107 protein-coding genes (2 of these 107 only partly in view) are annotated in these 113,860 nt (G+C 75.1%); 33 read left to right on the forward strand and 74 right to left on the reverse strand.

The features are described from left to right. A protein-coding gene (locus tag BJ983_RS12290; protein WP_179794043.1) for an MFS transporter crosses the window boundary here: on the forward strand, nt 1-1,538 show its 3' portion. 175 nt of this gene lie to the left of the window's left edge; 1,538 of the gene's 1,713 nt are visible here — the last part of the coding sequence; the start codon falls outside the window, past its left edge; its stop codon occupies nt 1,536-1,538. A 56-nt stretch (nt 1,539-1,594) separates the two neighbouring features. Continuing rightward, nucleotides 1,595-2,473 (forward strand): DNA-formamidopyrimidine glycosylase family protein, encoded by an 879-nt coding sequence (locus BJ983_RS12295; RefSeq protein WP_179794044.1) that lies wholly within the window; start codon nt 1,595-1,597, stop codon nt 2,471-2,473. A 13-nt stretch (nt 2,474-2,486) separates the two neighbouring features. Here the strand turns inward: BJ983_RS12295 and BJ983_RS12300 are convergent, their stop codons facing one another. From BJ983_RS12300 to BJ983_RS12320, 5 genes are all read right to left on the reverse strand, one after another. After that, nucleotides 2,487-3,956 carry a M28 family peptidase gene (locus BJ983_RS12300; protein WP_179794045.1) on the reverse strand — a complete coding sequence of 490 codons (1,470 nt, stop codon included), beginning with the start codon at nt 3,954-3,956 and terminating at the stop codon, nt 2,487-2,489. A 107-nt stretch (nt 3,957-4,063) separates the two neighbouring features. Further along, nucleotides 4,064-4,888: a PspA/IM30 family protein gene (locus BJ983_RS12305; RefSeq protein WP_179794046.1), complete on the reverse strand. Its 825-nt coding sequence runs from the start codon at nt 4,886-4,888 to the stop codon at nt 4,064-4,066. A gap of 124 nt (nt 4,889-5,012) precedes the next feature. Continuing rightward, entirely contained in the window at nt 5,013-5,528 is a 516-nt protein-coding gene (locus BJ983_RS12310) for a helix-turn-helix domain-containing protein (protein ID WP_179794047.1), read from the reverse strand. Nucleotides 5,529-5,687: 159 nt separating this feature from the next. Next, a complete protein-coding gene (gene pgsA / locus BJ983_RS12315) occupies nt 5,688-6,263 on the reverse strand; it encodes a CDP-diacylglycerol--glycerol-3-phosphate 3-phosphatidyltransferase (protein WP_343054070.1) in 576 nt (191 codons plus the stop codon). 11 nt (nt 6,264-6,274) lie between these two features. Beyond that, entirely contained in the window at nt 6,275-7,873 is a 1,599-nt protein-coding gene (locus tag BJ983_RS12320) for a MiaB/RimO family radical SAM methylthiotransferase (protein WP_179794049.1), read from the reverse strand. 121 nt (nt 7,874-7,994) lie between these two features. Between BJ983_RS12320 and BJ983_RS12325 the strand changes: the two genes are divergently transcribed. Further along, nucleotides 7,995-8,510, forward strand: a complete 516-nt coding sequence (locus tag BJ983_RS12325) for an amino-acid N-acetyltransferase (RefSeq protein ID WP_343054071.1) — start codon at nt 7,995-7,997, stop codon at nt 8,508-8,510. A gap of 5 nt (nt 8,511-8,515) precedes the next feature. Here BJ983_RS12325 and BJ983_RS12330 read toward each other — a convergent pair whose 3' ends face one another. From BJ983_RS12330 to BJ983_RS12350, 5 genes are all read right to left on the reverse strand, one after another. Further along, complete coding sequence (locus BJ983_RS12330; RefSeq protein WP_179794051.1) at nt 8,516-9,811, reverse strand: hypothetical protein; 1,296 nt, start codon at nt 9,809-9,811, stop codon at nt 8,516-8,518. A gap of 99 nt (nt 9,812-9,910) precedes the next feature. After that, nucleotides 9,911-12,580 carry an FtsK/SpoIIIE family DNA translocase gene (locus BJ983_RS12335; protein ID WP_179794052.1) on the reverse strand — a complete coding sequence of 890 codons (2,670 nt, stop codon included), beginning with the start codon at nt 12,578-12,580 and terminating at the stop codon, nt 9,911-9,913. A gap of 140 nt (nt 12,581-12,720) precedes the next feature. Continuing rightward, complete coding sequence (locus BJ983_RS12340) at nt 12,721-13,908, reverse strand: MFS transporter (RefSeq protein ID WP_179797737.1); 1,188 nt, start codon at nt 13,906-13,908, stop codon at nt 12,721-12,723. Between the two features lie 93 nt (nt 13,909-14,001). Continuing rightward, nucleotides 14,002-14,991 (reverse strand): LysR family transcriptional regulator, encoded by a 990-nt coding sequence (locus BJ983_RS12345; protein WP_179794053.1) that lies wholly within the window; start codon nt 14,989-14,991, stop codon nt 14,002-14,004. A 35-nt stretch (nt 14,992-15,026) separates the two neighbouring features. Then, nucleotides 15,027-15,683, reverse strand: coding sequence for an HAD family hydrolase (locus tag BJ983_RS12350; RefSeq protein ID WP_179794054.1), 657 nt, complete (start codon nt 15,681-15,683; stop codon nt 15,027-15,029). Nucleotides 15,684-15,760: 77 nt separating this feature from the next. Between BJ983_RS12350 and BJ983_RS12355 the strand changes: the two genes are divergently transcribed. Next, complete coding sequence (locus tag BJ983_RS12355) at nt 15,761-16,312, forward strand: DUF5709 domain-containing protein (RefSeq protein WP_179794055.1); 552 nt, start codon at nt 15,761-15,763, stop codon at nt 16,310-16,312. A gap of 16 nt (nt 16,313-16,328) precedes the next feature. On the opposite strand, the gene BJ983_RS12360 is transcribed toward BJ983_RS12355, so the two are convergent. Continuing rightward, nucleotides 16,329-16,571: a TraR/DksA C4-type zinc finger protein gene (locus BJ983_RS12360; RefSeq protein WP_179794056.1), complete on the reverse strand. Its 243-nt coding sequence runs from the start codon at nt 16,569-16,571 to the stop codon at nt 16,329-16,331. Nucleotides 16,572-16,910: 339 nt separating this feature from the next. Here BJ983_RS12360 and BJ983_RS12365 point away from each other — a divergent pair, with 339 nt between their 5' ends. The 7 genes from BJ983_RS12365 (at nt 16,911) to BJ983_RS12395 (ending at nt 24,405) form a co-directional block, all read left to right on the forward strand. Further along, nucleotides 16,911-18,269 (forward strand): hypothetical protein, encoded by a 1,359-nt coding sequence (locus BJ983_RS12365; protein WP_179794057.1) that lies wholly within the window; start codon nt 16,911-16,913, stop codon nt 18,267-18,269. 127 nt (nt 18,270-18,396) lie between these two features. Continuing rightward, nucleotides 18,397-19,329: a fumarylacetoacetate hydrolase family protein gene (locus tag BJ983_RS12370; RefSeq protein WP_179794058.1), complete on the forward strand. Its 933-nt coding sequence runs from the start codon at nt 18,397-18,399 to the stop codon at nt 19,327-19,329. Next, nucleotides 19,326-20,330: a cyclase family protein gene (locus BJ983_RS12375; RefSeq protein WP_179794059.1), complete on the forward strand. Its 1,005-nt coding sequence runs from the start codon at nt 19,326-19,328 to the stop codon at nt 20,328-20,330. Before BJ983_RS12370 ends, BJ983_RS12375 begins: the two co-directional genes overlap by 4 nt. Continuing rightward, the gene (locus tag BJ983_RS12380; RefSeq protein ID WP_179794060.1) at nt 20,330-21,463 is read left to right on the forward strand and encodes an FAD-dependent monooxygenase; all 1,134 of its coding nucleotides are present in this window, start codon (nt 20,330-20,332) and stop codon (nt 21,461-21,463) included. Before BJ983_RS12375 ends, BJ983_RS12380 begins: the two co-directional genes overlap by 1 nt. A gap of 13 nt (nt 21,464-21,476) precedes the next feature. Next, a complete protein-coding gene (locus tag BJ983_RS12385) occupies nt 21,477-22,412 on the forward strand; it encodes a VOC family protein (RefSeq protein WP_179794061.1) in 936 nt (311 codons plus the stop codon). Further along, the gene (locus tag BJ983_RS12390) at nt 22,412-23,398 is read left to right on the forward strand and encodes a fumarylacetoacetate hydrolase family protein (protein WP_179794062.1); all 987 of its coding nucleotides are present in this window, start codon (nt 22,412-22,414) and stop codon (nt 23,396-23,398) included. The genes BJ983_RS12385 and BJ983_RS12390 overlap by 1 nt, the downstream gene beginning before the upstream one ends. Continuing rightward, the gene (locus BJ983_RS12395; RefSeq protein ID WP_179794063.1) at nt 23,395-24,405 is read left to right on the forward strand and encodes an amidohydrolase family protein; all 1,011 of its coding nucleotides are present in this window, start codon (nt 23,395-23,397) and stop codon (nt 24,403-24,405) included. Before BJ983_RS12390 ends, BJ983_RS12395 begins: the two co-directional genes overlap by 4 nt. On the opposite strand, the gene BJ983_RS12400 is transcribed toward BJ983_RS12395, so the two are convergent. Both BJ983_RS12400 and BJ983_RS12405 read right to left on the reverse strand, forming a co-directional pair. Beyond that, nucleotides 24,402-25,151: a trans-aconitate 2-methyltransferase gene (locus tag BJ983_RS12400; RefSeq protein ID WP_179794064.1), complete on the reverse strand. Its 750-nt coding sequence runs from the start codon at nt 25,149-25,151 to the stop codon at nt 24,402-24,404. The two genes, BJ983_RS12395 and BJ983_RS12400, sit on opposite strands and share 4 nt — an antisense overlap. Further along, a complete protein-coding gene (locus BJ983_RS12405; RefSeq protein ID WP_218890246.1) occupies nt 25,148-25,723 on the reverse strand; it encodes a hypothetical protein in 576 nt (191 codons plus the stop codon). Before BJ983_RS12405 ends, BJ983_RS12400 begins: the two co-directional genes overlap by 4 nt. A gap of 141 nt (nt 25,724-25,864) precedes the next feature. On the opposite strand from BJ983_RS12405, the gene BJ983_RS12410 reads away from it, so the two are divergent. Further along, nucleotides 25,865-26,716, forward strand: coding sequence for an SAM-dependent methyltransferase (locus BJ983_RS12410; protein WP_179794065.1), 852 nt, complete (start codon nt 25,865-25,867; stop codon nt 26,714-26,716). 26 nt (nt 26,717-26,742) lie between these two features. Next, nucleotides 26,743-27,111 carry an NUDIX hydrolase gene (locus BJ983_RS12415; RefSeq protein ID WP_179794066.1) on the forward strand — a complete coding sequence of 123 codons (369 nt, stop codon included), beginning with the start codon at nt 26,743-26,745 and terminating at the stop codon, nt 27,109-27,111. A gap of 51 nt (nt 27,112-27,162) precedes the next feature. On the opposite strand, the gene BJ983_RS12420 is transcribed toward BJ983_RS12415, so the two are convergent. The 3 genes from BJ983_RS12420 to thyX form a co-directional block, all read right to left on the reverse strand. Continuing rightward, nucleotides 27,163-28,824 (reverse strand): ribonuclease J, encoded by a 1,662-nt coding sequence (locus BJ983_RS12420; RefSeq protein ID WP_179797741.1) that lies wholly within the window; start codon nt 28,822-28,824, stop codon nt 27,163-27,165. Between the two features lie 458 nt (nt 28,825-29,282). Continuing rightward, nucleotides 29,283-29,915: a TIGR03085 family metal-binding protein gene (locus BJ983_RS12425; RefSeq protein ID WP_179794067.1), complete on the reverse strand. Its 633-nt coding sequence runs from the start codon at nt 29,913-29,915 to the stop codon at nt 29,283-29,285. Nucleotides 29,916-29,945: 30 nt separating this feature from the next. Beyond that, nucleotides 29,946-30,698, reverse strand: coding sequence for an FAD-dependent thymidylate synthase (gene thyX / locus BJ983_RS12430; protein ID WP_179794068.1), 753 nt, complete (start codon nt 30,696-30,698; stop codon nt 29,946-29,948). A gap of 58 nt (nt 30,699-30,756) precedes the next feature. Between thyX and BJ983_RS12435 the strand changes: the two genes are divergently transcribed. From BJ983_RS12435 to BJ983_RS12445, 3 genes are all read left to right on the forward strand, one after another. Further along, nucleotides 30,757-31,071 (forward strand): YrhK family protein, encoded by a 315-nt coding sequence (locus BJ983_RS12435; RefSeq protein ID WP_343054075.1) that lies wholly within the window; start codon nt 30,757-30,759, stop codon nt 31,069-31,071. 70 nt (nt 31,072-31,141) lie between these two features. After that, nucleotides 31,142-31,789 carry a toxin-antitoxin system HicB family antitoxin gene (locus BJ983_RS12440; protein WP_179794070.1) on the forward strand — a complete coding sequence of 216 codons (648 nt, stop codon included), beginning with the start codon at nt 31,142-31,144 and terminating at the stop codon, nt 31,787-31,789. Then, the gene (locus tag BJ983_RS12445; RefSeq protein ID WP_179794071.1) at nt 31,786-32,721 is read left to right on the forward strand and encodes a DUF4097 family beta strand repeat-containing protein; all 936 of its coding nucleotides are present in this window, start codon (nt 31,786-31,788) and stop codon (nt 32,719-32,721) included. Before BJ983_RS12440 ends, BJ983_RS12445 begins: the two co-directional genes overlap by 4 nt. Before the next feature lie 66 nt (nt 32,722-32,787). Here the strand turns inward: BJ983_RS12445 and BJ983_RS12450 are convergent, their stop codons facing one another. The 3 genes from BJ983_RS12450 to BJ983_RS12460 are packed head-to-tail and all read right to left on the reverse strand — an operon-like array spanning nt 32,788 to nt 36,215. Next, nucleotides 32,788-33,543: a succinate dehydrogenase/fumarate reductase iron-sulfur subunit gene (locus BJ983_RS12450; protein ID WP_179794072.1), complete on the reverse strand. Its 756-nt coding sequence runs from the start codon at nt 33,541-33,543 to the stop codon at nt 32,788-32,790. Then, nucleotides 33,540-35,522, reverse strand: a complete 1,983-nt coding sequence (locus BJ983_RS12455) for a fumarate reductase/succinate dehydrogenase flavoprotein subunit (RefSeq protein ID WP_179794073.1) — start codon at nt 35,520-35,522, stop codon at nt 33,540-33,542. The genes BJ983_RS12450 and BJ983_RS12455 overlap by 4 nt, the downstream gene beginning before the upstream one ends. Nucleotides 35,523-35,525: 3 nt before the next feature. Beyond that, nucleotides 35,526-36,215: a succinate dehydrogenase/fumarate reductase transmembrane subunit gene (locus BJ983_RS12460; protein ID WP_179794074.1), complete on the reverse strand. Its 690-nt coding sequence runs from the start codon at nt 36,213-36,215 to the stop codon at nt 35,526-35,528. A gap of 77 nt (nt 36,216-36,292) precedes the next feature. Here BJ983_RS12460 and BJ983_RS12465 point away from each other — a divergent pair, with 77 nt between their 5' ends. Further along, nucleotides 36,293-37,303, forward strand: a complete 1,011-nt coding sequence (locus BJ983_RS12465; protein ID WP_179794075.1) for a LysR substrate-binding domain-containing protein — start codon at nt 36,293-36,295, stop codon at nt 37,301-37,303. A 75-nt stretch (nt 37,304-37,378) separates the two neighbouring features. Here BJ983_RS12465 and BJ983_RS12470 read toward each other — a convergent pair whose 3' ends face one another. The 9 genes from BJ983_RS12470 to BJ983_RS12510 are packed head-to-tail and all read right to left on the reverse strand — an operon-like array spanning nt 37,379 to nt 46,868. Further along, the gene (locus tag BJ983_RS12470; protein WP_218890248.1) at nt 37,379-38,158 is read right to left on the reverse strand and encodes a PIG-L family deacetylase; all 780 of its coding nucleotides are present in this window, start codon (nt 38,156-38,158) and stop codon (nt 37,379-37,381) included. Between the two features lie 5 nt (nt 38,159-38,163). Beyond that, nucleotides 38,164-39,408: a glycosyltransferase gene (locus tag BJ983_RS12475; RefSeq protein WP_179794077.1), complete on the reverse strand. Its 1,245-nt coding sequence runs from the start codon at nt 39,406-39,408 to the stop codon at nt 38,164-38,166. After that, nucleotides 39,405-40,271 carry a TIM barrel protein gene (locus BJ983_RS12480; protein ID WP_179794078.1) on the reverse strand — a complete coding sequence of 289 codons (867 nt, stop codon included), beginning with the start codon at nt 40,269-40,271 and terminating at the stop codon, nt 39,405-39,407. Before BJ983_RS12480 ends, BJ983_RS12475 begins: the two co-directional genes overlap by 4 nt. Beyond that, nucleotides 40,268-41,824, reverse strand: a complete 1,557-nt coding sequence (locus BJ983_RS12485) for a YcaO-like family protein (RefSeq protein ID WP_179794079.1) — start codon at nt 41,822-41,824, stop codon at nt 40,268-40,270. Before BJ983_RS12485 ends, BJ983_RS12480 begins: the two co-directional genes overlap by 4 nt. Beyond that, the gene (locus BJ983_RS12490; RefSeq protein WP_179794080.1) at nt 41,821-42,651 is read right to left on the reverse strand and encodes an MBL fold metallo-hydrolase; all 831 of its coding nucleotides are present in this window, start codon (nt 42,649-42,651) and stop codon (nt 41,821-41,823) included. Before BJ983_RS12490 ends, BJ983_RS12485 begins: the two co-directional genes overlap by 4 nt. Continuing rightward, nucleotides 42,642-43,661, reverse strand: a complete 1,020-nt coding sequence (locus tag BJ983_RS12495) for a Gfo/Idh/MocA family protein (protein ID WP_343054080.1) — start codon at nt 43,659-43,661, stop codon at nt 42,642-42,644. Before BJ983_RS12495 ends, BJ983_RS12490 begins: the two co-directional genes overlap by 10 nt. Then, nucleotides 43,658-44,794, reverse strand: a complete 1,137-nt coding sequence (locus BJ983_RS30820; protein WP_218890249.1) for a methyltransferase domain-containing protein — start codon at nt 44,792-44,794, stop codon at nt 43,658-43,660. The genes BJ983_RS12495 and BJ983_RS30820 overlap by 4 nt, the downstream gene beginning before the upstream one ends. Next, nucleotides 44,791-45,705 carry an HD domain-containing protein gene (locus tag BJ983_RS12505; RefSeq protein ID WP_343054082.1) on the reverse strand — a complete coding sequence of 305 codons (915 nt, stop codon included), beginning with the start codon at nt 45,703-45,705 and terminating at the stop codon, nt 44,791-44,793. The genes BJ983_RS30820 and BJ983_RS12505 overlap by 4 nt, the downstream gene beginning before the upstream one ends. Next, on the reverse strand, nt 45,690-46,868 hold the full coding sequence (locus BJ983_RS12510) for an inositol-3-phosphate synthase (protein WP_179794081.1): 1,179 nt from the start codon (nt 46,866-46,868) through the stop codon (nt 45,690-45,692). Before BJ983_RS12510 ends, BJ983_RS12505 begins: the two co-directional genes overlap by 16 nt. Nucleotides 46,869-47,025: 157 nt before the next feature. On the opposite strand from BJ983_RS12510, the gene BJ983_RS12515 reads away from it, so the two are divergent. Further along, on the forward strand, nt 47,026-48,021 hold the full coding sequence (locus tag BJ983_RS12515; protein ID WP_179794082.1) for an NAD-dependent epimerase/dehydratase family protein: 996 nt from the start codon (nt 47,026-47,028) through the stop codon (nt 48,019-48,021). Here BJ983_RS12515 and BJ983_RS12520 read toward each other — a convergent pair. After that, on the reverse strand, nt 48,018-49,274 hold the full coding sequence (locus BJ983_RS12520; RefSeq protein ID WP_179797749.1) for a winged helix-turn-helix domain-containing protein: 1,257 nt from the start codon (nt 49,272-49,274) through the stop codon (nt 48,018-48,020). The two genes, BJ983_RS12515 and BJ983_RS12520, sit on opposite strands and share 4 nt — an antisense overlap. 108 nt (nt 49,275-49,382) lie before the next feature. Between BJ983_RS12520 and BJ983_RS12525 the strand changes: the two genes are divergently transcribed. Continuing rightward, nucleotides 49,383-49,652 carry a hypothetical protein gene (locus BJ983_RS12525; RefSeq protein WP_179794083.1) on the forward strand — a complete coding sequence of 90 codons (270 nt, stop codon included), beginning with the start codon at nt 49,383-49,385 and terminating at the stop codon, nt 49,650-49,652. A 2-nt stretch (nt 49,653-49,654) separates the two neighbouring features. On the opposite strand, the gene BJ983_RS12530 is transcribed toward BJ983_RS12525, so the two are convergent. Next, nucleotides 49,655-50,146, reverse strand: coding sequence for a beta-class carbonic anhydrase (locus BJ983_RS12530; protein ID WP_179794084.1), 492 nt, complete (start codon nt 50,144-50,146; stop codon nt 49,655-49,657). Nucleotides 50,147-50,246: 100 nt separating this feature from the next. Here BJ983_RS12530 and BJ983_RS12535 point away from each other — a divergent pair, with 100 nt between their 5' ends. Continuing rightward, on the forward strand, nt 50,247-50,831 hold the full coding sequence (locus BJ983_RS12535; RefSeq protein WP_179794085.1) for a GNAT family N-acetyltransferase: 585 nt from the start codon (nt 50,247-50,249) through the stop codon (nt 50,829-50,831). A gap of 72 nt (nt 50,832-50,903) precedes the next feature. Here the strand turns inward: BJ983_RS12535 and dapB are convergent, their stop codons facing one another. From dapB to rimP, 16 genes are all read right to left on the reverse strand, one after another. Beyond that, on the reverse strand, nt 50,904-51,653 hold the full coding sequence (gene dapB, locus BJ983_RS12540; RefSeq protein ID WP_179794086.1) for a 4-hydroxy-tetrahydrodipicolinate reductase: 750 nt from the start codon (nt 51,651-51,653) through the stop codon (nt 50,904-50,906). After that, nucleotides 51,650-52,942, reverse strand: coding sequence for an insulinase family protein (locus tag BJ983_RS12545; protein WP_179794087.1), 1,293 nt, complete (start codon nt 52,940-52,942; stop codon nt 51,650-51,652). Before BJ983_RS12545 ends, dapB begins: the two co-directional genes overlap by 4 nt. A gap of 95 nt (nt 52,943-53,037) precedes the next feature. Next, nucleotides 53,038-55,347, reverse strand: coding sequence for a polyribonucleotide nucleotidyltransferase (locus BJ983_RS12550; protein WP_179794088.1), 2,310 nt, complete (start codon nt 55,345-55,347; stop codon nt 53,038-53,040). 216 nt (nt 55,348-55,563) lie between these two features. Beyond that, on the reverse strand, nt 55,564-55,833 hold the full coding sequence (rpsO, locus tag BJ983_RS12555) for a 30S ribosomal protein S15 (protein ID WP_179794089.1): 270 nt from the start codon (nt 55,831-55,833) through the stop codon (nt 55,564-55,566). A gap of 197 nt (nt 55,834-56,030) precedes the next feature. After that, on the reverse strand, nt 56,031-56,489 hold the full coding sequence (locus BJ983_RS12560; RefSeq protein WP_179794090.1) for a 2'-5' RNA ligase family protein: 459 nt from the start codon (nt 56,487-56,489) through the stop codon (nt 56,031-56,033). Then, nucleotides 56,489-57,430, reverse strand: coding sequence for a bifunctional riboflavin kinase/FAD synthetase (locus tag BJ983_RS12565; protein ID WP_179794091.1), 942 nt, complete (start codon nt 57,428-57,430; stop codon nt 56,489-56,491). Before BJ983_RS12565 ends, BJ983_RS12560 begins: the two co-directional genes overlap by 1 nt. A 188-nt stretch (nt 57,431-57,618) precedes the next feature. Continuing rightward, complete coding sequence (truB, locus tag BJ983_RS12570; RefSeq protein WP_179794092.1) at nt 57,619-58,554, reverse strand: tRNA pseudouridine(55) synthase TruB; 936 nt, start codon at nt 58,552-58,554, stop codon at nt 57,619-57,621. Between the two features lie 39 nt (nt 58,555-58,593). Beyond that, nucleotides 58,594-59,289, reverse strand: coding sequence for a hypothetical protein (locus BJ983_RS12575; RefSeq protein ID WP_179794093.1), 696 nt, complete (start codon nt 59,287-59,289; stop codon nt 58,594-58,596). Between the two features lie 87 nt (nt 59,290-59,376). After that, on the reverse strand, nt 59,377-60,138 hold the full coding sequence (gene fabG / locus BJ983_RS12580; RefSeq protein ID WP_179794094.1) for a 3-oxoacyl-ACP reductase FabG: 762 nt from the start codon (nt 60,136-60,138) through the stop codon (nt 59,377-59,379). 77 nt (nt 60,139-60,215) lie between these two features. Next, nucleotides 60,216-61,562, reverse strand: coding sequence for an MATE family efflux transporter (locus BJ983_RS12585; protein WP_179794095.1), 1,347 nt, complete (start codon nt 61,560-61,562; stop codon nt 60,216-60,218). 75 nt (nt 61,563-61,637) lie between these two features. Further along, nucleotides 61,638-62,150, reverse strand: coding sequence for a 30S ribosome-binding factor RbfA (gene rbfA, locus BJ983_RS12590; protein WP_179794096.1), 513 nt, complete (start codon nt 62,148-62,150; stop codon nt 61,638-61,640). A gap of 17 nt (nt 62,151-62,167) precedes the next feature. Further along, entirely contained in the window at nt 62,168-62,464 is a 297-nt protein-coding gene (locus BJ983_RS12595; protein WP_179794097.1) for a DUF503 family protein, read from the reverse strand. Between the two features lie 25 nt (nt 62,465-62,489). Continuing rightward, nucleotides 62,490-65,624, reverse strand: a complete 3,135-nt coding sequence (infB, locus tag BJ983_RS31640) for a translation initiation factor IF-2 (RefSeq protein WP_179794098.1) — start codon at nt 65,622-65,624, stop codon at nt 62,490-62,492. Between the two features lie 61 nt (nt 65,625-65,685). Then, on the reverse strand, nt 65,686-66,075 hold the full coding sequence (locus BJ983_RS12605; RefSeq protein ID WP_179794099.1) for a YlxR family protein: 390 nt from the start codon (nt 66,073-66,075) through the stop codon (nt 65,686-65,688). Between the two features lie 51 nt (nt 66,076-66,126). Beyond that, on the reverse strand, nt 66,127-67,125 hold the full coding sequence (gene nusA, locus BJ983_RS12610; RefSeq protein WP_179794100.1) for a transcription termination factor NusA: 999 nt from the start codon (nt 67,123-67,125) through the stop codon (nt 66,127-66,129). Further along, on the reverse strand, nt 67,122-67,682 hold the full coding sequence (rimP, locus tag BJ983_RS12615) for a ribosome maturation factor RimP (RefSeq protein ID WP_179794101.1): 561 nt from the start codon (nt 67,680-67,682) through the stop codon (nt 67,122-67,124). The genes nusA and rimP overlap by 4 nt, the downstream gene beginning before the upstream one ends. 91 nt (nt 67,683-67,773) lie before the next feature. On the opposite strand from rimP, the gene BJ983_RS12620 reads away from it, so the two are divergent. Further along, on the forward strand, nt 67,774-68,241 hold the full coding sequence (locus BJ983_RS12620; RefSeq protein WP_179794102.1) for a hypothetical protein: 468 nt from the start codon (nt 67,774-67,776) through the stop codon (nt 68,239-68,241). Beyond that, nucleotides 68,238-68,699, forward strand: coding sequence for a DUF4439 domain-containing protein (locus tag BJ983_RS12625; protein ID WP_179794103.1), 462 nt, complete (start codon nt 68,238-68,240; stop codon nt 68,697-68,699). Before BJ983_RS12620 ends, BJ983_RS12625 begins: the two co-directional genes overlap by 4 nt. Before the next feature lie 176 nt (nt 68,700-68,875). On the opposite strand, the gene BJ983_RS12630 is transcribed toward BJ983_RS12625, so the two are convergent. Next, nucleotides 68,876-70,192, reverse strand: a complete 1,317-nt coding sequence (locus BJ983_RS12630; RefSeq protein WP_179794104.1) for a hypothetical protein — start codon at nt 70,190-70,192, stop codon at nt 68,876-68,878. A gap of 89 nt (nt 70,193-70,281) precedes the next feature. Next, entirely contained in the window at nt 70,282-71,067 is a 786-nt protein-coding gene (locus BJ983_RS12635) for an SDR family oxidoreductase (protein WP_179794105.1), read from the reverse strand. Between the two features lie 128 nt (nt 71,068-71,195). Between BJ983_RS12635 and BJ983_RS12640 the strand changes: the two genes are divergently transcribed. Together BJ983_RS12640 and BJ983_RS12645 are read left to right on the forward strand one after the other, a co-directional pair. Next, nucleotides 71,196-71,606, forward strand: a complete 411-nt coding sequence (locus BJ983_RS12640) for a secondary thiamine-phosphate synthase enzyme YjbQ (RefSeq protein WP_179794106.1) — start codon at nt 71,196-71,198, stop codon at nt 71,604-71,606. 34 nt (nt 71,607-71,640) lie between these two features. After that, nucleotides 71,641-72,885 carry a geranylgeranyl reductase family protein gene (locus BJ983_RS12645; RefSeq protein WP_179794107.1) on the forward strand — a complete coding sequence of 415 codons (1,245 nt, stop codon included), beginning with the start codon at nt 71,641-71,643 and terminating at the stop codon, nt 72,883-72,885. Nucleotides 72,886-73,767: 882 nt separating this feature from the next. On the opposite strand, the gene BJ983_RS12650 is transcribed toward BJ983_RS12645, so the two are convergent. From BJ983_RS12650 to BJ983_RS12665, 4 genes are all read right to left on the reverse strand, one after another. After that, complete coding sequence (locus BJ983_RS12650; protein ID WP_179794108.1) at nt 73,768-74,811, reverse strand: alcohol dehydrogenase catalytic domain-containing protein; 1,044 nt, start codon at nt 74,809-74,811, stop codon at nt 73,768-73,770. A 138-nt stretch (nt 74,812-74,949) separates the two neighbouring features. Beyond that, complete coding sequence (locus BJ983_RS32275; RefSeq protein WP_179794109.1) at nt 74,950-76,788, reverse strand: AAA-type ATPase lid domain-containing protein; 1,839 nt, start codon at nt 76,786-76,788, stop codon at nt 74,950-74,952. 75 nt (nt 76,789-76,863) lie between these two features. Next, nucleotides 76,864-77,304, reverse strand: a complete 441-nt coding sequence (locus BJ983_RS12660) for an SRPBCC domain-containing protein (protein ID WP_343054086.1) — start codon at nt 77,302-77,304, stop codon at nt 76,864-76,866. Further along, nucleotides 77,288-78,562, reverse strand: coding sequence for an ROK family transcriptional regulator (locus tag BJ983_RS12665; RefSeq protein WP_179794110.1), 1,275 nt, complete (start codon nt 78,560-78,562; stop codon nt 77,288-77,290). Before BJ983_RS12665 ends, BJ983_RS12660 begins: the two co-directional genes overlap by 17 nt. Before the next feature lie 56 nt (nt 78,563-78,618). Between BJ983_RS12665 and BJ983_RS12670 the strand changes: the two genes are divergently transcribed. The 3 genes from BJ983_RS12670 to BJ983_RS12680 all read left to right on the forward strand — a co-directional run bounded on the left by BJ983_RS12670 (nt 78,619) and on the right by BJ983_RS12680 (nt 81,346). Next, nucleotides 78,619-79,212 (forward strand): HAD-IA family hydrolase, encoded by a 594-nt coding sequence (locus BJ983_RS12670; protein WP_179794111.1) that lies wholly within the window; start codon nt 78,619-78,621, stop codon nt 79,210-79,212. Continuing rightward, complete coding sequence (locus tag BJ983_RS12675) at nt 79,209-80,423, forward strand: MFS transporter (protein ID WP_179794112.1); 1,215 nt, start codon at nt 79,209-79,211, stop codon at nt 80,421-80,423. The genes BJ983_RS12670 and BJ983_RS12675 overlap by 4 nt, the downstream gene beginning before the upstream one ends. A 245-nt stretch (nt 80,424-80,668) precedes the next feature. Then, nucleotides 80,669-81,346 carry a hypothetical protein gene (locus BJ983_RS12680; protein WP_179794113.1) on the forward strand — a complete coding sequence of 226 codons (678 nt, stop codon included), beginning with the start codon at nt 80,669-80,671 and terminating at the stop codon, nt 81,344-81,346. Nucleotides 81,347-81,427: 81 nt separating this feature from the next. Here BJ983_RS12680 and BJ983_RS32280 read toward each other — a convergent pair whose 3' ends face one another. Next, a complete protein-coding gene (locus BJ983_RS32280; protein WP_179794114.1) occupies nt 81,428-82,516 on the reverse strand; it encodes a nucleotide disphospho-sugar-binding domain-containing protein in 1,089 nt (362 codons plus the stop codon). A 106-nt stretch (nt 82,517-82,622) separates the two neighbouring features. Further along, nucleotides 82,623-84,371, reverse strand: a complete 1,749-nt coding sequence (locus BJ983_RS12690) for a proline--tRNA ligase (RefSeq protein ID WP_246325578.1) — start codon at nt 84,369-84,371, stop codon at nt 82,623-82,625. 59 nt (nt 84,372-84,430) lie between these two features. Here BJ983_RS12690 and BJ983_RS12695 point away from each other — a divergent pair, with 59 nt between their 5' ends. Next, entirely contained in the window at nt 84,431-85,564 is a 1,134-nt protein-coding gene (locus BJ983_RS12695; protein WP_179794115.1) for an outer membrane protein assembly factor BamB family protein, read from the forward strand. A gap of 1 nt (nt 85,565) precedes the next feature. Here the strand turns inward: BJ983_RS12695 and BJ983_RS12700 are convergent, their stop codons facing one another. The 3 genes from BJ983_RS12700 to BJ983_RS12710 all read right to left on the reverse strand — a co-directional run bounded on the left by BJ983_RS12700 (nt 85,566) and on the right by BJ983_RS12710 (nt 90,413). Further along, nucleotides 85,566-88,583, reverse strand: a complete 3,018-nt coding sequence (locus BJ983_RS12700) for an MSCRAMM family adhesin (protein ID WP_179794116.1) — start codon at nt 88,581-88,583, stop codon at nt 85,566-85,568. 286 nt (nt 88,584-88,869) lie between these two features. Continuing rightward, on the reverse strand, nt 88,870-89,961 hold the full coding sequence (locus tag BJ983_RS12705; protein WP_179794117.1) for a class I tRNA ligase family protein: 1,092 nt from the start codon (nt 89,959-89,961) through the stop codon (nt 88,870-88,872). A gap of 14 nt (nt 89,962-89,975) precedes the next feature. Beyond that, nucleotides 89,976-90,413, reverse strand: coding sequence for a LapA family protein (locus tag BJ983_RS12710; protein WP_179794118.1), 438 nt, complete (start codon nt 90,411-90,413; stop codon nt 89,976-89,978). A gap of 229 nt (nt 90,414-90,642) precedes the next feature. Between BJ983_RS12710 and BJ983_RS12715 the strand changes: the two genes are divergently transcribed. Next, a complete protein-coding gene (locus BJ983_RS12715) occupies nt 90,643-90,909 on the forward strand; it encodes a hypothetical protein (RefSeq protein ID WP_179794119.1) in 267 nt (88 codons plus the stop codon). Between the two features lie 34 nt (nt 90,910-90,943). Beyond that, complete coding sequence (locus BJ983_RS12720) at nt 90,944-91,537, forward strand: GNAT family N-acetyltransferase (RefSeq protein WP_179794120.1); 594 nt, start codon at nt 90,944-90,946, stop codon at nt 91,535-91,537. Here BJ983_RS12720 and BJ983_RS12725 read toward each other — a convergent pair. The 10 genes from BJ983_RS12725 to BJ983_RS12770 are packed head-to-tail and all read right to left on the reverse strand — an operon-like array spanning nt 91,491 to nt 102,572. Beyond that, on the reverse strand, nt 91,491-93,038 hold the full coding sequence (locus BJ983_RS12725) for an ATP-binding cassette domain-containing protein (protein WP_179794121.1): 1,548 nt from the start codon (nt 93,036-93,038) through the stop codon (nt 91,491-91,493). The genes BJ983_RS12720 and BJ983_RS12725 overlap by 47 nt on opposite strands. Next, the gene (locus BJ983_RS30840) at nt 93,035-93,805 is read right to left on the reverse strand and encodes an ABC transporter permease subunit (RefSeq protein WP_218890254.1); all 771 of its coding nucleotides are present in this window, start codon (nt 93,803-93,805) and stop codon (nt 93,035-93,037) included. The genes BJ983_RS12725 and BJ983_RS30840 overlap by 4 nt, the downstream gene beginning before the upstream one ends. Continuing rightward, nucleotides 93,802-94,776 carry an ABC transporter permease gene (locus BJ983_RS12735; RefSeq protein ID WP_343054089.1) on the reverse strand — a complete coding sequence of 325 codons (975 nt, stop codon included), beginning with the start codon at nt 94,774-94,776 and terminating at the stop codon, nt 93,802-93,804. Before BJ983_RS12735 ends, BJ983_RS30840 begins: the two co-directional genes overlap by 4 nt. Beyond that, nucleotides 94,773-96,329: an ABC transporter substrate-binding protein gene (locus BJ983_RS12740; protein WP_343054090.1), complete on the reverse strand. Its 1,557-nt coding sequence runs from the start codon at nt 96,327-96,329 to the stop codon at nt 94,773-94,775. Before BJ983_RS12740 ends, BJ983_RS12735 begins: the two co-directional genes overlap by 4 nt. A gap of 53 nt (nt 96,330-96,382) precedes the next feature. Next, entirely contained in the window at nt 96,383-97,174 is a 792-nt protein-coding gene (locus BJ983_RS12745; protein WP_343054091.1) for a class I SAM-dependent methyltransferase, read from the reverse strand. After that, nucleotides 97,171-98,367, reverse strand: a complete 1,197-nt coding sequence (locus BJ983_RS12750) for an MFS transporter (protein WP_343054093.1) — start codon at nt 98,365-98,367, stop codon at nt 97,171-97,173. Before BJ983_RS12750 ends, BJ983_RS12745 begins: the two co-directional genes overlap by 4 nt. A 17-nt stretch (nt 98,368-98,384) precedes the next feature. Beyond that, complete coding sequence (locus BJ983_RS12755; protein WP_179794123.1) at nt 98,385-99,476, reverse strand: enolase C-terminal domain-like protein; 1,092 nt, start codon at nt 99,474-99,476, stop codon at nt 98,385-98,387. Continuing rightward, the gene (locus tag BJ983_RS12760; RefSeq protein ID WP_343054094.1) at nt 99,473-100,522 is read right to left on the reverse strand and encodes a PLP-dependent cysteine synthase family protein; all 1,050 of its coding nucleotides are present in this window, start codon (nt 100,520-100,522) and stop codon (nt 99,473-99,475) included. Before BJ983_RS12760 ends, BJ983_RS12755 begins: the two co-directional genes overlap by 4 nt. Next, a complete protein-coding gene (locus BJ983_RS12765) occupies nt 100,519-101,319 on the reverse strand; it encodes a hypothetical protein (RefSeq protein WP_179794124.1) in 801 nt (266 codons plus the stop codon). Before BJ983_RS12765 ends, BJ983_RS12760 begins: the two co-directional genes overlap by 4 nt. Beyond that, nucleotides 101,316-102,572 (reverse strand): ATP-grasp domain-containing protein, encoded by a 1,257-nt coding sequence (locus tag BJ983_RS12770; RefSeq protein ID WP_179794125.1) that lies wholly within the window; start codon nt 102,570-102,572, stop codon nt 101,316-101,318. The genes BJ983_RS12765 and BJ983_RS12770 overlap by 4 nt, the downstream gene beginning before the upstream one ends. A gap of 95 nt (nt 102,573-102,667) precedes the next feature. Between BJ983_RS12770 and BJ983_RS12775 the strand changes: the two genes are divergently transcribed. Continuing rightward, nucleotides 102,668-104,062, forward strand: coding sequence for an alpha/beta fold hydrolase (locus tag BJ983_RS12775; RefSeq protein WP_179794126.1), 1,395 nt, complete (start codon nt 102,668-102,670; stop codon nt 104,060-104,062). Between the two features lie 233 nt (nt 104,063-104,295). On the opposite strand, the gene BJ983_RS12780 is transcribed toward BJ983_RS12775, so the two are convergent. From BJ983_RS12780 to BJ983_RS12805, 6 genes are all read right to left on the reverse strand, one after another. After that, a complete protein-coding gene (locus BJ983_RS12780; protein WP_179794127.1) occupies nt 104,296-104,637 on the reverse strand; it encodes a cobalamin biosynthesis protein in 342 nt (113 codons plus the stop codon). Further along, entirely contained in the window at nt 104,634-105,995 is a 1,362-nt protein-coding gene (locus BJ983_RS12785; protein WP_343054095.1) for a cobyrinic acid a,c-diamide synthase CobB, read from the reverse strand. Before BJ983_RS12785 ends, BJ983_RS12780 begins: the two co-directional genes overlap by 4 nt. Nucleotides 105,996-106,068: 73 nt before the next feature. After that, nucleotides 106,069-106,683: a cob(I)yrinic acid a,c-diamide adenosyltransferase gene (cobO, locus tag BJ983_RS12790; protein ID WP_179794128.1), complete on the reverse strand. Its 615-nt coding sequence runs from the start codon at nt 106,681-106,683 to the stop codon at nt 106,069-106,071. Between the two features lie 23 nt (nt 106,684-106,706). Beyond that, nucleotides 106,707-108,857, reverse strand: coding sequence for a VWA domain-containing protein (locus BJ983_RS12795; protein WP_179794129.1), 2,151 nt, complete (start codon nt 108,855-108,857; stop codon nt 106,707-106,709). Nucleotides 108,858-108,921: 64 nt separating this feature from the next. Beyond that, nucleotides 108,922-109,719, reverse strand: coding sequence for a siderophore-interacting protein (locus tag BJ983_RS12800; protein WP_179794130.1), 798 nt, complete (start codon nt 109,717-109,719; stop codon nt 108,922-108,924). Nucleotides 109,720-109,778: 59 nt separating this feature from the next. Continuing rightward, on the reverse strand, nt 109,779-110,561 hold the full coding sequence (locus BJ983_RS12805) for a hypothetical protein (RefSeq protein WP_179794131.1): 783 nt from the start codon (nt 110,559-110,561) through the stop codon (nt 109,779-109,781). A gap of 49 nt (nt 110,562-110,610) precedes the next feature. On the opposite strand from BJ983_RS12805, the gene BJ983_RS12810 reads away from it, so the two are divergent. Further along, nucleotides 110,611-111,261, forward strand: a complete 651-nt coding sequence (locus BJ983_RS12810; RefSeq protein ID WP_179794132.1) for a TetR/AcrR family transcriptional regulator — start codon at nt 110,611-110,613, stop codon at nt 111,259-111,261. A gap of 115 nt (nt 111,262-111,376) precedes the next feature. Further along, complete coding sequence (locus tag BJ983_RS12815) at nt 111,377-112,717, forward strand: MFS transporter (protein WP_179794133.1); 1,341 nt, start codon at nt 111,377-111,379, stop codon at nt 112,715-112,717. Nucleotides 112,718-112,969: 252 nt separating this feature from the next. Here BJ983_RS12815 and BJ983_RS12820 read toward each other — a convergent pair whose 3' ends face one another. After that, nucleotides 112,970-113,860: the final stretch of a TIM barrel protein gene (locus BJ983_RS12820; RefSeq protein WP_179794134.1), read on the reverse strand. Its footprint extends 921 nt past the window's final position; 891 of the gene's 1,812 nt are visible here — the last part of the coding sequence; its start codon lies beyond the right edge, outside the window — the gene reads right to left on this strand; its stop codon occupies nt 112,970-112,972.

Raw genomic sequence — 113,860 nt, forward strand, 5'->3', positions numbered from 1 at the left:
CGACCCTGCTCGGCGGCGCGGTCGCGACCCCCATCGCCGGCCGCCTCGGCGACATGATCGGCAAGCGCCGGGTCCTCGTCGCCACCCTCGCCCTGCTCGTCGTCGGCGCGTTGATCTGCGCCCTGACGTCGTCGCTCGTCCCGGTCCTCGTCGGGCGCTCGCTGCAGGGCGTCGCGGTCAGCGCGGTGCCGCTGGGCATCAGCCTGATGCGCGACGCACTGCCCCCGGAGCGACTCGGCTCCGGCATCGCGCTGATGAGTGCGACCCTCGGCATCGGCGGCGGGCTCGGCCTGCCGCTCTCCGCGCTCATCGTGCAGATCGCCGACTGGCACGCCCTGTTCTGGACCGCCGCCGCCCTCGGCGCGGCCGGCATCGTGCTGATCCTCGCCGTCATCCCCGAGTCCGCGCAGCGCTCCGGGGGCCGGTTCGACGCCGTGGGCGCCGTCGCGCTCACGGTCGGTCTGGTGCTCGGCCTCCTCGCGATCTCCAAGGGGGCGGAGTGGGGCTGGGGCAGCGCCACCACCCTGGGCTCCGCGATCGGCGCGGTCGTCGTGCTGCTCGCCTGGGGTCTCTGGGAGCTCCGCACGCGCGATCCGATCGTCGACCTGCGCGTCACCGTCCGCCGCGCCGTGCTCGTGCCCAACCTGGTCTCGGTGCCGGTCGGCGTCGCGATGTTCACCGGCATGGTGACCTTCCCGCAGCTGCTGCAGGCCCCGACGTCGTCGGGCTACGGGCTGGGGCTCTCGCTGCTCGCCGCCGGCCTCGTCCTGGCCCCGAACGGCGTCGTCATGATGGTGATGTCCCCGGTCACCGCCCGGGTCTCGGCCCGCTTCGGGCCCCGCACCTCGCTGCAGCTCGGGCTCGTGATCATCGTGATCGCCTACGCCCTCGGCACGATGCTGCTCTCGCAGCCGTGGCACGTGGCGCTGGTGATCTCGCTGGTCGGCGCGGGTGTCGCCCTGGCCTACGGCTCGCTGCCGGACCTGATCATGCGCGCCGTCCCCACCGACAAGACCGCCGCCGCGAACGGGCTCAACACCCTCATGCGGTCGGTGGGCACGTCGACCGCCTCCGCGGTGGCCGCGGTCGTGCTCTCGGCGATGGTGATCCGGACCCCGTCGTTCAACGGTCCCTCCCTCGCCGGCCTGCAGACCACGCTCTGGATCGCCGCCGGGTGCGGCCTCGTCGCCCTCGTCGCGACGACGCTGATCCCGGTCCTGCCGCGCTCCCGGTCGGTCGACTCGACGGTGGTCGAGACCGAGGTCGGACTTCCCGACGACGGGCGTGGTCCCGCCGTGCACGGGCACGTCCGGCTCGCCGGGGGCGCCCCGGCGTCCGAGGCGCACGTGACGCTGGTGGACCTCCACGGCCGTCAGCTCGCCGTCGTGCCGGTGGAGCCCGACGGGGCCTTCTGCGCCCCGGTGGACCACCCGGAGACCGTGCTCGTGATCGCGAGCGGGCCGGGTGGACGCCCGACCGCCCAGCACGTGTCGCCCGCCGAGCGCTCGGCGCCGCGGGACCTGGTGCTCGCCCGCTAGGAGCCCCGTGGGTCGGGACGGGGGTGGACCCGCCGCAGGCGGGGCATGCTGGGGACATGCCCGAGGGTGACACCGTGTTCCTCGCCGGCCGGCGCCTCGACGACGCGCTGGCCGGGAAGGAGCTGACCCGCGGCGAGCTGCGGCACCCGCGGCTCATCGGGCACGACCTCGCGGGGCGGACCGTCGAGAACGTGGTCAGCGTCGGCAAGCACCTGTTCACCCGGTTCGACGACGGGCGCAGCCTGCACAGCCACTTCCGCATGGACGGCTCGTGGCACCTCTACCGGCCCGGCCGCCCATGGCGCGGGGCCGACCACGAGATCCGGGCGATCCTGGCCGTGGAGGACCGGGTGGCGGTCGGGTTCCGGCTGCACGACCTCGAGTTGCTGCCCACCGACGAGGAGGACCGCTTCGTCGGCCACCTCGGGCCCGACCTGCTCGGCGAGGGCTGGGACGACGCCGCGTCCGACGAGGTGCTCCGCCGGCTGCGGGCCGACCCCGACCGCGAGCTCGGCACGGCCCTGCTCGACCAGCGGGTGGCCTGCGGGGTCGGCAACCTCTACAAGGCCGAGATCTGCTTCCTGCTCAAGGTCTCGCCGTGGACGAAGGTCGGCGACCTCTCCGACCGGCAGACCGAGGACGCCGTCAGCTGGTCGCGCAAGCTGCTGCTGCGCAACGCGTGGCGCCCGGAGCAGTCGACGACCGGTGACCTCGGCGAGGGCGCCCAGCACTGGGTGTTCGAGCGGGGCGGCCGGAACTGCCGCCGGTGCCGGGACGTCGTGCGGGTGGCCCGGCAGGACGACGGCACGAAGGACGCCGAGGACCGGGTCGCCTACTGGTGCCCGACCTGCCAGCCCGGCCCGCACCCCGACGTGCCGCGTGTCCGGGGCGGGCGGCGCCCGCAGCAGCAGACGGGTCGACGGGCCCGGTACTGAGCCGCGCCCGGTCCTACCGCGGCTGACGCTGCGCGCGGGACGGGACGCCGTCGGGGCCGGTGAGGTCGAGGGCGTAGCCGCCGATGACTCCGGCGATCGCGCGGACGTTCCGGTCCAGGGCGACCCGGTCGACGTTGGCCAGGTCGTCGCGGGCGGTGTGGTAGTTCGGGTCGAACGATTCTCCTCCCCGGCCGCCCCACTGCGCGGCCTGCTCCGGGGACTTGCGCTCCTCGGCGCCGGTGAACAGCCCGCCGGCCGGGATCCCGGCGGCGATGAACGGGCCGTAGTCCGACCGGCCGTCGAAGTCGGTGCCCTGGCCCTGCACCCCGACCTGCCCGAGCGCGGTCAGCATCCGGCGCTCGATCGCGGCCGACCCCGGCGGGCCCGCGGGGGCGCCGACCCGGTCGGAGTCGTCCCCGTCGTAGGCGAAGTAGCCGGCGTTCGGCGAGCCCACCATGTCGAAGTTGAGCAGCAGCGCGATGTCCCGCTTCCGCTCGACGTCGAGCCCGGCGACGTAGGCCTCGGCCCCCAGCAGCCCCAGCTCCTCGGCGCCCCACCAGCCGAGGCGCACGGCGTTGGTCACCGCGGGCGCGCCGCCGAGGCGCAGCGCGGTCTCCAGCAGCGCCGCCGACCCGGTGCCGTTGTCGTTGATGCCCGGCCCCTCGGGGACGCTGTCGAGGTGGGCGCCGGCCATGACGACCTCGTCGGTGCGGCCGGTGGTGGTCTGCGCGATCACGTTGCGGGTCTGCCGGGTCTCGGTGGTGGTGTCGAGCACGAGGGTGACCGGGCTGCCGCTCCGGGCGAAGAGCGCGTCGCCGTCGGACTTCGTCAGGCCCGCGACGGGGAGGCGGGCCTCGGCGACCGAGCCCAACGTGCCGTTGAGCGGGCCGTCCTCGGTGTTGGCCACCAGCAGGGCCGCCGCGCCGGCGTCCGCTGCGAGCTGCTGCTTCTGCGTGAACGGGCAGACCCCGCGGCGAGCGAGGACGACGGCGCCCCGCACGGTCGCCGGGAAGTCGCTCGCCTCGCAGGCCGGGGTCGGGTCGGCCGGGGCGTCCGGCAGCGCCACCAGCGGAGCGTTCAGGCCGCCGGGTGGGGTGGGCCGGGCGTAGGTCAGGGCCACGACGGCGGGTCCGGGTGCCCCCGCGACGGTGAGCGTCTGGGCCCGGGCGTCGAACACGTCGAAGGGGAAGCTCGGCGTCTCGACCTGCCACCCGGCCTGACGGAGGCGGTCGGCCACGTAGTCGACGCTCTGCTCGTGGCCCGGGGAGCCGGAGGCGCGGTTGCCGCCGTTGCGTGCGGCGATGTCGGCGAACTGCTGCAGGTGGGCGAAGGCGCCGTCGCCGGTCACCTCGTTCTCGAGGCGAGCCGGGAGCCCCGCGTCGGGGGTCGGGGGCGCGGCGGCCGTGGGCGCGGTCGTGCCGCCGCAGGCCGCGACCACGAGGACGACGAACACCGACACCGCGACCAGCCCCGAGCGCCTCATCGCCCTGGACTGTAGGGCTGATCGGACACATCGGCACGAAGAGCACGAACGGGCCGCCCGTCACGGTCTCCCGTGACGAACGGCCCGTCCGTGGGTCGAGCCGTGGCTCAGTTCTGCTGCGGCGGCGCGTACTGCTGCGTCGGCTGCGCCGGGGCGGGCTGCGCCGGCTGGGTCTGCCCGGCGGCGGGCTGGCCCTGCGTGACCTGACCGGGGCCCTGCATCGACGCCCGGATCTGGTCCAGACGGCTCTGCCCGGCGAAGTCGGTCGAGGCCTGCTGAACCTCGAGCATCCGGCCCTGCACGCTGTTCTGCGCGAGCTCCGCCTGACCGAGGGCGGTGGTGTACCGCTTCTCGATCTTGTCGCGGACCTCGTCCAGGGACGGCGTGTTGCCCGGCGCCGCGACCTCGCTCATCTGGCGCAGCGAGTTCGACACCTGCTCCTGCATCTTGGCCTGCTCGAGCTGGCTGAGCAGCTTGGTGCGCTCGGACAGCTTCTGCTGCAGGACCATCGCGTTGCGCTCGACGGCCGCCTTGGCCTGCTGCGCCGCGCCGATCGACTGATCGTGCAGCGTCTTGAGGTCCTCGACGTTCTGCTCGGCGGTCACCAACTGCGTGGCGAACGCCTGCGCCGACTGCTCGTACTGCGCGGCGGCCTGCTCGTCGCCCTTGGCGCGAGCCTGGTCCGCCATCGTCAGCGCCTGCCGCGCCGACGACTGCAGCTTCTCGATGTCGCCCAGCTGGCGGTTCAGCTTCATCTCCAGCTGCCGCTGGTTGCCGATCACCGAGGCCGCCTGCTGCGACAGCGCCTGGTGCTGGCGCTGGGCGTCCTCGATCGCCTGCTGGATCTGCACCTTGGGGTCCGCGTGCTCGTCGATCTTCGACGAGAACGCTGCCAGGAAGTACTTCCAGGCCTTCACGAAGGGGTTGGCCATCTGCTCCCGCCCAACTCGTCACCGTCCGCACAGGCCGCTGACGCTGACCTGGTCCGTACCCATCGTGTCAGCTCCGCCCGCGGCCTTCCACCGAGGTCCCGCCCCGGCGTGGCGGACGGCCGACTCAGGCCGCGGATCGCACCGTGTCGGTGCGACCCAGCGTCACCAGTTCGACCAGACGGAGCTCGCCCGTCGGCTCGTCCTCCGCAGCCTCGTCCGTGGTCGCGTCGACCCCGTCGACGGTCTCCACCAGGTCCACCACCTCCGCGGCCGGCGGCTCCGCCGCAGCGGCCTCGCCGCCCTCGGCCGGAGCGCCCTCGAAGGCCTCCTCGACCGCCGAGCGCAGGGCCGGGTCCACGGCGAGGCGCCGCTCGGCCAGCCGCGCCGGACGGCGGGCCTCCGCCGGCGCCGGGCGCATGGTGGCCGCGACGTCGTCCAGCAGATCGGGCAGCGGGAGCGCCAGGGCCTCGCAGATCGCCGCCAGCAGCTCGCTCGAGGGCTCCTTGCGGCCGCGCTCGATCTCCGACAGGTAGCCGAGGCTCACCCGTGCGTCCCGCGAGACGTCCCGCAGGGTCCGCCGACGCTCGGTGCGGGCGCGACGGATCGTGCCGCCGATCGCCTCGCGCAACAACAGCGCCATGTGCGCACCTCCCGTGCCGTACCCGCCGTCGGGAACTCGCGGCCCCGAGGAGAGCCCGGCATCGATGACCGTTCCGACCACGGTACCGACTCCCGCGCCGCCGTGTCGGGCGCGGCGGAGGCGTTCACCGTGGGCGAACTCCCACGGCGCGTCGGAGGATCAGTGCAGCGCGGCGCGTCGCAGGCGGACCGCCTGGGCGACGTAGTCGAGGCCGGTCACCACCGTGACGACCACCGCGAGCAGGAACAACGTGGCCACCCCGGGCGCGGCCCAGGTCGGCAGCGGCATGATCGCGAGGCCCAGCGCGAGGGTCTGCAGCACGGTCTTGACCTTGCCTCCGCGACTCGCCGGGATCACCCCGTGGCGCAGCACCCAGAAGCGCAGCAGGGTCACACCGAGCTCACGGACCGCGATGACGATCGTCACCCACCAGCCCACCTCGCCCAGGACCGACAGCCCGACGAGGGCGGCACCGACCAGCGCCTTGTCGGCGATCGGGTCGGCGATCTTGCCGAAGTCGGTGACCAGCTCCCACCGGCGGGCGAACTCGCCGTCGAAGGTGTCGGTGACCGACGCCAGGGCGAAGACGCCGAACGCGGCCCAGCGCCACCCGGCGTCGTGGCCCCCGGCCGTGAAGAGCGCCACCAGGAAGACCGGGACCAGCACCAGCCGCACCACGGTGAGCGCGTTGGCGATGTTGACCAGCGGAACAGGCTTGCGATCCACCGGACCCACGGCCTGCTGGGTCACCGGGCGCCCGCCGCGGCGGGCTCTCGGTCGACGGTGGGGGTCAGGATCTCGAGGGCCTCGACGACCAGGTCGACGCCCTCCGAGGCGACCACGAGGCAGCGGACCATCGCCCCGCGCTCCAGGCCCGCGAGGAGCTCCTCGTCGCCGGTGAGCAGGCACTCCCCGTCGACGTCCGGGCCCTGGTGCGCGGCGCGGCCGATCCAGACGAGGTCGCCGGGCTCCGTGTCCTCGGCCTCGGCCTCGGCCTCGTCCTCGGGCTCGTCGGGGAGGTCGGTCATCTCCGGCTCGGCGTCGAGTCCGAGCTCGGCGAGGTCGAGGTCCGCGACGTCGGCGAGGTCGGGGTACGCGGCGGCCGCGGCCTCGGAGAGCTCCTGACGCTCGACCAGGACCTCCACCTCGGTGCCGATCCGGCGGGCGGCGCGGTCGGCGGAGACCACCTCGACCAGCGAGGTGACGCGCTCGACGCGGGCGGCGACCTCGGCCGGGTCGATCTTGTCGGGCAGGTCGGCGGCCTCGGTGCCGTCCTCGTCGGAGTAGCCGAACACGCCCACGGCGTCGAGCTCGGCCTCGGAGAGGAACGCCTCGAGCTCGGCCAGGTCCTCCTCGGTCTCGCCGGGGAACCCGACGATGACGTTGGACCGGATGCCGGCCTCCGGGGCCAGGGCGCGGATCTCGGCGCACAGCGCGAGGAACGACTCCCGCGACCCGAAGCGGCGCATCCGCCGCAGGAGCGGGCCGGAGGCGTGCTGGAAGGAGAGGTCGAAGTAGTCGGCCACCCGCTCGGTGCGGGCGATCGCGGCGAGCAGCGGCGGGCGGACCTCGGCGGGCTGCAGGTAGGACACGCGGACCCGGCGCAGGCCGGGGACCTCGGCGAGCTCGCCGAGCAGCCGCTCGAGCGCTCCCCCGGCGGCGCCCCGCGCGTCGATGTCCTTGCCGTAGGAGGTCGAGTTCTCGCTGACCAGCGTCACCTCGGCGACGCCGTGGTCGGCGAGCCAGGCGGCCTCGGCGACGACGTCCTGCGCCGCGCGGGACACGAAGGCGCCGCGGAAGGACGGGATCGCGCAGAAGGCGCACCGCCGGTCGCAGCCGGAGGCCAGCTTGAGCGGGGCCACCGGGGCGTCGTCGAGGCGCTTGCGGGGGACCTCGGGGAGCCAGTCGTGGCCGGGGATGCTGCCGTCACGGACCGCCTCGGGGCGCTTCACCGGGCTGATCGGCAGCAGGGCGCGGCGGTCGGCCGGCTGGTGCGAGGCGAGCGGGCGGCCCGCCATGACGTCGTCGAGGCGCTCGCCGATCGAGCCGTAGTGGTCGAACCCGAGCACCGCGGTCGCCTCGGGGAGGGCCTCGGCCAGCTCCGCGCCGTAGCGCTCGGCCATGCAGCCCACGGCGATGACCTTGCTGTCCGGCCCGCCGGCGGCCAGCACGGCGTCGACCGAGTCCTTCTTGGCCTGCTCGACGAACGTGCAGGTGTTGACGAGGACGACGTCCGCCGTTCCGTCGTCGTCGGCGGAGATCTCCCAGCCCTCGGCGGCGAGCCGCCCGGCGAGTTCCTCGGAGTCGACGTCGTTGCGCGCGCACCCCAGGGTCACGAGCGCCACACGGCCCCGGGCTTCCTCCTGGGATGCGCCCGCGCGGGTATCCCCAACACGTTGTGGCACCCGTCCAGGGTAGACGCACCCGGACCACCCTCCGGTGCTCCGGTGCCTACAGTGGCACCCCGTGTCATCGTCGCCGTCCGCCCCGGTCCTGCTGCGCCGTGCCCGGACCGCCGACGTCCGCGGGATCAAGGCGCTCGTCGACTCCTTCGCCGACGACAACATCCTGCTGCGCAAACCGCTGGTCACCCTGTACGAGACCGTCCAGGAGTTCCGGGTGGCGGTGCGCGGCCGGGAGGTCGTCGGCTGCGGGGCCCTGCACGTGCTGTGGGAGAACCTGGGCGAGGTCCGCACCATCGCCGTGCACCCGTCGACCCAGGGCGGTGGCGTCGGCCACACCCTCGTCGACGAGCTGATCGGTGAGGCCCGTGCCCTCGGTCTGGCCAGCCTGTTCGTGCTGACCTTCGAGGTCGACTTCTTCCTCGCCCACGGGTTCCGCGAGATCGACGGCTCGCCGGTGACCCAGGAGGTCTACCTCGAGATGATGCAGTCGGCGGACGAGGGCGTCGCGGAGTTCCTCGACCTCGCCTACGTCAAGCCGAACACCCTCGGCAACACGCGGATGCTGCTCGACCTGTAGCGGTCTCAGGCGGCCTGCGCGCGTCCGACCTCGGGAGCTTCCGGAGCCTCGGGCGCGGCCTCGGGAGCGATCCCGGAGGCCGTCCCGCCCGTGGGCAGCACGACCCGCACCGCGAGCGTCCCGCCGGCGGCGGTCACCTCGACGGTGCCGCCGAGCACGGCGGCCCGGTCGGCGAGGGCGGGCGGGAGGTCCTCGACGGACCGGCCCCGCGCGGAGGCGACCTCGAGGGAGACGGCGTCGGCGCGGTGCTCCACCGACACGCTCGCGGGGACCGGTCCCGGGCCGGAGGCGACCTCGGCGACCAGGTCGGTGAGCAGCCGGGCGGCGAGCAGCCCCACCTCGGGCCGGTCGGTGGCGGGTACCCCGCACACCACCACCGAGGGCGGCCGTCCGGCCCGGCGGGCCGCGCCCTGCTGGGCGTCCGCGACGAGCATGGCGACCCGACCGGTGTCGAGCGACCCGCCCGCGACGACCGGTGGGCGCGGCGTGAGGTCGACCGCGGTGAGGGCGGGCAGCACCCCGGCGAGGCGGTGCCGGGCGACGCGGACGCGACGGTCCTCCCCGTCCCGGGACGCCAGCACCGCGAGTTCGTGCACGAGGGTGCGGTGGACGACGGGCGCGAGCCCGAGCCGACCGTGGGCGTCGCAGCGGCCCAGCGCGTCGACCGCCCCGAGCCAGCGGCGCCGACGGGCGGCGGCGGCACGACGACGGCGCTGGAGCCCGATGCCCCAGGACGCGGCGAGCACGACCCCGAGCAGGAGGCAGGCCCCGGACTCGGGCGTGGTGCCGGTCGGCAGGTCCACCGCCCCGGCGACCATCCCGGCCGCGGGTGCGGCCGTCGTCGCGAACGGGGCGGCGACGGCGAGGACGCCGAGCACGACGGCGAGCCCGACGGCGGAGGCGATCGGCGGGGCGTGGCGGGCGGTGAGGGCGATCGCGACGGCGAGGACGACCACGAGCAGCGGACCGGCCGCCACCGACGCGGGGACCAGGACGGCGACGAGGGCGAGCAGCGCCAGCACCGCGGCCACCACGACGGTCCCGACGACGAGCCACGGCCAGCGCCCGTGCCCGGGCGGCGTGGCGCCCTCGACCGCCGGCAGCCCGCCGAGGGCGGCGGCCCGCCCGGCGGCGTCCAGCGCCGCGGCGGCGTGCCCGGGGGCCTCGTCGTCGGGAGCGGTCTCGAGCCGGTGCAGGCGGTCGACGACGACGGCCCGGAGGTCCGCGGCGACCCGGTCGCGCTCCCGCGCGACGGCGCCCGCCACGTCCGGCACGTCCGCGCGCACGGCGTGCTCTCCCACGTCACCGATCATGTCCGCCACTCCCGACCCCGTCCAGGAACCAGCCGGACGCAGACTGGCAGACCACGCTGTGTGGCCTCGCAGGACACGCGCACCGATTCAGGCGTCCACCCGATCCGGTTCCCCGCCGCCGGGGAACCCCTCGTCGAGATCGGGCGCGGGCGCCGGCTCGCCGCGGATCGAGGCGAGCAGTTCGGGCAGCTCGTCGGGCTTGAACAGCACGTCGCGGGCCTTCGAGCCCTCGCTCGGGCCGACGACACCGCGCGTCTCGAGCAGGTCCATGAGCCGGCCGGCCTTGGCGAACCCGACGCGCAGCTTGCGCTGCAGCATCGAGGTCGAGCCGAACTGACTGGTGACGATGAGTTCGGCGGCCTGCAACAGGACGTCGAGGTCGTCGCCGATGTCCGGGTCGATCTCCTTCTTCTCGGCCGCGGCCTCGGTGGTGACGGAGTCGTCGTAGTCCGGGTCGGCCTGGGACTTCGCGAAGTCGACCATCGCCTGGATCTCGTCGTCGCCGACGAAGGCGCCCTGCAGGCGGTTGGTCTTGCCCGCGCCCATCGGCAGGAAGAGCGCGTCGCCCATGCCGATCAGCTTCTCGGCGCCGGGCTGGTCGAGGATGACCCGCGAGTCGGTGAGCGAGCTGGTGGCGAACGCGAGCCGCGACGGCACGTTGGTCTTGATCAGACCCGTGACGACGTCGACCGACGGGCGCTGCGTCGCGAGCACCAGGTGGATGCCGGCCGCACGGGCCTTCTGGGTGATGCGGACGATGGCGTCCTCGACGTCCCGCGGGGCGGTCATCATGAGGTCGGCGAGCTCGTCGACGATCGCCATGATGTACGGGTAGGGCCGGTAGACCCGCTCCGAGCCGGGCGGCGCGGTGATCTTCCCCGAGCGGACGTGCTCGTTGAACACGTCGATGTGGCGCACGCGGTTGGCCTGCATGTCCGCGTAGCGCTGCTCCATCTCCTCGACCAGCCACGCCAGGGCGGTCGCGGCCTTCTTGGGCGAGGTGATGATCGGCGTGATCAGGTGCGGGATGCCCTCGTAGGGCGTCAGCTCGACCATCTTCGGGTCGATGAGGATCATCCGGACCTCGTCCGGCGTGGCCCGCGCGAGCAGCGAGACCAGCATCGAGTTGACGAAGCTGGACTTACCGGAACCGGTCGACCCCGCGACGAGCAGGTGCGGCATCTTCGCGAGGTTCGCCAGGACCATCTGGCCCTCGATGTCCTTGCCCAGGCCGATGACCATCGGGTGCGTCTCGCGGCGCGCCGTGTTCGAGGAGAGCACGTCGGCCAGCCGGACCATCTCGCGGTCGGAGTTCGGCACCTCGATGCCGACCGCCGACTTCCCGGGGATCGGCGCGAGCAGCCGGACGTTGTCGGTCGCCGCGGCGTAGGCCAGGTTGCGGTGGAGCTGGGTGATCTTCTCGACCTTCACGCCGTGGCCGAGCTCCACCTCGTACCGCGTGACCGTCGGGCCCCGCACGAAGCCGGTGACCTGCGCGTCGATCTTGAACTGCTCCAGCACGCCGGTGATCGCGTCGATCATCGCGTCGTTCGCGGCCGACCGGGCCTTGGGCGGGTCGCCCGCGACCAGCAGGTCCGGCGGCGGCAGGTGGTAGTCCCGCTCGCCCTCGGGCGGCTCGCGGTGGCTGGAGAACGACTGCGCGGCCTGCGGGTCGGTCTCGGAGTCCTCGACCACCGGGGGCGTCTCGGGGATCTCCGCCGCGGGTCGCCGCTTCTTCGCGGGCTCCTTCCCGACGGCGGGTGCGGCCGGCGGGGCGGGCTCCGGCGCCTTCTCGACGGCGGGCGCCTCGGGTGCGGGGGTCCGGTCGATCGGCTCCGAGAGGTGGTCGCGGTGCCGCGCCGGGTGGGCGTCGGCGTCGAGGTCGTCGGCCGGGTGTTCGTCGGCCTTCTTCCTCCGGCGCTTCGGCTTCTCGATGACCTCGGTCTCGGCGACGTCGGCGGTCTCCTCGACGTCCTCCGCGCTGCCCCACTCGTCGTCGTACTCGTCGTCGAACGCCTCGCCGGTGACGAGGCAGCGGACGCGGTGCGGGACGTCGCGGACCGGGGTGCCGGTCAGCACGAGCAGCCCGAACGCGGCGATCAGCACGAGCACCGGCATGGCGATCCACACCGTGACCCCGGCCGTGAGCGGGTCGGCCAGCCAGGCACCGATCACCCCTCCCCCGGCCTGCCGCCCGGCGAGGGCCTCGGGGGCGCCGACGGAGAGGTGCCAGGCCCCGAGCACCCCGAGGGTGAGCAGGAGGGCGCCGACCACCGTGCGGGGCCGGGTCTCCGGGTCGGGGTCGGTGCGCATCAGCAGCACGGCGATCCCGAGCAGGACCACCGGGAGCCCCAGGGCCGTCGAGCCAAGCACGGTGCGGAACGCGATCTGGATGCCTGCACCGATCGGCCCGCCCGCACCCAGCCACAGCCCGGCGGCCGTGATGAGCGCGAGGACGACCAGCGCGAGGGCGATCCCGTCCCGCCGGTGCGCGGCGTCGATCTCGCGGCCGCGTCCGATGGTGCGGGCCACCGACCCGAGCCCCCGGGCGGTCAGCGTCCACGCGCCCCGGAGCCCGCGGACGACCGGACCCGGGCCGCTCCTCCGTGCCGCGGGCCGGCGAGCCGGCGGCTTGCGGGCGGGCGTGCGGCGACCGGACCCGGACCGGGACGGCTGGGCCGTCGCACCGGTGCGCCCCGGCGTCCGCCCACCGGTGAGCGGGCGGCTGCGCTGCGAACGCGTCTCGGTACGGGCCATGGCGGACACGGTAACCGCGGCGCCCCACGCGTCCCGGGAACCACACGCGTCCGGCCGGGTGTCGGATGACTCGGTCGGTGGGCCCGAGCGGGTCGCTCCGTCACGCGCACGACCCGCACCGACCCGGCGTCGGGAAGGGCTCAGGCGAGACGGGAGGCCCAGCGGCGCACGATCAGCGGCGCCACGCCCGCGACCACGGCGGTGAGCACCCCGAGGGCGAGGACGGCACCGGAGAGTCCGCCGAGCGGGACGGACACGGCGAGCAGCACCAGCGGGCAGAAGAACTGGCCGATGAACAGGGCGGCGGTCCACATCCCGGTGCCCCGACCGCGCTCGGCGAAGCCGAGGCCGGAGAGGGCCCAGGTGAGCAGGGTCGGCAGCAGGAGGCCGGTGCCGGCGGAGGCGATCACCGCGCCGACCGCGATCACGGCGACCGAGGAGGTCAGTCCGACGACGACCAGCCCGACCGCGGCGAGGGCCAGGGCGATCGGCAGCAGCACCCGGGCGCCCCGCCCGGCGACGCGACCGAAGGCGAAGCCGCCGGCGGCCGTGGCGAGGGAGGCGACGGCGCTGACGAGGCCGATCGTGGCGGTGGAGGTGACCCCGACCGAGGCGAGCACGAGCGAGAGCTCCGCGATGGGCGTGTAGAAGACGATGCCGCCGAACAGCGAGACCAGGCACGGGACCGCGATGAGCCGCCACGGGATCGGGGGCAGCGCGGCCGCGGGGGTCCGGCCGGTGGAACGCACGAACACCGCGACGAGCACCGCGATCACCAGGCTGGAGGCGTAGAGGACGAACGGGGCCCGCCAGCTCACGGCGCCCAGGGCCCCGCCGAGGCCGAAGAACACGGTGGCGGCGAGGGTCGTCGCGATCGTCTGCCGGGCGAACCAGCGGTCGCGGGCGGTGCCGGCGAACAGGTCGGCGAGCAGGGTGGTGCAGGCGGTCATGATCGCGGCCTCGCAGATGCCGACCCCGACGCGGCTGGCGACGATCGCCCCGAGCGAGTCCAGGTAGAGCGGCGCGGTGCCGAACAGCGCGTAGACCACGAGCGCGACGATCAGTACCCGCTTGCGTCCGGCCGCGTCGACCAGTCGGCCGGCGATCGGCGCCAGCAGGCCGATCATCAGGGCGGGCGCGGTGAGGACGATCGGGACGAGGACCTCGACCCCGCCCGTCGTCGCGAAGGCCTCCATCATCCGCGGCAGCACGGGCGCGAGGAGCACCGAGCCGAGGATCGGCAGACAGCTGCCCGCCAGGAGGATCGCCCCCTGTCCGGTCGCCCGCCCCGTCGTCGGGGAGCCCTCCTGCTGCTCCGCGCGTCCCATGACCGTCACGGCCGACCTCCCTGTCGTCCTGTGTGGAGACCGTGATCGGCGCCACCGTCGGGAGTGTCGAGGTGCAGCGGGAGTGATCGGAAATCACTCCGGTTGGGGGCCACCATCCACGCGGTCGATGGCCGGGAGCCCGGCGCAGACCTCCGCGAGCAGGCCCCGCAGCCACCGGTGGGCGGGGTCGGCGTCGTACATGGGGTGCCACCAGAACGCCTCGAGCAGCGGGGTGACCGCGAAGGGGCACGGCAGCACCCGCACCCCGTCGTCGGGACGCAGACGCGCGGCGAGCCGCCCCTGCAGCAGGGCGACCCGGTCGGTGCCGGCGACCAGGTCGGGGATCGGGAGGAACGACTCGACCACCACCTGCGCGCGCGGCTCGATGCCGTGGGCCCGCAGCTGCTGCGCGGCCGGGGTGAAGGCGGTGGGCCGGTGGTAGACCGTGACCCACGGCAGAGCGGCCAGGTCGTCGAGGGTGGCGGTCTCCCCCACCCGCCGGTTCGTGTCCGCGACCAGCAGCACCCAGTGGTCCTCGTACAGGTCGAGGAACGGCAGGTCGTCGACGAAGCCGTGCGGGATGAACAGCCCGTCGACGCCGCGCAGGCGGTCGGCCGCCCCGACGATGTCCTCCGGTCGGTGCGGGCAGAAGCGCAGCCGGGCGGCCGGGGCGGCGCGCGCGAACGCGGTGGTGAGCGGCGCGCCGAGCACGCTGGTGGCGTAGTCGGAGACGAGCAGCGTGAACTCGCGGGTGGTGGCGGCCGGGTCGAAGTCCGGGGCGGCCGAGAAGACCCGCTCGATGCCCGCGACCGCGACCTCGGTGCGGTCGACGAGCCGGACCGCCAGCGGGGTCAACTCGTAGCGGTTCCCGACGCGGGTGAGCAGCTCGTCGCCGAAGTGGCGGCGCAGCCGCGCGAGCGCCGCGCTCACGGCGGGCTGCGAGAGCCCGAGTGCGGCGGCCGCGCGGGTGACGTTGCGCTCGGCGAGCAGGGCGCGCAGCGAGAGCAGCAGGTTCAGGTCGAGGTTCACCAGCCGCGTGAGGGCCGACCCCTCGACCGCCGGCGGCGCGGACTCGGCACGCATCGCACAGGCATACCGCATCACGTGCCGCGAAGGACCTACTCCGGGGAGGACACCTCACCGCGCACGTGGTCCAGCAGCTCGGGGAGGTCGTGCGCCACGTAGGCCGCGCCCGCCTCGACGAGCTCGTCGACCGAGAAGCCCCCGGTGCGGACGGCGAGGAACGGCACCCCGGCGCGGACCCCGGCCTGCCCGTCCCACACCGAGTCCCCGACGAGCACCGCGTCGCGGCTGTTCTCCCGGTCCAGGGCGAGCTCGATGAGGTCCGGGGCGGGCTTGCTCGCCTCGACGTCGCCGGAGGTGACGACGTCGTCGGCGTAGGAGCGCCCGTCGATCAGGTCGAGGAAGTGCTCGGCGTGCCTGCTGCCGCCCGAGGTGGCGAGGACCAGGCGCAGACCCTGGTCGCGCAGGCCGCGGAGGAGCTGCTCGGTCTCGGCGAAGGCCGACACCTCGTCGATGAGGGCGTCGAACTCCTCCGAGTGCTCGGAGCGCAGCTCGTCGCCGTGGGCGTCCTCGACCTCCTGGCTCGACACGTGCGCGACCAGCTGGTCGCCGCCCATGCCGATGGCCCGGTGCAGGTGCCAGAGGGGGATGGTGACGTCGTGGCGGCGGAACGCCCGGTACCAGGCCACCGCGTGGTGGTAGTTGGAGTCGACGAGCGTTCCGTCGACGTCGAGGATGACGGTGTCGGGCATGACCCGACGGCTTCCCGACGACGGGTGTCGGTCAACCGGGCACATCACCGCGGCCCCCGTCGGGGTAGCCGCGCGCCATGACCCACCCCGACCGTGACGACGATGCCGTTCCCGAGGAGCCCGACCTCGGCTCGGCCATCCAGCTCGAGAGCGGCGAGACCCTCGACGGGCCGCCCGGCACCGATGCGATGGACGCCCTGACCGTGGCGCCGAACCGCCCCTTCGGCCTCGACGACCCCGACACCACCCCCGAGGGTCAGCGCAACCGCGAGACCGTCGACGAGCGGCTGGCGCGCGAGATCCCCGACGACACGGCGGGCCTCGACGGGGTCGCCGCGGCGCCCGACGCGACCGCGGACGACCTCGGCAGCGAAACCGGTGAGGTGCGCGCCGGTCGGCTCGTCGCCGACGACACCTCCCCCGACAGCCGCGCCACCGACGTCCTCGACGCCGACGACGCGGGGATGTCGGGCGGGGTCGCGGCCGCCGAGGAGGCAGCGGTGCACGAGATCGACGAGGACGACCTCACGGCGCCGGGCGACCGGTCCGCCGAGGGCGCGGGCGACGACCCGGGCGTGGCCGGCCCGCAGGTGCGGCTGACCGACGAGGACCTCGACCCGTCGTCGTGACGGGCCCGGTGCGGGCTCACCGGGAGGAGCGCTCGAGCTCCTCCTGGTGCTCCCGGCACCGCTCGGCCTGCGGCTTGGCCTCGAGCCGTTCGGCGTCGATCTCCCGGCCGCAGACCACGCAGCGGCCCCACGTCCCGTCGTCGATCCGGCGCAGGGCCTCGTCGATCTCGGTGATCTGCCGGCGGGTGAAGTCGTCCATGGCGTCGGCGTCCATGAACTCCTCGACCTCGGTGCCGTAGTCCCCCGGGTGCTGGCCCATGGCGCCCTCCTGCTCCACCGCGGGCTCGGGCTGCTGCTCGCGGTTGACTCGCCGACCTCGACGAGGCGTCGGCGCTCCTCGGTCAGCGTGCGGCGGGCCTCTTCGGCGTCCATGCGAGATCCTTCCTGACGGCGGGCGAGGGCCCCGGATACCAGGGGCGGGGCCCGGCCACACGCCCTCTCCCGGGCGTTCCCGAAAGCGGTCCCGATGCGCCCCCGGACGGATGGTTGGAACACCGATGACGGGGTTATCCGGCGCCCGGGTCCACGAGGCGGCCTCGTCCGCCGGGCCGCGCCGCTCGGTCGCACCCTCCAGGAGAGCGGGAGCCCCGTGCCCGACGTGAGTCCCATCGACCTCTGCCTCGGCCGTGCCGCGGACGACCCCTGCGACCACCCCGGCGAGATCGTCGGCCGCTACCGGCTCGGTCCCCTGCTGCGACGCTCGCCCGGCTGTTGCTCCCACCGCGCGACCGATCGTCTGCTGCGGCGTTCGGTGTCGGTGACGCTCGTCGACGGGCTCGGATCGTCGGAGGACCTCACGCTGCCGACGCAGTCCTGGCACGGCCGGTCGCCGGAGGTCGCCGAGCTCTACGACGGCGGTTCCTGGCACGGGCATCGCTTCCTCGTCACCCAGCACCCCGACTCGCCCACGCTCGCCGAGACCGCCCCACCCGACGGGCTGTCGGCCGACGAGGTCCGCGACCTCGGCGTCGCCGTCGCCGTCGCGCTCGCACCCCTGCACCGTCGGGGCCACGCCCACGGGGGGCTCGGGGCCGGCACGGTCTCGTGGTCGGCCCGGGGCGCCGCGTTCTCCGACGTGGGCCTGCTGCCCTGGCTCGCGCGCTGGTCCGACATGGGCCTCACCGCGCCGCACCCGGCGCCCGAACGGGACGTGACCCCCGCGACCGACGTCTACGCGCTCGGGCAGCTGCTCGGCGAGCTCGCCCCGCCGCGCGTCCCCGGCCCGCTCCGGGAGCTGCTCACGGCCATGACGGCCGCCGACCCCGTCGATCGGCCGACCGTCGACGCGGTCGCGGAGCGCCTGGTCGCGCTGCCCGATGCCCGACGACGGGTCGGCGGTCTCGTCGCCCGCGGCCGGCAGCTGGCCGTCGCCGCCGTGGCGGCCGTGCTGCTCGCGACCGGCGTCGGTGTCGGGGTGGTGATCAACGGGGCCGGCGCGGGCAGCTCGACCGCCTACGCGTCCGACGTGGGGCCGACCCGGGTCCCGGGGGTGCCGCTGCCCCCGGCCGCGGCGCTCGTGCTGCCGCCGGACGAACCGGTCGGGTCGGTTGCGGCGCCGGTGGAGGCCGATGCGGCACCGGTCGAGGCCGCACCGGTCGAGGCGGCGCCGGTCCCCCGGGCGGGCGCGGGCGGATCGATGGCGCGGAGGGCTCCCACCGCGCGGCCGTCCACGAGCCGGTCGGAGGACCGGCCCGGAGACGCCGACGACCGGCAGAACCGTTCGGACCGGGGTGACCCGGGAAAGGGCGACTCCGACGCGGGCGAGCCGAACAAGAGCGAGCCGGACGAGAGCGACCGCAGCCGGTCGGACGACCAGGACCGGTCGTCGACGACCGAGGACCGGCGCTCGGCGAACCGTGACTCGGGCCCGGTCCGGAAGGACCGGGGCATGAAGCGAGATCGCGGCTCGCACGACGACGGCCACTCGCGCGACCGCGACCGCGACCGGTCGGCCTAGGCCCGCCCGCCCCTGACCAGCGGGGATCGGCCCCGTGGATGCCCACCATCAGCAGTTCGGCCTTCCGGCCCTCCCGGGCTGCCCGCAGAGTCGTGTGCACCACACCGACTCTCACCGCGGAGGGCCCATGATCAGGCTGGGGACGTTCTCGCGTCCCGGGGAGGACCGCCGGTTCGCCGGGCTCCTCACCGAGGCGGACACGGTGGTCGACCTCGACACCACCACGGCGGCCCTGCTCGCCGACTGGGACCGCGCGCTGCCGGCCCTCGACGCCCGGGCGCACGAGGACGGGACGCCGCTCGCCGAGCTCCGGGTGCACGCGCCGGTCGAGCCCGGGCAGATCCTGCAGTCGGGCGCGAACTACCGCACGCACGTCATCGACCTCGCCGCCGCCCACCACGCCGAGCGCGGCACGCGGCCGGACGCGGAGATCCGGGCCGAGGTCGCCGAGCTCATGGACCGCCGGGCCGCCGAGGGCACGCCGTACCTGTTCGTCGGCCTGCCGAGCGCGGTCACGGGCCCGTCCGACGACGTCACCGTCCCCGCGTGGACCCAGCAGTTCGACTGGGAGCTCGAGCTCGCCGCCGTCATCGGGCGCGAGGCGTTCCGGGTCGGCCGCGAGGACGCCCTCGACCACGTCGCCGCGTACACGATCGCCAACGACCTCACCGCCCGCGACCACGTCTTCCGGCGCGACATGCCCGAGATCGGCACCGACTGGTTCCGCGCCAAGAACGGCCCGGGCTTCACCCCACTCGGCCCGTGGCTGGTCCCCGCCCGCGACGTCGACCCGTCCGACCTGCGCATCCGCCTCGACCTCGACGGCGAGACCATGCAGGACGAGACCACGAAGGACATGCTCTTCGACGTCGCGGCCCTCGTCGCGGCCGCCGCGGAGATCACGCCGCTGCGCCCGGGCGACCTCGTCCTCACCGGCAGCCCCGCCGGCAACGGCATGGCCCGCGGCCGCCTGCTGCGCGCGGGCGACGTGATGACCGGCTCGATCACCGGCGCCGGCGTCGACCTCGGCACGCAGCGCACCCGGGTGGTGGCCCCGTGACCACCACCGCGCCCCTCACCGACCGCTCCGCCGTCCTCGCCGCCGGGCACGACCCGGCGAAGCCCGAGGAGGCCGTCGCCGCCGTCGTCGCCCGCGTCTCCCGCTGGGGCCGCTGGGGCGCCGACGACGTCCTCGGCTCGCTCAACCTGCTCACCCCGGCCAAGCGCCTCGAAGGAGCGGCGTGCGTGCGCACCGGTGGGACGTACTCGCTGTCGCAGCCGTTCGACGAGGCCGGCCCGCAGCACGGCTGGAAGAAGCGCACCAACCCGGTGCACACCATGCTCGGCACCGGCCACGAGGCCCTCGACGGCGAGTTCCCGCACGGCATCGGCGGCGCGGACGACGTCATCGCGATGCCGCTGCAGTGCTCCACCCAGTGGGACGGCCTCGGCCACATCTTCGACCACGGCAAGGCCTGGAACGGTCGCGACGCCGCGGAGACGGTCCGGGTCGAGGGCGACCGCGTCACGGGCATCGAGACCGCCGCCGCGCACCTCGCCGGTCGGGGCGTCCTGCTCGACGTCGGGCGCGTGCTCGGCGACGAGCGGGGCGAGCTCCCCGACTCCTTCCCGATCACCGCCGACGACCTCGAGACCACCCGGGTCGCGCACGGTGTCGACGTCCGGCCCGGTGACATCGTCTGCGTCCGCACCGGGCAGTACGCCCGCACCCGCCGGGAGGGCTGGGGCGGCTACGCGGGCGGACCCGCCCCGGGCCTGTCGTTCACGACGCTGGACTGGCTGCACGACACCGACATCGCCGCGATCGCCACCGACACCTGGGGCGTCGAGGTACGGCCGAACGAGTTCGACATGTCGTTCCAGCCGCTGCACCAGGTCGCGATCCCGCACCTCGGCCTGTTCCTCGGCGAGATGTGGGACCTCGACGGGCTCGCCGCGGCCTGCGCCGCCGACGGGCGATACGAGTTCTTCCTGACGGCGGCCCCGCTGCGGATCACCGGCGCCGTCGGCTCCCCCGTCAACCCGATCGCGGTGCGCTGATGGCCGCCCCCGGGCACGTCCTCGTCGTCGGTGGCGGCGCCGCCGGCACCGCCACCGCGATCCTGCTGGCCCGCGCCGGCGTGACCGTCGACCTCGTGGAGGCCGGTACCGAGATCGGGCGCTCCGGCTCCGGGATCACCCTGCAGGGCAACGCGCTGCGCGTGTTCCGCGACCTCGGCGTCCTCGACGACGTCCTCGCCGCGGGCTACGCCTTCGACGTCCTCGGCCTGCGCACCCCGGACGGCACCGTCATCGCCGAGTTCCCGGATGCGAAGACGGGCGGCGACGACCTCCCGGCCACCGTCGGGATGCCGCGTGGCGAGATGGCGCGGCTCCTCGCGGAGCGGGCCGCCGCGGTCGGTGCGAAGGTCCGCACCGCCACCCGTCTGGAGAGCGTCACCCCCGACGGCCACGTCACCCTCTCCGACGGGACCACGCAGGCCTACGACCTCGTCGTCGGCGCGGACGGGGTCAACTCCGGGGTCCGGGTCCAGCTCGGCATCGACACCCGTCCGGAGCCGCTCGGTATGGGCATCTGGCGGGTCTTCACCAGCCGCCCGGCGAGCATCACCCGTACCGACCTCACCTACGGCGGGGCCGCCTACATCGCGGGCTACTGCCCCACCGGCGACGACTCGATCTACGCCTACCTGGTGGAGGACGCCACCGACCGGACCGGCCTGGCCCCCGACGAGCAGCTCGCCACGATGCGCGAGCTCGCCGGGCACTACGGCGGCCCGTGGACCGAGATCCGGGACCGCATGACCGACGCGAGCCGCGTCAACTACACCTGGTTCACCCACCACCTCGTGGACGGACCGTGGCACCGGGGGCGCGTCGTGCTCGCGGGCGACGCCGCGCACTCCTGCCCGCCCACCCTCGCCCAGGGCGCGGCCATGGCGCTCGAGGACGCGACCGTGCTCGTCGAGGAACTGCTCGCCCACGACGACCTCGAGGCCGCGCTCGCGGCCTACACCACCCGCCGTCGGGAACGCGCCGGGACGGTGGTGGCCAACTCGGTGCAGCTCGCGCACTGGCTGCTCGCCCACGAGCCCCCGCCGCAGGCCGGCGGCACCGCCGACGTCCCCGGGCTGATGGCCCGCACCTCCGCGCTGCTCGCGCAGCGCCCGTAGACCGAGGACCGACATGGACCGCCTGATCACCCACCTCCGGCACGTCGACCTCGGCGTGCCCGACTTCGACCGCCAGCTCGCCTTCTACCGCGACCTCTGGCAGCTCGCGCCCGAGACCACCGACACCGGCATCGCGTTCCTCGCGGCGCAGGGCTCGCCCGAGCAGTACCAGGTGCGGCTGCGCGCCGACGCCGAGAAGCGGGTCGACCTCATCGCGTTCGGCGCCGAGACCCCCGCCGACGTCGACGCGCTCGCCGAGAAGCTCGGCCGCGAGGGCGTCACCCTCGTCTCCACGCCGGACAAGCTCCGGACGCCGGGCAGGGGCTACGGCTTCCGGTTCTTCGACCTCGAGGGCCGGACGATCGAGGTCTCCGCGGACGTCGCGCTCCGGGCGCACCGGAAGATCGAGGAGGGCGAGTCGGTTCCGGTCAAGCTCTCCCACGTGGTGATCAACTCGCCGCAGCCGGAGGCGCTCGTCGCCTGGTACGACCGTCACCTCGACTTCAGGCTCTCCGACACCCTCTTCTCGCCGCACATGGGCGAGATGATGTATTTCCTGCGCTGCAACCCCCAGCACCACTCGCTCGCGATCGCACGCTGCCCGCACGTGTCGCTGCACCACGCGTCGTTCGAACTCCGCGGGATCGACGAGTACATGCGCGGCACGGGGCGGCTGCTGCGCGCCGGCGTCGAGAAGGTGTGGGGCCCGGGCCGGCACCTGGCCGGGAACAACACGTTCTCCTACTTCCTCGACCCGCAGGGCAACACCGTCGAGTACACGACCGAGCTCGAGTGCCTCGACGAGGACACCTGGCACCCGTCGCTGCACGACTTCACCGACCCGATGGTCTCCGACCAGTGGGGCACCGCGAATCCGATGAGTGAGTTCGTCGCGAAGAAGTCGTTCAACGACCCCGACCGCGGCGTCTTCGTCGCTCCCCCGGTCTGATGCGGATCGCCAGCGTTCTCCTTCCCGACGCCGGGTCGGTGCGGGTCGGGCGCGTCGTCGACGACGTGGTGCACGTCCTCGATGCCTCGGACTCCGTCCTCGACCTGCTCCGGGCAGGCACCCTGCTCGAGGCCGGAGCCGACGCGCTGTCGGCCCGCGCCGTGCCGCTGGACTCGGTGCGTCTCCTCGCCCCGCTGCAGCCCCCGACCGTCCGCGACTTCGTGACCTTCGAGGAGCACGTCGAGGGCATGCGGCAGCTCGCGGGCGTCCCGGACGCCTGGTATGCCGCGCCCGCGTTCTACTTCTCCAACCCCTACGCGACGCTCGGCCCGGCCGACGACGTGCCGATGCCCCCGGGGTCGGCCGTGCTCGACTTCGAGCTCGAGGTCGCCGCCGTGATCGGCCGCGGCGGACGGGACCTCACCCCGGAACAGGGGACGGCCGCGATCGCGGGGTTCACGATCATGAACGACTGGTCGGCACGGGACCTGCAGGCCGCCGAGATGCAGGTCGGGCTCGGACCGGCGAAGGGCAAGGACACCGCGACCACCCTCGGGCCGTGGCTGGTCACGGCCGACGAGTTCACCGACCTCGACCTGGCGCTGGAGGCGCGGGTCGACGGTCGGGTCGTCGGGACCGACCGGCTGTCGAACATGGCCTGGACCTTCGGGGACCTCGTCGCCTACGCCTCGCGGGGCACCGAGGTACGGCCCGGGGACGTGCTCGGCTCGGGCACCTGCGGGCACGGCGGCTGCCTCGGCGAGCTGTGGGGCCGCGGAGCGTCGCACGACGAGCTGCCGCCGCTGCGGCCGGGCAGCGTGGTGTCGCTGTCGGTCGAGGGCATCGGCACGCTCACCAGCCGGGTCGTTCCAGGGGTCGCGCCGACCCCGATCCCGCCCGCCTCACGTCGTGGCAGCAAAGCGTCGTTGCTGTCGCCCAGTGACAGCAACGACGCTTTCCTGCCACCGGAGAGGGCGCACCGATGAGCCCCACGACCGACGTCCACGCCCACCTGCTCGTGCCCGGCGCCGAGGCGCTGGTGGCGGACCGACCGCAGCTGGGCGCCGCGCGGGCCGCCGAGGGCCGGGCCGCCGGGGAGGCGAGCAGCCGCGTCAACCGCGAGCAGATCGCCGCGCTCGGACCCGCCCTCACCCGGCTCGACCACCGGCTCGCCGCGATGGACGCGGCCGGCGTCGAGCGGCAGCTGGTCAGCCCCATGCCGATCCACCACCCGTGGGCCGACCGGGACCTCGCGCTCGCCTACGCGGACGCCGTGAACACCGGCGTGCTCGAGCACTGCGCCGGCGCCCCCGACCGCCTCCTCGGGCTCGGCACCGCCCCGCTGCAGCACCCCGACCTGGCCGTCGACGTCCTCCGGGCGGCCGTCCGCGACGGGCTGCGCGGCGTCGAGGTCTCCACCCACGTGGCGGGACCCGACGCCCGTCGTCGGGAACTCGACGACCCCGACCTCGCGGGGTTCTGGGCCGCCGCCGCCGAGCTCGAGGCGGTCGTCTTCGTGCACCCGTGGGGCTGCACGCTCGGCGAGCGGCTGGACGTCGGCTACCTGTCGAACGCCGTCGGGAACCCCGTCGAGACGACCGTCGCCCTCTCCCGGCTGGTCGCGGCGGGCCTTCCCGACGACGGGGTGCGGCTGCTCGCCGCGCACGGCGGCGGCTTCTTCCCCTACGGCACCGCCCGGCAGGACCACGCCTGGCACGCCCGTCCGGGTGACCGGGCCGCGCCGGCGCCGCCGAGCACGGCGCTGCGCCGGATGTGGTTCGACGGGCTGGTCTACACCCCGGAGGCGCTGCGCCACCTGGTGGCCGTGGCGGGGGCGGACCGGGTGGTGCTCGGCACCGACTACCCGTTCGACATGGCCGTGACCGACCCGCTGGACCGCCTCGCCGCCGCCGGGCTGGACCCGGCCGACGCCGACCGCATCCGCGGTGGGAACGCCGCCGACCTGCTGGCGCCCGCGGGGGTGGAGGTCTAGCGGCGGGCCACCAGGAAGATCCGGCGGAACGGGAACCAGGTCGACCCGTCCGCGTTCGCCGGGTACGCCTCGCGCAGCCGGGGCGCGAGCAGCTCGACGTAGTCGCGGTACGCGGCGTCGGACAGGGCGTCGCGCACCGGGCGCAGGGCGGTGCCGGAGATCCAGTGCAGCACCGGGTCCTCGCCGGTGAGCCGCTGCAGATAGGTCGTCTCCCAGACGTCGAGGGCGGCGGCGCCGGCGAGGTCCTCGGCGTACTGCGCGGGCTCGGCGACGGTGGCGGCGTCGCGCAGGTCCACGTCGAACCGGTCGGCGACCTCCCGGGCCAGCACGTGCGACGGCGCGGCGAAGTTGCCGGGCACCTGGACCGCGAGCCACCCGGCGTCGGGAAGGGCCTCGAGCCACCGCCGGAGCAGCGCGCGGTGCCCGGGGACCCACTGGAGCACCGCGTTGCAGACGACGACGTCCCCCTCGGGACGCCAGTCCGAGACGTCCTGCTGCATCGCGTCGACGCCCCGCTCGCGGGCGGCGGCGACCATGGCGGGCGAGGAGTCGAACGCCGTCACCCGGGCGTCCGGCCAGCGCGCGGCGAGCACCTGCGTCAGGTGCCCCGGTCCGCAGCCGGCGTCGACGACGTGGCGCGGGGCCGTGGCGCCGACGCGGGCGAGGAGGTCGGCGAACGGACGGGAGCGGTGGTCGTCGAAGTCGAGGTACAGGGCCGGGTCCCAGGACGTCGCCACGGGGGTCACGCTACGCCCGCGATGATCAGCACGAGCCCGGTCACGCCCGCGCCCAGCAGCCCGCCGACGACCACCTGCGCGAGCGTGTGTGCGGTGAGCCGCAACCGCGCCCAGCCCACCACCGGCACCGCGAGCCACGCGAGCGCCCACCAGCCGCCACCCAGCAGCGTCAGCACGGCCGCCGCGGCCGACACGACGGCGACGTGGAAGCTGACCTTCCACCAGAGCGTCACGGTCGTGGCGACCACCATCGTCGTGAGCACCGCGACCTGCAGCGCGACGATCGCGCGGGGGGCGCCGGCGACCGCCAGCACGCCGACGCCCACCAGCACCGACAGCGCCGCGAGCCCGAGCGGGACCGCGCGTTGCTCGCGCCGGGAGAGGTGGTGGTCGGTGTAGCGGCCGCGGCGGACGCCGAGGTCGACGATCGCGGCCGGGATCACCACCGTGAAGACCATGCCGAGCAGCGACCACGCGATCCCGGTCGGCCCGGCCGCGAGGGCGCCGACGACGGGGTAGAGCACGGCGAGCAGCAGGGTCGGCGAGGACACCGTGCTCACCCGCGTGGCGGCGATGGTCACCCGCACAGTGTCGACCACGCGCTCGCGGACCACCGCGCGCGACCCGGTGGGGTACGACGCACGCGCACTTCACCCGATCGTGGGCTCACGGATCGACGTGTCGTCGCGACATCGTGAGAGAGCGCGTCCGAAGGAGTGACCATGCAGGTCGAGTACTACCCCGCACCGCCGCCGCCCGGTCCCCCGGCGACCGTCGCGGGGCTCCCGCACGACGCGGGCCTCGAACTCGACACGATCGCCGCCACCGCGGCCGACCTCGAGCTGCCCAACTTCGCGCGCACGGTCGACGCCCTGCTCGGCGGGAGCGCCAACTTCGCGGTCGACCGGGAGACCGTGGCGGCGATCGTGCGGCTCGACCCGCTCGCGGAGACGAAGGCCCGCGGGGTGCGCGGCTTCGCCCGGCGCGTCGTGCGGACGGCGCACGCCCGGGGCATCGACCAGTTCCTCGACCTGGGGTGCGGCATCCCGTCGGTGCACTCGGTGCACGGCGTCGCCCACACGCTCGACCCCGACGCGCGGGTGGCCTACGTCGACCTCGACCCCGTCGTCGTCGCGCACGCCCGGGAGCTGGTCGCCGACCTGCCCGGCGTCAGCGTCACGTGGGGCGACCTGCGTGCCCCCGCCTGCGTCGCCGCGGCCCCGGGCATCGCCGGGCACCTCGACCTGTCCCGTCCCGTCGCGCTGCTCGTCTGCGGCGCGCTGCAGTTCGTCCACGACGACATCGCGGCCGTCCTCGCCGGCTGGCAGGAGCTGCTCGCCCCGGGCAGCCTCCTCGCCGCGACGCACGGCGTCTCGACGCACCCGGACACCGTGCCCACCCTGGACGCGCTCTACAGCCGGGGGCTCGCGGGCCTGACCCTGCGCACCACCGAGCAGGTGGGCGAGGCGTTCGCGAGCCTGGGGCCGACCGCCGACGTGGCGGACTGGCCGGTCCGGGGCGCCGGCGGACGCCTCCCGTTGGGCATCCTCGGGGCCGTCGGGGTCGTGGAGTAGCCGGTCGAGGCGGTAGGAAGGCCCCCATGAGCCGGGCCAACCACCTCGTCCTGGCGGTGGTGCTCGCCCGGCCCGGGGTGCTGCTGCTGCACCGGCCCGGCGAGACCCCGCCCGCCGTCCTGCCGGGCGGGCGCCCGGAGGCCCGCGAGTCCGCCGGGGCGACCGCCGAACGGGGCTGCCTGGAGGAGACGCGGGTGCGCATCCGCGCGGGCGCGGTGCTCGGGCGGGACGTCGTCGACGGGATCGCGACCACCTACGTGGCCGCGCGACCCGTCGTCGAGCCGCCGGAGGGCCAGGTCGCCGTGAGCCTGCACGTCGCCTGGTACCGCCCGGAGCAGGTCGACCTGGTGCTGCCGGACCTGCCGTCGTTCGTGCGGGGTGCCTTCGGCCTGTGAGTACTTCTCCGTGTGGGAGCACGGAAGAGTACTCACAGGCGCGCAGCGCACCTACACGGGCAGCACCGTCGGCACGATCATCGGGCGGCGGCGGTAGGTCTCGCCGACCCACTTGCCGACCACCCGGCGCACGGCCTGGGCGATGCGGTGGGTGTCGGTGATGCCCTCGGCCTCGGTGCGGGAGAGCTCCATCTCGACCAGCGAGACGACGTTCTCCAGCGCCTTCGGGTCGTCGGAGAACCCGCGGCCCGAGATGCGCGGCGGCGCGACGGCCCGCCCGGTGGCGGCCTCGACGGCGACGGTGATCGAGATGAACCCGCCCTCGCCGAGCACCAGCCGGTCGGAGAGCGTCGTCTCGCCGACGTCGCCGACCTGGTTGCCGTCGACGTAGACGTGCCCGACCTCGACACGGCCCGCGATGGCGGCCTTCTTCTCCACCAGGTCGACGACCACGCCGTCCTCGGCGATGACGACCCGCTCGGCCGGCACGCCCGTCCGTCGCGCGATCGCGGCGTTCGCCCGCAGGTGGCGCCACTCGCCGTGCACCGGCATGACGTTGCGCGGACGCAGCGCGTTGTAGAGGAAGAGCAGCTCACCGGCGCTCGCGTGGCCGGAGACGTGCACCTTCGCGACACCGGAGTGGATCACCTCGGCGCCGAGCCGGGTGAGGCCGTTGATCACGGCGAACACCGCGGTCTCGTTGCCCGGGATCAGCGACGACAGCAGGACCACCGTGTCGCCCGGGGTGATCGTGATCTGCCGGTGCTCGCCGCGGGCCATCCGGCCGAGCGCCGACAACGGCTCGCCCTGCGACCCGGTCGACACGAGCACCACGTCGCGCTCGGGCATCGCCAGCGCGTCGTCGAGGTCCACCAGCAGGCCCTCGGGGATGTCGAGCAGCCCGAGGTCCGCGGCGATCCCCATGTTGCGCACCATCGAGCGGCCGGTGAAGCACACCTTGCGCCGGTGGGCCTGCGCGGCGGTGAGCACCTGCTGGACGCGGTGCACGTGGCTCGCGAAGCAGGCGACGATGAGCCGGCTGGGGGCCTTGCGGAACACGTCGTCGATCACCGGGGCGATGTCGCGCTCCGGGGTGACGAAGCCCGGGACCTCAGCATTCGTGGAGTCCACGAGCAGCAGGTCCACGCCCTCGTCGCCGAGGCGGGAGAAGCCGGCGAGGTCGGTCAGCCGCCCGTCGAGGGGCAGCTGGTCGAGCTTGATGTCCCCGGTGTGCAGCACGGTGCCGCCCGGGGTGCGGACGGCCACGGCGAGCGCGTCGGGGATCGAGTGGTTGACGGCGAAGAACTCGCAGTCGAACGTCCCGTAGTGGCTGCGCTCGCCCTCCCGCACCTCGAGCAGGTGCGGCGTCAGACGGTGCTCGCGACACTTCGCCGCGACCAGCGCGAGGGTGAAGCGCGACCCGACGATCAGCAGGTCGGGCTTCTGGCGCAGCAGGAAGGGCACCGCGCCGATGTGGTCCTCGTGCCCGTGGGTGAGCACGAGGGCGTCGACGTCGTCGAGGCGGTCCTCGATGGCGCGGAAGTCGGGCAGGATGAGGTCGACGCCGGGCGAGTCCTCCGAGGGGAAGAGCACGCCGCAGTCGACGATCAGCAGCCGACCGCCGTACTCCAGGACGGTCATGTTGCGGCCGACCTCGCCGACGCCCCCGAGCGCGACGACGCGCAGGGCGCCCGCGGCGAGGGGCTTCGGCAGGGCGTCCGGCGCGGGGACCGACTGGGTCGGGGTCCCGGTGCCGCCGCAGTCGTGCTGGTGACCCTGCTGGCCCTGCTGCTGGCCCTGCGGCTTCGGGTCCTGCTGCTGCTGTTGCTGCTGGCCGCCGCCGTTGCGGCGACGCTGTGCGGTCGATCGGCTCACCGGGCAGCTCCGGTGCGGTTCACGTGGGAGATGGGTTCCTCCTGGTCAGGGGGCGGCTCCCGGCGGTCGTCGGCGACGCCGGATGCGCGGGCAGCCGCCCGCGGTGCGGCCGCTCGGCGGCCGCGGGAAGTCTCGATGGGCGATGGGCGACGTCGCGCCTCGTCGGCCGCCTCGGGCCGGGGTCCACGGTCGTGCTCATGCCACACCCACCGTACCGCGCCCCGGCGCGCCGTGCGTGACCTCGGTCCGGTCGCCGCGCCGTCGGAGTCCGTGGTGCCACGCGGCGCGACCCGACGTCAGAGGCCGCGGTCGGTGCCCTTCACCGCGGCCACGTCGGCGGGCTCGCCGGAGAACGACACCACGGCCTGCTCGCGGCCGGCGCTGAACAGCAGGAGCTCGCCGGGCTCACCGACGATGGTCACCGTGCGGGGTCCGCTCTTCGCCGCGTGCTCCGCGCCGTCCGGGCGCTGGAGCGTGACGCCGACCGGGCTCGACCGGTACGCCAGGCGCCCGAGCAGCCCGAGCTGGGACCACAGGATCCACTCCCGTGCCTCGTCGGCGGGGCGCGGCGACCAGTCCTCCTGGGCGCGCCGGACGTCCTCGTGGTGGATGAAGTACTCCTGCACGTCGACGCCGACGAGGAACGGCAGCGCCATCGGGCTCCACAGCGGGGGCCCGCTGCGGATCGCCGCGATGTTCGTGCCGTAGTCCTGCGCGGCCGCCCGGTTCTGCACGCGCCGGGTCCAGAACGACAGCGGCTTGATCAGGATGCCGGGCGCCGCGTCGGGGCGGCGCTCGCGGATCACCAGGTGGGCGAGCAGGTCACGCGTGGTCCAGTCCCCGCACAGGGTCGGCGCGTCGGGGCCCTCGCGCAGCAGCGAGTCGGCGAGGGCGTTGCGCTCGGCGGCCGCGACTGATGCTCCACTCATGCGCGTTCCCTACCCGGTCCGCGGGGCGGTCTACCCCTCGGCGACGAAGGGGCTGGACGCCACGCGCGACCCGCCGGGCAGTTCGCTGATCACGAAGTCGGCGAACACGTTCGGCACCGCGGCCTGCAGCGCCTCGAGGCACAGGATCGCGAGGTCGCGGATCTCGACGTCCGCGTGCTCCGAGGCCCGCATCGCGATGAAGTGCCGCCAGGCGCGGTAGTTGCCGGTGACGACGATCCGCGTCTCCGTGGCGTTCGGCAGCACCGCGCGGGCCGCCTGCCGGGCCTGCTTGCGGCGCAGCGTGCGGTTCGGCTCGTCGGCGAACCGCTCCTCGAGCCCCGCCAGCAGCTTCTCGTACGACGCGAGGGCCGCGGCCGAGGCCTCCTCGAACAGCGCGTGCAGCTCGGGGTCGTCCGCGATCACCGCAGGCTCGACCATGGCGGCGTCGGACTCGGGCACGTAGCGCTGCGAGAGCTGGGAGTACGAGAAGTGCCGGTGGCGGATCAGCTCGTGGGTGAGGCTGCGCGACATCCCGGTGAGGTAGAAGCTCACCGTCCCGTGCTCGAGCACCGACAGGTGGCCCACCTCGAGGATGTGCCGCAGGTAGCCCGCGTTCGTGGCCGTCGCCGGGTTCGGCTTGCTCCACGACTGGTAGCAGGCACGCCCCGCGAACTCCGCCAGCGCCTGGCCGCCGTCGGTGTCGGTCTCCCACGGCACGTCGGCGGGCGGGATGAACTCGGTCTTGGCGATCAACTGCACCCGGGGCGTCACGGTCTGGGCCACGGACCCACGGTAACCGGCGCCCCCGACCGGCCGTTACCCGCACATGGCGACGCCCCCGGTGCCCGACGATCCGAACGACCCGAACATCACGCTCTCCCTCGGAGGGCGTGAGATCACCATCCGCGATCGCTACGAGACGGCGAGCATCGTCAACGACGTCCTCATCGCGATCGAGTTCTTCGTCGGCTCGTTCTTCTTCTTCTCCTGGTTCGAGGAGATCGCACCCAAGGACGTCGGGGTGTGGCTGTTCGTGGTCGGCAGTGCCCAACTGATGATCCGACCGGCGATCCGCCTCGCCCGCCGTGTCTCGCTCCGCCGCATGGCGGCCTCCTCGGGCTCCCAGCGCTACCACGCGGACTCCCAGGACTTCTGACACCACGCGTGGTGTCCTCCGACAGCGGAACTGCTTGCTGCGGTGTCGCGGTGGTGTCACTGTGGTGCGCATGGACCTCACGCCCTACGTCACCGCGCTGCGGGACGACCTCGCCACCGCGGCCTCCGTGGGCGACGAGCAGACCGCCCGGGCCGGCACCGCGCTGGCCGGCGCCCTCGAGCCCGCCGTCCGCCTCGCCCTGCAGACCGCGCTGTCCGACCTCACCGCCGAGATCTCCGAGAAGCTCGACGACCGCTCCGTCTCGCTGCGCCTGCGCGGCCGCGAGGTGGAGGTGGTCGTCGACCGGGACGGCGACCCCGGCCCCGGGGCGGAGCAGCCGTCCGGCTTCTTCGCCGGGCCGTCGTCGAGCCCGTTCGCGGGGCCCGGCCGCGGCGCCGACATGGGGGACATCTCCCGCATGACGCTGCGCCTGGTCGACCAGATCAAGGGTCAGGCCGAGCAGGCCGCCGCGGCCCAGGGGATGTCGCTGAACTCCTGGATCTCGCAGGCCGTCCAGGGCGCGCTGCGCGACAACCTGGGCGACCGGTCACGGCGGCGGTGGGAGGGCTCGTGGGATCCGCAGCGGCGCTCCGAGGAGCCGCCGGCCCCGCCGACGCCCACGGAGGAGCCCCGCGAGAAGCCCACGCCGCCCGCCCCCGACGACCGCCCCGGCCGTGACGAGGGCGGCTCGGGGGTCTCCGGGTGGGTGCGCGGATGAGCGCGCCGGAGGGGACCCGCCGGGAGGACTTCCCGACGACGGGCCCGGCCGGGCTGGTCGTCGAGATCGACGCCGGACGCGTGGACGTCCGGCTGGACTCCGCGGCGGCGGTGACCGTCGAGGTCGTCGCCGACCGCGAGGGCGCTCCGGGGTGGGTGCAGGGCCTCGCCGGGCTGGTCGACGCCGCGGGCGGGCTCGAGCGCCGCTTCGGGTTCGACCTGAGCACGGTGGCGGGCCTCGGGGTCCGCCGCGACGAGTCGCCCGAGGAGCGGGCCGCGCGCGCGGTCGCGGAGACCACGGTCGACTTCTCCGACGGCACGCTGCACGTGCGCTCGCCCCGGGAGGTCGCGCTGCGCACCGTCCCGCTGACGGTCACCGTGCACGCCCCGGAGTCGTCCGCGGTGACGGTGCGGGCGGGCGCGGCCCCGGTGGACGTCGCCGGCGTGCCCGGCCCCGTCGAGGTCGCCACCACCGGCACGGTCTCGCTCGCCCGCGTCGCCGCTCGGTCCCGGGTCAAGTGCGGGGCCGGGGACGTCACCGTGGGGCGGGTCGAGGGCGCGCTGAAGGTCACCGGCGGCGCCGGCGACGTGGTCCTCGACGAGGTACACGCCGGCGTCGAGGTCGTCACCGGCAGCGGATCGGTGACGGCCGGCCGTGTGACCGCCGACCTCGCGGTGCGCTGCGGGAGCGGTGACATCACCGTCCGGGACGCCTCCTCGGGCGACCTCGACCTCACCACGGGCGCTGGATCGGTCCGCGTGGGCGTCCACGCCGGTGTCGACGCCTCGGTCGACCTCCGCTCCGCGGCGGGCACGGCCTCGTCCGACCTGGCGGTGACACCCGACCGCCACCACGACCCGTCGTCGGGAACGGTGCGCATCCGCGGCCGCGCCGCGGCGGGCGACACCCGGGTCGTCCGCGCCGGCGCCTGAACGCACGAACGGCACCCTCGCAACTTCTCCGTGCGCGAGAGTGCCGTTCGTTCAGGGCGGGTCGAGCTAGTCCGCGCGCGCCCCCGCGAGGGTGGCGCCGAGGACATCGTGGTTGAGCTGCGAGATCGACGCCAGCGGGATGCCCTTGGGGCAGACCTCCGCGCAGGCGCCGACGTTGGTGCAGCCACCGAAGTCGAGCTCGTCCTGCTTCGCCAGCATGTTGATCGCGCGGGTCTGGCGCTCGGGCTGGCCCTGGGGCAGCAGTCCGAGGTGCGTGACCTTGGCCGAGGTGAACAGCATCGAGCTGCCGTTCGGGCACGCCGCGACGCAGGCGCCGCAGCCGATGCAGGTCGCGGCGTCGAACGCGTCGTCCGCCGAGACCTTGTCGACCGGGGTCGCGTGCGCCTCGGGCGCCGAGCCGGTGTTGACGCTGACGTAGCCGCCGGCCTGGATGATCTGGTCGAAGGCCGACCGGTCGGTCACCAGGTCCTTGATCACCGGGAAGGCCCGGGCCCGCCACGGCTCGACGTCGATCGTGTCGCCGTCCTTGAAGTGCCGCATGTGCAGCTGGCACGTCGTGGTGTTCTTCTGCGGGCCGTGCGGGGTCCCGTTGATGACCATGGCGCACGAGCCGCAGATGCCCTCTCGGCAGTCGTGGTCGAACGAGACCGGGTCCTCGCCCTGGAGGATCAGCTTCTCGTTCAGCACGTCGAGCATCTCGAGGAAGGACATGTCCTCCTCGACGTCGTCGAGCTTGTACTTCGCCATCTTGCCCTTGGCGTCGGCGTTCTTCTGCCGCCAGACGCGCAGCGTGATTCTCACTTGTAGCTCCGCTGGCTCGGGTGGACGTAGGAGAACTCGAGGTCCTCCTTGTGCAGGATCGGCTTGCCGCCCGGCTTGTCGGCGCCGTACTCCCAGGCCGCGACGTACGCGAAGTTCTCGTCGTCGCGCTGCGCCTCACCGTCCTCGGTCTGGTGCTCGACGCGGAAGTGCCCACCGCAGGACTCCTCGCGGTGGAGGGCGTCGGTGCACATGAGCTCGCCGAGCTCGAGGAAGTCCGCGACGCGGCCGGCCTTCTCCAGCGACTGGTTGAACCCGTCGCCCGTGCCGACGATCTTGACGTCGCGCCAGAACTCCTCGCGCAGCGACGGCAGGCGGTCGAGGGCCTTCTCCAGGCCCTCCTTGCTGCGGGCCATGCCGCACTGGTCCCAGATCAGCTGGCCCAGCTCGCGGTGGAAGGAGTCGACGGTGCGGTTCCCGTTGGCCGAGAGCAGCTTGTCGATGCGGCCCTTGGTGGCCTCGACGGCCTCGACGACGGCCGGGTGGCTCTCGTCGATCGGGTCGAAGGGACCGTCCGCGAGGTAGTTCGGCACCGTCGTCGGGAGCACGAAGTACCCGTCGGCGAGGCCCTGCATCAGCGCCGAGGCGCCGAGGCGGTTCGCACCGTGGTCGGAGAAGTTGGCCTCGCCGCCCACGAACAGGCCCGGGATGGTGGAGCGCAGGTCGTAGTCGACCCACAGCCCGCCCATCGTGTAGTGGATCGCCGGGTAGATGCGCATCGGGACCTCGTACGGGTCGTCCCCGGTGATGCGCTGGTACATCTCGAAGAGGTTGCCGTACTTGGCCTCGACCGCGTGGCGGCCGAGACGCCCGATGGCGTCCTTGAAGTCGAGGTACACGCCGAGGCCGCCGGGGCCGACACCCTGCTCGGCGTCGCACATGTTCTTCGCGGCGCGCGAGGCGATGTCGCGCGGGACCAGGTTCCCGAACGCCGGGTACTGACGCTCGAGGTAGTAGTCCCGCTCCTCCTCGGGGATGGAGTTCGGCGGGCGGCTGTCGCCGCGCTCCTTCGGCACCCAGACGCGGCCGTCGTTGCGCAGCGACTCCGACATCAGGGTCAGCTTCGACTGGTACTCGCCGGAGACCGGGATGCAGGTCGGGTGGATCTGCGTGTAGCAGGGGTTCGCGAACAGCGCGCCCCGCTTGTGCGCCCGCCAGGCCGCGGTGACGTTCGAGCCCTTGGCGTTCGTCGACAGGTAGTAGACGTTGCCGTAGCCGCCGGTGCAGAGCACGACGACGTCGGCCAGGTGGGTCTCGATGCGGCCCGTGAGGATGCTGCGCGTGACGATGCCGCGGGCACGCCCGTCGGCGACGATCAGGTCGAGCATCTCGGTGCGCGGGTGCATCTCGACGGTGCCCGCGGCGATCTGGCGCTCGAGGGCCGAGTACGCGCCGAGCAGCAGCTGCTGACCCGTCTGCCCCCGGGCGTAGAACGTGCGCGACACCTGCGTGCCACCGAACGACCGGGTGTCGAGCAGACCCGAGTACTCGCGGGCGAACGGCACGCCCTGCGCGACGCACTGGTCGATGATGTTGAGGCTGACCTCGGCCAGCCGGTGGACGTTCGACTCCCGCGACCGGAAGTCGCCGCCCTTGACGGTGTCGTAGAACAGCCGGTGGATCGAGTCGCCGTCGTTGCGGTAGTTCTTCGCGGCGTTGATCCCGCCCTGCGCGGCGATGGAGTGCGCGCGCCGCGGCGAGTCCTGGAAGCAGAACGACTTCACGTGGTAGCCGGCCTCGCCGAGCGTCGCGGCGGCCGCACCGCCCGCGAGGCCCGTGCCGACGATGATCGCCGTCATCTTGCGGCGGTTGGCCGGGTTGACCAGCCGCGCCGAGAACTTGCGGTCGCTCCACCGGTCACCGACGGGGCTGTCGGGCGCGCGCTCGTCGGCGATCGGGTCACCGAGCAACCAGCGCCCCTCGCCCTGGAGTGCCGTGGGCTCCTGCTGCAGCTCTGACATGCCTCACCTCACCAGACCGAACATGACGGACACCGGGATGATCGCGAACCCGACGGCCACGACGACGCCGACGACGATCGAGAACGACTTCAACGCGTGCTGCTTGACGGCGCTGTTGCCGCCCAACGTCTGGATGCCCGACCAGAGACCGTGGCTGATGTGGAAGCTCAGGGCGACCATCGCGAGGATGTAGAAGATCGCGACGATCGGCCGGTCGAAGCTCGCCACCAGGCGGCCGTAGGCGCCGCCCGCCGGGTCCGGGTTCACCGTGCCGGTGGTCAGGTCGAGGATGTGCCAGATCACGAACAGCGCGATGATCACGCCGCCCCACCGCATGGTGCGGGCGGCGTAGCTGCCCTGGTGTCCCTTGTGCTGGTACCCGACCGGGCGCGCGCGCTTCGCCTTGTACCAGAGGCTGAATGCCGCGGCCATGTGCAGCGCGACGGACGCGAGCAGGACGACGCGGATGATCCAGAGCACGCCCGAGTAGCCGAAGATGTCGGCGCCGAGTGTGCGCAGGTGTTCGGAGTACGCGTCGAACGTCTCCTGCCCGAAGAAGATCTTCAGGTTACCGATCATGTGAGCGATGACGAACAGCAAGAAGATCACGCCCGTCACGGCCATGACGAACTTCTTGCCGACCGACGATCCCCACGTCCTCGTGACGATGTTCCGCTGCTGGGTCAGGACCACGGCGACACGCTAAGCCCGGGAACACGCCGACGGCCAATGCATGCAAGTCGGTTCAGCGATGTACTTAAGCTATCGAGGTGACCCTCAAACAGCTCATCTACTTCCTCGCTGTGGCGGACACGGGACGGTTCGTGCAGGCAGCGGCGGATGTGCGCATCGCGCAGCCCACGCTGAGCCGACAGGTGCAGGCCCTGGAAGATGATCTCGGTGAGACCTTGTTCACGCGGGGTAGGGATCACGTCACACTCACATCGGCGGGCGAGACCCTGCTGCCCCTCGCGCGGCGCATCGTCGCCGACGTCGAGACCGCCCGGCTGGAGATCGCCGAGCTCGCCAACCTGCGTCGCGGCCGCCTGCGGCTGGGGGCCACGCCGTCGCTGTGCGTGAGCGTCGTGGCCGACGTCCTCGCGGTCTTCCACGACTCCTACCCGGGGGTCTCGCTGCAGATCTCCGAGGGCGGCTCGCAGGACCTGGTCGCCGACCTGGAGGACGGCCAGCTCGACCTCGCCCTGGTGATCCACCAGCCCGACCGCCCGACGCCGGGTCCGGCCGGCTCCGGCGCACCGCGCGGCCGGATCGGGGCGACGGGGACGGGCAGCGCCCTGGGCCTGACCCCGGTGCTGCGCGAGGAGCTCGTGGCGATCTCCGCGACGGCGGGCAGCACCCCGCTGGACGAGGTGCTGGGCGACCACGCCGGGATCGCCGAGATCGCCCGGCACCCGCTGGTGCTCAACCGGCCCGGCTACGAGCTGCGCGAGGCCGTGCTGTCGGCGTGCGCGGCGGCGGGGGTGACGCCGCGCATCGCCGTCGAGGGTGGCGAGATGGACGCGGTGCTGCGGATGGTGGAGCGGGGCCTCGGCGTGGCGATCGTGCCGAGCCTCGTGCTCGCCGGCCGGACCGGGCTGCACACCACCCGGCTCGACGGCACCGGCTGGACGCACCGCACGATCGTGCTGGCGCACCGCACCGACGTCGCGCCCACGCGCGCGGCCGAGGCCTTCCGCGAGACCCTGCTCGCGGTCCTGGCCCGCACCTCGCGCACCGGCGGTCTCCCGCCGGGTGTCCGCTTCATCCATCCGTCGTCCTAGGTCCCTCGTTCCTGACGGCGGGTACCCGCGTCCGCGCAGGCTGCACGCGGCGTCTTCACGCGCCGCCGGGGCCGGTCAGCGGGCCGGCGTCGGCAGCACCACCCGCAGCAGTCCGGCCGCGCGGGCCCCGGCCCGGACCACCTCCACCGCTCCCCCGGCCCCGGTGCGCTCCCCCTCGGCGTGCGCGAGCGCGTCGAGGGCCGGGCCCGCGGCGTCGGCCGATCCGAACTGGAACGGGACCTGCGTGAGGTAGCAGGCCACGGCCGCGGTCTTGCGCCCGAGCTCCGCCGCGACGTCCACGGCGACCTCCGCCCCGTCGACGTGCGCCATCGCCGGCGCGTCCGGCCGGCGCACCACGTAGGGCGTGTCCCGCCACCAGGCACACCGGTCGGGGTCCACGAGCGCCGCCACCACCGCCGAGACCCACTGGTGGTCGACGTGGTCGCCGAGCGCCTGCGGGGCGAGCACCAGGTCCGCGCCCGCCAGCACCGGCGTCAGCGCCTCGACGAGCGGCCGGCCCACGACGTCCCCGCCCCGGCGTCCGGCGAAGAGCGCCGCGGCGTCGTCGTAGCCCCGGTGCGGCGCCTCCAGCAGGCCCAGGTGCCGCGGCGAGGCACCCAGGACGCCGAGGGCCCCGCGGTCCTCGGCCCGCCGCAGCGCCATGTAGTCGACGTCCGCGGCCAGCCCCTTGTCGAGCTGGGTGGACAGGGCGAACGGGGTCGCGACCGCCGGGTCGACCGAGCCGGTGAAGCAGGTGACCACGGTGACCTCGGAGACGTCGGGCGCCTCCGCCAGCCGCGCGAGGGTGCCGCCGACGGAGAACACGGCGTCGTCGAGGTGCGGGCTGACCGCCACGGCCCTCACAGCAGGTGGGGCGCCGCGCGGAACCGGCAGGACGGGTCCACGGGCGGGTCGGGGATCGCGGGGACCGGCACGTCGCGGACGACGTCGTAGACGTCGGTGACCCGGTCGGCGATGACCGGCCACGACCACACGGCGCGGACCTCCTCGAGCGCGCGGCCGGCCATGCCGACCCGCAGCACCCCGTCGTCGAGAACGCGTGCGATGCCGGCGGCGAGGGCGGCCGGGTCCTTGGCCGGCACGAGCACGCCGTTGTCGTCCGGGCGCACGCAGTCGCGCACCCCGACGACGTCGGTGGTCACCACCGGCAGCCCGGAGGCCATCGCCTCGAGGATCGTGTTGGAGAAGCCCTCGGCGTAGGTGGGGCTGACGAAGACGTCGCCGCGCCCGTACACCTCGTGGGCCCGCTCGTAGGGCGTGTAGCCGAGCTGGTCGACGTGCTCGTCGAGCCCGAGCTCGGTCACGCGCTCGGCGACGAGGGCGGTGTCCGGCCCGATCCCGGACACGACGAGCCGGACCTCCCGCCCGCCGTCGAGCAGCCAGCGGTGGGCCTCGAGCAGGTCGAGCACGCCCTTCCGGGCGTCGACGCGACCGTGGTAGAGCAGCGTCGGGGGTTCGCGGAGCGCCCCCGGCTCGTGGGCGGGGGTGAACCGTTCGGTGTCGGTGGCGCCGGAGACGATCGTCCAGCGGGCCGGGTCCACCTCGTGGCGGGCCGACACCTCGGCCGCGAACGACGGCGAGCCGATCACGAGCGCGGGCGCATGTGTGAACACGGCGCGGACCAGCTCGCGGTGGGTGTCGCAGCAGGTCCCCACCCAGTGCCCGTCGCCGCCCTGCACGCTCACGACGGCGGGCAGCCCGAGGTCGTGCGCGGCGCGCAGCACCGCCAGCCCGTTGGGGTAGGCGTACTGGGCGTGCAGCACGTCGAAGGGCCGCTCGGCGTGCAGGCGCGCGACCGTGGCGCGCATGGTCTCGACGTCGGCCTCGAAGTCGGCGGGACGACCTGCGGCGACCTCCTGCTCGCCGTGCGCCTCCAGGGCGACCACCTCGACGCCGTCGGGCACGCGCTCGGGCGGGGGCGGCCCGCCGCCGTACACCGCGCGCCCGGCCGGGTCGCCCCGGTACTGGGAGACCATCGTGACGTCGTGGCCGGCGCGTACCAGGTGGCGCAGCAGGTTCTCGGCGTAGGCGCTCATGCCCGACACGGCGGGCCAGTAGCGGCGGGAGACGAAACAGATCCTCACGGGGCCTCCAGGGCGCGCAGCGTCGCGATGGCCTCCGGCACGAGCCGGTCGGCGCGGTGGGAGTCGCGGGAGAGCTCGAGGCTGACCAGCCCGCGGTGGTCGACCGCGCGCAGCGCCGACACGACCGCGCCGAGGTCCATGTCGCCCTCGCCGGGCGCCCGGTGGTCGTGCACCCCGCGCGGCATGTCCTCGACCGCGACCGCGCCGAGCTGGGGCGCGAACGCCCGGACGGCGTCGGCGGGTGCCCAGCGGCCCGAGACGATGCAGTGGCCGGTGTCGAGCGCCAGCGCGACGTCCGGGATCTCGGCCTGCAGCGCCGACCAGTCGTCGAGGTCGTCCACGAGCATGCCGGGCTCCGGCTCCACCGCCACGGTGACGCCCCGACCCCGCGCGTACTCGGTGACGGCGGCGACCCCGAACAGGAGCTGCCGCCACGCCTCGTCGCGGTCGAGGCCGGGCGCGAGGACGCCGGCCCAGAACGACACGGCCTCGCTCCCGAGGTCGGCGGCCACGTCGACGCACAGCCGCAGGAACGCCACCCGTCGCGCCCGGTCGGCGGCGTCCGCGCTGACCAGCGTCGGGTGGTGCTTGCGACGTGGGTCGAGCAGGAACCGGGCGCCGGTCTCGACGACACTGCCCAGCCCGAGTCCGCGGAGCCGGTCGGCGAGGGCCGCGGTGCGGCGCGCCAGCTCGGGCGCGAACGGGTCGTGGTGGGCGACGTCCAGGGTCAGCGCGACCCCGGCGTACCCGTGGTCGGCGAGCAGCTCGAGGGCGTCGTCGAGCCGGTGGGAGGACAGGCCGTTGGTGTTGTAGGCCCAGCGCAGGCCGCCTCGATGGTCCGGCTCCGCTTCGCTGCGTGTCACGCGAACGTCACGTCCTCTCCCGCGGCGACGCGCCCGACGGCGTGCCGGGTCGGCTCGCGGTAGAGGGGGTAGAGGTCGCCGACGACCCGGTCGACGCGGTCGCGGTCGAGCCACGCGCGGTCGCTGCCGCGCTCGTCGCCGAGCCGCGCCGCCTCGTCGTCGGGAAGGAGCACCGGCAGCGCCCCGGCGTGCGGAGGGTCGCCGAGCCCGACGAGGCCGAAGGCCGGGTCGTGGGCGTCGGCCGCCCGGTCCAGCAGGCGGTCCACCCCGCGACGCCCGATGCGCCCGTAGGACATCGTCTCGACCTCGAGACCGGGCACGATCACCTTGACCGCACAGGCGCGGTCCACCCCGGTCGAGCTCCGCTCCGCTGCGTCTCCCCCGGTGTCCGCCAGGACCGCGAGCACGTCGAAGTCCGCCAGCCGACCCATGAGGTCGTCGAGCAGCGCGACCGGCCCGCCGACCGCGGTGGTGGGCAGCTCGTCGAACCGCACCCGCGTGTGCTCCGCGAGGACGGGCTCGAGCAGATCGCGCAGCTCGTCGGCGCCGCGGGCGGTCCAGTCCTGCATCGCCCGGAACGCCCGGGCCTCCTGCGGCGGCAGCGGCGTGGCGAGTTCGCGGTCCCAGTAGGAGTCGGGCGCGAACGGGCGGACTCCTGCGAGGTCGGCGTGGGCGAAGGTCTTGCGCACCCGCGCGGAGCAGAACTCGAGCAGCGCCTTCTGCAGGGCCACCTCCCGGTCGGGGTGGGCGGCCTCGCCGCACGCCGTCAGGGCGATCGGGTGCGGCGGCTCCCCGGCGACGTCGTGGCCGACCACGTGCAGGTCGGTGACGCCGAACGCGGTCGACGCGAGCTTCGGCACCACCCGGATCCCCACGTGGCGCAGGTGCGCGAGCAGCTCCCGGGTGTCGGGGTCGCGGACCAGCTCGTCGTCGGGCCCCGTGTCGAGGACGACGCCGCGGTCCAGGGCCCGGAAGGCGGTGCTGTTCCCGTCGCGCTGGAGCAGCTCCCCGAGGGCGTGCGCCAGGGCCCGCTCGACGGTGTCCCCGGCGCCGCAGCCGTTGGTGATGACGGTGGTGAGCCGCTCCGCCGGGTCCTGCCAGGGCAGGTCCACCGGGTAGGCGGCGGCGAACTCGGCCGGGACCAGCACCGTCTCCCCGGTGCGGACGCGGACCGCGGGCAGCCACCAGCGCCCGGCGTCGGGGTCGTAGGCGGAGCCGGCGGGCAGCGTCAGGCGCAGCGGGTCCACCACCGCGTCCGGCCCGAGGCGGGCCCGCAGCGCGGAGTAGGAGTCGCGGGTGCGCTCCAGGCCCCGCAGGTGCACCGAGAGCAGCATCTCCTCGGCCAGCTCGGCGCGGGCCGCGACCCGGGCGCGCCCGACGGCGAGCCCGTAACCGAACGACCCGGAGCGCGGCCAGACCCCGGTCGGGTCGGCGAAGTCGGCGGCGACCACGTGGACGCCGGTGCGGTCGAGGCCGCGCAGCTCGATCTCGTCGGTCTCCCCCGTGGGGAGCGCGTCGGTGTAGGCCCGCGCCACGTCGTCCAGGACCGTCACGCGAGCTCCTCCAGCGGGATCGGCCCGGCCACCGGCTGCGCGGAGAGCAGCCGGTCGTAGAGCGCGAGGACGTGGGCGGTGGTGACGCCCTCGACGAACTCGAACGGGGTGGCCACGGCGTCGAAGTCCAGCTCGCCGATGACCTTGTACGCGTCCCGGATCTCCTGGTGGGAGAGCGGGATCTGGGCGTGGAAGGCCTTGTGCGCCGACAGCCCGGTGGCCCGGCCGTCGGCGTCCAGCGACGCCTTGAGCATGTCCCCGCAGAACAACACCCGGCGCCGCTCGTCGTGCAGCACCATGTGGCCGTCGAAGTGCCCGCCGGTGCGGTGGGCGACGAGGCCGGGGGCGAACTCGTGGCGGTCGTCGAGCGGCCACGTGACGCGGAACGCCTTGGTCCACTCGAGGTCGCGGACCCCGATCGCCATGACCGGCGGGTCGAGCGCGTCCTGCAGCTGGAACAGCGCGCCGTACCCGTGCACGTGGCTCGCCGCGAGCGCCGCCAGGCCGCCGCGACGACGGATCTCGGCGAGCCCGTCGTCGGGATAGAAGCCGGCGCCCTCCCAGCCGATCAGGCCGGCGTCCGTCTCGATCACCCATCCGCAGGTGCCGAGCCCGACCTGCGGCTCGCACCAGAACCCGGTGATGCCCGGGCGCACCTCGGCCCACCGGGCCGCGCGGCCCCGGGCGATCTCGTCGAGCGGCCGGAAGTCCCAGCCGTCGTCGGGCAGGGCGTTGCGGACGTCGGTGCAGACCGGGCACGACGGCGGGGTGGCGAACCAGCGCTGCCAGTGGCCGCAGTTGGTACAGGTCCAGGGGCTCAGGGGCACGGTGCCTCCAGTGCGGTGCCGGGGGTGAGGGCGTCCAGGAGCAGTTCGTGGAGCGCGAGGTCGCGCGCGAGCGGATAGGGCCAGGGCCGCTCACCACGCACGGCGGCGCCGAACGCGACGATCTGCCGCTCGAAGGGCCCTCCCGCGTCGAAGGCGACCGCCTCGGCCGCCCCGGTGGTCGCGTCGAGGAACGTGAGCGTCCCGCCCGCGACCTGCCCGAGGGTGTTCTCCGCGACGAGCTGCCCGCGGGTGCCGACGAGCTCGAGCCGGCGGCGGGGCAGGGCGTCGGGCAGGGCGAAGCTGACGTGCGCGTCGAACAACGTGCCCGACGCGGTGGCCCCGACGAGCACGGCGCCGTCGTCGGCCGCGGGGTCGGCGTAGGGGTGGACCCGGCGGCGGGTGACGGCGGTGAGCGTGACGACGTCCTCCCCGAGCAGCGTGCCGGCGAGGTCCAGCCCGTGCGGGGCCAGGTCGATCGCCGCACCGCCCCCGGCGAGAGCCGTGTCCACCCGCCAGTTCGCGTCGTCCCGCGCGTGCGGGGGCGTCCACGCGGGCGGCAGCCAGCAGCCGTAGACGATCCGCACGGCGGTGACCGTGCCGAGGCGGCCCTCCGCCACGAGGTCCGCGATCGTCCGGTGCGCCGGGTGGAAACGCTGGTCGAACGCGGTGGCCACGAGTCCGTCGCCCGCGGCCTCGACCATCACGCGCGCGTCGGCGACGGTGTGCGCCATCGGCTTCTCGCACAGCACCGGCACGCCCGCCGCGGCGACCGCGCGGACCACGGGCAGGTGCGCGTGGTTCGGGGTCGCCACGTAGACCGCGTCCGGGCCCTTGCCGAGCAGCACGTCGAGGTCGTCGGTGGCCGCGACCCCGTCGGGCAGGCCGCCGAGCGCGGCCGGGTCCCGGTCGCAGACCGCCACGAGGTGGGCGTCGGGGTCGGCAGCGATGGCGGGGAGCACGTGGTCGCGGGCCACCCAGCCCAGCCCGACCACGCCCCACCCGGTGCTCACCAGCGCCCCGGCAGGTCGACCAGCACCCGGCGGCGCACGGCCTCGTCGTGCTCGATGTGCGCGGGCAATCGCTCCGGCAGGTAGGTCGCGGCGCGCCCGCCGTACTCGTCGCCCCAGCGCGGGTTCGGCCACTCCCGCACCCCGTCGCGGTAGAGCGGGTTGGGGTGCAGCCGCGCGCCCGGCGCGGGGCGCAGCAGGCTCTCCCGCGGGGGCGCGCCGGCCCGGTCGAGCGCGAGCGCCACGGCCTCGGTCGCGTCGAGGTCCGTCCCGACGGCGGGTCGCGCGGGTCGGGGTGCCAGCGCGGCGGCCGTCAGCTCCTCCTCGGTGTACGTCGCGGCGCCCGGGAGCATCGCCGCCCACTCCGCGGGACGGCGTGGGTGCCCGGCGGCCCCGAGCGGGTGCCCGGCGTTGTGGCAGTGCGCCGCCAGCACGGCGCCGCCCGGTCCGGCGAGCTCGGCGGCCCGCTGCAGCACGTCGGCGGGGTCCGGCAGGAAGTACAGGGTGTCGTGACAGGAGACCCAGGCGTCACCGTCGGCCTCCAGGGGCCACGGCGAGCGGAGGTCCGCGCAGACGAGGCGCACGTCCGCGTCGGTCGGGAGCACGAACCGGCGGGCCAGCCAGAGCTTGGCGAACACGATGTCGATCCCGGTCGCCCCGGCGCACTCCCCCGGCTCCGCGACGAGGCGGCGCAGCAGGTGCCCGGCCCCGCACGCGAGGTCGACCACCGGCCGGCCCGCGGGCGGGTGGGTGGCCACGAGGGCGGTGACCGCGAGCCCGGACGGGTCGTGGTCGCGGTGCAGGAAGTAGTCGCCGACCCGCCCCAGTCCGAGGGCGGCGGCCGCGTCCCGCAGCGTCGTCGCCGGGTCGGCGGCGGACTCGTACACCGCGGCGAGCCGCTCCGGGGGCGGGGGCGCCTCGTCCCACCAGTCGTCGCTGTCGGCGAGCAGCACCGCCGCGGCGTCGGCGACGCGCCCGTCGTCGAGCGCGGCGAGGACGCGTTCCACCACGGTCGCGCGGCCGGTGCGCAGGAACGGGATGCCGTCGAGCACGGGCCAGCGCCGCGCGCCGTCGGTGAGCGAGTGCAGCGTGTCCGGCGTGAGCGGCCGCCGGGAGACCGGGTCGCGGAGCGTCACGGCAGCAGGCCCGCCTCGGCGAGCACCGCGTCGTGGTAGGCCGAGACCGGGGACACGTGGACGAGCTCGAGGTCGACCAGCGCGTCCGACGCGACGAACGCCGCGGCCCGGGCGTGGTGGTGGACCTGCAGCACCCGGTCGAGCACGTCGGCCGCGTGGAAGGCGCGCCCGAGCGGGGTGTCGGCGTCGGCGCGGGCGACGAGCAGGAGGCGGATCCGGTCCGCGAGCGCCGTGGGCAGCGTGGCGAGCTCGCGCTCGGTCAGCCGCTCGATCACCGGCTCGAGGTGGTCGCCGAGCAGGATCTCGCCGGCGAACCCGGCGTCGGGCAGGGCGACGTTGTGCAGGTGGTGGGCGAGCCCGAGGAGGAACGCCTCGCCGAGGTCGGCGCCGACGGACCCCGCGAGCAGCGCGCCGTAGACCGCCACCGCCCAGCAGTGCTCGCCGTGGTCCTCCGGGGGTTCGACGATCAGCCGGGGCCGCCCGGGGGCGGTGGCACCCGCGCGCGGTTGATCGACCAGCGTCCCGGCGAAGGCGGGCGCCTGCGCCGGGTCACCGGTCGGGTCGGGCGCGCCCGCGAGCCGGGCCCGCAGGTCCGGGGGCAGGGCGGAGCCCACCTCGTCGATCGCGCGCGCCCGCACCTCGCGGGCGTCCGCGGCGGAGAGCCCGGCGTCCCGGAGCACCGCGCCGTCCAGCCCGGCCAGACGTGCCCCGGCCACGGCCGCGGCGCACTCGGCCTCGGCGACGGTCGTGGGGTCCTCCCCCGCGACGAGCGCCGACCAGGCCCGCAGGAAGGCGTGGTCGGCGAGGGAGCCGGGGCGGCCCGCGACGTGGACGCGCTTGAGGTCGCCGATCTCCCGGAAAGCCCCGACGAGCTGCCCGGGCCCCGCGGTGTCCATCAGTGGTCGAGCCACGCGCGCAGGACCTGCTCCTGGCGGTACAACGCGTGCTCGGGCTCGCCCCCGTCGCGGGTGATGGGCTGCTTGAAGAAGTAGCCGAGCTGCTCCTGGGCCCCGCCCTCGCCGCGGCGCGCGGCCTCGTCGACCAGGCGCGCCAGCTCGAGGACCAGGGGTGCCGCGAGGATCGAGTCCCGGCACAGGAAGTCGACCTTGACCTGCATCCGCTGACCGAGGAAGCCGGTCAGGTCGATGTTGTCCCAGGCCTCCTTCTGGTCCCCGCGCGGCCGGTAGTAGTCGATCCGGACGACGTGGTCCTCGACCTCGTAGCCGAGACACTGGTCGAGCACCGTGCCCTTGGTCTGCAGCTTGCTCGACAGCGAGTCGGCGTCCTCGAGGATCTGGCCGTCGCGGTTGCCGAGGATGTTGGTCGAGTACCAGCCGTCCACGTGCAGCGACCGCGACCGGAAGGCGGGCGCGAGGACCGTCTTCATCATCGTCTGGCCGGTCTTGCCGTCCTTGCCCGAGACCGGGACGCCGCGCTGGTGGGCCAGCTCGAGCAGGGCCGGGATGTCCGCCGAGGCGCTCGGCGTGAAGTTGACGTACGGCGAGTCCGAGGTGATCGCCGCGTAGGCGTAGACCATGCTCGGGCTGATCACCGGGTCGTCGGCGTCGATGGCCGCCTCGAAGGCCTCCGGCGTCTGCAACGCGGGCAGCGTGAGGTCCGGCCAGCGCTCGGTCGAGGCGAGGTTGACCACGACGACGCGGTCGAGGCCCTCAGCCGCGCGGAAGCGCTCGATGTCCGACCGGACGTGGTCGACGCGTCCGCGGACCGACGAGATCGGGATGACGTTCGCCCCGACGGCGTTGCGGCAGTACTCCGGGTCGGCGACCGCCGGCCACGGGGCCACCGCCGCGAGTCCCGCCCCCGCCGCCTCCACCACCCGGGGCTCGAGCACCCCGTGCAGGTGGGCGGCCTTGGCCAGGTCGTCCCCGTCGAGGTCCCAGCCCCCGAACGTCAACGACGTGTAGGGCACGAGCGAGGTGACGTCGGCGAACGGCAGGCCCTCGTAGCCGCACGCCCCGATCTTCAGGAGCTCGATCCCGGCGATGGCCGTGGTGGCGACCGCGCCCCCGACCCCGACGACGGCCACCCCGACCTTGCGCTGCTCGTCCGACACCCGAGACCTCCTCGTAGCAGGCGCGACCCGGGGAGCACCCGCGGACCGACGGGATGTGCTCCCCGCCCGATCGGGACCCGCAAACGGCGGTTCTCCCCCCGCGTGGCGTCGGCGACCCGGGCGCGTGTCCGGCCCGGTCGGTCGGGTAGCCGCGCGGGTGCATCTCCTCGTCCTCGGCGGTGGCGGCTTCCTCGGCCGCCACGTCGCCGCCGCCGGTCTCCACGCCGGCCACGACGTCACCGTGCTCTCGCGCGGCGGCTCCGCCCCGGTCGACGGGGTCGAGGCGCTGACCGGCGACCGGCAGGGTGACCTGTCCGCGCTGGACGGCCGCCGCTTCGACGCCGTCCTCGACACGTTCTCCGACCCCGACGCCGTGGCCCGCACCGCCGCACTGCTCTCCGGCGCCGCCGGGGCCTACGGCTACGTGTCCGGGATGAGCGTGTACCACCCCGACGGCCCGGCCGTGCCGGGCGCGGGCGACCCCGTGCGGCGACCCGGGGACGCGGACGACGTGCTGCAGGAGCGGTCGCTGGACAAGCTGGGCGCGGAGTCCGCGGTGGCCGAGCACTTCGACGGGCCGGCCCCGGTGTTCCGGGTGGGGATCATGGTCGGCCCGTTCGACCCCACCGACCGGTTCACCTGGTGGCCGGTCCGCCTGGCCCGGGCGCTCGCCGGGGACGCCGACCGGACCGTCCTCGCGCCGGGCGACCCGGACCGCGTCGTCCAGTACAGCGACGCGCGGGACATCGCCGCCTTCGTGGTGTCCGCGCTCGACCGCCGGCTGACCGGGGTGTTCGACACCGTGGGGCCGGGGCGGGCGCAGCCCCTGTCGGCGGTGCTCGACGAGTGCCTGAGCGCGGTGGGTGGCGCACCGGGCGACGTCTCGTGGGCGTGGGCGGACGAGGCGTATCTCCGGAACGGGCTGCGCGACGTCCCCGAGGAGGAGCGGCCCCTGTGGTTCCCCGAGGACCAGATCCCCCAGGACGCGATCGACTCCTCCGCCGCGATCGCCGCGGGCCTCCGGTTCCGGCCCGCCGCCGAGACCGCCCGCGACGTCCTCGCGCAGGTCCGCTCCGAGGGGCGCGCCGAGCTGGCGGCGGGTCTGGACGACGACCGGGAGCGGGCGCTCGTGGCGGGGCGGTCGGAGCTCTAGGCGGGTTGCGTCGCCGGGTGGACCAGCGCCCGGCTCAGCGCCGGGGCGAGCGGCCCGCCCTCCACGACGACGTCGCCCACCCCGAGCCAGTCGGCCATGTCGCGCAGGGCGCCCGCGAGCTCCGCCGCCACGCGGGACTCGCCCGCGCCGCGCTCGGCGCACTCCGGCTCGGCGAACGCGGCGGGGACGCGCAGGACGCCCGCCGCCCGGTCGGTCTTCAGGTCGACCCGGCCCACCAGCTGCCCGTCGAGCAGGAACGGGAAGACGTAATAGCCGTGCGTGCGCTGCTCGGCGGGCGTGTAGATCCCGATCCGGTAGGTGAAGTCGAACATGCGCTCGGTGCGGGGCCGGAACCAGATGAGCGGGTCGAACGGAGCCAGCAGCGCCCGCCCCGTGACCCGACGGGGCACTCGCGTGCCCGGCAGCCGGTAGGCGGGCGCCCCCCACCCGGCGACCTCGACCTCCTCCAGCTCCCCCGCGTCGACCAGCTCCGTGACGGCCACGCGGCTCTCCGCGGGCGGGAGCCGGTAGTGGTCGCGCAGGTCGGGCTCCGTGGCCACCCCGTGCGCCGCCGCCGCGCGCAGGGTGAGCGCCCGCATCGACTCCGCCCGGTCGGGGTGCCGGGCGAACACCTCGGGCGGGATGACGTCCTCGCTCACCGCGTAGGCGCGGCGGAAGCCGCGCCGCGTCCCCGTCGTCAGGACCCCGGTGGCGAAGAGGTGCTCGCAGGCGACCTTGACGTCGGAGCGGTGCCACCAGCCGCCGTGGGCGCGGGCGCGGCGCTCCCCGCCGTCGCCGAGGACCGCCTCGACCTCGCGCGCCTCGAGCGGGCCGTGCGCGGCGACCGCGTCGTGCACGGCGTCGAGGATGTCGGGCCGGTGGTCCATGGCGTTGCCGAGCCAGCGACTGGTGCGCGCGGTGTTGTCACGCATCCGCCACCGCAGCAACGGCCAGTCCTCCACCGGGACCAGGCTCGCCTCGTGCGCCCAGAACTCGACGAACGCGCGCCGCCGGCGGTCGGCCGCCGTCTGCGGCCAGGCGAGCGCGTCGAGCACGTCCCGGTCGTAGCTCCCGAGCCGGGCGAACACCGGCGCGTAGTGCGCGCGGACGGCGACGTTCACCGAGTCGAGCTGGAGCAGCCCGAGGTGGCGGACGAGGCGGGTGAGCCCGCCCCGGTTCGGTGACCCCGGGCGCGGTGGGGCGTCGAGCCCCTGGGCCGCCAGCGCCGCCCGTCGCGCCGCCGCCGCGCCCATCCGCTCCGGTGTCCCCACGGGATCGAATCCTGCCAGCCACCCCCGACAACCACCGGAATGGAGCGCCCCGCACCGGCGTTGACCAGGGAGAACGCTGAAGGAGGACCCATGGTCGGAGACCGTGTCGAGATCGTCGTCGACGCCGGCGGAACCACGCGCAGCTGGGAGGTGAGCGCCACCCGGGCGGGACGCCGGGTCGAGGTCGCGCACGGGCGCGGCGTCGTCGAGGTGAGCGAGGTGACCCGCGGCGGCACGCCGGTGCGCACCGCGCGGTTCATGTCCTCGCGGGTGCTGGCGCTCGTCGAGCACCCGGCTGCTGCCGTGCGGCTCGCCGACGACGAGCCGCCCGCGCTGCCCCTGCCGCGCCCGGCGGCCTGAGGTCAGGAGACCTCGGTGAGCGCGCCGGTCTTCACGTCGTAGACGAACCCGCGGATCTGCGTGGTGTCGGCGAGGAACGGGCTGGACCGCACGCGCTGCAGGGACTGCCGCGTGTCCGCGTACGGGTCGGAGAAGCACTCCACCGCCCAGGCCGGCTTGAGACCGGTCTCCTGCTCCAGCTCCGCCTTGAACTCGTCGTCACCGAAGGTCGCCATGCCGCAGGCGGTGTGGTGGATGAGGACGACCTCGCGGCTCTGCAGCTTGCGCTGGCTGATCGCGAGCGAGCGGATGACGTCGTCGGTCACGACGCCACCCGCGTTGCGGATGACGTGCGCCTCGCCGTTCCCCAGCCCCAGGAGCGCGAAGATGTCCATCCGCGCGTCCATGCAGGTGACCACGGCGACGTGCCGGGTGGGCACGGGGCTCAGTTCGGCCTCGGCGAACGTCTCGGCGTACTTCGCGTTCGCCTCGAGCAGGTCGTCGGTGACGGACATCGGTGGAACCTCCCGGACTGGCGGTATGCGTCGACGGTGATCATTCCCGACGACGGGTGGGGTGCACGTCGGGCCGTGACCGGCGTCCTAGTGTCCCGGTATGGCCATCGCGCACGTCCGCCCGGCGACCCCCGACGACGCCGCCGCCGTGACGGCGGTGCAGCGGGAGGTGTGGACGACGGCCTGGGCGGGCTTCCTCCCCACCTCGCTCACCGAGGGCTTCGACTCCGACGCCGTGACGGCCGCGTGGGAGCGTTCGGTCGACGGTCTGCTCGTGGCCACCGAGGGCGACACCGTCGCGGGCTTCGCCCTCGCGGGGCCGGCGTCGCCCGACGACCTGACCGACGCCGTGGGTTCCGTCCCCGACGACGCGGCGTCGGTGGGCCTCGTCGCGACGCTGCTCGTGTCGCCCCGCTGGGGCCGGCGGGGCCACGGCGGGCGGCTGCTGGTGACGGCCGCCGAGGCGCTCCGGACCGCCGGGGCCACACGCGGGGTCACCTGGGTGCCGGAGCGGGACGCGGCGTCGCGGGCGTTCTACGCGCGGGCCGGGTGGGAGCCGGACGGCACCGTGCGCACGCTCGACGCCGGCGGACGCCCCCTGCGCGAGGTGCGGCTCGGCGGGGCGCTGGACCTGGAGTTCGCCGTGCGCCCGACCGCGGAGGACCTGGGCCTGCCGCTGCTCTGATCGGCGGCACCCCCTTCGGCGCGAACGGCACTCTCGCAGCCGCTACGCGCGCGAGGGTGCCTCTCGTTCAGATCAGTCGAGGTCGAGCACGGACTCCAGGCCGATCGTCAGGCCCGGGCGCGACACGACGGAGCGGACCGCCAGCAGCACGCCCGGCATGAAGGAGGCGCGGTCGAAGGAGTCGTGCCGGATCGTCAGGGTCTCCCCCGCACTCCCGAGCAGCACCTCCTGGTGGGCCACCAGACCCGCCATCCGCACCGCATGGACGTGGACCCCGTCGACGGTGGCGCCGCGCGCGTGGTCGGGGTCGTGCGTCGTGGCGTCCGGGCCGGGCCCGAGTCCCGCCGCCGACCGGGCCTCGCCGATCAGCTGGGCCGTCCGGGTCGCGGTGCCCGAGGGTGCGTCGGCCTTGTTCGGGTGGTGCAGCTCGACGATCTCGACCGAGTCGTAGAACCGGGCCGCCTGCGCCGCGAAGCGCATCATCAGCACGGCGCCGATCCCGAAGTTCGGCACCACCATGACGCCGAGCCCGGCGGCCCCGTCGAGCCGCGTGCGCAGGTCGTCGAGCACCTCCGTCGTCATGCCGCTGGTGCCGACGACGCCGTGGATGCCGTGCTCGACGAGGAAGCGCACGTTGTCGGCGACCGACGACGGGTGCGTGAAGTCGACGACGACCTGGGCGTCCGCGTCGGAGAGCGAGGCGATGTCGTCGCCCTCGTCGACGGTCGCCACCAGCTCGAGGTCGTCCGCCTCCCCGACGACCCGGCAGACCTCGGACCCCATGCGGCCCCGGGAGCCGAGGACCCCCACCCGGATCGTCATTCGCCTACCTCACGCACCTCGTCGGGAAGATCGTCGACGTCAGCGTAGGGGCCGACGACGGCGGCGGTCACCGGCGTGGCGAACAGCTCCGAGGCGATCGCGGCGACTTCGTCCACGGTCACCGCGCGCACCCGGGCCAGCGCCTCGTCGAGATCGAGCGCCGCGGCGGGACCGTCGAGCTCCCGGCGGCCGAGCCAGCTCATCCGCGACGGCGTGTCCTCCAGTCCGAGGACGTACTCGCCGCGCAACTGCCCCTGGGCCCGTGTGAGCTCGGCGGCGGTGATCCCGTGCTCGGCGAGCTCGGCGAGCTGCGTGCGCAGCACCCCGGCCGCCGTGCCGAGCCGCTCGGGGGCGCACCCGACGTAGACGTTGAGGACGCCGAGGTCGGAGTAGCCGGTGGCCGACGAGTACACCGAGTACGCGAGCCCCCGGCGTTCCCGGACCTCCTGGAACAGCCGGGAACTGGTACCGCCGCCGAGCACGGTGGAGAGCACCAGCTGCGCCTCCCACCGCGGGTCGCCGCGGCGGATCGACGGCACGCCCAGCATGAGGTGGGCCTGCTCGGTGTCGTCCTCGCGGACCGACAGCCGATCCGCGGGGGCCCGGACGACGGCGGGGGCGTCCGGCCGGGCCGCGGCGGCCGCCGGATCCCCGGAGAGGCGGTGGGCGAACGCGGCGGCGACCGCCTCCAGCACGTCGGCGTGCGCCACGTTGCCGGCCACGGCCAGGACCGAGCGCGACGGCACGTAGTGCGCGCCGTGGAAGCGGGCGAGCACGTCGCGGGTCATGTCCCCGACCGACTCCTCGGACCCCACCACCGGGCCACCCAGCGGGTGGTCGCCCAGCAGCAGGTCGTCGAAGTCGTCGGCGAGCAGGTCCTCGGGGTCGTCGTCGCGGCCCGCGATCTCGGACAGCACCACGTCGCGCTCGACCTCGACGTCCGCGGGGTCCATCACGCCGCCGAGCACGACGTCGCACACCACGTCGACCGCGAGCGCGAGGTCGGAGTCGAGCACGTGCGCGTAGAAGCAGGTGTGCTCCTTGGAGGTGAACGCGTTGAGGTCTCCCCCGACCGCGTCGATCTCCTCGGCGATCTCGCGCGCACTGCGCCGCGCGGTCCCCTTGAACAGCAGGTGCTCGAGGAAGTGTGCGGCGCCGCGCGCGGCCGGGTCGAAGCCCGGCTCGTCGCGCGACCCGATGTCGACCCACAGGCCGACGGCGGCCGAGCGGGCCCCGGCGACGTGCTCGGTCACCACCCGCAGGCCCCCGGGCAGCACGGTGCGTGCCACGCCGGGGCCCGGGTGCTCGGCGGTGACGAGCCCGCCGTCGGGACCGAGCAGACCTGACGAGCGGTCGAGCTCCGCTCCGCTCCGTCTCCCGCCGGTCAGGAGCGACCGCCGATGGCGCCCGTGGAGGCCTCCTCGGCCGGTGCCGCGCCGGCGCCCTCGGCCCCGGTGCCCTGCGGGGCACCGTTGGACGCCGCGGCGTCGTCCTCCGTGACGGGCAGGAGGCTGATCTTGCCGCGGTTGTCGATGTCGGTGATCTCGACGCGAATCTTGTCGCCGACGTTCACGACGTCCTCGACCTTGCCGATCCGCTTGCCGCCGCCCAGCTTCGAGATGTGGACGAGGCCGTCGCGGCCCGGCACCAGCGAGACGAACGCACCGAACGCGGCCGTCTTCACGACCGTGCCGAGGTAGCGCTCCCCGATCTTCGGCATCTGCGGGTTCGCGATGGCGTTGATCATGTCGACCGCCGCCTGGGCGCTGGGCCCGTCGGCCGCACCGACGTAGATCGTGCCGTCGTCCTCGATGGAGATGTCGGCGCCGGTCTGCTCGGTGATCGAGTTGATCATCTTGCCCTTCGGGCCGATGACCTCGCCGATCTTGTCCGTGGGGACCTTCACCGTGGTGATGCGCGGGGCGAACTCGCTCATCTCGTCCGGCGTGTCGATGGCCTCGGCCATGACGTCGAGGATGGCGAGCCGGGCGCCCCGGGCCTGGGTCAGCGCCTTGGCGAGGACCTCGGTGGGGATGCCGTCGAGCTTGGTGTCGAGCTGCAGCGCCGTCACGAAGTCCTTCGTGCCGGCGACCTTGAAGTCCATGTCGCCGAACGCGTCCTCGGCGCCGAGGATGTCGGTCAGCGCGACGAAGGTCTCCTGACCGTCGACGTCGCCGGACACCAGGCCCATCGCGATGCCCGCGACCGGCGCCTTCAGCGGCACACCGGCGTTGAGCAGCGACATCGTCGAGGCGCAGACCGAGCCCATCGACGTCGAGCCGTTGGAGCCCAGCGCCTCGGAGACCTGGCGGATCGCGTAGGGGAACTCCTCGCGCGTCGGCAGGACCGGCATGAGGGCCCGCTCGGCGAGCGCGCCGTGGCCGATCTCGCGGCGCTTGGGCGAGCCCACGCGGCCGGTCTCGCCGGTGGAGAACGGCGGGAAGTTGTAGTGGTGCATGTACCGCTTCGTGGTCTCCGGGCCGAGCGAGTCGATGTTCTGCTCGAGCCGGAGCATGTTCAGCGTGGTGACGCCCAGGATCTGGGTCTCGCCGCGCTCGAACAACGCCGAGCCGTGCGCCCGCGGGATGACCTCGACCTCGGCGGCCAGCGGCCGGATGTCGGTGACGCCGCGGCCGTCGATGCGGAAGCCCTCGGTGAGGATCTTCCGGCGGACCGTGGACTTGGTCAGCGAGCGGAACGCCTCGCCGATCTCCTTCTCGCGACCCTCGAACTTCGGGGCGAGCTCGGTGACCAGGCGCTCCTTGACCGCGTCCTGGGCGGCGTCGCGCTCCTGCTTGCCCGCGATCGCGAGGGCCTTGTCCAGCTCGTCGCCCGCGGCCGAGGTGACGGCGTCGAGCACGTCGGACTGGTAGGGCGGGAAGGTCGGGTAGTCCTTCGTCGTGGTGCCCAGCGAGTCGTAGAGGTTCTTCTGCGCCTCGCACAGGGTGCGCAGGAAGGGCTTCGCGGCCTCGAGGCCCGCGGCCACGATCTCCTCGGTCGGCGCCTGGGCGCCGCCCGCGACGAGCGAGATGGTGCGCTCGGTGGCCTCGGCCTCGACCATCGAGATGGCGACGTCGGAGCCGTCGGAGGTGATCGACCCGGCGATCACCATGTCGAACACGGCGTCCTCGAGCTGCTTCCACGTCGGGAAGGCGACCCACTGGCCGTTGATCAGGGCGACGCGGGTGGCGCCGACCGGACCGTCGAAGGGCAGGCCCGAGATCTGGGTCGACGCGGAGGCCGCGTTGATCGCCAGCACGTCGTACGGGTCGTTGGGGTCGAGGCTCTTCACCGTGATGACGACCTGGACCTCGTTGCGCAGGTTCGACGTGAACGTCGGGCGCAGCGGGCGGTCGATGAGCCGGCAGGTGAGGATCGCGTCGGTCGACGGGCGGCCCTCGCGGCGGAAGAACGAGCCGGGGATGCGCCCGACCGCGTACATCCGCTCCTCGACGTCCACCGTCAGCGGGAAGAAGTCGAAGTTGTCCTTCGGGCGCTTCGAGGCGGTCGTCGCCGAGAGGAGCATCGTCTCCTCGTCGAGGTAGGCGACGACGGCGCCGGCGGCCTGGCGGGCCAGGCGGCCGGACTCGAAGCGGATGGTGCGGGTGCCGTAGGCGCCGTTGTCGAGGACGGCCGTGGTCTCGTGGACCCCGGTCTCGGTGTCGACGACGGCGGGAGTGGCGGAATTCGCCATGGGTGGGGTTCCTCCTGGGGAACGCCCCGCGCCCCTGCGGCGCTCTCCGGTGATCGTGTGACCGGTCTTCGATCGAAGCCCCCGGACGCGATGTTCCGGGGGCCACTGTCGAGGACCGGGTCCGCACCGGGCGGGCCGACGGCGGCGGCGGGGCTCGTGTTCAGGTGTGCTTGCAGATCGGGCCGCCCGCGACGGTGTCGCGGGCGGCCCGGAGGATCAGCGGCGCAGGCCGAGCCGCTCGATGAGCGACCGGTAGCGGGTGATGTCCACCGACGCCACGTACTTCAGCAGCCGGCGGCGACGGCCCACCAGCAGCAGCAGGCCGCGGCGGGAGTGGTGGTCGTGCTTGTGCATCTTCAGGTGCTCGGTGAGCTGGGTGATCCGCTTCGTCAGCAGCGCCACCTGGGCCTCGGGAGACCCCGTGTCGGTGGTGTGCACGCCGTACTCGGAGAGGATCGACTTCTTCTGCTCGGTGGTCAGTGCCACGTCGGGGGTACTCCTCGGGTCTTCTGTGATCATGCCCGGGCTCGCGCGCCCGGTACCGTGTGACGTCCCGACGGCGGGTGCGGCCACGGGCCGCGCCATCGCTCTCGGTGCCCGGCCGCCACGGACCGCAGCCGGATCAGACACGAGTCTACCGGGGACCCCCGACAGGCTCGTCGGCCCCCGGTGGCCCGGCCCGCTCAGAACCGCCCGAGGACCCGGTAGGGCGTGCCGCTCGCGACGAGGACGACCGCGTCCGGACGCCACGGCGGGCCGTGGTGCTCGCGCAGGACGTCGGGCACCGGCCCCCTCCCCCGCGCCACGGTGAGGTGGGCGACGTGCCCGGCCGGGTCCGCGCCGACGGCGAGCAGCAGGCGTTCCCACGCCGCCCCGTCGTCGGGATGCACCCCCAGCCAGAGCGCCGTGCCGAAGGTGCCGGCGCCGCGGCAGTGCAGGGACGGCACCGCCGGCCGCCCGTCCAGGGCCCGCTGGAGGTCGACGGCGACGACCTCCGGGTCCGCGTCGGCGTGGAACCGCAGCGTCACGTGCCGTCGTTCCCGCGCGACCGGGCGCCACGACGCCCCGTCGAGGCCCGCCACCGCCGCGTCGATCGCGACGTTCACCGTCTCGTCGGGCGATACCGCGACGAACAGGCGCACTAGAGGCCGAGGATCTTCCGGGTCGTCGCGACGTCGCCGTCCATCGAGGTGATCAGCTCCTCGATCGAGTCGAAGCGCTCCTGCCCCCGCACCCGGCCGACGAACTCGACCCCGACCCGCCGACCGTAGAAGTCCTCGGTGTGGTCGAGGACGAACGCCTCCACCGTGCGCTGCTGGCCGGAGAAGGTCGGGTTGGTGCCGACCGACACCGCGGTCGGCAGCTTCTCCCCGTCGCGGATGAACCACCCGGCGTAGACGCCGTCGGCGGGGACGGCGGCGTGCGCGGTCGGCGACACGTTCGCGGTCGGGTAGCCCAGGTCGCGGCCGCGCTGGTCGCCCTTGACCACGACGCCCTCGATGCGGTGCGGGCGCCCGAGGGCGTCGGCGGCCGCCTCGACGTCGCCCGCGGCGATGCAGCTGCGGATGTAGGTCGACGAGTAGGTCACGGTGCGTCCCCGATCTCCGTCGGCCACCAGGTCCAGGCCGATCGCCTCGAACCCGAACCGCTGGCCGAGCCGCTGCAGCTCCGGCACGTCCCCGGCCGCGCGGTAGCCGTAGGTGAAGTTGTTCCCGACCACCACGGCGGACGCGTGCAGCCGGTCCACCAGCAGTTCGTGGACGAACTCGTCGGCCTCGACGCGGGCGAAGTCGGTGGTGAACGGCAGCACCCAGAACGCGTCGATGCCGAGCTCACCGACCAGGTCGGCCCGGCGCGCGAGGGTGGTCAGCTGCGCGGGGTGCGAACCGGGGCGCAGGACCTCGCTCGGGTGCGGGTCGAACGTGATGAGCGTGGTGGGCAGCCCGCCGAGCTCCCGCGCCCGCTCGACCGCGTGGCCGATGAGCTGCTGGTGACCGCGGTGCACCCCGTCGAACACGCCGATGGTCACCACGCAGCGGCCCCAGCCCGGGGGCACGCCGTCACGACCGCGCCAGCGTTGCACGTGCCTCGGGCCTCCCCGCGGGGTGCGGTGTCGTCGGATCACGCCCAGCCTACGGCCGGGCCCGGTGGGCTTCCCGACGACGGGTGCGGCGTCACCTCCCGGGTGTCCCCGGCCCTCGCCGAGGTGCACACCAGGCACGCCCACCGGCCCGGGAAGCTGCCTGATGCCACCCTCGCGGCGGGCGCGGATCAGCCCGCCGGCGCGAGCACCAGCACCGGGCGGGCCCGACCCTCGGTGTCGGCGACCAGGCCGACGACATGACCGTCCGGGCCGAACACCGCCGTGGTGCCGGGGCCACCGCTCGGCGGGAGCGGACGCCCGTGCGCGAGGTCGGCCGCCTGCGCGGCGTCGACGTCCCTGCGCGGGAACGCCGTCCCGGTCGCGGCGTCGAGGTCCAGGGACAGCCCCGCCCGGCCGGCCTCCCCGTCCGCCTCCGCCACCAGCTCGTCGACGGTGCGCGCGTGCGCCAGCGTGAAGGGCCCGACGCGGGTGCGGCGCAGCGCCGTCAGGTGCCCGCCCACCCCCAGCCCGGCCCCGAGGTCACGTGCGAGCGCCCGCACGTAGGTGCCGGAGGAGCAGTCGACGAGCACGTCGAGCTCGAGCCCCTCGCCCTCCCGCCGTCGGGCGAGGACGTCGAACCGCCCCACGTGCACCGGGCGCGCGGGGAGGGTCACCTCCTCGCCGGCCCGGACCCGCTCGTAGGCGCGCCGCCCGTCGACCTTGATCGCGGACACGGTGCTCGGCACCTGCGACAGGTCGCCGGTCAGCGCCGCCACCTCGGTGTCCACGGCGTCGTCGGCGATCGCGCTCGCGTCGGCGGTGGAGACGACCTCGCCCTCCGCGTCGTCGGTCGTGGTGGCGGCGCCGAGCCGGATGGTCGCGAGGTAGGTCTTCGTGTCGAGCGCGAGGTGACCCAGGAGCTTCGTCGCGCGCTCCACCCCGAGGACCAGCACCCCGGTGGCCATCGGGTCGAGCGTGCCGGCGTGCCCGACCTTGCGGGTGCCGACCAGGCGGCGGGCCTTGCCGACCACGTCGTGCGAGGTCCACCCGCCCGGCTTGTCGACGACGAGCAGGCCGGGCGGCGGGGGCGGGTTGCTTCTCCGCTGGGGAGCACGGGCGTTCATCGCCGCGGATCCTCCCCTGCCCCGGCACGCCCGCGCCGATCAGGGGGACAGCAGGCCGATCGGGATCGACACGGCGGGGACCTCCGCCGGGTGCGGCACCTCCGCCGGACCGTGCGACCACAGCGGCAGGGCCGCGAGCCAGGCCGCGCCCGGTGGGTCGGCGTGGTCCCTGCCGAGCGCGCCCTCCCAGGGCACGGCGAGCCAACCCGTCGTCGTGACCGTCGACGCCGTGCCGGTCCACACGAGCACGACGTGCCCCAACCCGGACGTGGTCTCCGGCGACACCCGCGGCGCCGAGAGCCCGTCGAGGGCGAGCTGGCCCCCGACCGGCACGTACCCGGCGCCGTTGTCGGCCGCCGCGGCCTCCCGGATCGCGCCCTCCCAGCGCAGCACGCCGAAGTCGGGTGTCGGCGCGTGCGCCGGCGGCGCCTTCATCACGTGCAGGGCCACCTGCTCGTGCCGCACGACCAGCGAGTTCCGCGGAGACCCGATCCACACCGCGCGGTCGGCCCACTCCGGCGCCACCGCGAGCAGCCGCGTGCGCAGGTTCTCCGAGGAGGTGAGGCCGAGCGTCAGGGCGGTGTCGCCCGCGACCGCCGGGTCGTGGCGCGCCACGTTCCGTTCCCACACCGCGGCGACGGCGTCCTCGAGGAGCCCGAGCACCCCGAGGGCCCGCCACCGGTCCCGCACCTCCCGGAGCCACGTCATCGCGCCGGGATCCCACCTGCCGTCCATGTCCGCAGGGAAGCACGGACCCCCGACAACGTCGGCCGGGCCGACCCCCCTATCGGCGTGCTCGTTGCTCTGTCGAGAGAAGGAGGACTACGTCTTCGGACCACCCGCGACGTAGATGACCTGGCCGGACACGTACCCGGCGCGCTCGTCGACGAAGAACGACACCATGTTGGCGATGTCCTCCGGGACGCCGACCCGCTGGACCGGGATCTCCTTGGCGCGCGCGGCCTGCCACTCCTCCCAGTCCTGCCCGAGGCGCTCGGCGGTCGCCTTCGTCATCTCCGAGGCGATGAAGCCGGGGGCGACGCAGTTGGCGGTGATGCCGAAGCGGCCGAGCTCGATGGCGAGGGTCTTGGTGAAGCCCTGCAGGCCGGCCTTGGCCGCCGAGTAGTTCACCTGGCCGCGGTTGCCCAGCGCCGAGGTCGACGACAGGTTCACGATCCGCCCGAACTGCTCGGCGACCATGTGGCCCTGGACGGCGCGGGTCATGAGGAACGACCCGCGCAGGTGCACGCCCATGACCTGGTCCCAGTCCGACTCGGACATCTTGAACAGCAGGTTGTCCCGCGTGATCCCGGCGTTGTTGATCAACACGGTGGGCGGGCCGAGCTCCGCGACGATCCGCTCGACGGCCGCGGTGACGGCGTCGTTGTCGGAGACGTCCGCGCCGACCGCGATGGCCTTCCCGCCGGCCTCGGTGATCGCATCCGCGGTGCCCTTGGCGGCGGACTCGTCGAGGTCGATCACGGCGACGGCCAGGCCGTCGGCGGACAGACGCAGCGCGGTCGCGGCCCCGAGACCGCGGGCGGCGCCCGTGACGATCGCGACGCGGGGGGTGGGAGCGGTCATGACGGGAGGACCTCCTGGTACGGGTCGGTTCGGGCCCATCCTGCACCCGTCGCTTTCCGGACGACGGGTGGGACCGGTCACGCCTGACCGGTCGCGCTCCCCGCCGCCGCACCGGTGCCGGCGACCATCCACCGGTCCCCCCGCGCCCGCAGCCCGACCCCGACCGCGCGCCCCAGCATGAACAGCGACAGACCCGCCCACACCCCGGCGAGGCCCCAGCCGAAGGCCAGCGACGCCCAGATCGCGGGCAGGAAGCCCACCAGCGCGCAGCCGAGCGTGAGACGGCGCAGGAACGCCGCGTCCGCCGCGCCGAGCAGCACGCCGTCCAGGGCGAACACGAACCCGGCGATCGGCTGCAGCGCCACGAAGAACCACCAGGCGGCCGGGATGGTGGCGAGCACCGTCGGGTCGGGGGTGAACACCCGCGGCAGCACGCCCGCCAGCGCGGCGAAGACCAGGCCGGCGACGGTGCCGAGCGCGATGCCGTACCAGGTCACGCGCCGGGTGACGGTGCGCGCGGACGACGTCGCCGACGCGCCGAGGGCCGCACCGACGAGCTGCTGCGCGGCGATAGCGAGCGAGTCGAGGACGGTCGCCATGAAGGTCCAGAGCTGCAGCACCACCTGGTGGGCCGCGACCGACGACGCGCCGAACCGCGCGCAGACCGCGGTCGCCGAGAGGAAGCAGGCCTGGAAGGCGAGGCTGCGCAGCAGCAGGTCGCGGCCGAGGCCGAGCTGGGCGCGGAGGTCGGCGCCGACCGGGCGCAGGGTCACGCCCAGGCGGGTCGTCTCGCGCACCAGCGCGCCGACGAACAGCAGGAGCACGACGGTCTGCGCGCCGACGTTCGCGATGGCCGAGCCCTCGAGACCGAGCCCCACCCCGTGGACGAGGACCGGGCACGCGATCGCGGAGGCCCCGTTGCCGGCGAGGACCACGACGACCGGGGCGCGGGTCGACTGCACGCCGCGCATCCAGCCGTTGCCGGCCATCGCGACGAGGATGCCGGGCGCGCCGAACAGCGCGATCCGCATCCAGTCCACGGCCTCGTCGGCCAGGACCCCGCCTCCACCGAGGGCATCGGCGACCGGCCGCGCGATCAGCTGGCCGAGCACGACGACCGCGATCCCGGCGAACAGTGCCAGCCAGGTGGCGGCCACCCCCTCGGCCACCGCCCGGTCGCGGTGGCCGGCCCCGAAGGCGCGGGCGGCGCGGGCGGTGGTGCCGTAGGCGAGGAACGTGCCGAGCGAGGACACCTGGGCGAGGACGACCGCGCCGACGGCGAGCGCGCCCAGGGGCAGTGCCCCCAGCCGGCCCACCACGGCGGTGTCCACGAGCAGGTACAGCGGCTCGGCGACCAGCACCACCAGGGCGGCCGCCGAGAGCGACAGGACGCGGGTCGGCCCGGCGTCGAGCGAGGTGGTCACCGGTTGCTCCGACGATGTGGCGTCTCTGCCACTGGATGACAGCAACGACGCTTCGCTGCCAAGAGGGAGGAGGGTTCAGGCCCGAGCGGACCCGTCGTCGGGACCGTCGTCCGCCTCGACGAGGTCGTCGGCGGCCTCGAGGTCGTCGGAGTCCTCGTCCTCGTCGTCCTCGTGCGGCTTGCGGTACGGGTCGGCCTCGCCGGCGTAGTCCGCGCTCGCGGCGAGCGAGGCGACCTCCTGGTCGGCCGCGCGGACGCCCGCGAGCAGCTCCTCCATGCGCGCCGCGTCCTCGGGCACCTCGTCCTGGACGAAGGTGATCGAGGGGGTGTGCCGGATGCCGGTCTGACGCCCGACCGCGGTACGGACCACGCCGGTCGCGCTGGTGAGCGCGGCCGCGGAGTTGTCGTGGTCGGTCTCGTCGCCGTAGACCGTGTAGTAGACGGTCGCCTCGCGGAGGTCCGCGGTGATGCGGGCGTCGGTGATCGTGACCAGCTTGAGGCGCGGGTCCTTCACCTCGTGCTCTAGCGTCGAGGCGACGATCTGGATGATCCGCTTGGCGAGGCGGCGGGCCCGGGGTGCGTCGGCCATGTCGGCTCCTTCACGGATCAGTCGTCGTGCGGACCCAGCCAGCGGGTCCGCGCGGAGAGCACCTGGAACTCGGGGTGCGAGCTGACCAGGCGTTCGCAGTGGTCGAGCACGTCCGACACGTGCTCGGCGTCCGCGGCCACCACCGCCACGCCGATGAGGGCGCGGCGGTGGAGGTCGAGGTGACCGGCCTCGGCGACCGAGACCGTGTACTTGCGCTTGAGCTCGGCGACGACGGGGCGCACGACCGAGCGCTTCTGCTTGATCGAGGACACGTCCCCGAGCAGCAGGTCGAGCTCGAGGACGCCTACGTACACGGCGTCCCCGAGCCGATCAGGACCGTCACTCGCGCGGCTTCTCCCGCATCTCGTAGGTCATGATCTTGTCGTCGACCTTGATGTCGTTGAACGACCCGAGCGTCAGACCGCACTCGTAGCCGTCGCGGACCTCGGTGGCGTCGTCCTTGAACCGCTTGAGCGAGCTGATCGTCAGGTTCTCGGCGATCACCGCACCGTCGCGCACCAGGCGTGCCTTGGCGTTGCGGCGGATGATCCCCTCGGTGACGAGGCAACCGGCGATCGTCCCGACCTTCGAGGAGCGGAACACGTCGCGGATCTCCGCCGTGCCGAGCTCGACCTCCTCGTAGATCGGCTTGAGCATGCCCTTGAGGGCCGCCTCGATCTCGTCGATGGCCTGATAGATCACCGAGTAGTACCGGATGTCCACGCCCTCGCGGTTGGCCAGCTCCGTGGCCTTGCCCTCGGCACGGACGTTGAAGCCCATGACGATGACATCGGACGCAATCGCGAGGTTGATGTCGCCCTCGGTGATCGCACCGACCCCGCGGTGGAGCACCCGCAGCTGGACCTCGTCGCCGACGTCGAGCTTCACGAGCGCGTCCTCGAGCGCCTCGACCGTACCCGAGTTGTCACCCTTGATGATCAGGTTGAGCTCGTTGGTCTCCTTCAGCGCGGCGTCGAGGTCCTCGAGCGAGATGCGCTTCCGGCGGCTGGCCAGCTGGGCGTTCCGCTCGCGGGCACGACGACGGTCGGCGATCTGCCGGGCCACGCGGTCCTCGTCGACGACGAGGAACGTGTCGCCGGCGCCGGGCACCGACGTGAAGCCGATGACCTGGACCGGACGCGAGGGCAGCGCCTCGCGCACGTCGTCGCCGAACTCGTCGAGCATCCGTCGGACGCGCCCGGAGGCGTCGCCCGCGACCACCGAGTCACCGACGCGGAGCGTGCCGCGCTGGACCAGGACGGTCGCGACGGGGCCGCGGCCACGGTCGAGGTGGGCCTCGATCGCGACACCCTGGGCCTCCATGTCGGGGTTGGCCCGGAGGTCCAGCGAGGCGTCCGCGGTGAGCAGCACGGCCTCGAGCAGCCCGTCGATGTTGATGTTCTCGCGTGCCGAGATGTCGACGAACATCGTGTCGCCACCGAACTCCTCGGCGACGAGGTTGTACTCGGTGAGCTGCTGACGGATCTTGGCGGGGTTGGCCCCCTCCTTGTCGATCTTGTTCACCGCGACCACGACCGGCACGTCGGCCGCCTGGGCGTGGTTGATCGCCTCCACCGTCTGCGGCATGACGCCGTCGTCGGCCGCCACCACGATCACCGCGATGTCCGTGGACTTCGCCCCACGGGCACGCATGGCGGTGAACGCCTCGTGACCCGGGGTGTCGATGAAGGTGATGGCCCGCTCGACACCCTCGAGCTCGGTGTCGACCTGGTAGGCGCCGATGTGCTGCGTGATGCCGCCGGCCTCGCCCTCGGCGACCTTCGTCTTGCGGATCGTGTCCAGCAGACGCGTCTTTCCGTGGTCGACGTGACCCATGACCGTGACGACCGGCGGGCGGGCCGCGAGGTCGTCCTCGTCACCGTCGTCGGAGCCGTAGGACAGCGAGAACGACTCCAGCAGCTCGCGGTCCTCCTCCTCGGGGGACACGACCTGCACGTCGTAGTTCATCTCGCCGCCGAGCAGCTCGAGGATGTCGTCGGACACCGACTGGGTGGCCGTGACCATCTCGCCCAGGTGGAAGAGCACCTGGACCAACGAGGCCGGGTTCGCGTCGATCTTCTCCGCGAAGTCGGTCAGCGACGCACCGCGCGGGAGCCGCACGGTCTCGCCACGGCCCTTCGGCAGGCGGACGCCGCCGACCGAGGGGGCCTGCATGTTGTCGAATTCCTGGCGCTTCTGGCGCTTGGACTTGCGGCCACGACGCACCGGGCCACCGGCGCGACCGAACGCACCCGCGGCACCGCCGCCACGACCACGGCCACCGCCGCCACCGGGACGACCACGGAAACCGCCCGCGGGCGCTCCGCCACCGCCGCCGGGGCCACCGCCACCGGGACGGAAGCCACCGCCGCCGCCACCGGGACGACCGCCGCCACCGGGACGACCGCCGGGGCCACCGGGACCACGTCCACCGGGACCGCCACGGCTCGGCGGACCGGCCGGACGGGCCGGCATCATGCCGGGGTTCGGACGCGGGGGCATGTTGCCCGGCGTCGCACCACCGGTGCCGCCGGGACGCGGCGGACGGTCACCCGCGGCCGGACGCTCGCCGTCACGCGGCGGACGCGGCATGGGGGCGTCGCCGTCCCGCGGCGGACGCGGCGGGCGCTCGCCCTGGGGCGCACCGCCACCGGGGCGCTGGCCCTGCGGGCGCGGCGGGGCGCCCTGACCGACACCGAACGGGTTGTTGCCGACGCGCGGGGTCTTCGGACCCGGACGCGGGGCGCCCGGACGCGGGGCGGCCGACGTGTCGCCCGCCGACGCCGCGGCGGCCGCGGGACGCTCCTGCTGGCCGGGACGCTCCTGCTGCGCCGGACGCTCCTGCTGCCCGGGACGCGGTGCGCCGGGACGCTGGTCGCCGGGACGACCCTGGCCGGGACGGGGACCGCCCTGGCGCTGGTCGCCGCCGCGCTCGACGGCGCCGCCACGCTGGCTGCCCGGCTTCGGGATGCCACGGGGCTGACGGTCCGGGCGGTCGGTGCCGCTGGGGCGCGGACCGCGGTCCTGCGCCGGGCGCTCCGCACCGGGGCGCGGGGCACCGGGACGCGGGGCGTCGGACGGCTTCGGGGCCGCCGGGCCGGGCGCGGGCGCGGCCGGGGCCGACGCGGAGGCGGCGGGGGCCGCCGGAGCCGCGGGAGCGGGGGTCGGCGTCGCGTCGGGACGCGGGCCGGGCGCCGGGGCGGCCGGGGCCGACGCGGTGCCGTTCCCGGAGCCGTTGCCGGAGCCGTTGCCGCCGGACGAGCCGCCCGAGCGGGCGCCGGGGCGCGGTCCGCGGGAGGACCCGCCGTTGCCACCGCTGCCCATGGAGTCGCGCAGCTTGCGCGCGACGGGAGCCTCGACCGTCGAGGACGCGGACTTCACGAACTCGCCGAGGGACTCCAACTGCGAAAGTACCTGCTTGCTGGTGACGCCGAGCTCCTTCGCGAGCTCGTGCACCCGGGCCTTGCCTGCCACTGATCTCCTCATTCTCGAGGTCGGCGGCGTGCCCGCGACCTCGTGTCCTACGCCTGCGCGCTCATCGCGAGTGCTTCACGGCTGGCTCATGGGGGTCGACCTGCTTCCTGGTGTTCCGACTCCGACGGGCGTCGGGGCCTGCGCTCGGGTCGGTCGGTGTCGGGTGCGGTGCGAGCAGTGCGTGCAGGGCACCGAGGTCCAGCGGCCCCGGGACGCGCAGCGCCCGGGGGAACGCCGATCGGCGCTCCGCGCGGTGCAGACAGTCGGTGTCGGGGTGCATCCAGGCACCCCGCCCCGGCTCACGACGCCGTGGGTCGGGCACACAGGTCCCGTCCACGGCCACCACTCGCAGCAGTTCCGACACCGGCCCCCGCGATCGGCACCCCACACAGGTGCGCACCGGTCCTTCGATCGGTGGAACCTCGTGGTGAGCCGGACGGGTCCGGGCCATGTCTGACTCTACCGCGTGCTCGCCCCGACGCCGAAGCCCCGTACCCACCCGTCAGGGCGCGACGAGGTCGGAGCCGGGCTCGGCGTCCGAGCGGATGTCGATCCGCCACCCCGTCAGCCGGGCGGCGAGGCGGGCGTTCTGACCCTCCTTGCCGATCGCCAACGAGAGCTGGTAGTCCGGCACGACGACGCGGGCCGCGCGGGCCCGGAGGTCGACCACCTCGACCGAGACCACCTTCGACGGCGAGAGCGCGTTGCCCACGAACTCCGCCGGGTCGTCCGAGTGGTCGATGATGTCGATCTTCTCGCCGTGCAGCTCGTCCATCACGCCGCGGACCCGCGCGCCCATCGGGCCGATGCAGGCGCCCTTGGCGTTCAGGCCGGGCACGGTGGACCGGACGGCGATCTTCGAGCGGTAGCCGGCCTCGCGGGCGATCGCGGTGATCTCCACCGCGCCGCTGGCGATCTCGGGGACCTCGAAGGCGAAGAGCTTCCGGACGAGGTTGGGGTGCGTCCGCGACAGCGTGACCGCCGTGCCCCGCGGGGTCCGGCTGACCCCGACGACGTAACAGCGCACCCGCTCGCCGTGTTCCAGCTTCTCCCCGGGCACCTGCTCGGCCGAGGGGATGACGCCCTCGATCGAGCCGATGTCGACGACCACCACGCCCCGCGCGTTCGCCCGGGCGTCCCGTTGCACGACCCCGGAGACGACCTCCCCCTCGCGGGTGGCGTACTCGCCGTAGCTGCGGTCGTGCTCGGCGTCGCGCAGCTTCGCGACGATCGTCTGCCGTGCCGTGGTCGCCGCGATCCGGTCGAACCCGGCCGGGGTGTCGTCGACCTCGCCGACGGTCTCGCCGTCCTCGCCCTTCTCGGGCACGAGGACACGGATCTCGCCCGAGGTGCGGTCGACCTCAGCGCGCGCGCCCGGGGCCTCGTTCCCGGCCTGGCGGTAGGCGGTCAGCAGGGCCGACTCGATCGCCGCGACGACCGTCTCGAAGGCGATGTCCTTGTCACGCTCGATCGCGCGCAGGGCCATCAGGTCGACCTTCACTGCTGCTCCTTCTCACGTCGATCGTCCTGCAGTGCCTCGACCTGCGCCTCGGGCGCCGGCTTGAACTCGACCTCGACGCCCGCCCGCTCGACCTGCGCGAGGGGGACCTCCTGCAGGCCCTTCTCGACGGCGAGCGTGACCACTTCGTCGGTCACGGCACCGACCCGGCCCGAGAGCTTCGTGCCGTCGGTGAGGGTGACCGCCACGCGGCGCAGCCACGCCTTGCGCCAGTGCCGGGGCTCGGTGAGCGGCCGGTCGGTGCCCGGCGTCGAGACCTCGAGGGTGTACTCGCCGAGCAGCGCGCCGTTCGCCTCCTCGTGCGCGTCGACGGCGGTCGAGACGTCCCGGCTCAGGGCGGCGACGGCGTCCAGGTCGACACCGCCGGCCGGGCCGTCGTCGACGCCGGGGGCGTCGGGCGTGTCGACGGTGACGCGGACGACCTGCCGGCGACCGGCGGGTCGCAGGTCGAGGTCGTCCAGCACGAAGCCGGCCCGCTCGACGACGTCGACCACGACGGGCGTCAGGGCGGTGGCGGCGGCACCGGTGGGTGGGCCCACGGGCACGGGTCTGCCTCCAGAACGGGTGAGGGAGCGGGTGACGGCGGAGGCCCCAGAGTAGTCCCGTCCCCGACTGGCACGATGGCCGGTGATGCTCCGGTCCGTCTCCCTCTCCCGTCGGTCCTTCGCCGTCCTGACGGCGGGTGTGGTCGCCCTGGGGGCGACGGGGTGCGCCCGGGACGAGGGCCCCGACGAGCTCGAGGCCCCGTGGGACGCCGCCCGCTCCGACGTCGCTCTCGCCACCGCCGCGGCCGGGGCCTTCCCCGATGCCGCCGCCCGGTTCACCGCGATCGCCGACGCGCGGCGCACGCACGCGGAGGCGCTCGCGACGGAGATCCGGCGCGCCCGGCCGGACCGCTCCGAGGTGCTCGACGCCCCACCGCCGACCGTCACCGCCCCGTCGTCCGCGGCCGACGCGGCGACCGCCCTGGCGCGCGCGCTCGGCGCCGCCCGCGACGCCGGCGCCACGCTCGCCGTCACCACGGCCCGCTACCGCGCCGGGCTCGTCGCCTCGGTGACCGCCTCCTGCGCGGGCTGGGCGGAGGCGTCGGCGGCGTGACCTCCCCCGTCTCCGACTCCTCCGGCACGCTCGACGCCGCCCAGGCCGCCCTCGGCGCCGAGCACGCGGCCGTCTGGTGCTGCGGGCTCGCGACCGCCTTCCTGCCCTCCTCCGTCGCCCAGGCACTCGCGGACGCGGCGCTGGCGCACCGGCAGCGTCGGGACGCCCTCGTGGCGTTCCTGGAGGCCGCGGGGCAGCAGCCGGTGCCCGCCGCGCCCGCCTACGCCACCCCGCGGCCGGTGACCGACGCGGCGAGCGCCGCCGCCCTGCTCGTGGTCGCCGAGGACGACGTCGCCACGGCGTGGCGGGCGCTCCTGGAGCGCACCGACGACCGGGGCCTGCGGACCACCGGGGTGGCCGCGATGGTGGCCGCGGCGACGGGCGGGCGGCGCTGGCGGGTGCTCGCCGGGGTCACCCCGCAGGTGGCGACGTCGCCGGGCGACCCGCCGACGGGCTGAGCGGTCGCGAGGTGGGCCGGTTGGCCTGCCGAGGGCGCATCGCGTTCGACCGCTTTTCACATCGTCGTGAAAAGCGCCTGCAGGGTCTTCGGTGACGGCCCGGGCGACCCGCACCGGTGTCGATCGGGGTCGCGTGCTCCTCCGCCACCCCGCCGGCGGACGACCTGACGGCGTGATTACCGCAGGCCGAGCGCAGTCCGGGCGACGCGGTCCAGCGTCGGCTCCGGGACCCGCGCGCCGCCGGTGCCGTCCGTCTCGGTGATGACGACCACCTCGCCCAGCTGCGTCGACGCGTACCCGGCGCCGGACAGCGCCGCGGGGGCACCCGGGTAGCCCCGGCCCTCGCGCAGCAGGTCCGCGACGTTGCCGGTGCCGGAGGAGTCGACCAGCGACTTGAGGGCGGCGGCCGAGGCGGCGTCGTGCATCCGGACGACGGCCACCGACGCGACGACGGGCGTGCCGTCGGCGTCCGCGGTCCAGAGGGCGCGGTCCAGCTGCGTGCAGGGCCGCTCGGCGAGGAACTGGACGGCGAGACCGTAGGCGTGGCCGTCGCAGGTCGGGTCGCTGGTGACGACGCGCTGGGTCCAGGACACGCCGTCGACGACGCGGACCGGGTCGGCCGAAATCTCCTCCGGCGTCGCCCCGGTGCCGCGCACCACGAGCACGGCGACGCCGAGCGCGAGCCCGAATGCGACCACGGCCGCCACCCCGAGCCCGCGCCAGGTCGCCATCCACGTCGGGAGGGTCACCTCGCGGCGGGCCCGACGACGACGGCGGGAGTCGGTGGGGAGGCCGCCCAGCCGCGGCGACTCCTCGGGACCACCACCGGGACCGCCGACCTCCGGGACGGCGATACCGGCCGGCGTGGGGTCCGCGACGGCGATCGGGGCCGTGGTGGGGCGGGCGAGCGGCCCGCCCGGGTTCGACACGGCGGCGGAGCGCGCGGCCGGCACCGCGCCGGGCGGGAGCGACCCCGGGAAACCGGCCGCGGCCAGGTCGACCGGGTCGGGCACGAACCCGGCGAGCCGCCAGGCGGCGAAGAGCCGACGGACCTCGGCGGCGTCGAGCACAGTCGGTCCGGACGAGGCGGTGAGGACGAGACCCGCGGCGGTGGCGACGCCGATCGCCCGGTCCTCGGCGGTGCGCTCGGGGTCGGCGCGGTCGGGCACCGCGCGGTCGACGACGGGGACGACCTGGCGGGGCGCGGTCGGGGTGGGGTCGGCGAGCGCGAGCAGCCGGTCGATCTCGGCGGCCGCGCGGTCCTGGACCCCGCCGGCGCCTCCCGTCGTCAGGACCGGGACCCGGTCGCCGGCCGGGACGAGCCCGAGGACCCCGTCGGGCCGGAGCACCAGGGCGTCGAGGACGCCGTCCGGTCCGCCGGGCAGGGCCACGGCCACCCCGGGTGCCGTCGGCAGCCCGTCGAGCAGGCGACGAACACGGCGCACGCGCTCCGGTGCGATCCCGTGACGGGGATCCGGGGCGACGAGGAGCATCCGACCTCCACGATCGGGTGACGACGGGCGGCGCTCACGGTAGCCGTCGAGATCACGGAAGCATCACGACCCCCGCCGTGTCGCCCCGATCAGCCGCCCGGCCGACGCCGTTCCCCGATGCGGGCCACCATCGGCGTGAGGGTCCGTGCGGCCACCGGGAGCATCGACTGCGTCCGTGTGAGCCAGCCGCGCCAGCCCGGGAGCACCCGGAGTTCGCGCTTCCCGTCGAGCATCGCGATCCCCGCGGCGACCACCTCGTCGACCCCGAGCACCCGCGGGCCGGTGAACAGCAGCGCCGAGGACGGGCGGTCGGACACGGCGCGGAGCAGCTCGGTGGAGACGGCGTCCGGACACAGCGCGAGGCAGCGGATCGGCCGGCGGGCGCCGCCGAGCTCGATGTGCAGCGCCTGGACGTAGGAGAGCGCGGCGGCCTTCGACGCCCCGTAGATCGCCAGACCCGGCGTCGGGCCGAGACCGGAGAGCGAGACGACGTTGAGGATGTCGCCGCGGCGCATCACGTCGACCGCCGCGCGGCAGCCGTGCACGACCCCGAGCGTGTTGATCTCGACGGTCGAGGTCACCTCGGCGTCGGTGGCGTCCCAGACCGGGGCGGTCGAGAGCACGCCCGCGTTGTTGACCCACACCGTGACCTCGCCCAGGTCCGCCGCGGCGGCCGCGACCGAGCGCTGGGCGCCCGCGTCGCGCACGTCGAGCGGGAGCGCGGTGGCCGGGCCGGGCAGGGCGTCGGCCGTGCGGGTCGCGGCGGCCCCGTCGACGTCGGTGACCACGACGTGCAGCCCGCGCTCGCTCAACGCCCGGGCCAGCCCGGCGCCGATCCCCCGTCCCGCGCCGGTGACGACGGCGACGTCGGTCATGGGTGGCTCCTCCCTGTCCCCGTGGCAGCGAAGCGTCGTCGCTGTCGTCCAGCGGCAGGAAATCCACTTCGTCGCGGCGGGAGTCTCGCGCACCCGGCGTCAGGACGGCGGACGTAGGCTCGGCGGCGATGCGCAGCGAGGAGATCCAGGTCCGGACGGGCGAGCAGGAGACGGTCCGGGACATCACGGCGGAGTGCGAGCGGTTCCTGCGCGACGCGGACGCGCAGGACGGCCTGCTGCACGTGTTCGTCCCGCACGCGACGGCGGGGATCGCGGTGATCGAGACCGGCGCCGGGTCGGACTCCGACCTCCTGCGCCAGCTCCACGAGATCCTCCCCGCCGACGACCGGTGGGGGCATCGCCACGGCTCCCCCGGCCACGGTCGCGACCACGTGCTGCCCGCGCTGGTCGCCCCGTCGATGACGGTGCCCGTGCTCGGCGGCCGGATGACCCTCGGCACCTGGCAGTCGGTGTGCCTGGTCGACACCAACACCGACAACCCGTCGCGCAAGATTCGTCTCAGCCTGCTCGCGGGCTGAGCCGGCCCCGGCCCGAGCAGGCATCCTGGAGGACGTGAACACCGACGTCCTCGTCATCGGCGCCGGGCCGGCCGGCTCGTCCGCGGCCGCGTGGGCCGCGCAGGCGGGTCACGACGTCGTCCTCGCCGACGCCGCCGTCTTCCCCCGCGACAAGGCCTGCGGGGACGGCCTCACACCCCGGGCGATCGCGGAGCTGACGAAGCTCGGCCTCGGCGAGTGGGTCCGCGGCCGCGGCGAGAACCGCGGCCTGCGCGCCGCCGGGTTCGGGCAGCTCCTGACGCTGCCGTGGCCGGGTGGCTCGCTCCCCGCGCACGGGGGCGCGGTGGCCCGGACGGAGCTCGACGCCCGCATCCGCACGGTCGCGTTGGAGCGGGGCGCGGTCCCGGTCGAGGGCCGGCGGGCGGTCGACGTCGAGTTCTCCGGCGCCGCCGTGTCCGCGGTGGTGTTCGACGACGGGTCGCGGATCGCGTGCCGCCGGCTGATCGTGGCGGACGGGGCGAAGTCGACGCTCGGGCGTGTCCTCGGGCGGGTCTGGCACAAGGACACGGCGTTCGGCGTCGCGGCGCGCGGCTACATCACCTCCGGGCGCCACGACGACCCCTGGATCTCCTCGCACCTCGAGCTGCGCGGCACCGAGAACGAGGTGCTGTCGGGCTACGGCTGGGTGTTCCCGCTGCACGACGGGTCGGTGAACATCGGCGTCGGCACGCTCGCCACCGACAAGCGCCCGGCCAACGTCCGGCTGCGCTCGCTCATCCAGCACTACGCCACGCAGCGCCGGGACGACTGGCAGCTCTCCGGCGAGGTGCGCGACGTCGCGTCGGCGCTCCTGCCGATGGGCGGCGCCGTGTCCGGCGTGGCGGGGCGGAACTGGGCCCTGGTCGGCGACGCCGCCGGCTGCGTGAACCCGCTCAACGGCGAGGGCATCGACTACGGGCTCGAGACCGGGCGGCTGATCGTCGACCTGCTGGGCGAGGACGACTGGTCGCTCGCCTGGCCCGCGACGCTGCGCGAGCACTACGGCTCGGCGTTCTCCATCGCCCGGCGCCTCGCGAAGCTCCTGACGGTGCCGAAGCTGCTGCCCGTGGCCGGTCCGGTCGGGATGCGGTCGAAGGCGCTCATGACGGTGGCCCTGCGCGTCATGGGCAACCTGGTCACCGAGGAGGACCACGACGTGGTCGCCCGGGCATGGCGCCTCGCGGGGAAGGCGTCGCTGCGCGCGGACGAACTCCCGCCGTTCCCGGCGGCCGACCTGCGGACGCCGGTCGCCGCGGGCTGATTCCCGACGGCGGGTCGCGTCAGCGAGGTGCACGTCAGGCACGTTCCGGGGCCTCGGGGCCTGCCTCCCGTGACACTCGTGGACGAGCTGGGCGGGTCTCGCTGCGACGGGGCGTGACTGTCGGACCCTCGTACTAGTGTTCGAATCATGCCGCAGGACCTGCACTCCGCGCCTCGTGCCGAGGTGGCGACCGTGCTCGCCGACTCGGGTCTGCCGCTGCTCGCGCGCGCCGTCACGGCGGGTGTCGTCGGTGGGCCGGGCGTGCGCGCGGTGCTCGACTGTCTGGCTTCCCTGGCCGACGACGGCCACGACGCTGCGGCGCTCGCCGAGGCCGAGGAATTCCTGACCTCGATCGCCGCGGCCACCGACCCGGCCTCCGTCGCGCAGGAGCTGCGCGTGCACTGCGACGAGGTCCTGCGGCCGCACCTGGCCGAGGACGTGGACGAGCCGGACGAGCCGGACGAGCCGGACGCCTGGCTCGAGGAGCCCCCGGCTGTCGGGTTCGCGGTCGCCACGACGGGATCCGACGCGCCGGCCATCGGCGACGCCCCGAGGGACGACGCCCCGACCGCGGATCTCGCGACCGACGACCTCGCGACCTCTGGCGCCGTCGCGCCCGACGCGTCCACGACCCACGGGCCCCTGTCCGGCGAGTTCGCCCGCCCGGACCCGGGGCCGCCCACGCCACGACGCCGGGTGCCGGGACGGCCGTCCGCCGTGACGCATCGAGGCAACCGAGTGGGGCGGGCACCCCCTCCGGCGCCCGTCCCCGCCACGGGTGTGCAGCACGTCCGCCCACCCCCCGCCGGCCGACACCGTATCGGTCGGGACGGCCACCACCTCTCCGGCCTCCGAGGAACCGGAGCCGTGGCCGCACCGGGATCAGGGAGTGATGACCACCTTGAGCGCGAGGTTCGCCGCGGCGTTGCCGAACACCTCGTAGGCCTCGTCGATCTGGTCGAACGTGAACGAGTGCGTCCCCATCTTCTCGGCGGGGATGCGGCCCGAGGCGACCATCTTGAGCAGCGTCGGGATCGACACGGTGTCGACCAGGCCCATCGTCAGGGTCACGTTGGCGATCCACATGTCCTGCATCGGGATCTCCACCGGGGTGCCGTGCACGCCGACGTTCGCGATCGTCCCGCCGGGCCGCACGAGCGAGGCGGCGGTCAGCAGGGTCTCGGGGTAGCCGACCGCCTCGATGGCGACGTCGACGCCGAGCCCGTCGGTCAGCGCGACCACGTCGGACACCGTGCCCGGGCCGACCTCGATGGCGTCGGTCGCCCCGAACTCGAGCGCCTTCTCGAGCCGGAACTTGTTCGAGTCGATCGCGATGACCTTGGACGCGCCCCAGAGACCCGTCGTCAGGACCGCCGAGAGACCCACCGCCCCGGCGCCGACCACGGCGACCGTGTGCCCGGGCCGCACGCCGCCGGCGAGGACCCCGACCTCGTAGCCGGTGGGCAGCGAGTCGGCGAGGAAGATCGCCTGCTCGTCGGTGACCTCCGGGGGCACGAGGTAGAGCGAGGTGTCGGCGTAGGGCACGCGCACGAACTCGGCCTGCGTGCCGTCGATGAGGTGGCCGAAGATCCAGCCGATCCCGCCGACGGTCTGGCAGTGCGACGGCATGCCGCGCTGGCAGTACTCGCACCGGCCGCACTTGGTGATCGCCGGGACCAGCACCCGGTCGCCGACCGAGAACCCGCGGACCGCCCCGCCGACCTCGGTGACCGTCCCGACGGCCTCGTGCCCGAGGATGCGGCCGTCGGTCACCGCGGCCACGTCGCCCTGCAGGATGTGCAGGTCGGTGCCGCAGATCGTGGTGGTCTCCACCTTGACGACGACGTCGGTGGGTTCGACGATCGCCGCGTCCGGGACGTCCTCCCACGCCTTCCGACCGGGACCGTGGTACACAAGGGCCTTCATCGCGACCTCCGCTGGTTGCGCCCGCTGAGCGTCCCCGACGCTATGGCGTGGGTCACGGTCCGACTGTCCGATTCCGGGACGATCCGGTGCGCCCCGGGGCCGCGCGGACCGGCCGGTGTCCCGCCGCCGGGACACTCCTCAGGCGATGTAGCTGATGCCGAACGCGTCGATCTTGCGGTAGAGCGACGACCGGGCGATCCCGAGCATGGCGGCCGCCTTGTAGCGGTTCCCGCGCGTCTCGTAGAGCGCGTGGATGATCGCGTCGGCCTGGGCGGTCTCGAGCATCGTCAGCCGTGGGGCGCTGGTGAAGCAGAGCGCGGGCAGGTCGGGCGGCTGCACGATCCCGACCGGCTTGCGCGCCACCACGTACCGCAGCACGTCCTCGAGCTCGGCGATGTTCCCCGGCCAGGCGTAGCCCTCGAGCACCCGGACGACCTGGTGCGAGAGCCGGAGCGAGCGGGCGCCGCTCATCGACCGGAGCACGGCCTGGGCGAGGCCCGCGAGCTCGTCGGTCCGGTGGCGCAGGGCGGGGACCCGCACGGTGTCGTGGAAGTGGCGCAGGAGCAGGCCGTACGGGCGCGCGGCGTCGACGGCCGCGGAGTCCAGGCAGCCGACGACGACCACCCGACCCGGCATCGCCGTCAGCGGCCGGAGCGCCTCGTCGAGGCGGCGCGCGGCGACCGGGGTCAGGGCGTGCACCTGGTCGAGCAGCACCAGGTGTGCCTCGCCGCCGACCGGGTCGAGGCTGCCGGGGTCGAGGCGCAGGTCGTCGGCCGGCCCGGTGCAGTCCACCGTCGTCGAGGTCCCCCGCGGGAACAGGTAGGTGAACCGCTCCCGGGCCAGCGTCCGCTTCCCGACGCCGTTCTCCCCCACCAGCAGCAGGTGCCGCCGACGGCCGAGCGCCGCCGTCGCGTCGCGGCGCATCCGCTCGTAGGGGCCGAACAGCTCCTGCGTCGCGCGGCGCCGGGCCTCCTCTCCCGACGACGGGTCGCGGTGCAGGTCCGCCGCGAAGTCGCGTCGACCCGTGGGCGCGACGTGCGAGCCCTGGCGCCGCCGGGCCTCGCGGGCCGCGACGCTCACCCGCCCCGCCCCGGCGTGCACCGGGACCGGACCGCCCGCGAGGACCGCGCCGAACACCTCCCCGTCCTCGCCGCGGACCTCGCGCAGGTCGACCTCGGCGCACACCCCGGACGGCAGGTCGAGGTGGCGCGGCCCGCCGGTCTCGTCGAGCAGGACGCTCGTGGTCAGCGCGTCGCCGAGGGCCTGGCGGTCCGCGTCGGGCAGCGCCGCGACCTCCCGGCCGAGCCAGGTCTCGTCGCCCGTCGCGGCCACGACCCAGGGGACGCCCTCGGCGCGCAGGGCCGACATCGCGTCGTGGACGGCGAGGACCCGTCGGCGGCGGTCGCGCTCGTCGTGGTCGGCGACCGCGTCGGCGAGCAGCCGCGCGAGGGCAGGCGTGACGGGCTCCGAGGCGTGGGCGACCACCACGATGCGGCCGCCACCGACCGGCGCCGCCGCCTCCCGCAGCAGCCGCCACGCCGGGTGGAGGTGCTCCGGGCCCTCGACGAGGACCGCGCGACGCTCGTGGGCCGCGACCGACGCCGCCGTCGTCCCGACCGACGCCTCGTCGCAGCGGTGCCCGGGCACGAGGCCGGCGGCGTCGAGGAGCTCCCCCAGGGCCGGGTCGGTGTCGTAGCGGACCCGCACCACGGCGTCGTCGCCGACGAGGGCGACGGAGCAGCCCACCTCCGGGTTCTCGCGGGCGAAGCGGTGCAGCACCGCGTCGGCGGCGGCGACCAGCGGTCCGCCGTCGTGGTGACCGACGAACGGCGGGTCCACCGGGCCACCGACCGAGGCACCGACCGACCGCTCCCACGACGCGACGATCTCCGGCCGCACCACTCCCGCGGGCAGCGCGGCCCGGCCGCCGCGCCGGAACCGTTCGCGGGCGGCGTCGAGCACGCGGGCCGCCGTCACGTCTCCGGACGGTAGGCCGCCCGTCCGCTCCCCCACCAGAATCCGGAGACGTCGGCAGACCCTGCACCCCGGGAATCAGCCGGCGGGCTCCCACGGCGGCATCGGCTCGCCCGACTGCGCGGCCGCGAGGCGGGCGAGGTACCAGGTCCAGCCGGCTGCGAGGTCCTCGCGCGGGATGGTGCCGTCGACGCGCTGCACGAGGACCAGCTCGGAGCCGGTCCCGTGGGCCCGCACGGTGAGGTCCAGGTGCCAGGCGGTGCCCCCGGACGGGAGGAGGACGACGAGCCGGTGCGGGGGTTCGCAGACCTCGATCACCGCGTCCACCGGATCGTCGACCTCGCCGCCCGCGTCGACCTCACCGGTCATGGTGAAGGAGACGGTCCCGGTGGTCGGGTCGCCGGTCCAGGTCCCGATCCACCGACCCATGCGGTCGGACTCGGTGATCGCGGACCAGAGGTCCTCCACCGGGTCGGGAAAGGTGCGGCGGACGACCAGGTCCTCAGCCGGTGCGGTCACGGTCGACCTCCTCGTGCGACCGGGCGCGCCGACCACGGCGCACCTCGGTGTCCAGGGCGTCCAACCGGGCGGCCGGGCCCGCGGGCGTGCGCTGCTCGGACTCGTCCGCGGCGAGGCGGGCGAGTCCCTCCGCGCTCGTCACCTCGTCGAGGGCGAGGGCGACCGCGCCGTGCAGGGCGGCGTCGGCGCCGTGGACGGCGTCGCGGACCGGGGTGGGCTCGGCGCGCCGCCAGCCCATGAGCCCGGCCGCGTAGGCCTCCTCGAAGGCGGCGCCCCGCAGCCGCGGGGCGAGTCCGCCGAGGACCACGACGTCGGGGTCGTGCGCGTTGACCAGGCCCGCCAACCCCCGGCCCAGTGCGGCCGAGGCGCCGGCCACGGCCGCGACGGCAGGGGCGTCGCTCCGGTCCAGCACCGTCGTCGCGAACGTCCGCGGGTCGGCCGGCGCCGGCGCCCCGAGGCGGCGGGCCAGGCCGTACCCGTCCACCTCCGGACCCCAGCAGCCCCGGGCCCCGCAGGCGCACTCGACGGCCGGGTCGCCGAACGGCAGGTGCCCGAACTCGCCGGCGGCCCCGTGGGCGCCGGTCTGGGGGCGGCCGTCGATCAGCAGGGTGCCGCCGAGCCCGACCTCGACGAGCACCGTCAGCGCCGTGCCCGCGCCCGCCGCCGCGCCGCTGCGCGCCTCCGCGAGCCCCGCCAGGGTCGCGTCGTTGCCCTGCACCACCCGCAGCGTGGACCCGCCGGTCAGCCGCGCCAGGTCCAGCGTCGTCCAGTCGAGCTCGCCGGAACGCACCACGTGGCCGTCGGACAGCGGCGCCGGGAAGGACACGGCGAGCCCGACCGCGCCGCGCTCCGCCACGGCCGCGCCCACCTCCTCGGGGCAGGCGCGCACCCGTCGTCCGGACGCCACCACCGTGGGGACGCCGTCGAGCCCCGCGACCCCGAGCCGCCAGTCCTCGTGGCGCAGGTCCAGGGCGAGCACCCTCGGGCCGTCGGCCGCGGGCACCAGGCTCGTCGTCGGGCGCCCCCGCCCCGACACCGGTGCTCGTTCCTCGGCCACCCACCCGGCCGTGCGCAGGCGGGCCACGGTCTCTGTCGTCGTGGCACTGGAGAGCCGCAGCTGCTCGGCGAGCGCCACCCGGGTCAGCCCCGGGGTCCGCCGGACCGCGTCCAGCACCCGGGCGGCCGTGCGCCACCGGTCGACCGCCGCGCGACCGGGCTCACACCGGAACCCGGTCGCACCACCCGTCGTCGGGAACATCCCGCCATTATGCTCGGTTGGCGAGTAAAAGCTACGTCGAGGTGAACGGAGGGCTGATGGGCGTGGACGCCGTGCTGTTCGACATGGACGGCACCCTCGTCGACTCCGACGCCGTCGTCGAGCGGGTCTGGCGCGCCTGGGCGCGGGAGAACGAGGTCGACGAGGACCTCGTGCTCACGACGATGCCCGGTCGCCCCGCCGCCGACACCGTGCGCGCGGTGCGCCCCGACCTGGACGCCGAGGCGCACGGGCGGGCCCAGCTCGCGCAGGAGTACCGCGACCTCGACGGCGTCGTCGCCGCCCCCGGCGCACACGACCTGCTCGCCGCCCTCGACCACGCCGGCACCCCGTGGGCCGTCGTCACCAGCGCCGACGACCGGCTCGCCCGGCTCCGGCTCGGCGCCGCGGGTATCACGCCGCGCACCCTCGTCACCCGCGACCTGCTGACCCACGGCAAGCCCCACCCCGAGGGCTACCTGCACGCCGCCGAGGTGCTCGGCGTCGACCCGACGCGCTGCCTCGTCGTCGAGGACACCGTCACCGGGGCCGACGCCGGGCGGGCCGCCGGCGCGCGGGTCGCCGGACTCAAGGGGATCGACGCGGATCTCCCGATCACCAGCCTCACCGACCTGTTGGAGCTGACGCGATGAGCGCCGTCCTCGAGACCGCACCCGGGACCCGGAGCCGGGGACTCGGCCACCGGGTCCCCGCCGGGGTGAGCCTCGCCGCCCTGAGCCTGGGCGGGCTCGCCATCGGCACCACCGAGTTCGCGAGCATGGGCGTGCTGCCCGGCTTCGCCGCCGACCTCGGCGTCTCCGTCCCGACGGCGGGCGTGGCCATCAGCGCCTACGCCCTCGGCGTCGTCGTGGGCGCCCCGCTGATCGCGATCGCCGGCGCCCGGTGGGCGCGCAAGAAGCTGATCGTCGCCCTCGCGACCGCCCTCGTCGTGTTCAACGCGCTGTCCGCGCTCGCCCCGGCGTTCGTGCCGTTCGTGGCGCTGCGCTTCCTCGCGGGCCTCCCCCACGGCGCGTACTTCGGCACCGCCGCGGTGCTCGGGGCCGCGCTGGTGGAACCGGCCAAGCGGGCGCGTGCCCTCGCGTCCGTGATGCTGGGACTGACGATCGCGAACATCGTCGGCGTGCCCGCCGCGACGTGGCTCGGCGAGACCTTCGGGTGGCGGTCGGCGTACGTGGCGGTCACGGTCATCGCCCTGATCACCGTGGTCGCGGTGGTGACGCTGGTGCCGAACGCCGCGTCCGCCCAGGGCGGCAGCGTCCGCGGGGAGCTGACCGCGCTGACCCGCCCGCAGGTCTGGCTGACCCTCGGCGCGATCAGCGCCGGCTTCGGTGGCCTCTTCGCGGTCTACAGCTACATCAGCCCGATCCTGACGACGAACGCCGGCGTCGCCGCGACCACGGTCCCGCTGCTCCTCGGGGCGCTCGGGATCGGCATGACGGTCGGCAACGTCGTCGGCGGCCGACTCGCCGAGCGCGCGCCGCGGGCGACGATCGCCGGCGCCCTCGGCGTCTACACCCTCGTGCTCCTCGCCTTCGTCCTCGCCTCGCACCAGGCCGCGACGGCGGCCGTCGGGCTGTTCCTGCTCGGCTTCGTCGGTATGTCGGCGGGGCCCGCGCTCATGGGTCGCCTGATGGACTTCGCTGCAGAGGGTCCGTCGCTCGCGGCGGCCAGCTTCCACTCGGCGTTCAACGTCGCCAACGCGATCGGCGCCGCGCTCGGGGGTGCGGTCCTGGCCGCGGGGTTCGGCTACGACGCCCCCGCCCTGGTCGGGGCGGCCCTGCCGCTGCTCGGCCTCGCGGTGTTCGGCGTGAGTGTCGCGCTGGAGCGCCGCTCGCGCGCCTGAGCACGGGCGGCAAGCCTGCCGAGTACCCCGCTCCCGGAGGGAGCAGACGGCGGCATCCGGGTGTCTCCCGGGTGCCGCCGTTCCCGTGTGCGTGCCCGGTGATCGTCCGTCGGGGCGGTGTCGGTGCTCCGGGCGGGTGGAAGGCCCCGAGCGGGGGTCACGGGGGCTCGACCTGCGGCGACACCCTCTCGCCGGGACCTCGGGGCGGGTGTGCCCCCCGCCCGGCGTGGGGAAGGAGACCCGTCGTGAAGGTCGTGGCGCGCAGCAGGCCGGCACCTCCGCGGCACCGCCGACGGCGGGCGCGGGGTCGCGTCACCGGCGCCCTCGTGACGCTCGCCGTGGCCGTCGCCGCCGTGCTGGGGGTGGCCGGGGTCGCGACCCTGCTCATCCTCGGGGACTCCGACCCGGGTGCGAGCACCGTGAGCCCGGCCGTCATCGAGGGCGCCACCCTGCCCGGGCCGGCTGTCGCGGCGGAGACGACGGGGCTGCCGCCGGGCACTTCCGGTTCTCCGGGTGCTCCGGGTGGCCACGGTGTGGCCGGCGCGCCGACCGTGCCGGTCGCCGTCGCGCCGGTGGCGGGGTCGACCCCCGTGCCCGCGGCGCAGGCCGCCCCGGGCGCGGCGAGGGCGGCGGCCCCGCAGGCGGGCGGGGCGTCGTCGGGCGCCGGCGCTCCTGCGGCCCGTGCGGGGTCGTCGGGGTCCTCGGGTGGGTCCGGGTCGTCGTCGGGCGGGCCGTCGCGCGGCGCCTCCGGTTCGTCCTCGGGCGGCTCGTCGGGTGGGTCGTCGGGGGGCTCCTCCGGCGGGTCGAAGCCGTCCGGTGGCTCGGGCTCGTCGTCGGGGTCGACCTCCGGGGGCGGCTCCGGTGGTTCCGGCGTGAAGGTCTGCGCGAAGGTCGTCGCCGGGGTGTGCGTCAGCCTGGGGTGACCCGGAGATCCGGACGTCCGCGGCGACACGCCGACGGGGAGCGGCGACGCGCCCCAGGGATGCGGATCTCCACCCGCGGCGTCAGCCCTGGAGGCCGGCCGCCACGTCGTCCCAGCCCGGGGTCGCCGCGATGGTGGCGGCCACGGCCGCCGCCCGCTCCCGGTGGTCCCCGTTCCCGACGACGACGGTGGTCGCCCCGGCGATCGCGTCCGGTCCGTCCACCGCGGACACCCGCAGTCCGGCGCCGGCCGCCTCCACGCCGGCGGCGTTGACGTGGTGGTCGGCGCCCTGCGGGACCACCACGAGCGGCCGCCCGTGGATCGCCGCGGCCAGCACGGTCGCCGCGCCCGCGTGGCAGACGACGCCGTCGACGTGGTCGAGCACCGGCCCGAGCGGTCCGAAGGGGCGCAGGGCGACCCGGTCGGGGTGGGCCACCTCCAGGGTGTCGAGCATCGGCGGCAGGGCGACCACCGCCCGCACCCCGGCCGCGGTGACGGCGTCGACCACGCCGGCGAGCGTCGGGCCGTCGAGGAACAGCGTCCCGAGCGTCACGAGGACGACGGGGCCGCCGCCGGCCGGCAGCGCGACCGGCACCGACCCGGCGTCGAGAAGGGCGAGCTCGGCCCGGACCGGGGTGAGCGGTCCCGGGGCGGCCCAGCCCGGCGGGCGGAGGGCCTCGGGCCAGGGGTCGAGGCGACGTCGGGGCGGGGCGACCGGCAACCCGGCGGCGAGCACGGTCGAGCGGATGTCCGCGTCGACGTCGGCCATGCAGACCGGACCGAGCGACACGATCTCGAGGGGGACGTCCCACTCCGCGGCGAACACGGGCCCGAGGCCGTCGAGCCCCTCGGCGACGACCAGGTCGGCCCGCCAGGAGCCCAGGGCCGCCCTCGCGGCGTCCAGGGCCACGGTGGCCCGCAGGCCGCCGAAGAAGTGCCCGACGTCGATCGGCAGCCCGTCCGGGCGCTCCCCCTCGGGCCGGGGCAGCGCCAGCAGCTCGTCGAGGTCGGGCCCGGCGACGACGTGCCGGACGCCGGGCGGGAGCAGCGGCGCCGCGCTGGGAGCGCTCAGCAGGGCGACCTCGTGGCCGCGGGCGACGAGCGCGGTGGCCACCGGGCGCAGGGCCAGGACGTGGGCCACGGCGGGGAAGGACGTGAGGAGCACGCGCACGCGTTCATGATCATCGACCCGGGGTCGGGCCACCATGCTCCGACGGTGCCGCCTTTCGGCGTCACCGGATGCACGCAGTGACGCATTGCCGGCACCCGGCGCGTGCTCAGGCGCCGGTCAGCGCGCTCACGACCTCGTCGACCGGCACCTCGCGCCGCTCGCCGGACCGCCGCTCGGTGACCTCGACGACGCCGTTCACCAGGCCGCGACCGACCGTGATCGAGGTCGGCATCCCGAGCAGCTCGGCGTCCGCGAACTTGACGCCCGGGGAGGCCTTGCGGTCGTCGAGGAGCACCTCGAGGCCGGTCTCGGCGAGGCCGGCGGCGATCGTCTCGGCGGCCGCCCGCTGGGTCTCGTCCTTGCCGGCGATCACGAGGTGCACGTCGAACGGCGCCACCTCGCGCGGCCACACCAGGCCCTTGGCGTCGGCGTGCTGCTCGGTGATGGCGGCGACCGCGCGCGAGACGCCCACGCCGTAGGAGCCCATCGTCACCGTGGTCCGCTTGCCGTCGGCACCGAGCGCCTCGAGCCCGAGTGCCTGCGCGTACTTCCGGCCGAGCTGGAAGATGTGGCCCATCTCGATGCCGCGGGCGGCGACGAGGGTGCCGGCACCGTCGGGCGACGGGTCGCCCGCGCGGACCTCGGCGGCCTCGATCGTCCCGTCCGGGGTGAAGTCGCGGCCGCACACGAGGTCGAACACGTGCCGACCGGGCTCGTCGGCGCCGGTGATCCAGGCGGTGCCGGTGACGATGCGCGGGTCGACGAGGAACCGCACCCCGTTCTTCTGCAGGCCGACCGGGCCGATGTAGCCCTTGGTGAGGAACCGGTTCCGGGCGAAGTCGGCGTCCTCGAGCAGCGCGACCTCGGCGGGCGAGACCGCGGCCTCGAGGCGCTTCATGTCGACCTCGCGGTCGCCGGGCACGCCGACGCCGAGGAGCTGCCACTCGTCCGCCCCGGGCAGCCGGGTCTTCACCATGACGTTCTTCAGCGTGTCGGCCGCGGTGTAGTCGCGGTCCGGGAACAGCGAGCGCGCCACCGCGACCAGGGAGTCGATCGTCGGGGTGTCCGGGGTGTCGTGGACCGTCGCCTCCGGCTTGTCGTCGGTCGACTGCTCGGGCGGCGGCGTGGTGGTGACGGCCTCGACGTTGGCGGCGTAGCCCGATTCCAGGCACCGGACGTACGTGTCCTCACCGGCGTCGCAGGGCGCGAGGAACTCCTCCGAGGCCGACCCGCCCATCGCGCCGGACATGGCCGACACGATCTGGATCTCGAGGCCGAGCCGGTCGAAGAGCCGCTGGTAGGCGAGCCGGTGGGCGGCGTAGGAGTCGGCCAGGCCCTCGTCGGTGAGGTCGAACGAGTAGGAGTCCTTCATGGTGAACTCGCGGCCGCGCAGGATGCCCGCGCGGGGCCGCTCCTCGTCCCGGTACTTGGTCTGGATCTGGTAGAGCGTCACCGGGAAGTCCCGGTAGGACGACGTCTCCCCCTTCACCATCAGCGTGAAGAGCTCCTCGTGGGTCGGCCCGAGCAGGTAGTCGGCCTGCTTGCGGTCCTTGAGCCGGAACAGCGTGTCGCCGTACTCGGTCCAGCGGCCGGTCGCCTCGTAGGGCTCGCGGGGCAGCAGCGCCGGGAAGTGGACCTCCTGCGCGCCGATCGCGTCCATCTCCTCGCGCACGATCCGCTCCACGTTGCGCAGCACCCGCACCCCGAGCGGCAGCCACGAGTAGATGCCGGGCGCGACCCGCCGCACGTAGCCCGCGCGCACGAGCAGCTTGTGGCTGGTCACCTCGGCGTCGGCCGGGTCCTCGCGCAGCGTGCGCAGGAACAGCTCGGACATGCGGGTGACGCCTCGTGCCATGCGGTGAGCCTACTGACGGCGCGCATCCCGGATTCGCCTGGCGGGTCAGACTGCCCGTCATGGTGCGGCTCGTGGTCGTGGCGGTCGCGGTCCTGCTCGTCACGGGCTGCGCCGGGGCCCCGGTGGTCTCGACGACGGCCGCGCCGACCGCCGTCGCCCCCGTGCCCGCCGTCCCGACCGACGTGGCCTGGCGCTGGACCTCCCCCGCCCCCCTGCACGCCGTCGTCCGGGTGGGCGCCGGGGTGGTGGTGGCCGACGACGACGGGGTGACGGCGCTGGACGGGGTCACCGGGACACCGCGCTGGCGCTACGCCCGTCCCGGCGTCGAGCTCACGGCGCTGCAGGCCTCTCCCGACGGCAGGTCGGTGGTGCTCGGGCACGGCGCCACCGTGACGGTGCTCGACGGGCTGACCGGCACGCCGCGCTGGTCCGACGACGTCGACGGGACGGCCCTCCTCACGGACTCCGTCGTCGTGCTCACCCGGCTCGCGGGTGCCGCCGCGGAGCAGGAGGCGCGGGACCTCGCCGTCGGGACCGAGCTCTGGAGCCGGCGCACGACGCCGGGTTGCGAGCAGCGGACGGCGGACCCGCAGTGGTCCGCGGGTGCGGTGCCGGTGGCCGAGTGGTGCGCCGGTCGGACCGTGCTGCGCGGGCTCGACGAGCGGACCGGGCGGGAGCGGTGGCGCCTCGACGCCGGACCGTCGGAACCCGCCGGCAGCGCGGGGCTCGCGTCCGCGAGCGACGGGACGCTCGTCGTCGTGACGGGGCCCGAGCCCCGCCTGCTCGTGGACCCGCGGACCGGGGCGGTACGGGCGCGGGTGCCGCGGACCGCCGGATCGCCGCTGCTGGGCGAGGGGCTGCCGCGGATCGAGCTGCTGAACCGCCTCGTGCCGGCCGTCGCCACGCTCGACCTCGCGACCGGCTCGGCCGTGCCCGCTCCGCCCGCTCCGTGTGCGGGGCCGAGCGTGCTCGTGCTGCCCGCGGCGGTCCTGCAGGCGTGCTCCGACGAGCTGGGCGACTCCGTCGTCGTGGGCACCGGGCCGCCGATCGACCTCGGGGACCTCGCTCCCGACGACGGGCGCCCGCTCGGCCGACCGGCCCGTCTCCCGGAGAACCCGGTGCTCGTGCCGGCACCCGGGGCGGTGGTCGTGGCGAACCGGGCGGGGCGTTCCGTCGTGGTCGGGCTCCGCTGACCTACTGGTAGGTGACGAGGTCCGGCGGGGGTGTGAGCGCGAGTGCCTGCTGCGGGGTGAGGGTCGGGGTGTCCTCGTCGATGAAGAGCTTGAACCCGAGGTGGAGCTGCTGCGGGCGCTGCAGCTCCTGGTACTTGCCGATCTTGTTCGGCGGGGCGCCGAAGCCGTCGATGTGCTGGACGACGGCGAGCTGCGGCGGGATCTGCAGCCGCTCCGGGTTCGTGATCATGTTCGGCGTGAACTGGTGCAGGACGAACAGCTTCTGCGGGAGGTTGTTCGTCGTCACCAGGTTCGCGAGCCAGCTCGAGACCTGGTTGACCTCCTCGGCGCTGACCGTGCCGATCGACTTCCCGGGCACCTGGCCGGGCGGCATCCGCCACTCCGGGTCGAGGGCGAGGCTGACGTCGGGCTCGCGGAGCAGGTTCTCCCAGGGCCGGACGGCGGTCATGAAGTCCGCCCGCCCGGGCTGGATGTCGATGATCATGACCTGCTGCTTCGCGCGGGCCGCCGCGAGGTACTGCCGGGCCTCGGCCTCGTCGATGTCCGAGTGGTACGTCCCGTCCGGACCGGGCGTGCTGTTCGCGATCGAGACGATGAGCTCCATCGCCGGGAGCACGGTCTTTCCCGGCGTCGCGAACGGCGCCGCGGCGGCCTCGAGCTTCGCGGCCGCGTCGGCGGGGGCACCCTCGCCGAGGATGCCGAGCGCGTCGGTGCCGGCGGTGCCGTAGTAGGCGACGATCCGGTGCTGCGGGAAGAACGTCGTGCCGCCCCGCGGGAGCTGCGGCACGGGCGGCGGCGAGGGCGGCGCCGCGGTCTCGGCCGGGACCGTCAGCGCCGGGTCGGCCGACTCCGCGCGCGGCGGGGTCGACCCGCCCGCGTGGTCGGTGATCAGGGCGACCAGCCCGAGGAACGCCGCCAGCACGAGGGCCGCGAGCACGAACGCGAACAGCACCCGCCGTCGGCGGCGCCGGTCGCGCACGACCCCGGGGCGGGGCTCGGTGCTCGGACGCGGCTCCTCGACCGGCGAGATCACGTCGGTGCGCTCGGACGGGGTGATCTCCGTGCGCTCGGCGGCGGACTCGGGGGCCGGGTCCTTCGCCGGCGCCGGTGCTGCGGCAGGCGCCGGGTCCTTCGCCGGGGCCGGGGACGCGAGCGCGGCACGGTCGACGGCCGGGGAGGAGGGCGTCGTCGGGGCCTCGGAGACCGTCGAGGTGGGCGTGCCCGTGGCGGACCCGACGGTGGTGTCGGTCGTCGCGGTGCCGCTGGTGGTGCCGGCCGACGACGTCGACGTGGCTGCAACGGCCGCCGTCCCCGCCGCGGCCGCCGCAGCGCCGGTGGCCCTGGTCGACGAGGACGCCTCGTCGCCGGTCGGGCGCTCACTGGTCGGGCGGTCGGTGGACGGGCGCTCGGTGGTCGAGCCGGTGGCGCTCGCAGCGCCGGCGGCGGTCGCGGCGGACGCGCCGGTGGTGGCCGTCGTCCGTGCCGCGGGCCCGGTCTCCTCGGTCCGGTCCGACGGCGGGGTGGTCGGCGACGTCGTGGTGGGCGTGTCGGCCCGCGTCGGAGTCGCCCGGCCGGTGGCGGGACGGTCGCGGTCGGAGCGCGTGCGGTAGCGCCCGGCGATCGCCCCGGCGACGGCGCCCACTCCGGCAGCCGCGGCGCCGAGGACGGCGCCGCCCCGGCCGGAACCGCGTCGCGACGACTCGGTCGTCGGCGCCTCGTCGACGCGGTCGATGACGTCGGTGCCCGCGTCGGGTCGGCGGTCGTCGGCGCGGCCCCGGTCGGCGACCCGAGCATCGGTGCCGCGCTCGTCGGTCCCGCGCCCGTCGGTCTCGCGCCCCCCGGTCTCGCGGACCCGGTCGATGGTCTCGGTCGTCTCGGCCGGCGCGGTGCGGCGGTCGTCGGTCCCGCGGACCCGGTCGATCGTCTCGGTCGTCTCAGCCGTGTCGGTGGCCCCGGCGCGGCGGTCGTCGGACTCGATCGGCGTGGTGGTGCGGACCGTGTCGGGCTCGGTCGGCCGCGGGCGGTCGGGGGCGGTCGCCGTGGTCCCCGCCGCCTGGGGCGCCTTCCCGGGCGCCTTCTCGGGCGTCGCGTCGCCTGAGGCCGACGCCTTCTCCGGCACCGCCTCGGGCGCCTTGTCCGAGGTCACTGCGCGGGACGCGGCGGCACCCGCCACCGCGCCGGTCGCCGCCGCGGCCTTCCCGGTCCTGTCCGAGCCCGAGCCCGGGGTCGTGGAGCCGGATGGCGACGGCGCGGGTTCGGGCGACCGGGTCGGGGTCGGGACGGCGCGCGCGCTCGGCACGGTGTCCTGCTCGCGCGGCGACGGGGCGTCGTCGGCCGAGGGCGTCAGTCCCGGGGTGCGCCACGGCGGGGTGCGCGGTGCGACCGTCGTCTCGGCTGCGGTGTCGGGGGCGGAGGCGTCGGGCTCCGTGGGAGGACCGGCCTGCGGGCGCGGCGAGGGGGCGGCCGGCTTCGACCCGGAGGACCGACCGCCGCGCCACAGGGAGGGCCGGGACGGGGCCGAGCGTGCGGACGGCTCCGGCGCGGGCGCGACACCGGGGCCCCGACCACCGGATGGCCCGGCGGGACCCGGGCGGGCCGTGTCGCGGGAGGGCGCGGTCTCGGTCCGGGCCGCGGGTGCCTTCGGCCCGTCGCGGTCGTCACGGGTGGGCGCGGGGGTCGGACCGGCGTCGGGCCGGGCCACGGCGGTCACGTCCTCACGGGGCGCGGACGAGGCCGCGGGCGCGGTCGACGCGGAGGACGCGGCGAGCCGGGACGGCTCGTCGTCGGCCCGTTCCTTCTCTGCGGACGCCGGGGTGTCGTCGACGTCCGAGGTCGACCGGTCGGTGTCCGATCCGGAGGCACGGCCGGTGTCCTTGCCCCGTCGCCGGGACCGCCAGGACGAGCGGGTCCGCGCCTCGCGTGACCCGTCGTCGGCAACGGCCTCGTTCTCCGGGGAGGTTCGCGGCGCGGGCGGCTCGGCCGGCTCCAGGGTCACCTCGTCGGGTCCGCCCCAGCGCATGACGCCCTCCTCCGCTCCCCCGGGTCGACCCGACCGGCGCCCGACGTCACACCGTAGGCAGCGCGGCGGAGTTCCGCGGCACATCCGCCCCGCGTGTCACAGGAGTATCACCTCCGGCGGGACCCTGGTGCCCTTCCGGATCCCGGCCGACCGGCCCGACGAAGATCCGGAACTCCGTGGCGACACGCCCGGGCACTGGTGCGACGCGCCCCAGAACGTCGGATCTTCATCCGCCGGTCGCCACCGCACCCCCGGATGTCCCGGCCGACCCCGTGCATCCCTGCGCTCAGGCCAGTCCGAGCACCGAGAGCGCCACCCGGGCGGCCTCCCCACCCTCGGTCTCGGCGACGGCGAGCGCGGCCGGGACGTCGAGGTCGTCGAGCAGCGCGCCGACCACCGCGTCGGCGGCCGCGGCGCCGTCCACGTGGCGTCCGGCGGCGGAGTAGAGGCGCTCGAGACGGTCGGCCGCGCCGGCCACGTCGTCGGGTCGGACATCCCACGCCTGCGCCCACGGTCGGTCGAGCACCAGGAGGCGCACCGCCGCGGCGGGCCAGGTCTCGAGCAGGTCGGAGACGAGGACGAGGTTGCCGGCCGACTTGGCCATCTTCGCTCCGTCGACCTGCACCGTCCCCACGTGCAGGCGCGCCCGGGCGAAGGGCCGCACCCCGGTCATGGCCTCGGCCATCGCGCCCATGGTGGCGTGGTGCGGGTGGCGTAGGTCGGCGCCGCCGACGTGCAGGTCGACCGCCGGTCCGAGCACCGACAGCGCCATCGCGGCGCACTCGGCGTGCCAGCCGGGACGGCCGTCGCCCCAGGGGCTCGGCCACGCCGCCTCGCCCGGCAGGGCGGGACGCCACACGGTGGGGTCCGCCGGGTCCTCGGCGCGGGCCGAGGGCGGGACCTGCGACGACCCGTCGTCGGGAAGGGAACCGGAGAGGCCGACGGCGGACGCGCGCAGCAGCACCTCCCCGTCGCGCTCGTAGGCGACGCCGCGCTCGAGGAGGCCGGCGGCGAGGCGGACGACGTCGTCGACGTGGTTGTGCGCCCGCGGCTCGTGCGCGGGCGGGCGCACGCCGAGGGCCGCCATGTCGCGGTCGAAGCGGAACTGGCCGACCGCGGCGAAGCTGTCGAAGCGGCTCCCGGCCCGTTCGGCGGCCGCGTCGAGGACGTCGTCGACGTCGGTGACGTTGCGGCAGACCTCGACGCCGACGCCGATGCGGCGCAGCACGCGCGCGGCGACGTCGGCCCAGACGAAGGTCGCGGCGTGGCCGAGGTGGGTCGTGTCGTACGGGGTGATGCCGCAGACGTAGGCGCGGGCACGCCCGACCGTCGGCAGCGGCTCTCCGGCGAGGGCGAGGCGCGAGGTCACACCCGCCATCCTGCCCGTCGCGTCTAGCGCTTCGGGCCCCGCGCGGCGCGCCGCCACTGGATCATCCGCCCGAGACCCGGGATGGCCAGGAGCAGCACGCCGGCGATCGCCGAGAAGAGCATCCAGATGCCGAGCGGCAGCTCCGCCTGGAAGCCCAGGAACTGCACCCGCGCCGGGTCCAGGTTCTGCAGGATGAAGATCAGCAGGAAGACCAGGACGACCGCGCCCAGGATCAGCCCGATCCACGCCCCGCCGATGCGGGTGCGCCCCGGGCCGGTCCTCGGGGTGGCGTGCGTGCGGGTCGGCGCCGCGCCGGCGGTGCCCCCGGGCAGGCGCTCGGTCTCGCGCTCCGCGGGCGGCGGGGTGTCGCGGCGGGCGACGGTCGACTGCTCGACGGTGGGTCCGTCGGCGGGGGACGGCGCGGTCAGGTCGGGAGTGCCGGCCGCGTCCTTCTCGGTCATGGCGCTCATCCTGGCCTCTCGCAGGCCTCACCGGGAGCCGACACGTCCGGCAGCAGGCCGCGGGCACCGGTCCGAGGACCTCCGGGCGCCCGTGCGGATCATCGGTGGCCGATCCGTCTCACCGAACGCGTCGGAGGAGCCAGTCGCGCCTCCCGGGACCGACCGGCGCACAGCCGGCCCTCATCGATCTCCGAGCCACGCCCCACCACGGCGCCGCAGGCTCGCCGTCATGAAGCTGCAGCACCGCACGGGACTGACCGCCACCCTCGCCGGCATCGCGGCGCTCGGTGGAGCGGGCACGCTCAGCGCCGTGCTCCCGGCGCCCGGGACGGCGGTGGTCCGCCCGGTGGCGCTCGCCGAGGCCACGGCCGCCGGGCAGCCCGACGCGAGCCCCGCCGGGACGGGCACCCGCAGCCGCCGAAACGCCGACGTGCCGGGCGCGGGCCCCTTCCCGCCCTCGACCACGCCGATCACGAGCGGGATCTTCGACCTCTGACGGCCGCAGAATGCACCTGCCATAGGGTTGCGACATGACCCGGCCCGACGGCTACCTCGTCCGTCCCGCGACCGACGGCGACCGGGGCGGTCCGGTCCTCGACGGCGCCCGGTCGGTCATGCTCGACACCTTCTACGGCGAGCTCGGCACGGGCTACGTCCCGCGCTGGCACCACGACGTGGTCGACCTCGAGGGCGCCTACCTCGACACCCCGCGGCAGCACCTCGTCGTCGCGCTCGCCCCGGACGGGGAGGTCGTCGGGACGACGGCGGTGCGCAACCAGGGCCCGAACCACCCGCCGCACGCCGCGTGGCTCGCCGAGCGCTACACCGGCCCGTCGGTCGCGCAGATCTTCCGGGTGTACGTCCGGGCCGCGCACCGGCGCCGCGGGCTGGCGCGGGACCTGGTCGCGGCCGCCGTCGACGCGGTGGCGGCCGACGGCGGCTACGACACGATCTACCTGCACTCGAACGTCTCGGTGCCCGGCGCCGAGGCGTTCTGGCGGAGCATCGCCCGCGAGGTGCACGACGGGCGGCCGGACGGGACCGGCGTCGTGCACTTCGAGATCGACGTCCCGGTGCTCAGCGGGTCGGCGTCGGGACCGGGGAGCCCAGCAGCGCGCGGGTGAGCTCCTCGCGGGGGTCGGCGAGCACCTGCGCCACCGGTCCCCGCTCGAGCACCCGCCCCTCGTCGAGCACCACGACGTCCTCCGCCAGTCGCGCGACCACCGCCGGGTCGTGGGTCACGACGAGTAGCCCCGCGTCCGTGCCGGCCAGCAGGTCGAGGATGCCGCCCCGCGTGAGCGTGTCCAGCCCCGCGGTCACCTCGTCGCACACGAGCACCTCCGGCTCCGCGAGCAGGGCCCGTGCCAGGGCCGCCCGCGCGAGCTCCCCGCCGGACAGCGAGCGCGGGAGCCGCGTCACGACGTCCGCGCCGAGCCCGACCCGCGCCAGGCACGCACGCGCCCGCTCCCCCGCGTCCGCGTGCCCACGGAGCAGCAGGGCCGTCCGGGCGACCTGGTCGAGCACGGGGCGGTGCTCGTCGAAGGACGCACGCGCGTCCTGGAACACGTACTGCACGGCCGCGACCTGGTCCCGGCGACGGCGGGTCAGGTGCGCCGCGAGCGGCTCGCCGCGCAACTCCACCGTTCCCGACGACGGGGCGTGCAGACCCGCGAGCACGCGCGCGAGGGTCGTCTTGCCGCTCCCCGACCGGCCGACCAGCGCGACCCGGGCACCGACCTCCAGCTCCAGCGACACGCCGTGCAGGGCGCGCCGGGAGCGGCCGCGGGCGCGGTGGTCGGCGGTGACGTCGGTGGCGGTGAGGACGGGTACGCCGGCGGTCAGCGGTGGCCCACCGCTGACCTTCGGTGCGCACCGTGTGCCACCGCTGACATCGGGGGACGGGCGGACACCGCGGACACCGGGGACACCGGGCTCCGCCGCCACGAGCGCCCGCGTGTACTCGTGCCGCGGCGTCCCGAGCACGTCGGCGACCGGTCCGCCCTCGACGACCACGCCCCGGCGCAGCACCACCACGTCGTCGGCCAGCGCCCGGACCAGGGCGAGGTCATGGGTGCACAGCACGAGCGTCACCCCGTCGGCGACCAGTGCCGCGAGCTCCTCGGCGACGCGACGTCGGGTCGGGGTGTCCTGCCCGGTCGTGGGTTCGTCGGCGACGATCACCCGGGCCCCACCGAGCAGCGCCTGGGCGATCACCACCCGCTGCTGCTGCCCGCCGGAGAGCTGGTGGCGGTGCCGGCCGAGGAGCTCGTCGGGGTCGGCGACCTGGGCGCGGCACAGCGCGTCGCGCACGGCCGCACGCACCTCGGCCCGCGGGACCCCGGCGTGCCGCGCGGTCTCGCGCAGCAGCGACCCCACCCGACGCACCGGGTGCAGCACCGATCCCGGGTGCTGCGGCACGTAGCCGACGGACCCGTCCACGACGACGGAGCCGGTCACCACTGTCCCCGGCCGGGCCTCCCCGAGCAGCGCCAGCGCCGTCGAGGTCTTTCCGCTGCCCGACTCCCCCACCAGCGCCAGCACCCGGCCGGCCCCGACGGTGAACGACACGTCGTCGACCGGCACGGCCGACCCGGCGACGATGCGCAGTCCCTCCACGGCGATCACCGGGCACCTCCCAGCAGCCGGTCGGAGGTCAGGTTCGCGCCCACGGACAGCGCGATGATCAGCAGCGCCGGGACGACGGTGGCGGCCGGGTTGACGAACAGCCCGTCGCGGTTGGCGTCGACCATCACCGCCCAGTTCGGGTCGTCGGCGGACAAGCCGACACCGAGGAACGCCGCCGACGCGACGAGGTAGAGCGCCCCGGTGAACCGGGTGCCGAGGTCGGTGAGCACCACCCGGCGCACCGAGCGGAGGACGTAGGCGCCGACACGCACCACGCCCTCCCCCTGCATCCGCAGCGCCTCGACCGCGGTGCCGGCGGCCACGGCGAGCGCGGTCGCGCGGACGATCCGCACGACGTCGGGCAGGTTGATCAGCGCGACGACCCCGGCCACCACCAGCGCGGAGCCGGGCACGATCGGCACGAGCAGCAGCAACAGCAACATCGAGGGCATCGCGACGACCACGTCGAGCGGCCGCATCACCGCCTCGTCCACCGCCCGACGGTGGGTGGTCGCCGCGAGCAGCGCCAGGGGCCCGGAGACCGCGTAGGTGACGGCGGTCGCGAGCACCGCGACGCCGACCACCGAGGCGCCCCCGCGCAGCACCTGCCCGAGCACGTCCCGCCCCACGAAGTCGCCGCCGAGGACCCCCGTCCCACCGAACGCCACCCCGCGCGCCGAGAACGCCGACGCCAGGAGCGGACCCAGGAGCGCCACGAGGACGGGCACCGCGAGCAGCACCAGGCCCGGAACGAGCCGGCCCCTCACGACGCCACCGGGTTCAGGAGCCGCGCGAGCAGGTCCGCCGCGAGGTTGAACAGCACGGTCCCGCACGCCAGGACGAGCGCGATGCCGGCGACCACCGGGACGTCGCGGGCGGTGATCGTGTCGACCAGGGCGGTCCCCAGGCCCGGCAGCACGAACACGGCCTCGACGACGACCACGCCGCCGATCAGCCAGTCCGTCGTCCGGGCGAGCTGCTGGACGGCGGGTGTGAGGGCTCCGGGCAGGGCGTGCCGCCAGAGCACGGCACGGTCGGAGAACCCGACGCGCCGGGCATGCGCCACGTGGTCGGAGGCGAGTGCGTCGACCATCCCCGCGCGGACCAGCCGCGACAGCGAGCAGACCGGCCGGGCCAGCAGGACGACGACGGGCAGGACGAACACCGCGGGATCCGCGACCCCGATGCCGGTCGGCGGCAGCCACCCCAGCTGCACCGCGAACACCGTCACGAGCACGACGCCGAGCGCGAACTCCGGGAGCGAGTACAGCCCGATCGTCGTCGCCGTGACCACGCGGTCGGCCGGCCCGCCCTCGCGCCGGGCGGCGAGCATCCCGAGCGCGAGGGACAGCGGGACCAGGACGACGAGCGTCAGCCCGGCGAGCAGCAGCGTGACCGGCAGCCCGTCGGCGATCACCGCGGTCACCGCCCGCCCGGTGACGAGCGAGCTCCCGAGGTCACCGGACAGCGCCCCGCCGAGCCACTCGCCGAGGCGCACCCACACCGGCCGGTCGAGCCCCAGCTCCGCGCGGAGCGCCGCGATCGTCACCGGGTCGGGGTCGTCGCCCGCGATGACGACGGCGGCGTCGCCGGAGAGCCGGTCGGTCAGCAGGAACACGACGACCGCGACCACCAGGACCTGCACCACCCCGAGCCCCAGGCGACGTACCGCGTACGCCCCCAGCGAGCCCGGCAGCGGCAGGACCCGCCGTCGGGACCGGGGAAGGACCGCCGTCACGCCAGCCAGACCCGGTCGAAGCGGGCCCAGTCGAGGGTGTTGGCAGGGGCGGTCGGGTCGATGCCGCCGACGCGGGGGTCGGAGCCGACGAGGAAGTCGGAGAAGCCCCAGACGAGGAAGCCGCCGTCGTCGTGGAGCTGCTGCTGCATCTGCCGGTAGAGACCGGTACGGGCGGTGTCGTCGCCGGTGGCCTGGGCCTGCGCGTACAGCGCGTCGAAGGCGGGGCGGCGCCACTGCGTGAAGTTGGTGGCGGAGGTCGAGAGCAGGCGCTGCGAGATGTGCGACTCGATCGGCAGCGCGCCCGACCGGTAGACCGCGAGGACGCCCTCGTCGCGGACGTCGCTGTAGTACGTCGACGCGTTGCCGGTGACGACGTCGAGCGTGAGCCCGACCCGCGCCGCCTGGTCGCGCAGCACCGACGCGGCCTCGACCATCCCCGAGCCCGCCGCCGCGGTGTCCAGCGGGATGCGCACGCCCTCGAGCCCGGCGGCGCGGACGAGCGCCCGAGCGCGGTCGGGATCGTAGGTGCGCTGCGGGATGTCGTCGGCGTAGTAGCGGAAACCCTTGCCGTAGAGGTCGTTCCCGACGGTGCCCGACCCGGCCAGCAGTGTCCGCACCATCTCCTCGCGGTCGACCATCGCGTACATGGCCTGCCGCACCTCGGGGCGGTCGAACGGCGGCCGGTCGACCTTCATCGCGAGCGACTGCATGGAGCTGCGGGGCAGCCGGGTCACGACGACGCGGTCGGCGTAGCCCGCGGCGGTGGTCGGCGAGAGGTCGTGCGCGTACTCGACCTGGCGGCCGAGCAGGGCGTTGACCCGCGCGGCCTCGTCGTTGGACACGAGCAGTTCGACGGCGTCGAGCAGCGGCGCGCCCTCCCAGTACTCGGGGTTGCGCACCACGCGGAAGCGCCGGCCCGGCTCGAAGGACTCGAAGCGGAACGGGCCGCTGCCGACCGGCGCGCGGTCGAAGTCGGTCGCCCCCTCCGGGACGATCGCCGTGCCGAGCGCGGCGGTCGCGTTGGGGAACTCGGCGTAGGGAGCCTTGAGGGCGAACTCGACGGTGCGGTCGTCGATCGCGCGGCAGTTCGGCAGGTCGAGGGTGGCGAGCCCGGAGCGGCCGCGCATGCCCGGCGTCGGGCCGAGGATGCGGGCGTAGCTCGCGAGGACGTCGGCCGCGCGCACCGGGCGCCCGTCGTGGAACCGGGCGGCCCGCAGCGGGACCCGCCACCGCGTCTGGTCCGCGCTCGGCTCGAACCGCTCCGCGAGCCGCGGCACCACCGACAGGTCCGACCCGTACTCCGCGAGCTTGTCGTAGAGCATCTTCGCCCGCGCCAGCTCGGCGTACAGGTTCTGCGTGTGCGGGTCGAGGGTCTCGGTGGCCCCGGAGCCGGCGAAGGCGGCCCGCAGCGTCCCGCCCGGGCGCGGGGTCCCGACGGCGGGTGCGGCCGGGCCGGAGCTGCAGGCCGCGAGGGCGGCGCTGCCGGCGAGGGCGGTGCCGATCTGGAGGAAGCGGCGGCGGGTGGTACCGCCCGTCGGTGTCAGCGGTGGCACACGGCTGACACCGGACGTCAGCACCGCGCCACGCTCATGTCCTCGACGGCGGGTCATCGGGTCTCCTCACGACGACGGGCCACGACGTGCAGCCGGTCGCGGGTCAGGGCGGTGCCGAGCTCGGCGTCGGCGTGCCAGGGCTCGTCGGTGCGGGGGCCGGGGGTGTCGAAGAGGGCGAGCACGTCGAACCCGGCACGGTCGAGCAGGTCGGTGAGCTCGCGCGGGAACAGGAGCCGCCACGCGGTGTGCTCCGTGTGCCCGCCACCGGGCCAGGTCCAGGTCCTCCGGCGCCGGAGCAGTTGGGCGGCGTGGTCGACGTGGAGCAGGGTCCGGGCGGTGTACTCGACACCGTCGAACCGGCGGACCCGCTCGGTCTCGCCGGCGAGCAGCTCGACGTGCGCGTCCGCGGTGAGCAGGAACGCGCCGTTGCGCATCTCGGCGACGAGCAGGCCGCCGGGCACGAGGTGCGCGGCGATCCGGCGCAGCGCGGCGAGCAGGTCGGCGGTGTCGTGCAGGGCCAGGAGCGTGGAGTCGAGGCAGGTCACGACGTCGACGGTTCGACCGAGGTCGAGCGTGCGCAGGTCGGCCTCGGCCGCGTCGACCGCCGGGTGGTGGCGGCGGACGTGCTCGACCATCGCGGGCGCCAGGTCGACCGCGGACGCCCCCCATCCACGTGCGGCGAGGGCCGCGGCGTCACGTCCGGTCCCGCACCCGGCGTCGAGCAGCCGGTGCCCGGGGGCGCCGAAGCGGGCGGCGACGTCCGCGACGAAGCCCGCGGCCCGGGCGTCGGGGTCGGGGAACCACGCCTCGTAGAGCTCGGGGCGGTCGAGCAGGAGCGTGGTCACGCGCGGACCTCCTGGGGCAGCCGGTGGGCGAGCAGACGGGCGGCGAGGGCGGACCCGAGACCGAAGGCGGCGCAGACGAGGCACGGCAGCCACGCCGTCGGCGAGCCGGACGCGTCGACGGCCCACCCGATGAGCGCGTTCGCGGCCGCCGCGGTGGTGCCGGAGGCCAGGTAGAAGACCCCGAAGCAGGTGCCGGACAGCCCGGGCCGGGTGAACGAGCCGATCAGCGCGTTGACGAACGGCTGGGCGATCATCAGACCGACCGAGAACACCGCGGCGGCCAGCAGCACGGGGACGAGCCCGACGAGGCCGGGGGCGACGAGTGGTGCGAGCAGGGCCGGCAGCAGGAACGCGAGGCCCATGACGGCGAGCCCGGCCGCGATGGTCGCCGCCCGCGGGGCCGCGTCGAGCCGGCGGGTGAGCCGGACCTGCAGGCCGAGGTTGAGCAGCGTGACCACCGCGAAGATCACCGCGACCGGGCTCGCCGAGCCGGTGAGGTGCGCGGCCTGAAGGGGCAGCAGCAGGTAGAGCTGGTTCTGCAGCGCGAACATGCCGACCATCGCGAGCGTGAAGGCGAGGAACGGCCGGCAGCCGAGGACCTCGCGCCAGTCGCCGCCGACCGTCGTCCCGCTCGGCTCGATGCGGCGCACCGGCAGCACCGCGAGCTGCCAGAGCGTCAGCAGCGCGAACAGGACCGCGGCGACGATCGCGGAGAGCCGGAACCCGACCAGCAGCAGGACACCGCCCAGCAGCGGCCCGAGCAGGGCGCCGGTGTTCGCGAAGACGTTGAACAGGGCGAACGCCTCGGCCGTGCGCTCCCCTGCCTCCTGCGACAGGTAGGCCCGCACCGCCGGGTTGAACAGCGCGCCCGCGAGCCCGGAGAGGATCGCGGCGGCGAACAGGATCGGTACCGACTCGCCGAGCGCGAACAGCCCGAACCCGACCGTCCGCAGCGCGCAGCCGGCGATGATCACGCCGCGGGCGCCGAGCCGGTCGGCGGCCGACCCGCCCACGAGGAACAGCCCCTGCTGGGACAGGTTCCGCACCCCGAGGACCACGCCGACCAGCGCCGCGGACAGGCCGAGCTCGCCGCCCAGGTAGCCGGAGAGGTAGGGCACGAGCAGGTAGAAGCCGGTGTTCACCCCGAGCTGGTTGAGCAGCAGGACCTGCACGGCGCGCGGCAAGCTGCGCACCGAGCGGAGGGTGGCGATCACCGGCTGCCCCCCGATGTCAGCCGTGGCCCACCACTGACGTCCGGCGTCCACCGTGTGCCACCGCTGACACCGGCCGGCCGCACCCCCAGCCCCACCGGCTCGGCCGGCGCGAGCCGACCGTCCCGGCCGCCGAGCCCGGTCCACGGGTCGTCGGCGAGCAGCAGGTGACCGTCGAGGTCGACCCAGCGGGCGAGCCCGGCGAGGGCGGCCGCCGGGGCGATCCCGAGCGAGCTCGCGGCGAGGCACCCGAGCATCACGTCGCGGCCCTCGGCGTGGGCCCGCGCGATCATCGCGCGCGCGGCCCGGGCGCCGCCGCACTCGGCGAGCTTCACGTTGACCGCGACCCCGGGCGGGAGTGCGTCGACGTCCGCGACCGTCGCGGCGTCCTCGTCGGCGATCACGGGCATCGGGACGCGGTCGGCGACCCACCCCAGGTCGTCGGGCCGTCCGGGCGGGGTCGGCTGCTCGACGGCCTCCACGAGGAGTCCGGCGAGGCCCTCCAGGAGGTCGACGGCGAGCACGCGGTCCCACCCGCCGTTCGGATCGACGAGCAGCCGGGCCCCCGGCGCGGCGGCGCGCACGGCGGCGACCCGGGCGAGGTCGTCGCCGGGGTCCGGGGAGCCCGCCTTGACCTTGAGCAGACCGAAGCCCTGCCCGACGAGCAGATCGGTGCGGGCCAGCGCCGTCTCGGCGTCGACGAGGCCGATCGTCGCCGCGGTCGTCACCCCGGCCCACGTGGGGGCGTCCAGGAGCGCGCGCGCCGGGAGTCCGTCCCGACGACCGGTGTGGTCCAGCGCGGCGGCGTCGAGCGCGTCGACGACGCCGGTCGGGACCCCCTCGGCGAGCAGGCCCGGCAGGCCTACGACCAGCTCCTCGACCGAGCCGAAGCGACCGTGCACCGCGTCCAGCGCCGTCGTGATCCGCTCCGCGTCGAGGGCGCGCCGCACGCTGGTGACGACCTCGCCGGAGCCGCACGACCCGTCCTCGTGCAGGGTGACGACGACCGCCTCCCGCGCGGTGGTGACCGACCGCGAGATGCGGAACGGCTCGGCGAGGCGCAGCACCACGGTCTCGTGCGTGAGCCTCATGCCGTGGCCTCGAGCTGGCGGGCCGCCGCGGGGACGACGACGTGGCGGCAGCGCGCCCAGCCGCCGACGACCTCCACGGCCTCGGGGTGCGGGATCTCGACCGGCAGCCGCGTCGGTGGGCCGGGCAGGTGCTCGGCGCACCAGGTGTCGTCGAAGATCGTGTGCAGATACCGGTGCGGGCCGTCGGGGAAGACGGTCGCGACGACGGCGCCCGGCTCGCGACGCGCGACCCAGTCGGCGACGCGGGCGACCGCGCCGGTGCTCCATCCGCCGGTGACGAACGTGGTGCCGGCGAGCCGACGGCACGAGTCGACCGCCTCGGCGGGGCCGACCCAGTGGACCTCGTCGAACAGGTCGTGGTCCACGTTGCGCGGGTGGATGCTGCTGCCGAGTCCGCGCATCAGGCGCGGCCGGGCGGGCTGGCCGAAGATCGTGGAGCCGACCGTGTCGACCCCGAGCACCCGCAGGTCCGGGTGCCGCTCGCGCAGCCGTCGACCGATCCCGGCGCTGTGCCCGCCCGTGCCGACGCTGCACACGAGCACGTCGGGCGGGTCGGGGAGCTGACGGTCGAGCTCGTCGGCGAGGGCGACGTAGCCGGCAGGGTTGTCGGGGTTGTCGTACTGGTCGGGCCACCAGGCGTCCGGGAGCGTCGCGACGACCTGGTGGACGCGGTCGAGCCGCGCCCGCTGCCACCCGCCGTCGGGATGGGGCCGGGCGACCACCTCGAGCCGGGTGCCGTGCGCGGTGAGCAGCGCCCGCATCGACGGTTCGATGTCGGCGTCCACCACGAGGACGACGTCGTGGCCGAGCGCGCGGGCGGCGTAGAGCAGGCCGATCCCGAGCGTGCCGCTGGTCGACTCGACGATCGTGCCGCCGGGCCGCAGGTCTCCGCGGGCCCGGGCGCCGCGCACCATCGACAGCGCCGCGCGGACCTTCATCCCGCCGGCGCCGTGGCTCTCCAGCTTGGCCCAGTAGCCGCGGGTGCCGGTGCCGATCCGCAATACCGGGGTGGGGGTGAGCAGGTCGAGCAGGGCGGGTGCGCTCACGCCGACCACCCCCGGTAGGCGTGCAGCCGGGTCGGGCCGCCGTCGAGCCAGAAGAACGGGTACGGCTCGGCGGACAGCGCGGTGACCGACCCGTCCGCGACGAGCGCCCGGAACACGGCCGCGCCGGTCTGGGCGAACACCACGAGCGGGCGTCCGCCGGCCGTCGCCGCCAGGTCGTCGAACCCGCCGTCGGGAAGGGTCATGCCGGTGACGAGCGCGGCGTCCCAGTCGTCGCCGTGGTCCGTGCGGATCGGCTCGCCCCACTCGGTGGTGCCGCCGAGGCGGTCGCACGGGACCGGCTCGCACCCGCGCTCGCGCAGGGCCACGAGCAGGGAGTTCACCACCCCGACGACGAGCACGCGGCCCCACCGCAGCGGCACCAGGTCGGCCACGGCCGCGGCCCGGGCGGTCGACTTCGCGACGGAGCTCCCCGACGGCAGGTCGACGGCGCTGCTGCCGTCGTGGTCGCCGAGGGCCCGGTGGTCGGCGAGGTGGGCGTCGAGGACGGCGGTGCGGACGGCCGGGTCGGGGTCGTGCAGGAGGTCGGCGACGGTGCCGCCGACGACCCGGTCGAGCACCGCGTCCCCGGACTCCCCCGCGAGGGCGCCGGGGTCGACCGCGCACGAGCCGACGGCCGCGCCGACCCGCACCGAGAGCACCTCGTTGCGGTAGCCGCGGCGGCGGCCGTCGTGGCGCACGCCCTGGCGGGTGACGAAGGCGGTCGAGACGCGGGCGTCGCCGGAGTCGGGGGCGGCGGCGGTGACGCGCTCGAGGGCGGTCGTCGCGGGGGCGCTCACACCGACACCGGGGCCGCGTACTCGAGGACGACCTCGTCGAGCAGCCGGACCGCGTCGGCCCCGGCGTCGGGGTCGGAGGAGACGGTCATGACGTGGCCGAGGTAGTGGTTGTTGCTCCGGCCGTCGCCGGTCCGCCGACCCGCCGTCGGGAGCTCCGCCTCGACGACGCCGTCGCGGGCGTCGAGGCCGTCGGTGCCGTGCACCGCGACCAGCTCGCCCTCCCGCTCGGGCACCAGGAACCGCACGGCGGCGCTGGCCGTGCCGGTCGTGACCGGGGCGAGGTCGGGGGTGATCCCGAGCGCGACCTCGGCGTGGGCCCGGGCGAGGTCGACCCCGGTCACGCGGCGGACCAGCTCGGTGATGCGGTTGCCGGCCGGGCGGGGGTTGACCTCGACGAGCTTCGGACCGTCGGCGGTCAGCTTGATCTCGGTGTGCGCCACGGTGTGGTCGAGGCCGAGCCCGTCGACGGCGGCCCGTGCCAGGTCCGCGGCCTCCGCCGCCGTCGCCGGGTCGAGCGCAGCCGGGAACTGGTGGCCGACCTCCACGAACCACGGGGCGCCGGTCAGGGCTTTGTCGGTGACCCCGACGACGGTGGTGGTCCCGCCGGCGGTCACGGTCTCGACGCTCACCTCGGGCCCGACGAGCAGTTCCTCGCACAGCAGCTGCGGGGCCCGCTGCTGCCCACGGGCGTTCACCGGGAAGGCCGCGGCGGCGTCGAACGCGGCGACCAGGGCGGCCTCGTCGTCGACGCGCCGGACGAACATGCCGGCGCACAGGTCGACGGGCTTGACCACGAGCGGGAACCCGACGCTGCGCGCGGCGCCGAGGAGTTCCGCCCGGTTCCGGGCGATCGCGAAGCGCGGGCCGGGCAGGTGCGCGAGCGTCCGCCGGGTCTCGTCCTTGCGACACGCGGCGCGCATCGCGGCCGGCGGGGCGCCGGGCAGGCCGAGGCGTTCCGCGACGAGGGCGACGGTCTCCAGGTAGTAGTCGCACGACGAGAGCACGCCCTCGAACCCCAGCTGCGGCTGCAGGGCCGCGAGCTCCTCGACGAGCCGGGCCGGGTCGTTGGTGTCGAGGGTCAGGACGTGGTCCGCGGTGAGCAGCGGGTGGGTCGACCCGGCCGGAGCGCTGCGCAGGTAGTGGTGCAGGTCCCGGGTGACGAACGTGAAGCGGTGGCCCGCCTCCCGGATCGCCCGGGGCAGCAACCGGCTCATCGCCCCGACCCAACTCTCGATCACGATCAGGTGACCCACGTGTAGCTCCCCGTTCCTATGTCACTGTCCGCTATGGTCAGAGAACGGTAATCATTTCCAATAGATCGGCAAGGGGTCGGGGGTCTCGCTCACAGATGCAGGTCGGACGATGGATCGCGTTGGTGGTGGGCGGGCTGCTGGTCGCCGGGTGCTCGGTCGGGACGACACCGTCGTCACCGTCCGTCGCGTGGGGTCCCTGTCCGCCCGACGTCGTGGAGGCCGGGCCGCGGGGCGACCAGGTGCGCTGCGGGGTGCTGCGCGTCCCGCGCGACCACGCCCGCCCCGACACCGGGACGCTGGACGTGGCGGTGTCGGTCCTGCCCGCGACCGGCGTGCGCCGCGGGGCGCTCGTGGTGAACCCGGGCGGGCCGGGTTCTCCGGGGTCGGACTACGGCGTGGAGAAGGCCGCGAAGATGCCGGACGAGGTCACCGCCGCCTACGACGTCGTCGGGTTCGACCCGCGGGGCACCGGGCGCAGCGGCGCGGTCGACTGCGACGCCGCCGGGGGTCTGTTCTACCATCCCGCGCCGGATCCCGTCGTGCTCGGGCCGTCGGGGGTGGTGGCGCGGGGGTCGGCGCTGGCGGCCTCCTGTGCGTCGGCGCTGGGTCCGGCGCGCTCCGACCTCGGGACCGCCGCCACCGCGCGCGATCTCGACCTGCTGCGCGCGGCGCTCGGCGAGGAGCGGCTCTCCTTCCTCGGCGTCTCCTACGGCACCTGGCTGGGCGCGTCGTACGCGACGCTCTTCCCGGATCGGGTCGGCCGGATGGTGCTGGACTCTGCGGTGGGACCGGAGGACTGGACCGCGTTCGGCCTCGAGCAGGCACGGGCGATGCTGGTGGCGCGGGACGCGCTGTTCGGGGTCACGGCGGTCCGGTGGGGTGTCGGGGCACCCGCGGTGGCGGAGGTCTATGCGCAGGCCCGGGCCGCGTTGCCCGTCGGCACGCTGGGCCCGGCCGAGTTCGACGCCGTCGTCTACCGGACGCTGTCGCGCGTGGAGCGGTGGGCGCCGTTCGCGGATGCCCTGGCGGCTCTGGGACGCGGCGATCCGGGTCCGCTCGAGGAACTGGGCGTTCCCGACGACGGGGCCGAGCGGTCCCGGCAGGCCGCGAACCGGGCGACGGTCTGCGCGGACTCGCCACGGCCGCCGTCGACGCGGCTCGAGGCCGACGTCGCCGACCTGCAGCGCGCGTGGCCGCCCCCGGTACTGACCGGCCTGGAGACCCTGCCGTGCCCGTGGTGGTCGCCGCCGCGCGAGCCGGTGCGGTTCGGGGCGTCGGCCACGGTGCTGTTCACGCAGGCCGGGCTCGACCCCACCACCCCGCTCGCCGGCGCCCGCCGCATGCAGGCCCGGTTCCCCGGCTCGCCGATGGTGCTCGACCCCGACGCCCGCTCGCACGGGCTGTTCGCCTCCCAGCGCAACGGGTGCGTCGACTCCGCCGTGGCCCGGTTCCTCGTCGACGGGTCGCTGCCGCCGGAGACCGTGTGCTGAGCCGAGCCGGATCGCGTTGCGCGACGCACACGGCCGGCGCTGGTCGCGCTCCCGGCATCGCGGCGTTGCGCCACGCACACGGCCGGCGCTGGTCGCGCTCCCGGAATCAGGGCGTTGCGCCACGCACGACCCCGCGGACGCGGCCCGCACTCGCCGTGTGCGCGCCGCAACGCGCCCACGCACCTGGTGCGACGGTCCCTCGCCGTGTGCGTGACGCAACGCCGGGCGGCCGATCACCGCGCCAGCGCCACCGTCACCATCCGGCCCCGCTGCTTCTCGACGACGAGCTCTCCCGCTCCCCCGAGTTCGCGCGCGGCCAGGATCGCGGCCGCCTCGGCGACGGAGCCGGTCCCGGTGAGTCGACGGACCACCGCCGAGGGGTTCGGCACCACCACGGCGTCGAGCTCCGTGACCGTGTACGCGAGGAGCTTCCGCGCCCCCACGATCGCGGCGATCGCCGGCTCGTCGAGGCGCCGGTCCACCGTGGCGACCGCGTCGTACTCCAGGTCGTCGACCGCCTCGGCCAGGTAGGCCACCGGCGTCCCCGGCTCGACCCCGACGCCGAGCACGTTCACGGCGGGCCGACCAGGCCGGCCACGAACCGGCGTACCGCCTCCGGACGTCCCGCCGGGTGGGTGTGCAGGTAGGAGGCGTGCACGTTGCCCTGCACGAACCCCTCGGTGCCCCCGTCCCACTCCCATGCGGCCGTCGTCCCGGCCCGCGGGGTGGTCGCCGTGCGGTGGAACTCGTGGCCGGTCACGACGTCCCCGCGGGCGGCGACCGGCGAGTCGGCCACCGCCGTCGCGGTCCGGTAGCCCAGGGTCAGCCGCGGGGCCATGGCCGCCTCGGCGTCGAGCACCCCGCACATCGGGGCCCCGTCGAGCGACCGCCCGAGGTAGAGCAGACCGCCGCACTCGGCGTGGACCGCACCACCCGCCGTCGCGAAGGCGTGGATCGCGGAGCGGAGCGCGACGTTGGCCGAGAGCTCCTCGAGGTGCTCCTCCGGGAACCCGCCGGGCAGCACGAGCCCGGCCGTGCGCTCGGGCAGCGCCTCGTCGCGCAGCGGGTCCACGACCACGACCTCGCCCCCGGCCGCGTGCAGCAGCTCCGCGTGCTCCGGGTAGCCGAAGGTGAAGGCCGGGCCGCCCGCGACGGCGACGACACGGCGGGCGCGGCGGTCGGTCGGACCGACCTCGAGCACCGGGTCCCAGGGCTCGACCGGGGTCGGCGGCGCGCTGCGGGCCAGGCGTTCGACGGCGTCGAGGTCGACGTGCGCGGCGACCAGCGCGGTCATGGCGTCGACGGCGGCGCGGGCGTCGGCCCCGTGCTCGGCCGCCGTGATCAACCCGAGGTGACGGGACGGCACGGCGAGCTCGGCGCGGCGCGGGACGACCCCGAGCACCGGTACCCCGACCTCCGCGCACGCCGCCCGTAGCGCGTCCGCGTGCCGCTCGGTGCCGACCCGGTTGAGGATCACGCCGGCCGGCGCCGCCCGGGGATCGAAGGCGCGGAACCCGTGCAGCAGCGCGGCGACCGACCGGTGCTGCCCGCGCGCGTCGACGACGAGGATCACCGGCGCCTCGAGCACCCGCGCGACGTGCGCGGTGGACCCGTCGTCGGGAGCGCTCCCCAGCCGCCCGTCGAACAGCCCCATCACGCCCTCGACCACGGCCAACGCCGCGCCCGCCGCCCCGTGCGCCACGAGCGGGGCGAGGCGGTCGGCCCCGCAGAGCACCGGGTCGAGGTTGCGGCCCGGGCGCCCCGAGGCGAGGGCGTGGTAGCCGGGGTCGACGTAGTCCGGGCCGATCTTGAACGGCGCCGGCACCGAGCCGCGGTCGGCGAGCGCGCCCAGCAGCCCCGTCGTGATCGTCGTCTTCCCGCTTCCCGACGATGGGGCCGCGATCACCACGCGCGGGGGCAGGCCGGCGCTCACGACGGGCCCGCGCCGGGAGTGCGGCACAGTGCACCACCGCTGACGCACTCCGCCGCACTCGCGGCGTGCCGGCTCACCACTCGATGCCCTTCTGACCCTTCTGCCCGGCGTCCATCGGGTGCTTGATCTTGGTCATCTCGGTGACGAGGTCGGCCGCCTCGACCAGGGCGGGCGGCGCGTCGCGACCGGTGATGACGACGTGCTGGAACCCCGGCCGGTCGTTCATCACCGCGACCACCTCGTCGACGTCGATCCAGCCCCACTTCAGCGGGTAGGTGAACTCGTCGAGGACGTAGAAGTCGTGCGCGCCGCCCTCGAGCCGGCGCCGGATCTCCGCCCAGCCCTCGCGGGCGGCCTCGGCGTGGTCCTCGTCGGAGCCCGGCTTGCGGCTCCACGACCAGCCCTCACCCATCTTGTGCCACTCCACCGGCCCGCCCTGACCGGTCTGCTCGTGCAGCTCGCCGAGGGCCTTCAGCGCCGTCTCCTCGCCGACCCGCCACTTGGCCGACTTCACGAACTGGAACACCGCGACCGAGTTGCCCGCCGTCCACTGCCGCAGCGCGAGGCCGAACGCCGCCGTCGACTTGCCCTTGTTCACGCCGGTGTGCACCACGAGCAGCGGGCGGCGGCGCCGCTGGCGGGTGGTGAGCCCGTCGTCGGGAACGGTGGTGGGGACGCCCTGGGGCATGGTTCTCCTTCGCAGGCGACGGGTCAGGCGCCGACGGCGGTCCGGGCCACCGCCGCGACGTTCTCGCCGGTCAGTTCGTCGAGGGTCACGATCGCACCGGCGGCCGCACCGGCGATCCGGCCGGCGAGCCCGAGACGGACGTGCCCGGCCTCGCAGTCCACGACCACGGTGCTCATCGCCGCTCCCCCGCGCCCCGGGCCGGCCTCGCGGGCCAGGCCGCGGGCGGCGTCGAGCGCGGCGTCGAGCGGCTTCGGGCCGCCGCCGGTCGCGCGACCGTCGGTGAGCAGGACGAGCAGGCCGCGGCGCCGCGGGTCGCGCACCCGCTCCGCCCGCAGCACCCGGCGCGCGGCGCGGAGTCCCTCGGCGAGCGGCGTCCGCCCCCCGGTGTGCAGGTCGGCGAGCCGGGCGTGGGCGGTGTGCACGCTCGACGTCGGCGGGAGGGCGACGCTCGCGCCGCTGCCGCGGAAGGTCACCACCCCGACCTTGTCCCGCCGTTGGTAGGCGTCCCGCAGCAGCGCGTCGACCGCGCCCGTCACCGCCGACATCCGTTTTCGCGCGGCCATCGAGCCGGACACGTCGACGCAGAACAGCACGAGGTTGCCCTCGCGGCCCTCCCGGTGCGCGTGTCGGAGGTCGTCCGGTTCCGGCCGACCGCGTCGTCCCCCGCGGACACTGGCGATCACGGTTGCCGGGAGGTGCGGGGCGGGGCCGGACTCCGGGGCCTCGGCGACCGCCCGGACCGTCCGCCCACGTCGTCCGCGGGCCCGCGACCGGCGCCCGGGGACGCCCTCGCCGACGCCGCGCACCTCGAAGCGCCGGCTCTTCAGCCGGACCTGCTGCGGGGCCCCCACCGGTGACAGCGGAGCGTCGTCGCCGTCGTCCCGCGGCAGGGAATCCGCACCGTCACTCCCGCTGCCCGTTCCCGACGGCGGGGCGGGTCGGCCCGGCGGGGACGGTGCGCCCTCCGGACCGGGTCCGTCGGACCCGGGTCCCCCGCTCTCGGGCCCCCCGGCCTCGGACGCCCCGGCCTCGGGAGGCGCTGCCGATCCGGCGTCGGGACCGGACCCGTCGTCGGGACCGTCCTCCGGATCGCCGTCGGGGCCACCGGGTCCGCCGGGCCCGTCGTCGTCGGGACCGTCGTCCTGGTCGTCCTCGAGGTCCTGCAGCGCCTGCTCCGCGACCTCGAGCGCCTTCTCCAGCTCCTCGTCGGAGAGGTGCGGCTCGTCGAAGGGGTCGCGGCGGCGCCGGTGCGGCAGGGCGAGGCGGGCGGCAGCGCGCACGTCGTCGACGTCGACCGCGTCGACCCCGCGCCAGGCCGCGTGGGCGACGGCCGTCCGGGCCACGACGACGTCCGCGCGCATCCCGTCGACCTCGACGAACGCGCACACCGCGGAGATGCGGACCAGCTCGCGGTCGGTCAGGGCGACCGATCCCAGCCGGGCGCGGGCGTCGTCGATCTGCGCGCGCAGGGCGTCCTCGTCGGCGGCGAAGCGCGTGGCGAAGGCGGCCGGGTCGGCGTCGTGGGCGAGGCGGCGGCGCACCACCTCGGTGCGCTCGGCGACGACGCGCGAGGCCTCGACGCGGACGGTGAGCCCGAAGCGGTCGAGCAGCTGCGGGCGGAGCTCGCCCTCCTCCGGGTTCATGGTGCCGACCAGCAGGAAGCGGGCCGGGTGCGTGAACGAGACCCCGTCGCGCTCGACGTGGGAGCGCCCGGAGGCGGCGGCGTCGAGCAGGAGGTCGACGAGGTGGTCGTGCAGGAGGTTGACCTCGTCGACGTAGAGCACGCCGCGGTGCGCGAGGGCCAGCAGGCCGGGCTGCACCGAGCCGCGGCCGTGGGCGAGGACCTCCTGCAGGTCCAGCGAGCCGATCAGGCGGTCCTCGGACGCCCCGACCGGCAGCTCCACGAGCCGGGCCGGCCGGCGCTCGACGGGGGCGTCGGCCGGGAAGGGCCCGTCGGGGCTCTCCTCGCCGGCGTCGACGTCCACCCCGAACCGGTCGCCGGCCCGCACCGCGACGTCGGGCAGCAGGGTCGCGAGGGCCCGCACGATCGTCGACTTCGCGGTGCCCTTCTCCCCGCGCACCAGCACGCCGCCGATACCCGGGTCGACCGCGGAGAGCAGGAGCGCGAGCCGCAGGTCCGGGTGGCCGACGACGGCCGAGAAGGGGAACGCCACGGGACGCGACCCTATCCCGCGGACGGAGACCACATCTCAGCAACCGCTGAGATGTGTGCCTCCGCTACGCCGCCACCCCGTTGCCCGCGCGCTTGTCGGCCTGGAAGCCCTCCTCGTCCATCCCGCGACGCCAGTAGCCCGAGATGGAGAGCAGCTCCTTCGGCACGGCCCGCTCGTCGCGCAGGAGCCCGCGCAGCGCCTTCATCGAGCTCGTCTCGCCGTGCACGAACGCCTGCACCCGACCCGCCGGCCAGTCCACGGCCCGCACGACGTCGACCAGCGTCTCACCGGCCTCGCGGTGCACCCAGCGGACCTCCAGGTCACCGGAACACGTCAGCGGGAGCTCGTCGGCCGGCCCGTCGACCTCCACGAACGCCAGCACCGGCGTCCCCGCCGGCACCCGCTCGCACGCCGCCGCGATCGCCGGCAGCGCGGCCTCGTCACCGATCAGCACGTGCGCGTCCACGTCGGCCGCCGGTGCGTACGCCCCGCCCGGTCCGAGCAGGATCAGCTCGTCGCCCGGCTGCGCCGCGAGCGCCCACGGACCCGCCACCCCGGTGTCGCCGTGCACCACGAAGTCGATCGTCATCTCGCCCGCGGCGTGGTCGAGCGCGCGCACCGTGTAGGTCCGCGAGATCGGCCACTCCTCGCGCGGGCGCTCGGCCCGCACCGCCCCGACGTCGAGCGGCTCGTCGTAGACCACGCCCGGCCGCCGGAAGGCGAGCTTCACGTACCGGTCGGTGAACCCGTTGTCCTCGATGCCCGCGAGCCCCGGTCCGCCGAGCACGACCCGCCGCAGATGCGGGGTCAACTGCTCGCTGCGCAGTACCTCGAGCCGATGCCCCGGTCCGCCCTTCGCCATGCTCCACACCCCTCGTCGTGTCAGGTAAGGCTCACCTTACTTCCTGACGTCGGGCGTGGTCACTCCCCTCGCTCGGCCGCCAGGGCCCGCGGGTGGACGAGCAACCGGTCGACCCCGGCGCGGCAGGCGGCGAGGAAGGCCCCCGCCCGGGCGGGGGCGGCCGGGTCGGCGGGGTCGGCCACCGGTCGCGGCGTGCGCGGGGCGCCCACGACCACCGGCACCCACGGCGGGAGCGTCGCGAGCAGGGAGGTCACCTCCCCCATGTCCACGGCGAGTTCGTCCGCGGGCACCCGGACGTACCCGAGCGCGTCCCCGGCCTCGACGATCAGCTCGGCCACCTCCTCGGGGTCGGCGACCGACGGCCGGACGTCGAACACGATCCCCGCGCGGGTCCCGGCGACGGCGGCGAGGGCCTCCCGCACCGGAACGCCGTCGGCCGGCACGAGGACGGGACGGACCCGGAACGACGCGGCCTGCGCGGTGAGCCCCGCGAGGGCGTCCCCGGTGTCGACCCCCTCCGTCGCCCGGACCGTGACGAACTGCGCCCCGAGCCGGGCCCCGAGGTCGAGCGTGCGGCGTCGCGGGTCGTCCGTCGCGTCCGTGGTCGGCTCGCCGAGGTCGATCCGCCCGACGTCGAGCGTGGTCACCCGGCTGACCAGAAGGACGTCCACGAGCGCCGCGAGCAGGGGCGTGCCCGCGCCGTGCCCCCAGGCGCGCTCGGCGTCGGGCTCGGCGGCCACGTGCAGTCCGACCGCGTCGAGCCCGCCCGCGCGGGCGGCCAGCACGCACGCGACGGGGTCGCGAGGGTCGAGGACCGAGTGGTGCACGGCGACGCGGTTCACGATCGCCATGATGTACTAGCCGGTGAGTCCACTGCGAGGAGGGCCATCCATGACCGCGGAGTCCCAGCCCCGGCAGCGCGACGCCGAACGCACCCGGGCGGAGATCCTCGACGTCGCCACCGCCGAGTTCGCCGAACGGGGCCTCGCGGGCGCCCGCGTGGACGAGATCGCGGCCCGGACCCGCACCACCAAGCGGATGCTCTACTACTACTTCGGCAGCAAGCAGGGGCTCTACCTCGCCGTGCTGGAGCGCGCCTACCTGGGCATCCGCTCGCTGGAGAGCCATCTCGAGGTCGACGAGCTCGCCCCCACGGCCGCGGTCCGCGCCGTCTGTGACCTCACCTTCGACCACCACGAGGCGAACCCCGAGTTCATCCGCCTCGTGAGCATCGAGAACATCCACCACGCCGAGCACCTGCGCGCCTCCCCCATCCGCGAGGGCCTCTCCGGCGCCACGCTCGCGGTGCTCGACCGGATCCTCGCGCGGGGTCGCGACGCCGGGCTCTTCCGCGACGACGTCGACGCGCTCGACATCCACCTGCTGATCAGCTCGTTCTGCATCTTCCGCACGGCCAACCGGCACACCGTCGCGGCCATCTTCGACCGCGACATGCTCGACCCCGCGATGCGCGACCACTACCGGCGGATGCTCTCCGACCTGGTCGTCGAGTACCTCACCGCGCACGTCGGGAGACCCTGAGCACATCGAGGTCCGTGGTCGGGCCCACACAGACCCTTGACAGCGCCGCTCCCGGGAACTCACTATCTGGTACGTAACCAGACGGTACATAAGCGCCACCCCGAGGAGCCCGACGATGTCCTCCGCCCCCGCCGCGCCCGCCGGCGCGCAGCCCGCCCGGGCGGCACTCGCCGCCTGGATCGGCAGCGCCCTCGAGTACTACGACTTCTTCATCTACGGCACGGCGGCGGCGCTCGTGTTCAGCAAGGTGTTCTTCCCGTCGTCGAGCCCGACGGCCGGCACGCTGCTCGCGCTCGCCACCTTCGGCGTCGGCTACATCGCGCGGCCGCTCGGCGCGGTGGTGCTCGGCCACGTCGGCGACCGGGTCGGCCGCCGGCGCGTCCTCATCCTCACCCTGGTCCTCATGGGCACCGCGACCTTCGCGATCGGCTGCCTGCCCGACTACGCCACCGCCGGTGCGCTCGGCCCGATCCTGCTGGTGGTCTGCCGCCTGCTGCAGGGCTTCTCGGCCGGTGGCGAGCAGGCCGGCGCGAACTCCATGACCCTGGAGCACGCCCCCGACGACCGGCGCGCCTTCTTCTCCAGCTTCACCCTCGGCGGCACCCAGGCCGGCATGATCATCGCGACCTTCGTGTTCCTCCCGGTCGCCGCCCTGCCGCAGGAGCAGCTGCTCAGCTGGGGGTGGCGGGTGCCGTTCTGGCTGTCGGTCGTCGTCGTGGTGGCGGGCATCGTCATCCGCCGCACCCTCGCCGAGACCCCGGTCTTCGAGGAGCAGAAGGCCTCCGGCCGTACCGAGGGCCTGCCGATCGTCGTCCTGCTGCGCGACCACTGGGCCGCCGTGCTCCGCGTCGTCCTCGGCGCCCTGGTCTCCTCGGTCAGCACGTTGGTCAGCGTCTGGGGCCTCTCCTACGCCACGAGCACGCAGGGCCTCGACAAGACCGCGATGCTCTGGGTCTCGATCGCCGCGAACGCCGTCGCCCTCGCCGCGATCCCGCTCTTCGCCCGCTACGCCGACCGCGTCGGCCGCAAGCCGGTGTTCGTCTTCGGCTGCGTGGCCAGCGCCGTCGTCCTGGCCTTCTACCTCTGGTCGATCTCGACGGCGAGCTACGCGCTGATCTTCGTCTTCGGCGTCCTGCTCTCCGGGGTCGTCTACAGCGCCGCCAACGGCGTGTGGCCCGCCTTCTACGGCGAGATGTTCCCAGCCCGCGTGCGGCTGACCGGCATGGCCGTCGGCACCCAGATCGGCTTCGCCGTCGGCGGGTTCGTCCCGACGATCGCCGAGTCGCTGGTCGGCAAGGGCGCCGGCGGGTGGGTCCCGGTCGCGATCCTCGGCGCCGTCCTCTGCGGGCTCGCCGCGGTCGCCGCCCTCACCGCCCGCGAGACCGCCCACGTCCCGACCGCCGACCTCGACCGCGTCGCCGACCGCGGCACCCCGGTCGTCCCGGCCGCAGTCTGACGCTCCTCCTTCCCGACGGCGGGTCCGGTCACCTCGACCGGGCCCGCCGTTCGTCGTGCGTCGCCGAGGTGCACGTCCGGCATGCGCGCGAGCCCCGGAAGCTGGGTCGGGACGAATCGGCCTACCCGCCACCGAGATGCACACCAGACATCCCGCGAGGCCCGAGAACCTGCCCCACGTGCACCTCGCGCCGGCAGAGGCCCCCGGACCACCCGCCCCGGAGACGCCAGGTCGACGGACGCCGTGAGCGACCTAGCGTCGGGCGCGCCGGTGGGCCGCCATGCGGACGGGCGCGTCCGCGGCGCCGAACCCGGCGTAGTCGTCGACGCGCTGCACGGCCTCGAGGAACACCCGGCCCCCGAGCACGGGGGTCACGACGTGGCGGTACTGCGCCCCGGTCGGGTCGACGTCCACGAGGACCCGGTGCTCGGCGAGCACGTCGGCGTCCGCCACCCCCCGCGCGGCGAGGTCGGCGTAGTAGTTCGGCCCGACGTCGAGCAGGTCGAGCCCGGCGTCCAGCGCGGCCCGGGACGCGGCGAGCACGTCGGGCACCGCGAACGCCACGCTCTGCGGGGCGGGCACGCCCGGCGCCCACCCGCCGCGGCGGACGAGCGACGACGACAGCACCACCCGCACCGGGTCGGCCCCGGAGGAGGCGAACAGCCGCCCCCGGACCAGGCCGAACGGCGCGACGATGTCGGTGGGCTCCCCCACCGGCGCGAGCCCGACCACGGTGCGCAGGAACAGCTCCGCCTCGGCGACGAGGTCGAACGGCGGGCTCAACGCCACGTGGTCGACCCCCTCGACGCCGGTCCCGGGACGGGCGCCGGTGGGCCGGAAGTCGCCCGGCCAGAAGTCGTCGCGGCCCGGGTCGGGGCGCTCGGGGCAGCAGAACAGCAGCGTGCCGTCGGGCGCGGCGACCGCGCGCAGCTCCGCCTCGTCCCCGGCGTGGGGCAGCGGGACCCGGGGTGCGAGCAGCTCCACCCCACGGCGCGCGAGCGCCTCCGGGTCGGGCGTCCGCACGGCGAGCGCGGCGACGGCGGCCGGCACCGACCCGGCGTCCGGAAGAGCGTCCCGGACGACGACACGCGCGCCGCCCGCCTCCCACAGCGAGACCGCCTTCGAGCGGTGCTCGCCCGTGCG

The organism is Actinomycetospora corticicola, from assembly GCF_013409505.1.
In the GTDB taxonomy this organism is placed as follows: domain Bacteria; phylum Actinomycetota; class Actinomycetes; order Mycobacteriales; family Pseudonocardiaceae; genus Actinomycetospora; species Actinomycetospora corticicola.

What these genes read in the sequence shown, in the direction of transcription:
- BJ983_RS12710 (WP_179794118.1), bottom strand. Translation starts at nt 90,413, where the DNA reads ATGACCGAGAAGGACGCGGCCGGCACTCCCGACCTGACCGCGCCGTCC.
- BJ983_RS12715 (WP_179794119.1), top strand. Translation starts at nt 90,643, where the DNA reads ATGAAGCTGCAGCACCGCACGGGACTGACCGCCACCCTCGCCGGCATC.
- dapB (WP_179794086.1), bottom strand. Translation starts at nt 51,653, where the DNA reads ATGACGATCCGGGTGGGGGTCCTCGGCTCCCGGGGCCGCATGGGGTCC.
- BJ983_RS12360 (WP_179794056.1), bottom strand. Translation starts at nt 16,571, where the DNA reads ATGGGCCAGCACCCGGGGGACTACGGCACCGAGGTCGAGGAGTTCATG.
- BJ983_RS12370 (WP_179794058.1), top strand. Translation starts at nt 18,397, where the DNA reads ATGATCAGGCTGGGGACGTTCTCGCGTCCCGGGGAGGACCGCCGGTTC.
- BJ983_RS12410 (WP_179794065.1), top strand. Translation starts at nt 25,865, where the DNA reads ATGCAGGTCGAGTACTACCCCGCACCGCCGCCGCCCGGTCCCCCGGCG.
- BJ983_RS12295 (WP_179794044.1), top strand. Translation starts at nt 1,595, where the DNA reads ATGCCCGAGGGTGACACCGTGTTCCTCGCCGGCCGGCGCCTCGACGAC.
- BJ983_RS12425 (WP_179794067.1), bottom strand. Translation starts at nt 29,915, where the DNA reads ATGAGTGGAGCATCAGTCGCGGCCGCCGAGCGCAACGCCCTCGCCGAC.
- BJ983_RS12665 (WP_179794110.1), bottom strand. Translation starts at nt 78,562, where the DNA reads ATGTTCCCGACGACGGGTGGTGCGACCGGGTTCCGGTGTGAGCCCGGT.
- BJ983_RS12800 (WP_179794130.1), bottom strand. Translation starts at nt 109,719, where the DNA reads ATGGCGAAGGGCGGACCGGGGCATCGGCTCGAGGTACTGCGCAGCGAG.
- fabG (WP_179794094.1), bottom strand. Translation starts at nt 60,138, where the DNA reads ATGACCGCTCCCACCCCCCGCGTCGCGATCGTCACGGGCGCCGCCCGC.
- BJ983_RS12340 (WP_179797737.1), bottom strand. Translation starts at nt 13,908, where the DNA reads ATGGGACGCGCGGAGCAGCAGGAGGGCTCCCCGACGACGGGGCGGGCG.
- BJ983_RS12350 (WP_179794054.1), bottom strand. Translation starts at nt 15,683, where the DNA reads ATGCCCGACACCGTCATCCTCGACGTCGACGGAACGCTCGTCGACTCC.
- BJ983_RS12650 (WP_179794108.1), bottom strand. Translation starts at nt 74,811, where the DNA reads ATGAAGGCCCTTGTGTACCACGGTCCCGGTCGGAAGGCGTGGGAGGAC.
- BJ983_RS12575 (WP_179794093.1), bottom strand. Translation starts at nt 59,289, where the DNA reads ATGGACGGCAGGTGGGATCCCGGCGCGATGACGTGGCTCCGGGAGGTG.
- BJ983_RS12815 (WP_179794133.1), top strand. Translation starts at nt 111,377, where the DNA reads ATGTCCTCCGCCCCCGCCGCGCCCGCCGGCGCGCAGCCCGCCCGGGCG.
- BJ983_RS12705 (WP_179794117.1), bottom strand. Translation starts at nt 89,961, where the DNA reads ATGGCGGGTGTGACCTCGCGCCTCGCCCTCGCCGGAGAGCCGCTGCCG.
- BJ983_RS12670 (WP_179794111.1), top strand. Translation starts at nt 78,619, where the DNA reads ATGGGCGTGGACGCCGTGCTGTTCGACATGGACGGCACCCTCGTCGAC.
- BJ983_RS12635 (WP_179794105.1), bottom strand. Translation starts at nt 71,067, where the DNA reads ATGACCGACGTCGCCGTCGTCACCGGCGCGGGACGGGGGATCGGCGCC.
- BJ983_RS12775 (WP_179794126.1), top strand. Translation starts at nt 102,668, where the DNA reads ATGCAGGTCGGACGATGGATCGCGTTGGTGGTGGGCGGGCTGCTGGTC.
- BJ983_RS12380 (WP_179794060.1), top strand. Translation starts at nt 20,330, where the DNA reads ATGGCCGCCCCCGGGCACGTCCTCGTCGTCGGTGGCGGCGCCGCCGGC.
- BJ983_RS12520 (WP_179797749.1), bottom strand. Translation starts at nt 49,274, where the DNA reads ATGGGCGCGGCGGCGGCGCGACGGGCGGCGCTGGCGGCCCAGGGGCTC.
- truB (WP_179794092.1), bottom strand. Translation starts at nt 58,554, where the DNA reads ATGAACGCCCGTGCTCCCCAGCGGAGAAGCAACCCGCCCCCGCCGCCC.
- BJ983_RS12300 (WP_179794045.1), bottom strand. Translation starts at nt 3,956, where the DNA reads ATGAGGCGCTCGGGGCTGGTCGCGGTGTCGGTGTTCGTCGTCCTCGTG.
- BJ983_RS12445 (WP_179794071.1), top strand. Translation starts at nt 31,786, where the DNA reads ATGAGCGCGCCGGAGGGGACCCGCCGGGAGGACTTCCCGACGACGGGC.
- BJ983_RS12530 (WP_179794084.1), bottom strand. Translation starts at nt 50,146, where the DNA reads ATGTCCGTCACCGACGACCTGCTCGAGGCGAACGCGAAGTACGCCGAG.
- BJ983_RS12390 (WP_179794062.1), top strand. Translation starts at nt 22,412, where the DNA reads ATGCGGATCGCCAGCGTTCTCCTTCCCGACGCCGGGTCGGTGCGGGTC.
- BJ983_RS12550 (WP_179794088.1), bottom strand. Translation starts at nt 55,347, where the DNA reads ATGGCGAATTCCGCCACTCCCGCCGTCGTCGACACCGAGACCGGGGTC.
- BJ983_RS12345 (WP_179794053.1), bottom strand. Translation starts at nt 14,991, where the DNA reads ATGCGTGCCGAGTCCGCGCCGCCGGCGGTCGAGGGGTCGGCCCTCACG.
- BJ983_RS12310 (WP_179794047.1), bottom strand. Translation starts at nt 5,528, where the DNA reads ATGGCGCTGTTGTTGCGCGAGGCGATCGGCGGCACGATCCGTCGCGCC.
- BJ983_RS12605 (WP_179794099.1), bottom strand. Translation starts at nt 66,075, where the DNA reads ATGGCCCGGACCCGTCCGGCTCACCACGAGGTTCCACCGATCGAAGGA.
- BJ983_RS12640 (WP_179794106.1), top strand. Translation starts at nt 71,196, where the DNA reads ATGCGCAGCGAGGAGATCCAGGTCCGGACGGGCGAGCAGGAGACGGTC.
- BJ983_RS12455 (WP_179794073.1), bottom strand. Translation starts at nt 35,522, where the DNA reads ATGTCAGAGCTGCAGCAGGAGCCCACGGCACTCCAGGGCGAGGGGCGC.
- BJ983_RS12630 (WP_179794104.1), bottom strand. Translation starts at nt 70,192, where the DNA reads ATGCTCCTCGTCGCCCCGGATCCCCGTCACGGGATCGCACCGGAGCGC.
- rbfA (WP_179794096.1), bottom strand. Translation starts at nt 62,150, where the DNA reads ATGGCCGACGCACCCCGGGCCCGCCGCCTCGCCAAGCGGATCATCCAG.
- BJ983_RS12695 (WP_179794115.1), top strand. Translation starts at nt 84,431, where the DNA reads ATGGTGCGGCTCGTGGTCGTGGCGGTCGCGGTCCTGCTCGTCACGGGC.
- BJ983_RS12335 (WP_179794052.1), bottom strand. Translation starts at nt 12,580, where the DNA reads ATGGCCCGTACCGAGACGCGTTCGCAGCGCAGCCGCCCGCTCACCGGT.
- BJ983_RS12535 (WP_179794085.1), top strand. Translation starts at nt 50,247, where the DNA reads ATGGCCATCGCGCACGTCCGCCCGGCGACCCCCGACGACGCCGCCGCC.
- BJ983_RS12525 (WP_179794083.1), top strand. Translation starts at nt 49,383, where the DNA reads ATGGTCGGAGACCGTGTCGAGATCGTCGTCGACGCCGGCGGAACCACG.
- BJ983_RS12755 (WP_179794123.1), bottom strand. Translation starts at nt 99,476, where the DNA reads ATGAGGCTCACGCACGAGACCGTGGTGCTGCGCCTCGCCGAGCCGTTC.
- cobO (WP_179794128.1), bottom strand. Translation starts at nt 106,683, where the DNA reads ATGCCCCAGGGCGTCCCCACCACCGTTCCCGACGACGGGCTCACCACC.
- BJ983_RS12690 (WP_246325578.1), bottom strand. Translation starts at nt 84,371, where the DNA reads ATGGCACGAGGCGTCACCCGCATGTCCGAGCTGTTCCTGCGCACGCTG.
- BJ983_RS12395 (WP_179794063.1), top strand. Translation starts at nt 23,395, where the DNA reads ATGAGCCCCACGACCGACGTCCACGCCCACCTGCTCGTGCCCGGCGCC.
- BJ983_RS12305 (WP_179794046.1), bottom strand. Translation starts at nt 4,888, where the DNA reads ATGGCCAACCCCTTCGTGAAGGCCTGGAAGTACTTCCTGGCAGCGTTC.
- BJ983_RS12415 (WP_179794066.1), top strand. Translation starts at nt 26,743, where the DNA reads ATGAGCCGGGCCAACCACCTCGTCCTGGCGGTGGTGCTCGCCCGGCCC.
- BJ983_RS12700 (WP_179794116.1), bottom strand. Translation starts at nt 88,583, where the DNA reads ATGCGCTGGGGCGGACCCGACGAGGTGACCCTGGAGCCGGCCGAGCCG.
- BJ983_RS12720 (WP_179794120.1), top strand. Translation starts at nt 90,944, where the DNA reads ATGACCCGGCCCGACGGCTACCTCGTCCGTCCCGCGACCGACGGCGAC.
- BJ983_RS12385 (WP_179794061.1), top strand. Translation starts at nt 21,477, where the DNA reads ATGGACCGCCTGATCACCCACCTCCGGCACGTCGACCTCGGCGTGCCC.
- BJ983_RS12810 (WP_179794132.1), top strand. Translation starts at nt 110,611, where the DNA reads ATGACCGCGGAGTCCCAGCCCCGGCAGCGCGACGCCGAACGCACCCGG.
- BJ983_RS12620 (WP_179794102.1), top strand. Translation starts at nt 67,774, where the DNA reads ATGCTCCGGTCCGTCTCCCTCTCCCGTCGGTCCTTCGCCGTCCTGACG.
- BJ983_RS12355 (WP_179794055.1), top strand. Translation starts at nt 15,761, where the DNA reads ATGACCCACCCCGACCGTGACGACGATGCCGTTCCCGAGGAGCCCGAC.
- BJ983_RS12440 (WP_179794070.1), top strand. Translation starts at nt 31,142, where the DNA reads ATGGACCTCACGCCCTACGTCACCGCGCTGCGGGACGACCTCGCCACC.
- BJ983_RS12675 (WP_179794112.1), top strand. Translation starts at nt 79,209, where the DNA reads ATGAGCGCCGTCCTCGAGACCGCACCCGGGACCCGGAGCCGGGGACTC.